This window comes from Bartonella sp. AA126HLJHH (assembly GCF_042197425.1).
Lineage (GTDB): Bacteria > Pseudomonadota > Alphaproteobacteria > Rhizobiales > Rhizobiaceae > Bartonella.
In genome coordinates this window covers 232,223-340,854 of sequence record NZ_JBHIRU010000001.1, presented here as the reverse complement: position 1 = coordinate 340,854, position 108,632 = coordinate 232,223, and the positions used below count along the sequence as shown (strand labels likewise).

Annotated in this window: 88 protein-coding genes, 1 tRNA gene and 1 pseudogene (1 of these 90 cut by a window edge); 36 read left to right on the top strand and 54 right to left on the bottom strand. The window is 38.2% G+C overall.

Translation table 11 applies throughout. The features are described from left to right. Positions 1-140 precede the first annotated feature (140 nt). The 6 genes from ACFIQC_RS01240 to ACFIQC_RS01215 all read left to right on the top strand — a co-directional run bounded on the left by ACFIQC_RS01240 (position 141) and on the right by ACFIQC_RS01215 (position 5,430). On the top strand, positions 141-284 hold the full coding sequence (locus ACFIQC_RS01240) for a TrwH protein (protein WP_273790050.1): 144 nt from the start codon (positions 141-143) through the stop codon (positions 282-284). Next, positions 281-982, top strand: coding sequence for a virB8 family protein (locus tag ACFIQC_RS01235; RefSeq protein ID WP_375606007.1), 702 nt, complete (start codon positions 281-283; stop codon positions 980-982). The genes ACFIQC_RS01240 and ACFIQC_RS01235 overlap by 4 nt, the downstream gene beginning before the upstream one ends. Positions 983-995: 13 nt before the next feature. Beyond that, entirely contained in the window at positions 996-1,802 is an 807-nt protein-coding gene (virB9, locus tag ACFIQC_RS01230; protein ID WP_375606008.1) for a P-type conjugative transfer protein VirB9, read from the top strand. Continuing rightward, positions 1,802-2,959, top strand: a complete 1,158-nt coding sequence (gene virB10, locus ACFIQC_RS01225) for a type IV secretion system protein VirB10 (RefSeq protein ID WP_375606219.1) — start codon at positions 1,802-1,804, stop codon at positions 2,957-2,959. Before virB9 ends, virB10 begins: the two co-directional genes overlap by 1 nt. Then, entirely contained in the window at positions 2,934-3,995 is a 1,062-nt protein-coding gene (gene virB11 / locus ACFIQC_RS01220) for a P-type DNA transfer ATPase VirB11 (protein WP_375618302.1), read from the top strand. The genes virB10 and virB11 overlap by 26 nt, the downstream gene beginning before the upstream one ends. 1,159 nt (positions 3,996-5,154) lie before the next feature. Further along, positions 5,155-5,430 carry a hypothetical protein gene (locus ACFIQC_RS01215; protein WP_375612711.1) on the top strand — a complete coding sequence of 92 codons (276 nt, stop codon included), beginning with the start codon at positions 5,155-5,157 and terminating at the stop codon, positions 5,428-5,430. A gap of 1,881 nt (positions 5,431-7,311) precedes the next feature. Here ACFIQC_RS01215 and ACFIQC_RS01210 read toward each other — a convergent pair. The 7 genes from ACFIQC_RS01210 to rimM all read right to left on the bottom strand — a co-directional run bounded on the left by ACFIQC_RS01210 (position 7,312) and on the right by rimM (position 13,448). Next, complete coding sequence (locus ACFIQC_RS01210; RefSeq protein WP_005774220.1) at positions 7,312-8,091, bottom strand: succinate dehydrogenase iron-sulfur subunit; 780 nt, start codon at positions 8,089-8,091, stop codon at positions 7,312-7,314. A gap of 14 nt (positions 8,092-8,105) precedes the next feature. Next, a complete protein-coding gene (gene sdhA, locus ACFIQC_RS01205; RefSeq protein WP_375677720.1) occupies positions 8,106-9,950 on the bottom strand; it encodes a succinate dehydrogenase flavoprotein subunit in 1,845 nt (614 codons plus the stop codon). A gap of 6 nt (positions 9,951-9,956) precedes the next feature. Further along, the gene (sdhD, locus tag ACFIQC_RS01200) at positions 9,957-10,343 is read right to left on the bottom strand and encodes a succinate dehydrogenase, hydrophobic membrane anchor protein (RefSeq protein ID WP_375612246.1); all 387 of its coding nucleotides are present in this window, start codon (positions 10,341-10,343) and stop codon (positions 9,957-9,959) included. Positions 10,344-10,361: 18 nt separating this feature from the next. Beyond that, positions 10,362-10,763: a succinate dehydrogenase, cytochrome b556 subunit gene (gene sdhC, locus ACFIQC_RS01195; protein WP_375606014.1), complete on the bottom strand. Its 402-nt coding sequence runs from the start codon at positions 10,761-10,763 to the stop codon at positions 10,362-10,364. Between the two features lie 495 nt (positions 10,764-11,258). Further along, positions 11,259-11,699 carry a 50S ribosomal protein L19 gene (gene rplS, locus ACFIQC_RS01190; RefSeq protein ID WP_375612245.1) on the bottom strand — a complete coding sequence of 147 codons (441 nt, stop codon included), beginning with the start codon at positions 11,697-11,699 and terminating at the stop codon, positions 11,259-11,261. A 209-nt stretch (positions 11,700-11,908) separates the two neighbouring features. Beyond that, positions 11,909-12,607 carry a tRNA (guanosine(37)-N1)-methyltransferase TrmD gene (gene trmD, locus ACFIQC_RS01185; RefSeq protein ID WP_375612244.1) on the bottom strand — a complete coding sequence of 233 codons (699 nt, stop codon included), beginning with the start codon at positions 12,605-12,607 and terminating at the stop codon, positions 11,909-11,911. A 289-nt stretch (positions 12,608-12,896) separates the two neighbouring features. Next, the gene (gene rimM, locus ACFIQC_RS01180) at positions 12,897-13,448 is read right to left on the bottom strand and encodes a ribosome maturation factor RimM (protein WP_375645284.1); all 552 of its coding nucleotides are present in this window, start codon (positions 13,446-13,448) and stop codon (positions 12,897-12,899) included. A gap of 132 nt (positions 13,449-13,580) precedes the next feature. Between rimM and ACFIQC_RS01175 the strand changes: the two genes are divergently transcribed. Together ACFIQC_RS01175 and ACFIQC_RS01170 are read left to right on the top strand one after the other, a co-directional pair. After that, a complete protein-coding gene (locus tag ACFIQC_RS01175; protein WP_375632437.1) occupies positions 13,581-14,402 on the top strand; it encodes a SapC family protein in 822 nt (273 codons plus the stop codon). A 3-nt stretch (positions 14,403-14,405) separates the two neighbouring features. Beyond that, complete coding sequence (locus ACFIQC_RS01170; RefSeq protein ID WP_375706621.1) at positions 14,406-15,395, top strand: tyrosine recombinase XerC; 990 nt, start codon at positions 14,406-14,408, stop codon at positions 15,393-15,395. On the opposite strand, the gene ACFIQC_RS01165 is transcribed toward ACFIQC_RS01170, so the two are convergent. Next, entirely contained in the window at positions 15,392-15,664 is a 273-nt protein-coding gene (locus ACFIQC_RS01165; protein ID WP_375612716.1) for a BolA family protein, read from the bottom strand. The genes ACFIQC_RS01170 and ACFIQC_RS01165 overlap by 4 nt on opposite strands. A 124-nt stretch (positions 15,665-15,788) precedes the next feature. Here ACFIQC_RS01165 and ACFIQC_RS01160 point away from each other — a divergent pair, with 124 nt between their 5' ends. From ACFIQC_RS01160 to cobT, 3 genes are all read left to right on the top strand, one after another. Beyond that, a complete protein-coding gene (locus tag ACFIQC_RS01160; protein ID WP_375606021.1) occupies positions 15,789-16,409 on the top strand; it encodes a J domain-containing protein in 621 nt (206 codons plus the stop codon). 202 nt (positions 16,410-16,611) lie between these two features. Beyond that, the gene (gene cobS, locus ACFIQC_RS01155) at positions 16,612-17,592 is read left to right on the top strand and encodes a cobaltochelatase subunit CobS (protein ID WP_375612717.1); all 981 of its coding nucleotides are present in this window, start codon (positions 16,612-16,614) and stop codon (positions 17,590-17,592) included. A 14-nt stretch (positions 17,593-17,606) separates the two neighbouring features. After that, positions 17,607-19,502 (top strand): cobaltochelatase subunit CobT, encoded by a 1,896-nt coding sequence (gene cobT, locus ACFIQC_RS01150; protein ID WP_375677719.1) that lies wholly within the window; start codon positions 17,607-17,609, stop codon positions 19,500-19,502. A gap of 49 nt (positions 19,503-19,551) precedes the next feature. Here cobT and ACFIQC_RS01145 read toward each other — a convergent pair whose 3' ends face one another. The 4 genes from ACFIQC_RS01145 to rpmB all read right to left on the bottom strand — a co-directional run bounded on the left by ACFIQC_RS01145 (position 19,552) and on the right by rpmB (position 22,986). Then, a complete protein-coding gene (locus ACFIQC_RS01145; protein WP_375632434.1) occupies positions 19,552-20,448 on the bottom strand; it encodes a HaeIII family restriction endonuclease in 897 nt (298 codons plus the stop codon). An 8-nt stretch (positions 20,449-20,456) separates the two neighbouring features. Then, the gene (locus tag ACFIQC_RS01140) at positions 20,457-21,308 is read right to left on the bottom strand and encodes a DNA adenine methylase (protein WP_375620949.1); all 852 of its coding nucleotides are present in this window, start codon (positions 21,306-21,308) and stop codon (positions 20,457-20,459) included. A gap of 556 nt (positions 21,309-21,864) precedes the next feature. Next, the gene (locus ACFIQC_RS01135) at positions 21,865-22,548 is read right to left on the bottom strand and encodes a VUT family protein (protein ID WP_375706620.1); all 684 of its coding nucleotides are present in this window, start codon (positions 22,546-22,548) and stop codon (positions 21,865-21,867) included. A 120-nt stretch (positions 22,549-22,668) separates the two neighbouring features. Next, positions 22,669-22,986 carry a 50S ribosomal protein L28 gene (gene rpmB, locus ACFIQC_RS01130; protein ID WP_375612235.1) on the bottom strand — a complete coding sequence of 106 codons (318 nt, stop codon included), beginning with the start codon at positions 22,984-22,986 and terminating at the stop codon, positions 22,669-22,671. Positions 22,987-23,282: 296 nt separating this feature from the next. On the opposite strand from rpmB, the gene ACFIQC_RS01125 reads away from it, so the two are divergent. The 3 genes from ACFIQC_RS01125 (at position 23,283) to ACFIQC_RS01115 (ending at position 26,884) form a co-directional block, all read left to right on the top strand. Beyond that, positions 23,283-24,065, top strand: a complete 783-nt coding sequence (locus ACFIQC_RS01125; RefSeq protein WP_375620947.1) for an SURF1 family protein — start codon at positions 23,283-23,285, stop codon at positions 24,063-24,065. A 701-nt stretch (positions 24,066-24,766) separates the two neighbouring features. Next, on the top strand, positions 24,767-26,386 hold the full coding sequence (gene purH / locus ACFIQC_RS01120; protein ID WP_375706619.1) for a bifunctional phosphoribosylaminoimidazolecarboxamide formyltransferase/IMP cyclohydrolase: 1,620 nt from the start codon (positions 24,767-24,769) through the stop codon (positions 26,384-26,386). Positions 26,387-26,731: 345 nt separating this feature from the next. Next, entirely contained in the window at positions 26,732-26,884 is a 153-nt protein-coding gene (locus ACFIQC_RS01115) for a DUF1127 domain-containing protein (RefSeq protein ID WP_375706618.1), read from the top strand. 919 nt (positions 26,885-27,803) lie between these two features. On the opposite strand, the gene ACFIQC_RS01110 is transcribed toward ACFIQC_RS01115, so the two are convergent. From ACFIQC_RS01110 to htpX, 3 genes are all read right to left on the bottom strand, one after another. Further along, positions 27,804-29,549: a heparinase II/III family protein gene (locus tag ACFIQC_RS01110; RefSeq protein ID WP_375706617.1), complete on the bottom strand. Its 1,746-nt coding sequence runs from the start codon at positions 29,547-29,549 to the stop codon at positions 27,804-27,806. A 64-nt stretch (positions 29,550-29,613) separates the two neighbouring features. Further along, positions 29,614-30,978, bottom strand: coding sequence for an RsmB/NOP family class I SAM-dependent RNA methyltransferase (locus tag ACFIQC_RS01105; RefSeq protein ID WP_375612722.1), 1,365 nt, complete (start codon positions 30,976-30,978; stop codon positions 29,614-29,616). A 47-nt stretch (positions 30,979-31,025) separates the two neighbouring features. Then, positions 31,026-32,072, bottom strand: coding sequence for a zinc metalloprotease HtpX (gene htpX, locus ACFIQC_RS01100; protein WP_375612723.1), 1,047 nt, complete (start codon positions 32,070-32,072; stop codon positions 31,026-31,028). Between the two features lie 83 nt (positions 32,073-32,155). Between htpX and ACFIQC_RS01095 the strand changes: the two genes are divergently transcribed. Then, complete coding sequence (locus ACFIQC_RS01095; protein ID WP_375612228.1) at positions 32,156-32,371, top strand: DUF1674 domain-containing protein; 216 nt, start codon at positions 32,156-32,158, stop codon at positions 32,369-32,371. Positions 32,372-32,507: 136 nt separating this feature from the next. Here ACFIQC_RS01095 and rpsP read toward each other — a convergent pair whose 3' ends face one another. The 4 genes and pseudogenes from rpsP to ACFIQC_RS01075 all read right to left on the bottom strand — a co-directional run bounded on the left by rpsP (position 32,508) and on the right by ACFIQC_RS01075 (position 35,707). Continuing rightward, entirely contained in the window at positions 32,508-32,882 is a 375-nt protein-coding gene (rpsP, locus tag ACFIQC_RS01090; RefSeq protein WP_375612227.1) for a 30S ribosomal protein S16, read from the bottom strand. 16 nt (positions 32,883-32,898) lie between these two features. Beyond that, positions 32,899-33,227 (bottom strand): annotated as a pseudogene (locus ACFIQC_RS01085) (chorismate mutase). A gap of 24 nt (positions 33,228-33,251) precedes the next feature. Next, positions 33,252-34,820, bottom strand: a complete 1,569-nt coding sequence (gene ffh, locus ACFIQC_RS01080; RefSeq protein ID WP_375706627.1) for a signal recognition particle protein — start codon at positions 34,818-34,820, stop codon at positions 33,252-33,254. A 230-nt stretch (positions 34,821-35,050) separates the two neighbouring features. Next, positions 35,051-35,707 (bottom strand): carbonic anhydrase, encoded by a 657-nt coding sequence (locus ACFIQC_RS01075; RefSeq protein ID WP_375706616.1) that lies wholly within the window; start codon positions 35,705-35,707, stop codon positions 35,051-35,053. 266 nt (positions 35,708-35,973) lie between these two features. On the opposite strand from ACFIQC_RS01075, the gene ACFIQC_RS01070 reads away from it, so the two are divergent. Beyond that, positions 35,974-40,683 carry an NAD-glutamate dehydrogenase gene (locus ACFIQC_RS01070; protein WP_375706615.1) on the top strand — a complete coding sequence of 1,570 codons (4,710 nt, stop codon included), beginning with the start codon at positions 35,974-35,976 and terminating at the stop codon, positions 40,681-40,683. A gap of 1,321 nt (positions 40,684-42,004) precedes the next feature. On the opposite strand, the gene ACFIQC_RS01065 is transcribed toward ACFIQC_RS01070, so the two are convergent. From ACFIQC_RS01065 to ACFIQC_RS01050, 4 genes are all read right to left on the bottom strand, one after another. Then, positions 42,005-42,991, bottom strand: coding sequence for a DUF2125 domain-containing protein (locus ACFIQC_RS01065; RefSeq protein WP_375706614.1), 987 nt, complete (start codon positions 42,989-42,991; stop codon positions 42,005-42,007). 798 nt (positions 42,992-43,789) lie between these two features. Further along, a complete protein-coding gene (locus tag ACFIQC_RS01060; RefSeq protein ID WP_375606037.1) occupies positions 43,790-44,536 on the bottom strand; it encodes a glutamine amidotransferase in 747 nt (248 codons plus the stop codon). Positions 44,537-44,682: 146 nt separating this feature from the next. After that, the gene (locus ACFIQC_RS01055) at positions 44,683-46,242 is read right to left on the bottom strand and encodes a heme biosynthesis protein HemY (RefSeq protein ID WP_375706613.1); all 1,560 of its coding nucleotides are present in this window, start codon (positions 46,240-46,242) and stop codon (positions 44,683-44,685) included. A gap of 11 nt (positions 46,243-46,253) precedes the next feature. Beyond that, positions 46,254-47,438, bottom strand: coding sequence for a hypothetical protein (locus ACFIQC_RS01050; RefSeq protein WP_375706612.1), 1,185 nt, complete (start codon positions 47,436-47,438; stop codon positions 46,254-46,256). A gap of 307 nt (positions 47,439-47,745) precedes the next feature. On the opposite strand from ACFIQC_RS01050, the gene tsaD reads away from it, so the two are divergent. The 3 genes from tsaD (at position 47,746) to ACFIQC_RS01035 (ending at position 51,560) form a co-directional block, all read left to right on the top strand. Further along, positions 47,746-48,840 carry a tRNA (adenosine(37)-N6)-threonylcarbamoyltransferase complex transferase subunit TsaD gene (gene tsaD / locus ACFIQC_RS01045; RefSeq protein WP_375620937.1) on the top strand — a complete coding sequence of 365 codons (1,095 nt, stop codon included), beginning with the start codon at positions 47,746-47,748 and terminating at the stop codon, positions 48,838-48,840. Between the two features lie 697 nt (positions 48,841-49,537). Next, positions 49,538-49,972 carry an EVE domain-containing protein gene (locus tag ACFIQC_RS01040; RefSeq protein ID WP_375620936.1) on the top strand — a complete coding sequence of 145 codons (435 nt, stop codon included), beginning with the start codon at positions 49,538-49,540 and terminating at the stop codon, positions 49,970-49,972. A gap of 907 nt (positions 49,973-50,879) precedes the next feature. Beyond that, entirely contained in the window at positions 50,880-51,560 is a 681-nt protein-coding gene (locus ACFIQC_RS01035; protein ID WP_375620935.1) for a response regulator transcription factor, read from the top strand. Between the two features lie 901 nt (positions 51,561-52,461). Here the strand turns inward: ACFIQC_RS01035 and ACFIQC_RS01030 are convergent. The 5 genes from ACFIQC_RS01030 to argH form a co-directional block, all read right to left on the bottom strand. Beyond that, positions 52,462-53,232, bottom strand: a complete 771-nt coding sequence (locus ACFIQC_RS01030) for a class I SAM-dependent methyltransferase (protein ID WP_375629065.1) — start codon at positions 53,230-53,232, stop codon at positions 52,462-52,464. Positions 53,233-53,454: 222 nt separating this feature from the next. Further along, a complete protein-coding gene (locus ACFIQC_RS01025) occupies positions 53,455-55,884 on the bottom strand; it encodes a TIGR02302 family protein (RefSeq protein ID WP_375706611.1) in 2,430 nt (809 codons plus the stop codon). 126 nt (positions 55,885-56,010) lie between these two features. Continuing rightward, positions 56,011-57,291 (bottom strand): diaminopimelate decarboxylase, encoded by a 1,281-nt coding sequence (gene lysA, locus ACFIQC_RS01020; RefSeq protein ID WP_375706610.1) that lies wholly within the window; start codon positions 57,289-57,291, stop codon positions 56,011-56,013. 8 nt (positions 57,292-57,299) lie between these two features. Then, positions 57,300-57,479, bottom strand: a complete 180-nt coding sequence (locus ACFIQC_RS01015; RefSeq protein WP_375620931.1) for an LPS translocon maturation chaperone LptM — start codon at positions 57,477-57,479, stop codon at positions 57,300-57,302. Positions 57,480-57,530: 51 nt separating this feature from the next. Beyond that, on the bottom strand, positions 57,531-58,931 hold the full coding sequence (argH, locus tag ACFIQC_RS01010) for an argininosuccinate lyase (protein WP_375620930.1): 1,401 nt from the start codon (positions 58,929-58,931) through the stop codon (positions 57,531-57,533). Between the two features lie 32 nt (positions 58,932-58,963). On the opposite strand from argH, the gene ACFIQC_RS01005 reads away from it, so the two are divergent. Further along, complete coding sequence (locus tag ACFIQC_RS01005) at positions 58,964-59,659, top strand: TlpA disulfide reductase family protein (RefSeq protein ID WP_375706609.1); 696 nt, start codon at positions 58,964-58,966, stop codon at positions 59,657-59,659. A 2-nt stretch (positions 59,660-59,661) separates the two neighbouring features. On the opposite strand, the gene ACFIQC_RS01000 is transcribed toward ACFIQC_RS01005, so the two are convergent. The 7 genes from ACFIQC_RS01000 to ACFIQC_RS00970 all read right to left on the bottom strand — a co-directional run bounded on the left by ACFIQC_RS01000 (position 59,662) and on the right by ACFIQC_RS00970 (position 68,087). Further along, the gene (locus ACFIQC_RS01000; RefSeq protein WP_375706626.1) at positions 59,662-60,138 is read right to left on the bottom strand and encodes a YaiI/YqxD family protein; all 477 of its coding nucleotides are present in this window, start codon (positions 60,136-60,138) and stop codon (positions 59,662-59,664) included. A 30-nt stretch (positions 60,139-60,168) separates the two neighbouring features. Further along, positions 60,169-61,023: a YihY/virulence factor BrkB family protein gene (locus ACFIQC_RS00995; RefSeq protein ID WP_375612213.1), complete on the bottom strand. Its 855-nt coding sequence runs from the start codon at positions 61,021-61,023 to the stop codon at positions 60,169-60,171. 410 nt (positions 61,024-61,433) lie between these two features. After that, on the bottom strand, positions 61,434-62,363 hold the full coding sequence (locus tag ACFIQC_RS00990) for a prephenate/arogenate dehydrogenase family protein (RefSeq protein WP_375620927.1): 930 nt from the start codon (positions 62,361-62,363) through the stop codon (positions 61,434-61,436). A gap of 1,954 nt (positions 62,364-64,317) precedes the next feature. Beyond that, positions 64,318-65,358 (bottom strand): DNA polymerase III subunit delta, encoded by a 1,041-nt coding sequence (gene holA / locus ACFIQC_RS00985; protein WP_375706608.1) that lies wholly within the window; start codon positions 65,356-65,358, stop codon positions 64,318-64,320. Between the two features lie 4 nt (positions 65,359-65,362). Beyond that, positions 65,363-66,157: an ABC transporter ATP-binding protein gene (locus ACFIQC_RS00980; protein WP_375612739.1), complete on the bottom strand. Its 795-nt coding sequence runs from the start codon at positions 66,155-66,157 to the stop codon at positions 65,363-65,365. Continuing rightward, on the bottom strand, positions 66,150-67,046 hold the full coding sequence (locus ACFIQC_RS00975) for an ABC transporter permease (protein ID WP_375639923.1): 897 nt from the start codon (positions 67,044-67,046) through the stop codon (positions 66,150-66,152). The genes ACFIQC_RS00980 and ACFIQC_RS00975 overlap by 8 nt, the downstream gene beginning before the upstream one ends. A gap of 63 nt (positions 67,047-67,109) precedes the next feature. Next, the gene (locus ACFIQC_RS00970) at positions 67,110-68,087 is read right to left on the bottom strand and encodes an ABC transporter substrate-binding protein (protein WP_273790096.1); all 978 of its coding nucleotides are present in this window, start codon (positions 68,085-68,087) and stop codon (positions 67,110-67,112) included. Positions 68,088-68,273: 186 nt separating this feature from the next. Here ACFIQC_RS00970 and ACFIQC_RS00965 point away from each other — a divergent pair. Continuing rightward, a tRNA-Gly gene (locus ACFIQC_RS00965) sits at positions 68,274-68,348 on the top strand. A gap of 1,750 nt (positions 68,349-70,098) precedes the next feature. Here the strand turns inward: ACFIQC_RS00965 and thiD are convergent. Further along, positions 70,099-70,953, bottom strand: a complete 855-nt coding sequence (gene thiD, locus ACFIQC_RS00960) for a bifunctional hydroxymethylpyrimidine kinase/phosphomethylpyrimidine kinase (protein ID WP_375620922.1) — start codon at positions 70,951-70,953, stop codon at positions 70,099-70,101. A gap of 129 nt (positions 70,954-71,082) precedes the next feature. Between thiD and ACFIQC_RS00955 the strand changes: the two genes are divergently transcribed. From ACFIQC_RS00955 to ACFIQC_RS00945, 3 genes are all read left to right on the top strand, one after another. Continuing rightward, on the top strand, positions 71,083-71,889 hold the full coding sequence (locus ACFIQC_RS00955; RefSeq protein ID WP_375620921.1) for a lysophospholipid acyltransferase family protein: 807 nt from the start codon (positions 71,083-71,085) through the stop codon (positions 71,887-71,889). Between the two features lie 692 nt (positions 71,890-72,581). After that, positions 72,582-73,679, top strand: a complete 1,098-nt coding sequence (locus tag ACFIQC_RS00950; protein ID WP_375620920.1) for a D-alanyl-D-alanine carboxypeptidase family protein — start codon at positions 72,582-72,584, stop codon at positions 73,677-73,679. A gap of 405 nt (positions 73,680-74,084) precedes the next feature. Further along, the gene (locus ACFIQC_RS00945) at positions 74,085-75,146 is read left to right on the top strand and encodes a CobW family GTP-binding protein (RefSeq protein ID WP_375620919.1); all 1,062 of its coding nucleotides are present in this window, start codon (positions 74,085-74,087) and stop codon (positions 75,144-75,146) included. 892 nt (positions 75,147-76,038) lie between these two features. Here the strand turns inward: ACFIQC_RS00945 and ACFIQC_RS00940 are convergent. The 3 genes from ACFIQC_RS00940 to ACFIQC_RS00930 form a co-directional block, all read right to left on the bottom strand. Then, complete coding sequence (locus ACFIQC_RS00940; RefSeq protein WP_375620918.1) at positions 76,039-76,788, bottom strand: L,D-transpeptidase family protein; 750 nt, start codon at positions 76,786-76,788, stop codon at positions 76,039-76,041. Between the two features lie 40 nt (positions 76,789-76,828). Beyond that, entirely contained in the window at positions 76,829-77,785 is a 957-nt protein-coding gene (locus ACFIQC_RS00935; protein WP_375611312.1) for an acetyl-CoA carboxylase carboxyltransferase subunit alpha, read from the bottom strand. A gap of 78 nt (positions 77,786-77,863) precedes the next feature. Then, positions 77,864-78,802 (bottom strand): site-specific tyrosine recombinase XerD, encoded by a 939-nt coding sequence (locus ACFIQC_RS00930; protein WP_375706607.1) that lies wholly within the window; start codon positions 78,800-78,802, stop codon positions 77,864-77,866. A gap of 260 nt (positions 78,803-79,062) precedes the next feature. Between ACFIQC_RS00930 and ACFIQC_RS00925 the strand changes: the two genes are divergently transcribed. The 4 genes from ACFIQC_RS00925 (at position 79,063) to ACFIQC_RS00910 (ending at position 82,024) form a co-directional block, all read left to right on the top strand. Beyond that, a complete protein-coding gene (locus ACFIQC_RS00925; protein ID WP_375606223.1) occupies positions 79,063-79,695 on the top strand; it encodes a shikimate kinase in 633 nt (210 codons plus the stop codon). Further along, a complete protein-coding gene (gene aroB / locus ACFIQC_RS00920) occupies positions 79,670-80,803 on the top strand; it encodes a 3-dehydroquinate synthase (RefSeq protein WP_375620917.1) in 1,134 nt (377 codons plus the stop codon). The genes ACFIQC_RS00925 and aroB overlap by 26 nt, the downstream gene beginning before the upstream one ends. 415 nt (positions 80,804-81,218) lie before the next feature. Then, on the top strand, positions 81,219-81,614 hold the full coding sequence (locus tag ACFIQC_RS00915; protein WP_375611315.1) for an MliC family protein: 396 nt from the start codon (positions 81,219-81,221) through the stop codon (positions 81,612-81,614). Between the two features lie 17 nt (positions 81,615-81,631). Continuing rightward, positions 81,632-82,024, top strand: coding sequence for an MliC family protein (locus ACFIQC_RS00910; protein WP_375639905.1), 393 nt, complete (start codon positions 81,632-81,634; stop codon positions 82,022-82,024). A gap of 16 nt (positions 82,025-82,040) precedes the next feature. Here the strand turns inward: ACFIQC_RS00910 and mnhG are convergent, their stop codons facing one another. The 7 genes from mnhG to ACFIQC_RS00875 all read right to left on the bottom strand — a co-directional run bounded on the left by mnhG (position 82,041) and on the right by ACFIQC_RS00875 (position 88,818). After that, positions 82,041-82,451: a monovalent cation/H(+) antiporter subunit G gene (mnhG, locus tag ACFIQC_RS00905; RefSeq protein ID WP_375611317.1), complete on the bottom strand. Its 411-nt coding sequence runs from the start codon at positions 82,449-82,451 to the stop codon at positions 82,041-82,043. Next, positions 82,448-82,729, bottom strand: coding sequence for a K+/H+ antiporter subunit F (locus ACFIQC_RS00900; protein ID WP_375620915.1), 282 nt, complete (start codon positions 82,727-82,729; stop codon positions 82,448-82,450). Before ACFIQC_RS00900 ends, mnhG begins: the two co-directional genes overlap by 4 nt. Further along, on the bottom strand, positions 82,726-83,211 hold the full coding sequence (locus tag ACFIQC_RS00895; protein ID WP_375611318.1) for a Na+/H+ antiporter subunit E: 486 nt from the start codon (positions 83,209-83,211) through the stop codon (positions 82,726-82,728). Before ACFIQC_RS00895 ends, ACFIQC_RS00900 begins: the two co-directional genes overlap by 4 nt. After that, complete coding sequence (locus ACFIQC_RS00890; protein ID WP_375620914.1) at positions 83,208-84,830, bottom strand: monovalent cation/H+ antiporter subunit D; 1,623 nt, start codon at positions 84,828-84,830, stop codon at positions 83,208-83,210. The genes ACFIQC_RS00895 and ACFIQC_RS00890 overlap by 4 nt, the downstream gene beginning before the upstream one ends. Beyond that, complete coding sequence (locus ACFIQC_RS00885) at positions 84,830-85,171, bottom strand: Na+/H+ antiporter subunit C (RefSeq protein ID WP_273790150.1); 342 nt, start codon at positions 85,169-85,171, stop codon at positions 84,830-84,832. Before ACFIQC_RS00885 ends, ACFIQC_RS00890 begins: the two co-directional genes overlap by 1 nt. Beyond that, positions 85,171-88,092 carry a monovalent cation/H+ antiporter subunit A gene (locus tag ACFIQC_RS00880; RefSeq protein WP_375612749.1) on the bottom strand — a complete coding sequence of 974 codons (2,922 nt, stop codon included), beginning with the start codon at positions 88,090-88,092 and terminating at the stop codon, positions 85,171-85,173. The genes ACFIQC_RS00885 and ACFIQC_RS00880 overlap by 1 nt, the downstream gene beginning before the upstream one ends. Positions 88,093-88,320: 228 nt before the next feature. Next, positions 88,321-88,818: a BA14K family protein gene (locus ACFIQC_RS00875; RefSeq protein ID WP_375629089.1), complete on the bottom strand. Its 498-nt coding sequence runs from the start codon at positions 88,816-88,818 to the stop codon at positions 88,321-88,323. Between the two features lie 167 nt (positions 88,819-88,985). On the opposite strand from ACFIQC_RS00875, the gene ACFIQC_RS00870 reads away from it, so the two are divergent. Both ACFIQC_RS00870 and ACFIQC_RS00865 read left to right on the top strand, forming a co-directional pair. Continuing rightward, positions 88,986-90,083 (top strand): carboxynorspermidine decarboxylase, encoded by a 1,098-nt coding sequence (locus ACFIQC_RS00870; RefSeq protein ID WP_375620959.1) that lies wholly within the window; start codon positions 88,986-88,988, stop codon positions 90,081-90,083. 54 nt (positions 90,084-90,137) lie between these two features. Next, complete coding sequence (locus tag ACFIQC_RS00865; RefSeq protein ID WP_375706606.1) at positions 90,138-91,376, top strand: saccharopine dehydrogenase NADP-binding domain-containing protein; 1,239 nt, start codon at positions 90,138-90,140, stop codon at positions 91,374-91,376. A 987-nt stretch (positions 91,377-92,363) separates the two neighbouring features. On the opposite strand, the gene lpdA is transcribed toward ACFIQC_RS00865, so the two are convergent. The 8 genes from lpdA to ACFIQC_RS00825 form a co-directional block, all read right to left on the bottom strand. Continuing rightward, positions 92,364-93,770 carry a dihydrolipoyl dehydrogenase gene (lpdA, locus tag ACFIQC_RS00860; RefSeq protein WP_375620910.1) on the bottom strand — a complete coding sequence of 469 codons (1,407 nt, stop codon included), beginning with the start codon at positions 93,768-93,770 and terminating at the stop codon, positions 92,364-92,366. 31 nt (positions 93,771-93,801) lie between these two features. Next, entirely contained in the window at positions 93,802-95,013 is a 1,212-nt protein-coding gene (gene odhB / locus ACFIQC_RS00855) for a 2-oxoglutarate dehydrogenase complex dihydrolipoyllysine-residue succinyltransferase (protein ID WP_375622075.1), read from the bottom strand. Positions 95,014-95,046: 33 nt separating this feature from the next. Next, positions 95,047-98,046 (bottom strand): 2-oxoglutarate dehydrogenase E1 component, encoded by a 3,000-nt coding sequence (locus tag ACFIQC_RS00850; RefSeq protein ID WP_375706605.1) that lies wholly within the window; start codon positions 98,044-98,046, stop codon positions 95,047-95,049. A 162-nt stretch (positions 98,047-98,208) separates the two neighbouring features. Next, a complete protein-coding gene (gene sucD, locus ACFIQC_RS00845; RefSeq protein WP_375620907.1) occupies positions 98,209-99,111 on the bottom strand; it encodes a succinate--CoA ligase subunit alpha in 903 nt (300 codons plus the stop codon). 3 nt (positions 99,112-99,114) lie between these two features. After that, positions 99,115-100,311 carry an ADP-forming succinate--CoA ligase subunit beta gene (gene sucC, locus ACFIQC_RS00840; RefSeq protein WP_375639874.1) on the bottom strand — a complete coding sequence of 399 codons (1,197 nt, stop codon included), beginning with the start codon at positions 100,309-100,311 and terminating at the stop codon, positions 99,115-99,117. 86 nt (positions 100,312-100,397) lie between these two features. Continuing rightward, the gene (gene mdh / locus ACFIQC_RS00835; protein ID WP_375611328.1) at positions 100,398-101,360 is read right to left on the bottom strand and encodes a malate dehydrogenase; all 963 of its coding nucleotides are present in this window, start codon (positions 101,358-101,360) and stop codon (positions 100,398-100,400) included. A 288-nt stretch (positions 101,361-101,648) separates the two neighbouring features. After that, a complete protein-coding gene (zapE, locus tag ACFIQC_RS00830) occupies positions 101,649-102,848 on the bottom strand; it encodes a cell division protein ZapE (RefSeq protein ID WP_375706625.1) in 1,200 nt (399 codons plus the stop codon). Between the two features lie 98 nt (positions 102,849-102,946). After that, positions 102,947-103,492, bottom strand: a complete 546-nt coding sequence (locus tag ACFIQC_RS00825) for an AprI/Inh family metalloprotease inhibitor (protein WP_375620904.1) — start codon at positions 103,490-103,492, stop codon at positions 102,947-102,949. Between the two features lie 224 nt (positions 103,493-103,716). On the opposite strand from ACFIQC_RS00825, the gene dapF reads away from it, so the two are divergent. From dapF to ACFIQC_RS00795, 6 genes are all read left to right on the top strand, one after another. Then, on the top strand, positions 103,717-104,568 hold the full coding sequence (gene dapF, locus ACFIQC_RS00820) for a diaminopimelate epimerase (protein ID WP_375620903.1): 852 nt from the start codon (positions 103,717-103,719) through the stop codon (positions 104,566-104,568). After that, the gene (mtaB, locus tag ACFIQC_RS00815) at positions 104,568-105,851 is read left to right on the top strand and encodes a tRNA (N(6)-L-threonylcarbamoyladenosine(37)-C(2))-methylthiotransferase MtaB (protein WP_375620902.1); all 1,284 of its coding nucleotides are present in this window, start codon (positions 104,568-104,570) and stop codon (positions 105,849-105,851) included. Before dapF ends, mtaB begins: the two co-directional genes overlap by 1 nt. Before the next feature lie 14 nt (positions 105,852-105,865). Continuing rightward, positions 105,866-107,119, top strand: a complete 1,254-nt coding sequence (gene ftsY, locus ACFIQC_RS00810; RefSeq protein ID WP_375611333.1) for a signal recognition particle-docking protein FtsY — start codon at positions 105,866-105,868, stop codon at positions 107,117-107,119. Continuing rightward, positions 107,116-107,802, top strand: coding sequence for a septation protein A (locus ACFIQC_RS00805; RefSeq protein WP_375629102.1), 687 nt, complete (start codon positions 107,116-107,118; stop codon positions 107,800-107,802). The genes ftsY and ACFIQC_RS00805 overlap by 4 nt, the downstream gene beginning before the upstream one ends. A 62-nt stretch (positions 107,803-107,864) precedes the next feature. Next, positions 107,865-108,626 (top strand): hydroxyacylglutathione hydrolase, encoded by a 762-nt coding sequence (gene gloB, locus ACFIQC_RS00800; RefSeq protein ID WP_375629105.1) that lies wholly within the window; start codon positions 107,865-107,867, stop codon positions 108,624-108,626. 2 nt (positions 108,627-108,628) lie between these two features. Beyond that, a protein-coding gene (locus ACFIQC_RS00795) for a hypothetical protein (protein WP_375629108.1) crosses the window boundary here: on the top strand, positions 108,629-108,632 show its beginning. 494 nt of this gene lie beyond the right edge of the window; the window shows 4 of its 498 coding nt (coding positions 1-4); its start codon is at positions 108,629-108,631; the stop codon falls past the right edge of the window.

Below are 108,632 nucleotides of genomic sequence, written 5' to 3'. Positions count from 1 at the left end.
TGAGCTATTTTCATAAATTAAAAAATGAAATTAAGAAAAGATAAATTATCGTAAACTATACACTTTACTTTGGTGTCAAAATTATAATAATGACAACAAATATCAGAATGTGTATAACAGTAAAAAAGAGTCATATTAAAATGAAGTCGATCATTCTTATAATTTTGATTGCAAACCTTTTATCGGCTTGTGCATTAGCACCAAAGCTAAAACAGCCCAATGACAGGAACCGCGTGCCTATTAATAAAACAATCCCTGCCGAAATCAAGCGAGGAGACAGATGAAAACAAAACAAGCAAAACCAGTGAAAGCCGAACAACTTAGAAGTTATTATGAAGAAAGCCGTGGCTTAGAACGTGATCTTATCAATGAATTTATAAGGTCGCGCAGAACGGCATGGCGTGTTGCGAGTACTGTGGGTCTTTTTGGCTTATTCGGTATGATATGTGGAGTTGTTGGATTTTCTCAACCAGCTCCAACTCCCTTAGTATTGCGCGTTGATAATACGACGGGTGCAGTTGATGTTATCTCAATCATGCGTGAACACGAAGAAAGCTATGGTGAAGTTGTAGATAGATATTGGCTAAACCAATATGTACTTAACCGCGAAACTTACGACTACGATACTATTCAACTGAACTATGACACAACAGCACTTTTAAGTGCGGCATCTGTTCAACAAGAATATTATAAAATCTATGATGGAGAAAATGCACGGGACAAAGTGCTTTCCAACAAAGCACGTATTACAGTTAAAGTACGATCAATCCAGCCTAATGGACTCGGTCAAGCAACTGTACGTTTTACGACTCAGCAACTTGACAGCAACGGTGCTGCTACTGGACCAAAACAGCACCAAATTGCAACAATTGGTTACACCTATGTTGGTGCACCCATGAAATCATCTGATCGATTGCTTAACCCCCTTGGTTTTCAAGTAACAAGTTACCGTTCTGACCCAGAAATACTGTTGAATGATTAAGGAATTGATTGTTATGAAAAAACTTGCGTTCGTTGTTCTATTGTCTTCGTTTTCTTCTCTTTATACGGTACCTGTGCAGGCGCTCAAAAGTCCATCAAATTCACAATATGATCACCGCATTCGCTATATAACATATAACGAAGCCGATGTGGTTCAAATTGAAACAGTTCTTGGTGTGGCAACACATATTATTCTTGAAGAAGGTGAACAGTACATAACTCATGCCTTTGGTGATTCTGAAGCCTATGCCTTTGCTCATAAAGGGCGGCATATTTTTATTAAACCAAAAGCAGAACTTGCCAATACCAATCTCATCGTTGTAACCGACAAACGGAGTTATAAATTCCGACTACAATTTCGGAATGACCGTGCGGGATCAACATATGAATTGGCTTTCCATTATCCCGATTCAAACGATGAAAAGTCAGAAGAAAACAATCGACGCCTTGCGATTGAACGTGGTTTTCACCAAAGCGTCAACGGCTATAATCTCAGTTATACCATGAGTGGTCACCAAGATATTGCTCCGATAAATGCTTGGGACAATGGGCGTATTACTTACTTTAAATTTCCCGCTAACATGGATATGCCATCGATTTATGTCGTAGATGCTGAAGGTAATGAAAGCTTAATACCACGCACCGTTATCGGCAGTTCTAATGATATTATCGCCGTTCATAAGGTCAATCCTAAATGGCTTATACGGCTTGGTAAACGCGCTCTAGCTGTTTTTAATGAAGCCTATGACCCCAATGGCGTACCAAACACAACAGGGACAGTATCTTCGGTGGTTTATCGTATCAATAAAGGAGGAAAATGATGTTTGACAATAAGGAAGGAGAGGGAAAAGGTACAAAACTGGACAACGTCGAACAAAAACATATTGAAGGTACCTATGGAGGGTCCGAACTAGGTTCTGAACGTCGTCCAACAATTCCAGGTACCCGTGCATTGTTAATGGTAGGACTTATTGTCATAGTAGCGATACCGATTGCCTTGACTTGGAAAGCTTTTAAAATGCGTAATACCGTGGAGGTTGAGGAAGAAAAACCACAACAAATAGTACAGCAAATTATACCAAACTATGTCCCTCGGATTATAGAAGAGCCAAAGATTGTAGAAGAAGCAGAAAAATCAACACAAACAGAAGATTCAAACTTGGATATTCCACCGGCCTTGAGTAAGCTTCTTCAAACAGCCATTCCTCCACATATGCTCCAAGATTCTGAAGAATTAGCACGCAAACGTATGCTCAGTTCTAGCCTTAACAACGGTGGTAGCGAAGGATCTACAGATACAAATAATAAAGCATCGAATAATGATAGAGGTAATGGCGTATTATTTGATAACCTTCAGCCTGTGCGTTTAGGTCAATCACATGCGATGCAACTTCGTAACCGTGACTTTTTGATTACACAAGGAACGCAAATAGATTGTACATTAGAAACAAAAATCATTACATCACAACCCGGAATGACGACGTGTCATTTAACACGCGATATTTATTCCACGAGTGGACGTGTTGTTTTGCTTGACCGTGGTTCTAAAGTCGTTGGTTTTTACCAAAGTGGCATACAACAAGGACAAACGCGCGTGTTTGTGCAATGGTTACGCATTGAAACGCCTTCTGGTGTTGTTGTCAATCTTGACTCACCAGGCACAGGTCCTCTGGGTGAAGCGGGTATTGGTGGCTGGGTTGACAGACATTTTTGGGAACGATTTGGTAGTGCAATTATGGTAAGCATTATCGGTGATTTAGGAGAATGGGTAAGAGGAAAAGTTGGTAAAAGCAGCAAAGAAAATAAAGATAACTCACAAAATAAAGGAGCTCAGAATGCTGAATCTATAGCAATCGATGTTCTTCAAAATTCCATCAATATCACACCAACACTTTACAAAAACCAAGGCGAACGAGTAAATATTTTTGTTGCTCGTGATCTGGATTTCAGCGATGTCTACAGTCTCGTCACACGTTAACCCGATACAAAAAGATCAAGCAGTTTTTCAGCTTCTGCAACCGCTTGATTGTTTTTTAGAAGATCCCACGATCACTGAATTATCGATTTGCCGCCCCTGTGAAGTATGGACGAAAAGCTTTAAGGGTTGGCAAGTACATAGCGTACCAGAGTTAACAACCACTTTTTTGCAAACGCTTATTACAGCTATTATCGTTTATAACGGTATGGCTCCCAGAAGTATTAATTATGTGCTCTTGCCTGGTGGACAACGTGGTACAATTATACAAACACCAGCTGTTGTTGATGGTGCTCTTTCCTTTGTAATTCGTAAACATTCTCTCATAGTTAAAACGTTAGAAGAACTCAAAGAAGAAGGGGCATTTGACGATTTTTCTGATGTAAGTTTTAATAAGCCTTCAGCAAAAGAAGCCAATAACTTGTTATCGAGGCAAGACTTCACACGGTTGGAACCATTTGAAGTTCAACTCTTACAAAGTAAACGTGAGGGAAAAATTCTTGAATTTTTGGAAGAATGCGTCCTTCACAAACGCAACATTATTATTGCAGGCAAAACAGGATCTGGTAAAACAACATTTGCTCGCTCTTTAATTGAAAAGGTCCCTGTAGAGGAGCGTATTATCACAATTGAAGATGTTCATGAGCTTTTTCTACCCAATCATCCCAATCATGTACATATGATTTATGGTAACAATGTAGGTCGTGTTTCAGCTGAAGAATGCCTAGATGCGTGTATGCGTCAGTCGCCTGACAGAATTTTTCTCGCTGAATTGCGAGGCAATGAAGCATGGGAATATCTCAATTCGCTCAACACTGGTCATCCCGGATCGATTACAACAACGCATGCTAACAGCGCTTTGCAGACATTTGAGCGATGTGCCACCTTGATTAAAAGATCAGAAATTGGCCGGCAACTCGAGTTAGAAATGATAAAAATCGTTCTCTATACAACAGTTGACGTAGTGTTGTTCTTTAAAGATAGAAAACTCTCTGAAGTCTTTTACGACCCGATTTTTGCTAAATCAAAAATCGCTTAAGGGGAGCTTCCTCTCTCGGTAATATGAAGCAAACAAAAATAGCCGTAACTAATTGTTACGGCTATTTATTTAACTTTTCCTATTCTCTTTGCTTCTCCGATGGATTTTCTACACTCTTCATGAAGAAAAAAGTTAATAGACAACAACTCTACGAGAAAACCAAATTATACATAAGGCTCTCTTTATTCTCTTGCCTTTGATCATTCTTTCCATTTACCTTTTGAAAAAGTATCTTTGATGCAAAAAAGAAAAAATAGCTGCAAAATAAATATTTAAACAAAAGAAAAGAATAAATTTTGATTCGCTTATCAATGAAAGCTTCGTAAAATAGGTACTTTCGATCATCACAAATAATTATCGTCATCAAGACCAAAACTTATCGTTTAAAAATTCTAAGCACTATTTTCAAGTGATTAATAAATATGTTTTTTAACCAAACAATCTCCAAATACGGAAAACCTCATACGAAATAAATTATCATTTCGATTTAGCATCCATAAACCACGTTCTATTTGGTAATAAAAAGTATAGTGGTATATAGACGTCTTCTTCGGACGAAGAAAGATTCTTAACCTCCAGTTGTTCGTAAACAACCAAATTTCTCTTAAGCAAGCTTTGCTAACCATATCACGTGGCTTATGTCCCTCTCCTAAAGATGATATCCATAGACTACATAAGGTAAGCTCTACTCTGAATATTCCTGCTCTCTTCTCTGCACCACAAAAAGCAAAAATTCCTAAAAGAACAGATCTACAATCACTCTTCTTAAGATGCATCACATTGTCTTATAAAGAGTGTTCATTATTTTGCGTGTTGGATAAAAGATCTTAGTACCGTAGGATTCTCTCATTTCAAAGCTGTTTATTAACCAAAACCATGTCTCTTGCACATTATAAGTAAATAAAGCCGTATAGAATGAAATTGTACAAAAAAGCACTAAAAATGCCTTTTATAAACCATCCAAAATGCCAAAAATTGTCACAACATTGGGAGTTTGCAAAGTGTCTAATGGCGCCCAACTTGTTCTTTTATGAAGTGTAAAAATGGAGATGCTCTATAAATTTTATATTATTCATCGGGGCTTTACCATTATACCATCCACGAACTCTGTAGTGAAATAAGCTTAGGCACCTTAAAGAAAGGTTTCTTAAAAACAAGCGTGCAAATTGACAAGCAAAGTGTATTTGGTTCGGGGCGTTCTGTTTTACATAAGGGTTTTGATCTTATTAAAGAACGAGAGAAACAAAAGCGTGAAGCAATGTGTAATCTCTATTATTTAAAAGACATTACTCTAGATGCTTTTGAAAGCCGTAAAGCAGAATTAAAAAATGATGCTAAAAATGGAAACTGGTTTGCACCTTTACAGCTTCATATTCTCCTCAAATTAGGCGGCTGTATAGCAACTTTCAAAGATTGCGCCAACAGAGATACATAATACTCTTAACTCCCATCTGATAAGTAAAAGCTGCAACAGCAAAAGCTCTTTTAAAAAAACAACGCCATAAAGTCATTAATAAACCGGCAATGAATTGGAGAAATGTTCCAGATTTTTATCAAACACTCTGCAAAGCAACAATAATGATACAACTGGCTTTGCATCTGCTTATTCTTACAGGTGTTCGTACCCATCTCTTGCATCAATTCGTGAAGATCAGATTGAAGAGGATATATGGACAATTCTTGGCTCGAGAATACGAACGGTCTGCGTGATACTACAGGAAATTTCGCAGGCCCTTATGATCACAAATATTAAAAATTTTAAAACAAGCACGCTTGTTTTTTCGCAATGATTTCTATTTTCTGTAACCGGCCGTAGTCCTTATTAATGTGAATTTCCTATCACAATATATAAGAGAGGTTAGGTTAAAAACCTGTCCACGTAGATTTCTCTCTCATTTACGTAATTGGCTAACAGACTCCACCTATCACACCTCAAAGGACGAAGCCTCTTAACACGCCACTGATCTGCAAACAATCCGCCCCCTCACCTAGCAGATTTCACCTTCTAACCACTCTAATTACCACATCCTAAATAAGATAGTGTTTTACAGCACAACAGAATAAATACCAAAACAATGACTGATTATACCGTTAATACTTGGACACCTCTTTTTCATGTTAAGAAATATCTTTTATGCTGAAAAATAAAAAACACTTTTACTGCTTAAACAACTTTCTTAAGCATACATACAAGAACAATGAAATACCCTAACATAATAAATAAGATCTAAACCTAGAAATCTCTATTTTTTATAGATAAAAACATATAAAATCAAAACCTCCGAAACTCGTCAAAATACAACATATTTTCTTTGATGATTGAATTTATTCAACTCAAACGAACCTACAAACACCGCTTATTCCACATTCGCAACACGTGTTCTTAGAATTCTCACTAGCCTTTTCTAAATTTTTAGAGAAACCTATAAATTTGCTATTTTTCAAACGTCTTATCTGCTCTTTAATGAATTTAAATCTATGATGTTACAATATTTTTAAATTACTACCCCCTTAACTATATAATCTATCTCTACAATAGAGAGGGATTTTACGTTCTCCATTTTTTGAGAACTATAAATTTTGTTTTTTAATGCGATTAACAATCCAATCTTTAAAATAAAAAATATGACCTTTATATATATAATGATATTATCAAAAATTCCTAATCCTTGAATACTAGCAATGTTTTCGATATTACAATAAATGTGTCGTAAAATGACGAATTGTCATAATGATCACTCCTTTGTATTTCATTTAGATAATTTACATGCGTTTAATATTTGTATCAGCATTTATTTTTGTGCTATATTTATACAGAGTAATCATTTTTTATAAAAAATGATTACTTAAATCTGCATCAAAGTATAAATTATGATGCGAATTTAATAAAAATAAAAACACATGGCATATTAATTTTATTGTTTTTACATAGAACGCTATTTAAAGTATAGTTTACTCGAAAGACTAATGCCTTTTTAAAGGCAATAATAACTATACTAACCGCCTCATAGAAGCCAATAAATTTTTAGAGATTAAGCCTCAAAGAGGCACAAAAACACGCACAATTTTCTATTTTTCTTTTTACTGTTCGTTAATCGGTCAAATTTCAAAGATAATATTCAACTATGAGTTTTCTGCTCAGCCATTGCAAGGATTGCTTCTACAAGGATTGCTTAATTTTTAGAGATTACTTCGCTTTTAGAATGATTATAGCTACTGCGCCCCCATAAGCAGCCGATCTTCTTTTAGAGATTTAATTGCTAAAAGGAGATACAATTTCCCACCTTGCGCTTTATTTTGATCAATCAGTAAATTTTCAAAGGCGGCGTTCAACCATGAGTTTTTTAATTTCAGCAATCGCTTTCGCTGGATTTAATCCCTTTGGACAAGTTTGCGCACAATTCATAATCGTATGGCAACGATAAAGGCGGAAAGGATCTTCTAAATTATCAAGACGTTCACCACACATCTCATCACGTGAATCCGCAATCCAGCGATAAGCTTGAAGCAAAACAGCGGGCCCCAAATAACGATCACCGTTCCACCAATAACTTGGACATGAAGTCTGACAACACGCACACAAAATACATTCATAAAGGCCATCGATTTTTTGGCGATCGGAGTGACTTTGTAACCATTCTTTTGCAGGTTCAGGAGAAACTGTTTGCAACCAAGGCTCAATGACTCGGTGTTGTGCATAAAAACGCTTTAAATCAGGAACCAAATCTTTAACAACCGGCATGGAAGGCAACGGATAGACCTTAATGGGATGTTTTACATCATCCATCCCTTTGGTACAAGCTAATGTATTGGTTCCATCAATATTCATCGCACATGAACCACAGATGCCTTCACGGCATGATCGACGAAGTGTCAAAGTTGGATCAATATGGTTTTTAATAAACAAAAGCCCATCAAGAATCATAGGACCACAAGCAGAACGATCCACATAATAAGTATCTAAATGAGGATTTTCCTCATCATCAGGCGACCAACGATACACGTGAAATTCCGTCAGCTTTGTAGCACCTTCAGGTTTAGGCCAAACCTTTCCCGGTTTTACTTGAGAATTTTTGGGAAGCTTAATTTGTACCATATTTTATTCTCCCCTTAATAAACCCGTTTTTTAGGTGCAATGCGCTTTAAATCGATCCCACCATCAGCTTCAGATGTTAACGGGTCCACATGGACAGGTCGATATGATAATGTCACCTTACCCTCTTTTGACAAATGTGAAATCGTATGTTTACGCCAGTTTTTATCATCACGCTCTGGATAATCTTCACGAGCGTGAGCGCCACGGCTTTCTGAACGTGCTTCGGCAGAATAAACAGTCATGATTGCATTCGCCATAAGATTTTCAAGCTCTAATGTTTCAACCAAATCAGAATTCCATATCAGAGAACGATCTGTGACTTTGAGATCCGACAATTCCCCCCAGATTTTATTCATCCGTTGACATCCCTGTTTCAAAGAATCTTCTGTACGGAAGACTGCTGCGTCTTCTTGCATCGTGCGTTGCATTTTTTCACGCAATACAGCTGTTGGTATTGCCCCTTGTGCAAAACGTAAACGATCAAAACGCGCTATAATTTCGTCAACAGCTTCTTCATTGATGGGTGGAATTTCTGCATTCCGATCAATAACTTCACCCGCGCGAATGGCAGCAGCACGACCAAACACCACAAGATCAATTAATGAATTTGACCCCAAGCGGTTAGCACCATGAACAGAAGCACATCCTGCTTCTCCTACCGCCATCAGCCCTGGTTGAATACGATCAGGCGAATCAGCCGTTGGATTGAGAACTTCCCCGTAGTAATTGGTAGGAATCCCACCCATATTATAATGAACCGTTGGCAAGATGGGGATAGGCTCTTTTGTTACATCCACCCCTGCAAATATCCGTGCTGATTCTGAAATCCCTGGTAAACGCTCATGCAAGATTGCAGGATCAATATGATTGAGAACCAAATGAATATGATCCTTCTTAGGTCCAACGCCACGCCCTTCACGAATTTCAAGTGTGATACAACGCGAAACCAAGTCACGTGAAGCCAAATCCTTAAAGGAAGGTGCATAACGCTCCATAAAGCGTTCACCTTCAGAATTGATTAAATAGCCTCCTTCACCACGAGCTCCTTCTGTAATTAAGCAGCCAGAACCGTAAATCCCTGTCGGATGGAATTGCACAAACTCCATATCCTGAAGTGGCAATCCAGCGCGTGCGATCATTCCACCACCATCACCCGTACAGGTATGCGCCGATGTCGCAGAAAAATAAGCCCGTCCATAACCACCGGTTGCAAGAACAACCATTTTGGCAGAAAAACGATGTATTGTACCATCATCGAGATTCCATGCCACAACCCCCGTACAAACCCCATCCGTCATGATGAGATCGAGTGCAAAATATTCAATAAAAAATTGCGCATTATGCTTTAAGCTTTGTCCATAAAGCGTATGCAAAATGGCATGGCCTGTACGGTCAGCTGCTGCGCAAGTACGCTGAACAGGCGGACCTTCACCAAATTGTGTCGTATGTCCGCCAAAAGGACGCTGATAAATTTTGCCTTCTTGCGTTCGCGAAAAAGGAACGCCATAATGTTCTAATTCATACACAGCAGCAGGAGCATTACGCACCAAATATTCCATTGCATCGGTATCGCCCAACCAATCAGAACCTTTCACGGTATCATATAAATGCCACTGCCAATTGTCAGGTCCCATATTTGAAAGCGATGCAGCAATTCCCCCTTGTGCTGCAACCGTATGTGAGCGCGTTGGAAAAACCTTCGTAATACAAGCTGTCTTTAATCCTTGTTCTGCCATACCCAGTGTCGCACGTAATCCTGCACCACCTGCCCCAACAACAACAACATCAAATTTATGATCTACAGTGCGATAAGGGGCGTTACCTGCTTTAGCACCCAGAGATGATCCTGTACCCGCCATACTTGTTTAACCCCCTAATGCAATTTTCAAAAGAGAAAAAATAATGATACCACCTATGAGAAAACAAAATAAAATATTTAACGTCAAAAAGAATATCCGAAAACCTTCACGTGGAATATAATCTTCAATCACTACCTGCATACCAAGTTTCATATGATAAAGGACCGAAAAAGTCATCAATCCCATCAAGATAGCAACAATAGGATGTGCAAGTCTTGCACGCACAATACTATAATCCTTTCCCACAAGCGAAAGAATAAGAACAATAAAAAATATCAAAAGTGGTAGATTGATAAACCCCGTCAAACGTTCTAGCCAAAAATGCTCTGTTCCTTCATGAGCACTGCCACGCCCCCGTACTTTTCCAAGTTCCGTTCGAAAATCTTTTTTCATGTCTCTTTTCACCCCCAGCTAAACAACGGTATATCCAATAATCCAAATCGCAAAAGTAACAATAAGAGAAATAAACACTGTCGCCCAAGCAGTGACTGTTGCCTTTTCTTTTGCCAAAAGGCAAGGCTTCAGATCCCAAACAATGTGGCGAACACCACCAACCATGTGATGAACCCCTGCCAAAGTATAAAGAAACAAAATACACAATCCAAACCAAGAACTATAAATTTCGTAAACTGTTCTAAATGTCTCCTCGCCACACGCAATAGCAATTAACCAAACAGCAAGAAAAACCGTTCCAACATAAAGTGCCATACCCGTAATGCGGTGTGCAATGGACATGGCCATAGTAATTGTCCAACGATAAATACTTATATGAGGGGAACGAGGGCGCTCTTTTATCCTAGTTGTCTCTATCATAAAATATCCTGACCTGGTTTATCATAAAATATCCTGACCTGGTTTTTGCAACCGCAATGAACGAGAAAGTTCGCGCAAAACGACTAAACATACTCTCTCGTTTTTACTTGTTTGGCATCTCAAGATACCGATATTACAGGTCGGTTGTCTCAAATAACGGATTAAAGGTCACGCATAAAAAAACCGATTACTCCCCGGATATGATCCGCAAAACTCGCCTTAATCTAATACACTTTTATCTTCACGTCAAAGGTCTAAAATCTTTTCCAAATATAAACAGACATTTTTTCAGATTAAACTTATCCTTTTGAGTATCCACGATATATGCAATGGTCTCTTAAATTGCACCCATGATTAAGAATAAAAAGAGGAAAAATTGATAGATTAAACATTTTTATGTCCCCTCCAAGCCTTTTAAAAGGCAAAACGAATCAAGAAAGACACAAATAAGCGGCATAAAAGCCGCTTTTGCATAAAGTTTAGCCGATATAATCTTTACTCAGAAACTTGCTTTTCAACATCTGTGCTGACAGATGCTGCTTCTACTTTCTCAACAACCTTTTCAGCTTTTTTCCGATAATCTCTCTTTTCAGCGATACGTGCAGCTTTACCTCTCAAGCCACGTAGATAATAGAGTTTTGCACGGCGCACTTTACCACGGCGCACCAGCTCAACACCTTCAATCAAAGGAGAATAAACAGGAAATACCCTCTCCACCCCTTCGCCATAAGAAATCTTGCGTACTGTAAAGGTCTCATTCAACCCACCGCCTGAACGCGCAATACAGACACCTTCATAAGCCTGAACACGCGTCCGTGTACCTTCTGTCACACGCACCATAACACGGACTGTATCTCCTGGCTGAAATGCTGGAAATTGGCGCTTTTCTTCAATTTTTGCACATTGTTCAGCTTCAAGCTGTGCGATAATATTCATTTCTTTTATCCTTCATGTTCTTTATCGAACAGTCAGAGCGCTCAACTCTTACCAAAAAAGCCTTTATTAAGAATAAGGAGCTCTTTAGGCTATGTCTTACACAGGAGCGAATACACCATTCCTTCATTTTAATTTTGGAACTACAGAAAACCTTTTATAAAAAACTCTCTAAAAAGAGAGCCATGCAATACACCACCTTATCATATGAATCAAGTTTTCTGATGATTTTTATTATAACGCGCATAAAGATCAGGGCGACGTTGACGTGTTAACAATTCGGCTTGGCTTTGACGCCAATCTGCGATCGCTTTGTGATGACCTGAGAGCAATACAGGCGGAATACCCCGCCCTTCGAAAAGAGAAGGGCGGGTATATTGCGGATGTTCCAGCAAGTCATTTTCAAAACTTTCACACCTTGCAGAAGCTGCATTCCCCATCACTCCAGGCAGAAGACGTATAATAGCATCTAAGATAACCAATGCGGCTGTTTCACCCCCTGAAAGAATATAATCACCAATAGAGACTTCTTCTAGTTCTCGTGCCTCTATGACTCGCTCATCAACCCCTTCAAAACGTCCACAAACTAACGTTACACCCGTATCACGAGCCAAGCTATGCGCGTAAGCTTGGTCAAAAGGACGCCCACGTGGACTCATCAACAATCTTGGCGAATCCTGTGGACAGCAATCAAGAGCAGCCGCCAATACATCCGCCCGCATTACCATACCAGCTCCCCCACCAGCAGGTTTATCATCAACGCTATGGTGTTTGTCTAAAGCAAAATCCCTAATCTGTACCGTCTCCAGTGACCAAATTCCACGCTCTAAAGCTTGCCCTGCTAAAGAATACCCTAAAAAACCAGGAAACATTTCAGGATAAAGGGTTAAAACGCGCGCCTGAAATTTCATTTTATTTCTTATCCTTATTTTCTTAAACAGACTCTTAATAGCAAAAATAGCACAAACAAGACTTTTAACGCTATAGCGTTAATCTGAGTCTTCTTGATCTGCGCCATATTTAATACGATCCTTCTAAATACTTGCACTAAAAAAGACTCTAAAAATTCAGGACTATTTCGAGATAAAGTGCTTACAATATCTGCTCAAAAGAGCATTTTTAATATTTTCACACATTCCACTTTTTATTGACGAAATTCATCTGTTGTTTTTTACCTTCATCTTTATTTTTAGATTCAAGCTATTTCCTTTTTATCATTGTCTCCCCATCAATTAAACCAGCGGCCATGGGATCAACAACAAGAAAACCAGAATCCATACAAATTTCTGGTACCGCCGCCTTACTAAAGGGAATAAGAACTCTTTTACCTGTATTCAAACGTATTTCAAGCAAATCACCAGCCCCGAAATTAAAAAAACCACACACTTCACCTAAGATTTTCCCCCCACAATCTTGGACACACAAGCCTATTAAATCGACTTGATAAAACTCATCCTCCATCAAATCATCAATTAATTGATCACGCGTCACATAAAGGCGAATCCCTTTTAAAGACTCAGCCGCATTACGATTTTCTACCCCTTTAAAACGTACAATCGCCTTATTTTTTTGTATGCGAAGAGTTACAATTTCATAAGAACGCCCCATATCATCATAAAGAGTGCTGTAAAACTTGAAACGCTGTGGCTCAGCACTTAGAATTTTAACAAAAACATCTCCTTTTATACCATGAGGCATACCAATAATGGCAAGATAGACTTTATTTTTAAGCTTTTCTTTATTATACTTCATGCAAAAATATTATCTCTCAAAAATGAACCCTTCAATCTTATAGTTTTCTATTCAATCTTGTTGCCATATGAGACAATCTTCTAAAAGACCTTTCTTGGTAACAAAAAACAAATTAATAAAGGAGAAAGTCTTATGGCAAATATTATGCTATTTTACAAAGATATCACACCAATCAACAAAATTTCCCATAAAAATCTAAAATTTGCTCCTCCAACTGATATGTCTTTTGCCAAGGATACTCATTGGGTTCCTTTAGCAAGTACTGAATATTTTCAAGCAGCGCTAGACTATCCTATTTTATTTATGTGCGCCGAAGATGAACAAAAAAAACGGCACTACACATCCGCAGCTCTTGTCGGTCTTTCTAATGACGAAAATGACTATATCGCTTCTGATAAAAGTTGGAAAAACAATACTTATGTTCCAGCTTTTGTCCGTCGCTATCCTTTTGTTTTGGCACAAATTAGCAATGAAAAAGAACTTTCTGTCTGCTTTGATCAACAGTCCGGTATGTTTAATGAAGTTGCAGGAACAGAACTTTTTAATTCCGATGGCTCTATTTCTCCTTTTATGGAAGAACGTATTCGCTTTCTTGAAAGTTTTAAAATCGCTATGGAGAAAACCTCTGAGTTTATTGATGCTCTTGTAGAAATGGATCTTCTAAGCCAAAAATCCATCAATGTGAAAAACGATAAAGGTCTCTCAGCGCAATTGGAACATTTTTGGGTTGTTGATGAAGAAAAATTGAATAAATTATCAGCAAGCCAACTTGCCAAACTTCATAAAAATGGCTTTTTAGGATTAATTTTTGCGCATTTGATGTCAACACACAATCTTGTGAAAATACTCTCTCTCAAAGGTGAAAAGCAACTTATCAATCGTGAAGAGCAACCCCAAAACAAGAATGGTCATTCTAACGATGAAAAAGCTAAAAAGAAAGAAACTCTCAACTAGATAATGCCCATCAAAAACGACAAGAGAAAAGATGAAAATATTCCTCTCATTCCAGCAGACCATGCAATTTTAAACGCAAGGAAAAATTGGTTAGAGTGTCTTACCCAAACACGTCGTATGTCAGCACAAACAGTGCACGCCTATGAACGTGATACGCGGCAATTTTTGTCTTTTCTCTGTCAACACTTAAGCCATACACCAACCCTTACAGATCTTGCTCATTTACGCATCAGTGACTTGCGTGCTTATCTTGCTTATCGGCGTACAAACAATGTAAGTGCGCGCTCTTTAAGCCGAGGGGTGGCAGGCATCCGTTCTTTTTTCAAATACTTATCACGTGAAGGAATCGTCAATGTTCCCGCGGCTCAACTTATCCGAAGCCCCAAACACCCCAAATTGCTCCCAAAACCTTTAGCGATAAAATCAGCACTTCACATAGTCAAACAAGAAAATCAACTGGAAAATGAACCTTGGATTAGCGCTCGTAATGCTGCTGTCCTCATGCTTCTCTATGGCTGTGGAATGCGAATATCAGAAGCCTTAAGCCTCACACCAGAACAATTTTCTGATCCTGAAAAAACACGTTTATTTATAACAGGAAAAGGCGGCAAAACACGCCTTGTTCCTCTCATCAAAATTGTTTACGAAGCTGTACAAAATTATCTCAAATGTTGCCCATATCCTTTAGTGGATAACCAACCCATATTTCGTGGGGCGCGAGGCGGTCCCCTACAGCCCGCCATTATTCAGAAAACTGTACGCAACTTACGAGCAAGCCTTGGTTTACCAGAAACTGCAACGCCTCATACACTGCGCCATTCTTTTGCCACCCATCTTTTATCACGGGGGGGAGATTTGCGCACGATTCAAGAACTTCTTGGGCACGCTAGTCTTTCCACCACACAAATCTATACCCACGTCGATACAGACCATTTGTTAAAAATCTATCAAAAGGCCCATCCCCGTTCCAAAAACGTCTCATCAAAAAATTAGAGTGTTTCAACCTCAAGTGCCAAAGCATGAACACAAGTAGCTAACTCTTCTTGTAAAACTTTATAAATCGCTCGATGTATTTCTACGCGTGTCATATTAGAAAAAGAAGAAGATAAAATTTTCACTCGAAAATGTGTTTCTCCTTTACCATCAAAAGCATGTTCATTATGAGGATGCCCCTCATGAAGATGACTTTCGTTAATCACTTCAAGCTTTTGCGGATGAAAAGCATCCTGAAGCTTTCTCTGAATTATTGTTTCTATAAACATTTTTCATTCCTCAAACAAAATGAACGTGCAAAAATACACCTTTTTCATAATAGAATAAGTGTGAAAACAAATTTTTCAAAAGTCAATTCTTGTAAAATTAATCAATTTTGCATAAACCAATAATATGACAATAACATCTAAATTATTCGATTCAATTCGCATAAGCTCAAATAAAAAACAAAAAGCTGAGCCAGAAGCACAACAGTGTCAGTGGGAAGGTTGTGAAAAAACAGGGTCCCATAAAGCACCAGCAGGTCGAAATCACGAAGGACAATATTTATATTTTTGTATTGAACACGTACGCGCCTATAATAAAAATTTTAATTACTTCTCTGGTCTTAGCAATAAAGATATCGCAAAATTTCAAAAGGATGCTCTCACAGGACATCGTCCGACATGGCCTACAGATCTGAGCAATGGTACATCGAAAAAAACAGCCGCGAATTATGCAAAGATTCGCTCTGGCACAGCTGCCTATCAAAATCGCATGCGCGATCCCTTCACGCTTTTTACTGGGCAGCATTCAAGCAATAAGTTCTCACGAAAATTAAAGCCCTTAGAAGCAAAAGCTTTTGATACACTGGGACTACAGGCAAACGCTTCAGCAGAAGACATCAAAATGAAATATAAAGAGTTGGTAAAAAAGCACCATCCTGATTCCAATGGTGGTAATCGTGCTTCAGAAGAGCGCTTTCGTGATGTTTTACATGCTTACAATTTGCTAAAAAAGTCTGGTTTGTGCTGAAAACATGCGCTTATATGAGTCTATTTTCATTTAGACCATCATTATTTGCGCAAAATGTTACTTTTTTTGCAAAACATTATAGAATACGTAAAAAAATCTTTCTTCAATATCTAAGGCTCTCATTATAGAGCATTGCATAAATACTTTAACTCTTGTATCGTTTCTAATGAATAAATAGCGTCCTCTCCCTTCCAGAAACATAATGACAAATCTTACCGTTGAAAATTTGCCCGATATTACACTTTGTGCTCGCGATCTATTTCATATTGAAACAGATCTGAAAGTCCCTGCTTTTAGCACAAAAAGTCCCCATGTTCCTGATATCGATCCTGATTATCTTTTTGATCAGCAAACAACTTTAGCGATTCTCGCAGGTTTTACCTTTAACCGCCGTGTAATGGTTTCTGGCTATCACGGTACAGGGAAATCAACGCATATTGAACAAGTTGCTGCACGTCTTAACTGGCCTTGTCTTCGAATTAATCTCGATAGTCATGTAAGTCGTATCGATCTTGTAGGAAAAGATGCTATCGTTTTAAAAGATGGCTTACAAATCACTGAATTTAAAGAGGGCATTTTGCCATGGGCTTATCAAAATAATATTGCTCTTGTTTTCGACGAATATGATGCGGGGCGTCCCGATGTTATGTTTGTCATCCAACGCGTTCTTGAAACCTCTGGAAAACTAAGCTTACTTGATCAAAGCCGTGTCATCTCTCCACACCCAGCATTTCGTCTTTTTGCAACGGCAAACACCATTGGTCTTGGTGATACAACCGGTCTCTATCATGGTACCCAACAGATCAATCAAGCTCAAATGGACCGCTGGTCTATTGTTACGATACTCAATTATTTACCCCATGATAAAGAGGTTAATATCATTTGTTCAAAGGTCAAATCTTTTCAAACGGCTGAGGGAAAAAAGACAATTTCACAAATGGTTCATGTTGCTGATATGGTACGCCAATCTTTTATCAATGGAGATCTTTCAACTGTCATGAGTCCACGTACCGTCATTACTTGGGCAGAAAATACAACAATTTTTCAAGATGTCGGCTTTGCCTTCCGATTAACCTTTCTCAATAAATGTGATGAACTCGAACGTGCCACTGTTGCAGAATTTTATCAACGCGCCTTTGGACAAGAGCTTCCCGAATCACTCATTCATGGTGTTTCGCCTTAAGGAATCTGTCACTCATGGCTACCGATATTGGCGACAACAAAAATCCGGCAAAAGATTCTTCCAACAACACTCTTAATGCTGAAGCTTTTAAAAAAGCACTTTCCACCTGTATGCGTGCAATTGCAGGCACAAACAACCTTGAAGTTTCCTTTAGTCATAACCGACCATCTTTAAGCGAAAGTTGCGCGCGTTTACCAGAATTACCTCAATACGCAACGAATAAAGACATCACTATTACCCGCGGACTAGGTGATTCCATGGCTCTGCGCAAAGCATGGCATGACAACCGCATTCACATGCAATTTTCTCCACCAGAATCAGAAGCACGTGCTATCTTTGATGCCCTCGAACAAACACGTGTTGAAGCAATTGGTACTTTAACCATGGAGGGACTTGCAAAAAATCTTGATGTCATGCTCGCCGATAAATACAAAAGAGCCCATTATCATAAAATTAGCAACCAAAGTGAAGCCCCCATCCAAGAAGCGATTGCACTTTTATTGCGTGAAAAAATAACAAAGCGCGCAGCTCCAAGAGAAGCGGGTTCTGTCTTAGAATTGTGGCGTAAAGAACTCGAACAAAAAGCAGCAGCAGAACTCAATGAACTCCCACATCATATTTACAACCAACAAGCTTTTGCACAGATTGTTCGCCAAATGCTTGTTACACTCAAAATGACAGTGCAACAAACTGAAGCTTCTAACAGTGAAAACAATAAAAAATTAAAAAATGCGTGTGAACCTCAAGACCAAGGAGAAGAAGAGAGTAAAAACAAAAAACACGCTCAAAGTGAAGAACAAACCAGCACTGAACAAGAAAGTGATGTGCAAGATGATGGAAAAATACAAGCGACACAATCAAACAACAATGATCAAGCTGACGGCGAGCAAAAAAATGGACCTTGGCAAGAAAAGCCGAGCAAACCCAAACACCTTTTTTCTGATTCGGAACAAATGCAAAAACTTGGCAATTATAAAATCTTCACCCGTCAATTTGATGAAATTTTGGAAGCAACAGATTTTTGTTCTGAAAACGAGTTAGATCACTTACGCCGTTATCTTGATAAGCAAATCAATCATCTGCAAAACATCGTTGGACGTTTAGCAAACCGTCTCCAGCGCCGCTTGATGGCGCAACAAAATCGCAACTGGAACTTTGACCTTGAAGAAGGATATCTTGATACAACACGGCTTCCACGTCTAATTATTGACCCCATGCAACCCCTTTCTTTTAAAATGGAAAGCAACACCCAATTTCGGGACACAGTTGTTTCACTCCTCATTGATAATTCTGGCTCAATGCGCGGACGCCCCATTAGCGTTGCTGCAAGTTGTGCTGATATTTTGGCACAAACTCTTGAACGTTGTGGTGTCAAAGTTGAAATTTTAGGTTTTACCACCAAAACTTGGAAAGGGGGAAAATCGCGCGAACAATGGCTTACCCAAAACAAACTCCATAATCCTGGACGCCTCAATGATTTATGCCATATCATCTATAAAAGTGCTGATACCCCATGGCGTCGCGCACGACGCAATTTAGGTTTAATGATGCAAGAAGGATTATTAAAAGAAAATATCGACGGAGAAGCTTTGATTTGGGCTCATCAACGCCTTTTATCACGGCGTGAACAACGTCGCATCCTCATGGTCATTTCTGATGGTGCTCCTGTTGACGATTCGACACTATCGGTCAACTCCAGCAATTATTTAGAAAAACACTTACGCGCAGTGATTCAAGAAATCCAAACACACTCCCCTATCGAACTCATTGCCATTGGAATTGGTCATGACGTCACACGTTATTATCAACGTGCTGTAACAATTATGAATGCTGAAGAACTCGCCGACGCCATAACAAAACAATTAGAAATACTTTTTAGTGATAAAAGAACTCATATTCATAAGAAATAAACCTGCCTTGAATCAGCAACGATTACATTTTAAAAAATTATCTCTATCATTAAACCATCGGAATTTGATGACTAACAACCTGAGAAGATAATCCCACAAATTGAATATCGAACTTTAAGGAAGCTTCTACTTTACTGGATGCATTATGAATCCTAAAAGAAATGCTCCAACCACCTTCAAAAATTATAATGAGTTTGTTTTTACTTTCTGGTTTTAGTGAAACGGATAAAATTTTGCTTGGAATTTTCCATTTACGACCATATCCTAGAGTGCCATTCAAATTAAAAGACTGAATAATAACCCGTTTTTGTTTAGATCTTGTATCTATCATAATCTTATAAAAATCATAAGAACCTATAACATACTGAAACAATAGCTTCACAAATTTATCTTGATAATCTAAACAAAGCCTTTGAAGTTCTTTAGAAAAAGCTTCTAGGATTGGAAGATAAACTCTGCTGTCTTTATCCTCTATATCTCTAAAGAACATCTTCTTATCTCTAAGCTCTGCTAAATAATCAAAAATAGGCCTAACCTCATTGAAATAAACGCTGCTACAAGAATAACCTGTCCATTCTTTACCAAAATCTATTTTACTGGAAAGGCGAGGATGTTTGATAGCGCTATGATTATGTTTTGCAGAAATACCAATAGGATTTTCAGGAACTTTTAAAATAATATCACGGACATCTCCTTTGATCCCAACAAAATCTTCCTGAAGAACAATAGTTTTCGTGTTTCTAATATTTTTATCATGTAACTGTAAAAAAACGGCTGCTTCAATAGAAGCAAGATTTAAAAGCCTTTTTTCAGTATCATTAAATAAATTATAAAAAGACTCCGCTATTTGAAACGACGAATTAAACTCTATAGAAGCCTTTGTTGCTTTTTTAAAACCCATAGCCAAAGCATATTCAAAGGCTTTTCCATTTTCTACCTGATTCATGCAATTTCCTAAAGATCCTTACTCAAAATTACGAGTTCATTTGATTTTTTATTGTTTCCCATACCGTAAGTCCATTCAGGATTAAGTATTGTATGTCCTTTATAAAGTTCTCTAACTTCCACACAATCATTATAAGATAAAACCCATCCTTGACGCTTTCTCAAAAGTTCAGCAAGAGCTTGATGATCAAAAGAATTATGTTTATCGCCTTTGTGACCGTAAAGTTTTTGATTAATAAGGTACGGAGGATCACAATAAAGAAAATCGTTAGAGTGTTTAGGAATACTTTCTGTAAAATCTCTGTGTTCCACTATGAAGTTTTCAATCTTAAAATCTTTAAGCCGTTCAATAGAACGATAATTGAATCGGGGATGTCCTGGAGACATACCACCAGAAAGTGTCGTTCCGGAAAAAGAAGAACGATTAAGAACAAAAAAAACGGCAGCAATCTCTAATTGATTTTTAATATTCCCAAAAGTTTTTTGGAGATTATAAAACATTACGGGAGTCATATCTTCATATTCTCTCACTTTTTCTGCAAGAGCTGAAGCATCTTTCAAAAGCATCTGCCAAAAAATAACAAGCGGCTTAAAAGCATCATAAGCATAAACCCTTGTTCCTCTTTTTGCTAAGGTTAATTCAATTGAACCGCCTCCCACAAAAGGAGAACATAAAGTTTTCTGTTTCCTTATATAGTTATTAATAATCATAGGAACAGCACGACTTTTCCCTCCCGGATAACGAAGAGGTGATTTTACAATAGGCAACTCCCTAGTCTCTCTCTGTTTTTTCAAGGAAGTTAATACAAAATTATCAAATAAAGCCTCTGTATGATCTGTTTGATTTATCATTTTATTCATACTATCAGCTCCAAGTATCGCATTTCTAACCTACAATTATCTAAAATAAACACTCGAAGCGTTTGCCAAATTCTACAGAGATCGCATTATAACAAATTGTAAATTCATTAACATATCTGCACAAACATTTGTTACTAAAATAATGATAAATATCAGTATAACCAAATTTTAAAACTGTCAAAAAAGACTTGATACCATTGGTATTTATTTTTCTATTTATATACTACCCAAATGTATATCGAAATGTTTTTTCCTTTATAAGAACCAAGTTTCTTATAGCTCAAATAATCATAAGTAAGACATCACAACTCTTAACAAAACATTTTTGATCCTTTATAAGAGCTTTATTATCTGTTTTTAATGCTGATAAGATGCTCTTATCCCATACTGAATCAGTCAAAACCATTTCCTTACACATCGTAAGCATAGATGATGTATGGATAAATACAACTTGAGAAAAGAATCAAAATACCTCTTATAAATCCGCTTAAATTCTGCCCTTAGAGGACAGAACTCCCCTCCCCTCTTCTTTAGCAAAACAAAAGAACAAAGACCATTATTTGTTACAAACAAAAGAAGAATCATCCTTTGAAGGACTTTGATAAAGAGGAAGCTTTACAATATTAAGAATTGTTCCATAAGGAATCAACATAAACAGGCTCATAATAATTTTTACCGAAAAATCACCAAAAGCAAGCGATAGCCAAACTGGCATGCCTATCCCTCCCAAAACAGTACTCTCCACCAGTGAACTATCTGCATACCCTGTTATCTTATCAAAAACAGCAAACGAGCTAGAAAAAGCAAGAGCAAAAAACAGCACTGTATCCAAAGCTGAACCAACCAACGCTGCTGCTAAAGGTGCTTTCCACCATGTTTTACGTCGCAAAGGAGTAAAAACCACAATATCAAGGAGTTGCCCAAATAAAAATGCAAAACTAGAAGCAAGTGCAAGCCGTGGTGTCGCCAATATCCAAGAAACAAAGACACCCGTAAAAAAACCAGCATAAACCACACGCCGCGCAGCAGATGGACCATAAAAACGATTGGTCAAATCATTGATTAGAAAAGCAAATGGATAGGTAAAAGCCCCATAAGTCAACAGCGCATTCAAATCAAACCAATAGACAGGATATTGAACTAAAATATTAGAAGCCGTGACAGCAAGGCACATTGCAAAAATAGAAAAAACAACATACCTTTTCTTTTGCTGTTCTAATAAAAGACCGCTTGAAGACATTTTTTTTAACCTGGGATATGGAACCAATAAAATGAAACGATCAACCTGCAAAAAACTTAACTTCTAGAACAGAAAACCGAAATCAAAGCGTTAATAAGCCAAAAACAATAACGCTGAAAATTACGCTGCTTGTTCAGCCTTCTGCTCACCTTCTTGCTCAGCTTTTTTCTTAATGATTTGGCGTTTTAGCAAACGCGCACGTTGCGACAACTCTTTATCGTCTGCTTTAATCAAAAAACCATCAAGACCACCGCGGTGCTCAACAGAACGCAATGCATTTGCTGAAATACGCAAGCGATAACTTTGCTGTAACACCTCTGAAATCAATGTCACATTGCAAAGATTTGGTAAAAAACGACGCCGAGTCTTATTATTCGCATGGCTAACATTATTACCATACAGAACCGTCTTCCCTGTCAATTCACATGCACGAGACATAAACTTCACCCTTAAACTCTAAGAAACTTTCAAATCCCCATACCCAAAGGACACAATGAACGCAAAACACGCGCAATGCAACCTTGAACGGGCATCATTGGGAAGTTTCTTTCTAATAGGGGGTCGACAACAAAAGGTCAAGTCTTTTATAAAACCTTTTTCATCTCTTGTTGGCTCATTTTTCATCTTTTTCCTCAATAAGGCGTGCAAATTCTGCCAAAAAGCGTACAAAATGTTTCTTTTAATATATACCATGTTAGAATAAAAGCCTATTGTCCCGAAAGGAAGCACAAATCATGAGCAAAAAAGACCCCCCCATGACAAAGCTTCAGGGAAATTCTTGCCGTTTTTCTTCTTTTTTATTTGGAACTTTATGTATTTGTTTTTTTCTTCTCTTCAGTGCATTAGGTATATGGCAAGTACAACGGTTAAACTGGAAAACAAATCTTATCACCAGTACCAATCAGCGCATTCATTTGCCCCCCATAAAAGCCCCTCCAAAAAATCAATGGTCAGATGTTACTTTTGAAAAATATGAATATCAACCTGTTATTATCACAGGAAAATTTTTAACAGATAAAAATATTTTAGTCACTGCTGCCGCTCAAAATACTACAGGCTATTGGGTTTTGACTCCCTTACAAACTGCTGATAATACACTGATCTTTATCAACCGTGGCTTTATCCCCATGGATGAACGTAACAATTTTCAAAACACAGAGCAATCGCATACAAATGCCTTATCTCAGCAAAATTCTACCACAGACACAGAACAAACAACGATTATAGGTTTATTACGCATGAGTGAAAAAAATGGATTTTTCCCGCGTAAAAATAATCCTGACAAAAATTTATGGTATACGCGCGATCTCCCCGCTATGGCACAAAAACTTGGTTTGTCCACTGTTGCCCCTTATTTCATTGATGCCAGAAAAACATCTCCACAAGCAAAACTTCCCGTCGTTGGTCTTACGATTATCCATTTTCGAAATAATCATCTCGTTTATGCAATCACGTGGTTTATTTTAGCTGCTGGTGTGTTAGGAGGTTTTCTTTTTCTGCTACGGCAAAAAAACTAAAAAATACCTCTTCCATCTCAAGTAACAAAAATTTTTAGAATCTTGAAAACTGATAAAAAGAATAAAATCTACCAACTTGCGCCTTTGTTAAATAAAGATCATAGGCATACAATAGATCTTTATACCATCCACAAAAGATTTACGCGACACTTTTCAAAAAATCGTCATAAAATAGGGTTGATTCATTAAAGATGTAATGCCCTAAAATGTGAAGAAATGCATTATCTTCACTCTTAAAAAGAATTGTCATAAACGCTTTTGAAAAATATAAAGTTAAATTTAAAAATGATAGGAAAGATGAGCACTCATTTTTGCCTTTATAATTTTATATTCTTGCTTCATTAGATTATTTCCCATTTCAGAGATTACTCCAATTGATATATGCAATACTTTCGCCTTCATCTAGTATAAAGGCTAATATAGCAGAGAACATACGGATGCATTTTTTGTTTCAAAACTGCTATGAAGATGAGATATTGAGTTATAAGCAACAAAAAAATATTTAATGTCTCAATGAGACTTTTATACCTATCACCACACCTCAAATGAGAGGTTTTTACAGGATAATAGAAAAAGGTGAATCATCCTATATTCTAAAAAGACAGTTTATCCTTTCAGTGTATTTTGCTAAAGGCTTATGCTATAAACGTATAAGCGTGTTTTACTAGAATTTTAACTCTTTCATTTTTAAGGCTGCTGTTATGGGTGTTGTTGCCAAAAATTTTCCCATACCTGATCTTCATCGGGTTCGTCGTGTTCTCTTTTCTGTGTCTGATAAAACGGGTGTGGTTGCTTTTGCACAAGCCCTTCATGCTACTTACAATGTTGAATTGATTTCAACAGGAGGAACAGCAAAAACCCTCATAGCAGCTGGTTTACCCGTAAAAGATGTTGCTGAAGTTACCGGATTTCCTGAAATAATGGATGGGCGTGTAAAAACACTCCATCCTTTGATTCATGGTGCTTTGTTAGGGGTAAGAGAAGATCCTAACCATAGGGAAGCTATGGAAAAGAACAGCATTCATGGAATTGATCTTTTGGTGGTGAATCTTTACCCTTTTGAAGAGACGATCCTATCGGGCGCTGATGGGCAAACGATTCTTGAAAATATTGATATCGGTGGACCGGCGATGATTCGCGCCGCGGCAAAAAATTATGCTTATACCGGTGTTGTAACAGCGATAAAAGATTATGATTCGATTCTAGCTGAATTAAAGCAGCATAATGGATGTTTAAGTTTATCTATGCGTCATCAGCTAGCAATGCGCGCTTATGCACACACCGCTGCTTATGATACAGCAATAGCATCGTGGTTTGCAAGGGATTTAGAAATTGAAACTCCATCGTGGCAGAGTTTTTCTGGTCATCTTGAAAGTGTTATGCGCTATGGAGAAAATCCACATCAACAGGCAGCATTTTATCGCAATAATGAAAAACGTTTTGGTATTGCAACAGCAAAACTTTTACAAGGCAAAGCGCTTTCTTATAACAATCTGAATGATACAGATGCAGCCTTTGAACTTGTGGCAGAATTTGATCCGCAAAAAACCGCTGCTGTCGCTCTTATTAAACATGCCAATCCTTGTGGTGTTGCGGAAGGAGAAAATTTGAAAGAAGCTTATTTGAAAGCTCTTATGTGTGATAATGTATCGGCATTTGGTGGAATTGTTGCTTTAAATCAAACCCTTGATGAGGAATGTGCTGAAGAGATTGTTAAAATTTTTACAGAAGTGATTATTGCTCCTGATGCCACAATGGCGGCACGTGAAATTATTGCCAAGAAAAAAAATCTTCGTTTGCTCATTACAGGTGGAGTTCCTGATCCACGCTGTGGAGGACTTCTTGCGAAAACACTTGCAGGAGGCATTTTAGTACAATCACGTGATAACGTGGTAGTCGATGATCTTAAATTGCAAGTAGTGACAAAGCGGGCACCAACTCAAGATGAAATGCGTGATCTTCAATTTGCTTTTCGTGTAGCAAAGCACGTTAAATCAAATGCTATTGTGTACGCGAAAAATAGCGCAACAGTTGGAATTGGAGCCGGACAAATGAGCCGCATCGATTCAGCAAAAATTGCTGCAAGTAAAGCAGCAGAAAGTGCGCAAAGAGCAGGCTTAACAGAAACTCTCACAAAAGGATCTGTTGTTGCATCAGATGCATTTTTTCCTTTTGCTGATGGTTTATTAGCAGCAGCTGAAGCAGGAGCAACAGCAGTTATTCAACCAGGAGGCTCCATGCGTGATGAAGAAGTTATCGCCGCTGCTGATGCACAGGGGTTAGCGATGGTTTTTACAGGAACACGTCACTTCCGCCATTAATAGTTTTGCTGCTTTTCTTTTCGTATGAGACAAATGTTTCAAGGAATTTTTCATAATTATCGTATGACTATTGATAACTGTTGAAATGGAAGCAGTTATTCAATCCAAAGAAGCTACACGTGAAAAAGTTTATCACCGCAGAAAATGCACATAATTTAGCCATTGGTTAGGGATAAGATGTTCTTGTTGATATTTTTAATGGTTACCCTTTCGCATGAGAAAAATGTTAAAGGGACATTATCTTGTATTAGATGCATACCTGCTATGATATTATAACACAACTCTTTTTAGTAATATACTCTATTCTTAAACTAAAGAGTGTAATGAAAAGTTTGAGTAGAGGATATGAATATTCTACGTTTTTATAGTAATTGGCGCCGTTATCGTCGAACCGTTAATGCGTTAAGTCGTCTTTCAACATATGAACTCAGCGATCTTAGAATTTGTCGAGGTGATATTGATTCAATTGCACGACGTTATTCGCGTAAATCTTTATGAAAGTTGTTTGAAATATTTGAGAGAATGCTTTGCTATGAAAAAGCATGCATTTTGTGGTTTGTTATTATAACTTCATTTTTAGTATAATAACAAAGAGCAGAAGAGTTGTTTTTCTCGACCATTGTAATGTATTGTTTCTCAAATTTTCAGTGCTTCTGTAATGTACAACATTTGATTTATAATGATAATTTAGCGTTATTCATATTAAATTAGAACCCCGAACACCGTAAGATTCTTCCATTTCAAATCTATGTATGTTGAATCAACCAAAACCATTCGCCTGCACGTTACAAGCGGGGGAGCTGTATGGATAAAAGCTATTAAGAAAAAGCTAAAAATGCCTCTTATGAACCATCTCTAGTGCCAAGAACTGTTACAAACATTGGCACTGATCAATAGTGTGATAGTGCCGAACTGCTCCTTCATAAGCATAAAGATGGGGGGCTTAATGGATTTACCGTTATACCCATCACGGGCATCGTCGCAAAATAGCTTGGAAGCGTTAAGGAATTTTTCTTTAAAATAAGTTCGTGAATATACAATACAATAGCGCTCTGTTTTTCGTGAAGAACGTAATCCTATTAATGCAACTCTCTCAGAGAGAAATATTGATCCCAACAGCACACTTAAAAATTTATCGAAGATAAGAACGACTTAATTTTCTCTCTATATCTTTAAAGGATCAAAATCCTTAACTAGTACTCATCTGTCAACAATGGTCTTTCAAAAACCTTTTTTTCTGAAGCCAATTCCTTTAGCATCACCTCATGAGATTCTATGAGCAAACCTTGCCTAAAAACATCCAACCCATACTCCCAAAAAATGCTTCGTGTATAAAATTGATATGATCTTCAAATTTTGAGAATATTACCACAATAAACAATAATGTTTTGCGACACGCAAGATAAAACGCAATATACTATGGGTTGGAACAATGTTCTAATTTTTTATCAAACGCTTTACGGATAAAACGCCAACGAACTTTTTCCTGAAATGCAGAACGAAAATATAAAACAATCTGTTGTGTCCGTTGTGGACCTGTTAATTCTGCAAAATCAATCGAATCTTCAAGACAAATATCTGCGTCAGGCGATATAAAATACCATATTTGTTCACTCTTCACGTTCTCATTCTTTACGGCTAAACACACACGTTTGCCATCATAGTTAACTTCAACTTGTGGATGAAGATGAAACCGAACAGCAACATAATTTTGTTCATTTTGCACACTCTTGTGTCTCTTTCTCCCTTTATTTGGCATAAAAAAGCGATCAAAACCTTCGATCGTATCTCCATTTGTCGCCAAAATAAGACCACGCTCATGAATAAGATTAAAGGGTCGCACATAACCATTATGACTCGCAATAAAACCTGTCTTCTCTGAATCCTCTATACGGCACACTTGAACATCTGTTGGTCCATCAAACAAAAATGGCGCGCCATTTTTCTTTTTATGATAAAAAGCACCCACTGAACAATCATTAAGCGTAGCTGTTGAATGTGCTGCAGTAACACGCCCTAAATGTCGATACTCTTCCCGCCCATCAGGATTAACACCGGCATTGATAATAAAACGGTGCCCTTGTGAAGACATTTCAAAAGACAAACACCCCGAACAAGCCTGCTGTGCTACAGAGCGAGGTGGAAACTTTCCTGTATCTGCAAGCACTGTTGTTTGATTGGCTTTTAAGCGCTGAAATCCTGAATAACGGGCATAACTAAAAGGATGTCCTCCTGTTTCATCAAGCTCCAAAAGTGATGATAACCGTTCCGATACAAGGGGACCAACCCCATTAAAATGGGCCAACGTTTGATCCTCATGGATAAAGAATCGTAAAGCTGGCAACATACGCTCAACAGAATCAATCAAAATACGGGGTGCTGTTTCATTGCTACGCATAAAAAGATGCCGTAACGACAATAAATCCGATAACAAATTCAGCAAAATAACAGGACTACGGGAAATATGCCCACCATCAACTAGGATTTGACGGGAAAGCTCCTCTATAAGTGTGGTTTGTACCTTTTTTTTCACTGCCGCTGAAACAGGCAAAGCAAGAGATGCGAATGTCAAAGCCACTGCTGCTTGTAAACGTTGATCATTGTGCTCCATACTACAAACTGTTACGCGCAAATAACGAAATTGCAAACCAAGTGCACGTAAAAAGCGTTTTTCAAACCGTTCACTTGCCCCTTCTAACAACATTTTCGAATGACAAATCCATGAAATCAAGCGCCGCGCCACAACAGGATCACTCCAAGCAAGCCCTTTTACCTTCTTACCAGCATGGTCAAACCAGTCTTCTAAAAGAGAGCGTGCATGTGCAGAAGCTAAATCACTTCCTGCTGCCTCCATATGGCGCAACCAATGAAAATCATGTAGAGCCGCTTCCCATTCTAGCGTTGGTGGAACCAATGAAAACGGCGAAACAGCACCAGAATGAACAATGTGACCAGCAAAAGCAAAACGACCATGATAAAATTCATGCGCCATCATCGGATCAGCTACATGCAAATCCATGGGATGCGCTAAAATTTTATGAGGACGAAACCCTGAAAATCGCCAACGAAACAATGGTCCAACCCATAAACGCCGCATAACATTCTGTATCGTATCGATACAGGCTGCCACTTTTACCTGAGGAGCTTTTACCGCAACCGCCAAAATTTCATCTCCATTTATGCTGAATCAAATACAATTTCGACCATTTTTGTAAATGAAGCGTTAATTAAGCAATTTTTCGTAAGCGCGCAGCGAAAAAACCATCCATTCCTAAAAATACGGTTTTCTCAGCATCAAAATTTTTATGACAAAAATCCGCAGGCGTTGTCCGTAACATCCCCCCACAAAGCAAATGTTCCAGTGCTCCCATTTCCTCTGGATAAATAGGGTCTAAAACAATGTCATTGCGTATCGATAAAATTTTCTCAATAAGATCTTCACCTTCTTCTCTTGCCAATGAACAATTGGAAAAAACAATCCGCCCCCCCTCCTTTACCAAAGAAATTGCTGCGACAAGCAAATCATATTGCAACGCCGCTAACTTGACGATATCTTCCCTCGATTTCGTCCATAAAATATCTGGATGACGACGGATTGTTCCTGTAGAAGAACAAGGAGCATCAAGAAGAACCGCATCAAAAAGCTGTGTTGAATGGAAATTTTTCACATCGCCCTGCCAAATATGAACTGAAAAATGAAGCCGTTCCATATTTTCTTTTAAACGCTTTATGCGGTTAGCAGAAAGCTCAATTGCAGTCACCTCAGCCCCTTGCAAAGCCAATTGTGCTGTTTTTCCTCCAGGGCTCGCACAAAGATCAGCAACGCGTTTACCCTCAATACTCCCAAGTAAACAAGCAGGCAAAGCTGCTGCAAAATCTTGGACCCACCAAGACCCTTCACGATAGCCTGGTAAATCAGAAACAGAACACTCCAGACGCTTCAATCGAACAGAACCATTGGGCAATACCACACCGCCAAGCCTTTCAGCCCATCCACCACTATCAGATTTCACTGTCAAATCGAAAGGAGGTTCCACACTTTGAATTGCGATAATCTGATGTACCTTTTCTGTTCCATAAGCTGATATTAAAAGCTGTCCAAACCACGCTGGCACACCTTCAATGGTAGGAACTTGTTGGCGTAAAGGCTCTGCCTCACGTGCAACATTGCGCAAAAGAGCATTCACCACCCCTGAAAAACGGCGCATTCGAGGATCAAGTTTCGCCACACGCACAGCTAAATCAATAGCCGCATGATCGGGAATATCAAGATAAAGAATTTGTGCAACACTGATATGCAAAAGATGCTGAAGTGAAAGTGCTTGTGAAGGCAAAGGACGCGCCAAAAAGCGTGAGAGAGCCGCCATAATCTGCCCTCGATGACGCAATGAAGCTGTTAAAATAGCCCGACATAACAAACGATCTCGTTGTGAAAGCTTCAAATATTGTGGATGTCCGTGTTCATTATCCGTCAAACCAGACAGAGGCGTGTACTTATCAACTACCGCCCCCAAAAGACGCACACACACCTGTCGAACAGCTAATCCTGGAACATTTTTTTCAGACACATGCCCCGCTTTTTTGTGTTTCAAAACACCACCTTTATATCACAGTTTTCTCAAGAGCTCTCTCAATAATTCTATGAACGAGATCTTTTTGAATTTTCATAACGAAGCCAAGAAGGACGTTTTGTAACACGCTGAAAAGAACTGTTTTCTTGCTCACCTAATGCATGAGCCTGACCACTATGAAAATCTCCATAGTTCATCCCGCTGCTTTTTTCATGTATAGCGTCTTCTTTATTCCATCCCACACTTTTGGCAAGAGCCCCTTTCATCTCTTCTGCTTGCCGATAAAGAGCAGCGATACGATTTGCAGTTGCTGGATGTGTCGAAAAAAGACTATCCGCTCCCTCACCGCTCAAAGGATTAATAATAAACAGATGCGCGGTTGCTGGATTATGCTCTGCTTCTTCATTATATACCCCACGTCCCCCATCAGCAATCTTACGCAATGCCGAAGCCAACCATAAAGGATTACCACATATTTCAGCCCCTCTACGATCCGCAGCATATTCCCGTGTACGGCTAATCGCCATTTGCACCAGCATCGCTGCAAAAGGCGCCACGAGCAATGCAATAAATCCTCCAATTGCCCCAGCGCCATGAGAATCTTCTGAAGAATTACGCTGTCCTCCCATAAAGAAAGCAAAATTACCAAGCATTGAAATTGCCCCTGCAATCGTTGCGGTTAGAGTCATTGTTAACGTATCACGATGCTCAATATGTGCGAGCTCATGCGCCATAACGCCGGCAATTTCCTCAGCGCTTAACCGCTCTAACAACCCAGTACTTGCAGCAACAGCTGCATTTTGCGGATTACGTCCCGTTGCAAAAGCATTTGGCTGTGCATTCTCAATAACATAAACCTTTGGTTGAGGAAGAGAAGCCTTTTGTGCTAAATCGCTTACAATCTTATAATAAACTGGTGCTGAATGCTGATCAACTTCACGCGCCCCGTACATGCGTAAAACGATTTTATCTGAATTCCAATAAGAAAAAAAGTTTAAACCACTTGCCATCAAAAGAGCAATGACCATGCCACCACCCCCTCCAACAAGATAACCAACTCCCATAAAGAGAGCAGTTAAAAAAGCCAAAAGCATAGCTGTACGCATTATATTCATTACTCAAAAAACTCCATGATAAAAGTCAATCAATACTATATGATGGTGTTTTCTTTCTGCTTCTTCAATGGAATAGGTGTAAAATGAATAAAAAAGATGAGAAAACAAGCAAAAAAAATGCAACTGACGTTAAACAGCAATCTCTTTCTCCCGCAGCACAACGCGCTCTCCAAGAAGCTGAAGAAAGACGAAAACACGCAGCAAAAAAAGAACAACCTTTAGAAAACGGCGGTCGCGGCGGCAAAGATCCTTCCCGCTATGGAGACTGGGAAATTAAAGGCCGCGCCATTGATTTTTAAAACCATTGATTAAAAAAAAACAGCGCGGATTTAAACAAGCAGCTTTTTAAAGAAAATCCGTTTTTGATAGACAAAAACGGATAATATTTATTTTTCTAAAGCTTTTAAAAACACGTTGATTAAACAATCATGCTTCTTATGCTGTAGCAGATTCTGCTTCAGCCGCTGCCGCTGCTTCTTCTGCCGCTTGCTTTGCTGCTGCTATACGTTCTTGTGCTTTTTTACCCGGTTCACCTTTATGTGGATTATTACGAGTTGGACGCTTTTTCAAGCCAGCTGCATCTAAAAACCGTAAAACGCGATCTGTTGGTTGAGCCCCTTGCCCAAGCCAATATTGGATACGTTCTTCATTAAGTTTCACCCTCGGTCCATCTTTAGGCAACATTGGATCCCATGCACCAACACGTTCAAGAAACCGCCCATCGCGCGGACTACGAACATCTGCAACGACGATATGATAGTAAGGACGTTTTTTTGAACCTCCACGGGACAAACGAATTTTCAATGCCATATTTTATCTCCTATTGTCAGCTCTGGCTTTCGTTTAAATTGACTTTTTTGTTTTTTGCTCTTCAGCAATAACTTCATGATGACTCACAACTTCTTTAATAATAAATTTTAAAAATCTTTCAGCAAAATCAGGATCAAGATGACTATCTATAGCCAATTGCCGCAAACGCGCTACCTGATATTGCTCACGCAGAGGATCTACTTTAGGCAAATCATAACGGGCTTTTAAGCGCCCAACAGCTTTCGTACAACGAAACCGCTCTGCTAAGATATGAATCAAGGTTGCATCAAAATTATCAATGGATGCTCGTAAATGTGCTAATTCGTTTAATACTGTTTCCTGCATTATATCCCTTTCCCTCTTTACATCTTATTTTTTCTTAGGATGCTGAGGAAAATTTCCCCCATCGACAATGCCATTGGAAAGACCAGGAAATGTAGGTCCACGCTTAGGAAGTCCGGGCAAGAGCTTCCCTCCATTACCATTTTCAATTTGCTTTTGAAGCATTGAGAATTGCTTTGGATCCAATCCCGACAAATCCGGTATAGCTGGAGAATCCCCTCCCAAGTTTCCCATACCACCAAAACCCATTTTGGAACCAAGGCCTCCCAACATTTTTCCCATAAAACCACTTTTTCCTTTACCACCCATGGCTTTCATCATATCAGCCATTTGGCGATACATCTTTAAAAGTTTATTAATATCAGCCGCTGTCGTACCAGACCCCTTAGCAATTCGTTGTTTGCGGCTATGTTTTAAAAGCTCTGGATTCGCCCGCTCTTTGGGTGTCATAGATGAAATAATGGCCAATTGACGATCAAACAAACGATCATCAAACCCCGCAGCCGCAATCTGCTCTTTGACCTTCCCCATTCCTGGCAACATGCCCATAATACCGCCCATTCCACCCAGTTTTTTCATTTTCTGCAACTGTTCTGCAAGATCATTCAGATCAAATTTTCCGGCTTGCATTTTTTTTGCAAAAGCAGCAGCTTTCTCGTGATCCATTGTTTCAGCAGCTTTTTCAACCAAAGAAACAATATCCCCCATTCCGAGAATACGATCAGCAATACGACTGGGATGAAATTCTTCTAAAGCATCTATTTTTTCACCAGTTCCAATTGCTTTAATTGGTTTACCTGTAACAGCACGCATAGAAAGAGCAGCGCCACCACGCCCATCACTATCCATCCGTGTTAAAATAATCCCCGTAATCCCTACACGCTCATCAAAAGAACGAGCAAGATGAACGGCATCTTGCCCCGTCAAACTATCAGCCACCAACATAATCTCATGAGGAAGGGAACATGCTTTAATTTCAGCCAATTCGAGCATCAAAGCTTCATCAATATGATTACGTCCTGCTGTGTCAAGAAGAAGCACGTCATAACCACCCAATTTAGCAGCCTGTACGGCACGTGATGCAATATCAACGGGCAGCTGACCCGCAATAATAGGCAAGCTTGCAAGTTTTGCCTGTTCTCCCAATTGGCGCAATTGCTCCTGTGCAGCGGGACGGCGTGTATCTAATGACGCCATGAGAACTTTTTTATTGTGCTTATCAGTAAAACGTTTTGCAAGCTTTGCTGTTGTGGTTGTTTTTCCCGAACCTTGCAAACCAGTCATCATGATAACAACTGGAGCTGGTGCATTTAAATCACTCAGAACGCTTTCATTTCCAAGAATATGAACCAATTCATCATGAACAATTTTAACCACCATTTGGCCTGGTTTAATTGATTTAACGATTTCGGCCCCAACAGCTTTTTCCCGAACTCTATCGGTAAAAGAGCGCACAACATCAAGAGCAACATCAGCTTCCAATAAAGCGCGACGAATTTCACGCAGCGCCTCTACAACATCCTGATCCGATAAAGCGCCACGTCCCGTCAAATGAGACAGGATAGAACCAAGTCGCTCTTGCAAGGATTCAAACATCATTTACCTCATTGTTGCATAACAAACAAACCAAAATAGCATCCGAGAACGCATCGCGCCGTCGGATGTTGACCTCTGAGATCTCTTTATACCCTTAAACTGGGGTCTCAGTCGGTGGCTCCAAGTTAATTTTGTCACTGAAAGCTTGCTCCTTCAAACAATAAAACCCCAGCTTTGTCAAGTTTTATCATAAAATATCTTTTTATACGAAGAAATAAAAACAACAAATACTATACTTCAAAGCTTTCAACTTCAACACGCATAAAACAACCTGTTTCCTGTTCCAGGCTCCATAATTTTCCGCTAGAGATATCAAACCAAACACCATGCAATGTCAAAAAACCTTGATCTTTGCGAAGCTTTATCCACGGAAACGTCTCTAAATTTCTCAACGAATGGCGAATAGAAAGCTGCTCTAATGCCGTCTGTTTTTCTGGCCAAGACAGCGACTTATTATTCAAAACGATTTCTGCTGCTGGTGCTAAAAGACTGATCCATTGACCGATAAAATCATTTGATAATAAAGATTTATATGTCTCATTAAGAGCAGTACGAATGCCTCCACAATGGGCATGACCAAAAACGACAATATGTCTCACCTCAAGCAATTGCACAGCATATTCAAGAGCTGCTGATGTTGCGTGATATTGGTCATCAGGAGAAAAAGGAGGAACCACATTCGCCACGTTGCGCAGAGTGAAAATTTCCCCTGGCTTAGCATCAAAGATCATTTCTGGTACTGCACGCGAATCACAACAAGCAATGACCAAAACTTCAGGTTTCTGCCCCTCAATCGCCAATTGCTGATAATCTGCTATTTTATATAAAAAATGATTGTTTATAAAGTTTTGGTAACCACTTAAAAGTCTTTCTGGTAAATGCGCCATTCTCTCTTTACTTTTGCTTCTTTTTTTACTTTCATTTTGTATATTTAAAAAAACAAACTATTAACATACAAAAATACTAAAAGCGCCCTTTCCTTGAAGCAAAATATTTCTTTAAAGTACAAAATATTACTAAAAAATAGCAAAAACAAACTCATTCTTTCCAAATAAAGAGCTATTTTCTTTAGAAAGAAGGTGTTACAGTATATAAAAAATATAATGGTCTGCTTTTAATAAAGACCCCTTAAGAGCAAAAAGGGAGAGTGAATGTGTTGCAACAAAAAAAAACAGAGACAAGAAACACCCAAGATAAAATAGAACAAATCCTTTTTGCCCAAACCGATAAAGAAGATATTGCTTATTATGAAAATGAAGAACTTCAAAAAGCCACAGCCATCGCGGTAAAAGCTTTTAATCTCCATCAGACGGGAAAAAATACCATCTGCTTTGAGCAAAATTTAACCCGCAGTAACAGACCTATAACCGTTATCACGCTTGTCAATGATAACAAACCCTTCCTTCTGGATTCTATTTTAAATGTTTTTAATCAACACAAAAACCATATCTATTTGATTGCACACCCCATTATTGATTGTGCTTCTGGAAAACGCATCAGTCTGATGCAAATTCACATCGAGTCATTAAACAAACAGCAAATACAAAAACTTGAAAATGAACTCACCTTAGTTCTTGAACAGGTTAATGCTGCTGTACAAGACTGGAAACCTATGCTTGAAGAAGTTGAAAAGCATATTCATGCCTACCAAATAAGTCTTCCCCCGCACTACAAACAAGAAGGCGAAAAGGCCATTGAGTTTCTTCACTGGCTAATGGACGATAATTTCATTTTCCTTGGTATGCGCACTTACAACTTCATTAAAGACCAAAAACCCCTAAAATCCTTTACGGCAAGTAATATTGAACTTGGTATACTCACGGATGCTTCTATTCATATTGTTGACGATAAAAGTATGAAAGAACCTCCTCAAGAAGTTTTATCCTTCATGGAAAGCGATAATCTGTTTATCGTGACAAAAGCGAACAGCCGCTCCAAAATTCACCGTTCTGTTTGGCTCGATTATATTGGTCTTAAAATCTTTGATAAAGAAAACCAACTCTGTGGAGAATTACGCATTGTAGGGCTTTTTACCTCCTCAGCTTATACACGTTCTATTTTGCAAATTCCTTTCTTAAAAGAAAAAGCCCGAACTATTATTCAACGTCTTGGACACAATCACGCCGATTATTCAGGAAAAGCACTCATCAGTGCTTTAGAAACCTATCCAAGAGATGAAATGTTTCGCTCTGATGTTGATACATTGACAGAAAACACTAAGCTTATTCTACAATTAGATGAGCGCCCACGTTTACGGGTTCTTGCCCACACTGATTCTTTTGGACGCTTTGTTTCTATCCTTGTCTACGTACCGCGTGACCAATATAGCAGCAGCCTGCGTGAAAAAGTTGGCGAACATTTTGTAGAGCTTTATAAAGGTGACTTTTTTGAATCTTATCCGCTATTTTTGGAAAGTACCCTTATACGTGTCTATTATATCATCCATCGCAAAGGAAACGAAACTGTTCCCCTTCACGAGCGCTCCACACTTGAACAACATGTACGTTCGATTGCACGAAGTTGGGAAGACAGGGTTCAAGCCATCGCTCTTAACAAGAAAATAACAGAGCAACAAACACGTCTAGCCAGTGAATTCCCCAACAGCTATCGTGATTTATTTTCAGCTGAAGACGCTATTAACGATGCCGGACATATTCTAAGTCTTCATGATGAAAAGCCCCTTTTCGTGATCTTTTATCACGCACAAAACAAAGAAAAACAGTGCATTTCTCTTCGGCTTTTTCACCGCCATGAAGCACTTGCCCTTTCCAAACGTGTACCACTCCTTGAAAATATGGGGTTTCGCGTTATTGCTGAACAAACCCTTGAATTACCAGATGGCAATGGGCGCTCTGTGTATCTTCATGATATGCAGCTAGAAAGTACTTTCCAACGCTGTATCGATTTTGAAAAAGACGGTCAAAAACACGCCGAAACCTTTGAAGCCATTTGGGCACAAAATGCTGATAATGACGGCTTTAATGCTCTCACCCAAACAGCTGAGCTTGATTGGCATGAAATTGTTATTTTGCGCCATTATGGGCGCTATCTCCAACAAGCTGGAATTCCTTATTCGCAAGATCGCGTTGCCCAAACTTTAAATGCTTATCCTGACATTACCCAAGATCTTTATGCTTTATTTCATTTAAAATTTCATCAAAGCCATACAGAAAAAGAACGGAAAAAAAACCAACAAGTTATTCAAAAGCGCATTGAAGAAAAATTACGGAAAGTCTCTGGTTTAGACGATGATCTCATTTTACGCCGTTATTGTAACCTTATCGAGGCGAGTTTACGAACGAATGCCTTTACGACTCTTCCTGATGGAAGTCCACGGCGTATTTTAGCCACCAAATTAAATCCACGCCAGATTGAAGGTTTGCCTGAACCGCGCCCTTACCGAGAAATTTTTGTTTATGGACCAGAAGTTGAAGGGGTCCATTTGCGTTTTGGACCTATCGCTCGTGGCGGCATTCGTTGGTCTGACCGTGCATTAGATTACCGCACCGAAGTGCTTAGCTTAGTCAAAGCCCAACAAGTTAAAAATGCGGTTATCGTTCCTGCAGGTGCAAAAGGTGGATTCTATCCCCATCGGCTTCCCCAAACAAATGACCGTGCTGTCATCATAGAAGCAGCACGACAAGCTTATACAGACTTTATAACAGCTTTGCTCTCCATTACAGACAATCTGATTAACGGCAAAATAAGTTCTCCCCACAATGTCATCTGTCATGATGACCCTGATCCCTATTTTGTTGTTGCAGCGGACAAAGGAACAGCAACTTTTTCTGATACAGCCAACGCCATCAGCCAAGCAAACCACTTTTGGCTTGATGATGCTTTTGCCTCTGGAGGTTCAGCAGGTTACGACCACAAAGACATTGGTATTACAGCTAAAGGTGCATGGGAAGCCGTCAAAAGACATTTTAGAGAGTCATTTAATCACGATATTCAAACAACGCCCTTCACCTGTGTCGGTGTTGGCGATATGTCTGGTGATGTCTTTGGCAATGGAATGCTGCTTTCCAAACAAACAAAATTGATTGCCGCTTTTGATCACCGCGATATCTTTATTGATCCAGATCCGAACATAGACGAAAGCTATGCAGAGCGTACGCGTCTCTTCAGACTACCTCGCTCAAGCTGGCAGGATTACGATAAAACCAAATTATCAAAGGGCGGTGGTATCTTCTCACGAAAAGAAAAAACCATTACTCTCTCACCTGAAGCAGCACAAGCCATTGGTTTCGAAAAACAAACAGGAACACCCTTTGAAATTATCTCTGCTCTTCTCAAAGCCCCTGTTGATCTTTTATGGTTCGGTGGCATTGGTACTTATATCCGCGCAACAACCGAAAACGATGCCCAAGTAGGTGATCGCGCAAATGATGCAATACGCATTACCGGAGAACAAGTGCGTGCAAAAATTATTGGTGAAGGAGCTAATCTTGGTGTTACACAACGTGGACGGATTGAATATGTCTTAAATGGTGGTCGATGCAATACGGATGCCATTGACAATTCTGCTGGTGTGAATTGTTCTGATATTGAGGTCAATCTCAAAATTGTTCTTGCATCAGCACTACGTGCCAAAACACTAACCCGCGAAGATCGCAATAAGCTCTTGAAAAAAATGACGCCTCAAGTCGAGCAACTCGTCTTGCGCAACAATTATCTACAACCCCTTGCGCTTTCTTTGGCGGAAAACCAAAGCACTACTGATTTGCCCTATCAAATACGCTTTATGCACGATTTGGAACAAAAAAAGCTTCTAGATCGCAGAGTTGAAATACTCCCTGATGAGCAAATTTTACGACAAAGAACAACCCAAGGCAAAGGTCTTCTCCGTCCAGAACTCGCCGTTATTTTTGCCTATGCTAAATTGACCTTAAAAGAAGAAATTGCTAATAGCCCCATTGTTGATGATCACTATTTCAATACAGCCTTGCTGAACTATTTTCCAACCCAAATTCAAGAAAATTTTAAGAAGGAAGTTATTAACCATCAATTGCGTCGTAATATTATCGCAACGCTGATTGCCAACGATATTGTAAATCGTGGAGGCCCCACTTTTGTTAATAGACTACATGATGCAACAGAACAAAAGACTGAAAATATTATTCGCGTTTTCATTGCCATCCGCGATGGTTTCGAAATTCCTCAATTGTCTGAGCAAATTGATAAGCTTGATAATAAAATACTCGGTCTTGTCCAAAATAAATTCTACGCAACAATGACCCCAATGCTCTTTGAAACAACCAATTGGGGTTTGCACAACATAGATCTCTCACGTCCATTAGAAGAAATTGTAAAAACAATAAAACAAGCCCGTAGCGTTATTGAAAAAGAGCTTATGCATTCTCACGGCAACGATATTAAGCAAAAGATTGAAGAAAAAGCATTACACTACAGCGAAGAGGGAGCACCAAAAGCATTAGCGAAACAATTAGCTCTCTTGGAAGCTGCTTCAACAATCTGTGATATTTCTTTGATTGCAAAACAAAGCAACAGTGATCTTATTAAAACCGCAGAGATCTACTTTTCACTTGCGCAAATCATTCGTATAAACCGCATTAACGAAGCAAGTCGTATAATTCCTGTAGTAGATTATTATGATAGTATGGCTTTAAGCCAAGCCAAAGAAAATGTTTCTGAAAGCTTTCGGCAAATCGTTATGAAAATCCTCAAAAATTATGGAAAGAAAAAAGATCCTTTTGACACTTGGAAAAAAACAGAAGAAGATCATATTCACAACATTACAAACCGCATTAGCGCCCTTATTGAAAATGATCTCAATATTTCTCGTTTTACTTTTGCAGCAGGATTGATTTCTCAACTTCAAAATATTGGCTTTCAAACCTAAAGAAAATACAAAACGACCCTCTCAATCTCCCGTTCTATCCCACCACCACAACAAACCAACTAAGACAGAACAGAAGTTTGCATTTTAGACATAACACCAAAAATAAAAATCTCGCTATTTATCACAATAGAATTGTTTGCAACAATTTCAAAAAAACAACAGGATTGATTTCTCACCCTAAAAATATAAACTTTCAGACTTAAAAGCAGTACAAAACAGCTAAGCTTTTGCTCCGTTCTATCCATCCATGACTAATCAACAAGGGAAGAACGGAAACCCTATCCCGCATTTTTAGACAGAGCACTAAAAATAAAAAATAAATTCAAATTTTACTGTCAAATATCCTTCATCATAAAAATATAATATATTGATTTACAATCATAATTTTATCATTTTTATGATAACTGATAATCCGATATTCTAAATTTGTCTCATTTAAAATCTATTTATATTCAATTAATTAACCCCATTTCCCCTTGCATATTGCAAATGGGAAAGCCAAATAGATAAAAACAGTAAAGAAAGGACTAAAAATGCCCCTCATAAACCGCCTCAAGTGCCAAAAGCTGCAGTAACATTGGGAGTTAGCAAATATAAGCAAATATAAATATGATGATGTTTTCCCCTAGCTTGTTACTCCGTAACCGAAAAGATGATGGTGCTTAATGGCTTTATCCTTATACCATTCACAGGCGACATCGTGAAATAGGAAGCACTGAGAACTATTTTTTTAACAAATGCGTAAATATGCAATACAAATATATTCTGTTTTACGTGGAAGACATATAGCTTCATTAAAAAATATCAGAAATAAAAGGATAAGCTTAATCCGTTTATTTAAAAGATATAACTGTAATTGCTTTTGAAATGCGTAAAATCGAATAAAAAATGACAGTAAAGATGGATGTTGATTTTCCCCTTTACAACTTCATATCTTCCTACAACTAGGCTATTTACTTGTTTTAAGAGGTTACACCCAAACAGATATATGCAATATGCTCATTCCATATATAAAGACAAAGGTTCCTAAAAAGAACCACACCACCTGTATAAAAAGGCAATTCAGCATACTTTAAAATACCACTTTTCCATACAAACACTGTTGCTATATGTAGTTTGACATAAGATTTTGTACTAAGTGAAAAGAGGTTGGACGAGTTAGGAGTAGGTGGTAATTTTTTATTTTTATAGCTATTTTTTTACCATTAAATACGCATTTTGTTAAAATAAATTTTTAACACTCTAAAATTGCAAAAAAGTGTGAAAATCAGAAAAAGTCGAAATTTGGTAGTAAAAATGAAAAAAGGCTTTGGTACAACACCTAAAGTGGAGCAAGACGACCAAGTTTTAAAAATCCCAGTTTTACCCACCCATTGTTAATGAGCAAGGAAAGAACGGGAGCGCCGTCCGCATTTTTAGGCAAAGCACCCAAAATAAAAAATAACGCTTGAAGATTATTGGCTTGCGCGGGAAATAAGCGCTGCAGAGTGTCAAGAAGCTTCATGGACTGAATAAGGACAAGTTCAAATTTTGCTGTCAAATATCCTTCATCATCAAAAGAAAAAGGTCCACTAATACGCACTGCACCACCTGTATGAAAAGTCAATTCACCTTGCTTTAAAAGTCCACTTTTTCCATACAGTCGTTGTTGCCAATTTTTTTCTTCATCTTCAGACAGAAAAGACATGTCATTTAAAATCCATTTCAAATTGCCATCAATTTTAGGAATATCAACAAAAGAAGATTTTAAAAAGGGAGAAGCATCAAAACCGTCAAAAGTTATATATCCCGATAAATCATTCTTTTCATGTTTTAGATCAAAACGCAAAAATTCTGCCGTTATTTTTTGAGGCATGTCTTGTGGCTCTAACGGCTGAATAATCACGTCATGCGTATTTTGCAAAGATGCCGGATCTTCAATATTTTCTTGTGTCGTTTTTTTATCTGTCGTTGGTGCTCTTAATGCTTCTTGAAGCTTTTGATCTTCAGGGGAAGAGGAAAAAGATGAAATCTCAAGCCCTTCAGCTATAAACTTCAATGTTTTACCCGTTTTCCAATAAGGCTCTGTTTCAATCACCAAATTGCGCCAATGCGATACTATGGGAGTTTTTCCGGAAAAAACAATTAATGCAGGAGAATGAACATTAAACTCGACCAAATGAGGTGCGTAAATTGGTGCACCAGCTGTCAAACGCCCCGTCGATAAAGAAACTCCATGTAAAGGCCAAGAAAATTGAAACTTGTCACAAACAACACCGACACGTAAAGGATAACCATCCTTGTGCACATTCTCACATACCGCCGCCATATTATGGGAAGATACTTTTGTGAATATATTAGAAACATAGTCTTCTATTTTACGCGAAAAAAAAACCAGAGTGCGCTATAAATAAATATCAGAGCAAGACAAAAGAGCCCACAAATTAAATAACTCAAAGAAAAACTTTTTTGTGATGATGGTATTTGAAAGGATTTAGACAATATTCAAACTTTCTTTATCTCTTAACTTCCTCCCCACCCTAAAAAGGATAAAGATTCCCAACCACGTTCAGTTTATACACAATCCAACTTCTTAATCGACCGGATTTTATCTACTGATCACTTCAAGAAGTCCCTATACATCGTTCTAAAGTACAGTATCTCATAAGCTCAATAAACAAGATTTTCTTAAAAAAAACCCATTACACCCTTTAACAAAAAACACCTCATGTGTAAAGTTTTACATAGATTTTCTACCTCTAGCTTAAACCATACTGTTTTACAGCACAACAAAAATGATAATGAATAGTGTTTCTTAACGATAAAGCCATTGAGCCCCCCATCTTTACGCTTATGGAGACCCCAAAGCCAGCACCATCATTATATTTGGCTAGCCCCCAAATGTTGCGACAGCCCTTGGCACTTAAGACAGTTCATAAGAAGCATTTTTAGTCTTTTCTTATACAGTTTTTGCCCACACGCCAGCCCTACTTGTGACATGCAAACAAGAGGTTTTTATTGAGTCAACATACACAGGTTTGGAATGAAAAAACCTTACTATATTCGGGGTTCTCATTCAATATACAAAACTGTGAATTACCTATATAAATCAATTCGTTGTCAACAATCACACAAGTACGGGCGGTGTACAAAAAATCTGGTGTAATGCGCTTTCAAACCATTGGCTCAAAGCTCGATCATAGATTAAACGACCTTTCAAATGTGCACAAGCAGGTTGAGCACCTTTTTCAGTCAATTTATGTGCCGAACGCACGACCAAACGCCGCATCATAGCGCGTGTAAATTCAGCATGAAACTGCAAGCCCCATGCATTGTTTCCATAACGAAAAGCTTGTGTAGGATATGTATTCCCTGTTGCCAAAAGCATTGCCTCTTTCGGTAAATCATAAATACCTTCATCATGGAAATGGTAGACCATCTCTGGCCAATTCATCAATTCCTTCCCTTGTGGGGTTGCTTCTAGTGGATACCAGCCGACTTCAACAGTCCCATCACTTCTTGTACCAACGCGCCCCCCTAGATTTCGCGCTAACATTTGTGCTCCAAGACAAATACCCAAAAAAGGCTTATTTTCCTTTAGTGATAACGAAATCCAATCAATTTCCTCACCAATATAGGCTTCGCTGTCATTCACACTCATCGGTCCCCCTAAAATAACAACGCCGGCATAATGCTCTAATGTATCAGGGAGTTTTTGTCCAAAAATAGGACGATAAATATCAAGAACAAAACCATTTTGTTGTAAAAATTTTCCCAACCGACCAGTATAGGTAGAGCGCCGATGAATAACGACAGCAATCCTTGGTTTGTTATTTTTTTGTTTTTTATCAAGACATCTCTGATTTAAAAACATTTTTTAACCAATCACCTCTGCTACCAAGCAAAACTTTATTTTTAAAGCATAAGAGAATAATTTTATTGGACAAGACTAACGATATTTTTTCTTCTAGGTCAATTGTTTCTTCTGAGAAAACATTCGTATTATCACATTGGTGCAATTTAAAATAAACGAAATTTTTTCCTCGATAAAGATGTTTCTTCTTCTGTTTTAACCCCTGGATCATCAACATTTAAGTGAGTTTGACTGAACATTTTTACATCTTTTTCTTTTATATCTTGTTTCTCCACCTGCACATTATGCAAAAGAGAATCATCTATAGGTGTTAATTTTTCAAGCTTCTTATCTCCAACATCATCACTTTTTCCCATAACATACTCTTTGTCTTGCTTTTTCGGCACAATATTGTCCGCCTCTAATGTGAGAGAAGGCATACAAGGAGGCGCCTTCCATTCAAAACAGCCCAAATGTCCACTGATTGGAGAAACCGCTGACCAAGAAGAAAAAATGGCCCCATCACACATCCACACTGGATCACGTTCAGCACGAAGTGCTAAAGAAAGCCATTGACGCACAGCACCTTGATTGTTTCCCTGTGCCTCTTCAATATCTGCCAACAATAAATAAACACTTTCCCGTGGATGACATTGTAATGCTTTTTGTGCCTTCTCTCTTGCTAATGCTGTTTCACCAGCATCCAAAGCTGCTTTAGCAATAAGGAAAGCCGACTCAAATGCATCTTTATTATAAGAAGCAAGTGTCTTAGCCCTTTTCAATCGCCCAATGGCTCCTTCTTCTCTTTCAAGATAAAGCGCTCCCAAGTCAGGATGAGGCTCCTTTTGCCAAGCCGCTATAATCATTTTATCCGCTTTACGCGTTTCGTTTAATTTATAAAGAATATCAGCAGCAATAACTATTATTGGAACAAAATCAGGCGCCAATTTATGGGCTTTCAAAATAGCTTCACGTGCTTGTACAGGATGTGTATCAAACAAAGAAAGTGCCTGCCCACTTAGTAGTAAAACCTGTATATGCTGCCGCTCTGGAATCGCGCGAACAGAACGCGGGAGAGCTTTTTGCGTTCTTTCAAAAACAGTAAGTGCCTTATCCCATTTACCCTCAGTACTTAATCGATCAAGCACCGCCTGATGCGCCCATAAAAGTGCTGGCGATAAAGTCAGTGCCTCTTCGGCATATTGTTGCGCTGCTTCATAAGCTTTACTCTTCATCGCTTCACGAAACAAACCATAAAGTCCAACCAGTTTTGTCGGATCTTCCTTTCTCATCTCTTCATAAAGACCGATGGCGCGAACAGAGTCATTTTGTAAAGACAAGGTTTGCGCTTGTAAGAGTTTTACCAATGGCTCTTGTTTTCCTGCAAGATATTTAGCAACCCGTGCTTCCATTTTTTGCGCAACCATACTATCACCAGCAAAAGTTGCAAGAATCCCCTTTGAAAGAGCTTCGTAACCACGCTTTTGATGGCGTTTATAAAAATAATTGCAAAGAGCATTCGGTATGGAAAAAAAGAAAGCCAATAACCACCATAAAAGCACCAGCGTTACAAAAAACAAAATAAGCACACTTAACACTGTAAGAAATGAAGCAGAAAATCTGAAATGCAAAAATGTGAGAACAAAAATACCATTGTGATTAGCAACCCACGTGAAAGCTAAACCGAGGATACAAACAACAAAAATATAAATAAAAACACGTATCATCTTGGGCCTATTTACATCTTTGTTGCTTTAAAAGATCCTTGTTGCACAGACAATAACAATTGCTGCAACAACTGTTGAATAGCAATATGTCTTTCAAGCTGCTTAACAAAATCCATTGAAACATCTTTTGCACTTTGGGGCAATGATTGCCATTCGCTCAAAGCCTTTTCGTAATCACCAGCTTGAATGGCAACTTCCATGCGTGCCGCAATAGCCCCCAGCGTTGTCCCTTCAACATTTCCAATCGGTCGCGAAACAATGAGCCCTTTTATCCACGCTAAAATTCGGTCAAAAAAACCAGCATCTGACGCAACAAGATTTTGCGTACCAACAATTGCATCAGCAACATGAGCAAAATCAACTGAAAGTTGTGCTGAACTTGGAAGACCCACAGTAGCTGTTTTTTGCAACACATCAAGTCCATTAATCGAAGGCGATAATTGCCGCAACAGCTTTAATTCATTATTATAAGATCCACCACGCTCTACAGCATTTTTTAATGAACTAATTGCAGTAAAGAGCGCGGTATCTATTTCTTTTTTCTCACTATTTTTAACAGCAGTTTCTTCCTGTAGTGCTTCTAACTGTTGTTTTAACGCAGCAAGATCATTTGCATTGCTCTGCCCAACAGACAAAGCCGTCTCTATCTCTTTCGACTTTCTAACAAAAGTTTGTACAATTTCTTCAAGAGCTTTTACTTTTTCCTCTAAAATCGCAAAAGCTTTTTTGCTTTCTTCTTTCGATAGTTCATCATTTTTCGTTGTTTTAAACTGTTGTGATGAAAAAGAAGAAAACTCTGTTTTTAACGTATCAATTTCTTGAAAGACCCGCCTCAATTGTTCCTTTGTGTCTTCACCTTGACTTTTTGCGGCTTCAGCAATCTGCAAAGCTTTTTCTCCTCTAGCAGAATTTTCCACAAAAGGAGAAGGAAAAAAACCAGCCCATTGAAGCCCCATAAAAATTCCCAAAGCAATGAATCCCCCCAAAATCCCAAAAAGGGATAAGAAAAGCCAAGTTGTACTAGAGATACTTTTATCCTGACCTTGCATATTCTGTTCTTCTCGCGCTTGAGATTCTACAGAATTATGGATTTTTTCCTCTGAATCACGGGGAACAGCTTCATGTTCAATAACTGGTTTCTTACGGCGCGTACCAGCATAATGTGGTTTAACTTTTGGTTTTGAAGAATCGACCATCTCTGTCACTTTTCGTGCACACTTTTTTTAATGATAAAATAATAAAATGAAAAAAGTTTTAAAAACGCAGCTTTTCTCAATAATATTTACAAGTATCGCCTTTAATAGACAAGTTTTTAAAAAACATTTGCATTTTATACTCGAAAATACAGCTTTATTTTTTAATCAACGATATCATAAAATTCAAAGAAAATGCCAAAACACATATTTTTCATAGAAAAAACAATTCTAAGAGAAATACTTTGCATCTTTTTCTGTTCATGGTACGCACGCAGGAAAGAAGCTTCAATATAAGGTTTTGTTTAAAATGCGTCTGCTGGGAATAGAAACAAGTTGTGATGAAACGGCAGCGGCTGTCATTGAATATAACAATGAATCAAACAGCCTAATTCTTTCCAATGTTGTTTGGAGTCAAATTGATCACCATGCACCTTACGGCGGTGTTGTTCCTGAAATTGCTGCTCGTGCCCATGTTGAAGTTCTTGATCATTTAATTCTGCAAGCACTAACAGAAGCAAACACAAAATTAAAAGATATTGATGGCATTGCAGCCACCAGTGGGCCTGGTTTGATAGGAGGATTGTTGGTAGGCGTTATGAGCGCAAAAGCACTCTCTCTTGCCACTGGCAAACCATTTATTGCGGTAAATCACTTAGAAGGACATGCTTTAACAGCCGTGTTAACGCACAACGTCAGCTTTCCTTATTTATTACTTTTAGTTTCAGGAGGTCATACACAAACAATCATTGTTCATGGAGTAGGCAACTATCAACGTTTAGGAACCACTATTGATGATGCATTAGGAGAAGCCTTTGATAAAACAGCAAAACTTTTAGGTCTTCCTTATCCTGGTGGACCAGCACTTGAAAAAGCAGCTTTATTTGGTGATAAAAATCGCATCCCTCTTCCACGACCTTTAAAAGGTGAAAAACGGTTAGACTTTTCTTTTTCAGGACTCAAAACTGCTGTTCGACAAGCCGCAACAGCCATAGCTCCCCTTACAGAAAATGATATTGCTGACATTGCCGCAAGTTTTCAAGCCGCCGTGACCGATACAATACATGATCGTATTCACCTAGCCCTACAACACTTTGCCCACCAATATCCTCTCTCTGATAATCAAGAAAAGCGTTCTCCTGCTTTGGTTGTCGCAGGCGGTGTTGCCGCAAACCAAGCCATTCGCTCTACGTTGCAAGAACTTGCCCATCAACATGGTTTTGAATTTATAGCCCCTCCTCTTTCCTTGTGTACCGATAATGCTGCAATGATTGCTTTTGCCGGTGCACAAAAACTCGTACGAGGAGAAACAAGCTCTCTTGACATTGCACCCCGCTCACGCTGGCCATTAGATGAAAAAGCCCCGCCCTTGATCGGGATGGGACGCCGTGGAACAAAAGCATAATAAAATTGACGTCCTACACACATCTTAAAGAACGAAGATTTCTACTCAATCCGGTCTATAGATAGTCCGAATTCTCTATCGAGCAGATTCCATCTGCTTCCCACTCACACAATTCACTTAACCCAAAGATCGACACGTAAACCTAAATATTCACCACACATTCTTAAAAACTTCATGTTTCAAAAAACTGCCTTATATCATTACACTTCAAATGACGGTATTTTACAGCATAATAAGACGCACTCTATCCCACAAAGCATAGATATGAATGCCATTCGTTGACCTCATCATCTTTGACCATTTATTCGTTTCATTGTCATTGTAATTTTAAAGCTTTTTAGAACCAATTTTCTTGCTAAATTCTCTCCAACGCAATGCTCCAATGATCCTATAGTAACTACATTTCAAACAGCAGCTGAAAAGATGATTAAGCTTCCACATGGCTGAGCAATTTTAAGTCTATTACTTCGCGATACACTGATATATTTTTCTGCTACAAGATAAGCAAAATACCTTTATACAACATGAAATATCAATGGAGCGCATTTTTCTATATACAAGTTATTTTGAAATAAGAAAAAACAGATAATGCCCGTTCTTTACTCCATTTTAAAAATCACCCTTGATGATATTACAAAGATACTTATAAAAAATTGGACACGACGAATGCATAACAATCTATGAAAAAGGTGAACACATGGCTTATTGGCTTTTTAAATCTGAACCCCATAAATGGTCATGGGAGATGCAAAAGAAAAAAGGAGCTGATGGCGAACAATGGGATGGTGTACGCAATTATCAAGCCCGTAACAATATGCGCGCTATGAAATATGGCGATAAAGGTTTTTTTTATCATTCAAATAAAGGTTTAGAAATTGTAGGAATTGTAGAAATATGTGCTGAAGCACACCCTGATTCTACAAGCTCTGATCCACGCTGGGAATGTGTGGATATCCGTGCACTTTGTGACATGCCAACACCTGTTTCATTAAAACAAATTAAAGCCAATCCCAAACTAGCAAATATGGCGCTGGTCAAAGCCAGCCGCTTATCAGTGCAACCCGTGACAGAAGATGAATGGAAAGAAGTCTGTTTGATGGGCAACCTTAAGAGGGAAATGCTTTTATCTTAAAACAATAATTTTTATTCATTAACTCATATAAAAAGATGCTTCATAGCGCAGAAGAATAAGCACAACACCTCCTTCTGTTGAGGTATTCTCATGCTAAATACATAAATATGATATTTTTCTTTGTCATTTTTTATCCTGCACTCTTTCTCAATACAGTCTCCTTCCAAATTACACAAAAAACCTCTTTATGATGCATCTTTTCGGCATTGTTAAAAGCAAGGCTTACTCAACAATTATAATAAGCAACACCACGAACATAACACACAGCCCCTTCACACACAAATGCAACGAAAAAACAAAACTGAACGTGGATAAAAAAACAATAAAAATGATCGTGAAATTCTCCTAAACAGTGCATATGTGCTAGGTGTTGCACAATTCTCTTCACACTTAAAAAACGCATCATATTGCGTGTTTATTGTTTTGCATGTTGGACGAGTGCGCCTCATACCGCAGGATTCTCTCATTCCCAACCTGTTTTATATTGAATCAATCAAAAGCTATTTGCTTGCACATTCTAAGCGGAGAAAGTCCCATATAGATAAAAAACGTGAAAGAAAGGACTAAAAATTCCTCCTATGAATCGTCTCAAGTGCCAAGGACTGTCCGCAACACCCACGAGCTGGCAAAGTGAATGATAGTGGCAGCTTGTTTCTCCATAAGCGTAAAGATGATGACACTCAATAGCTAAAACACCTTCTAGAACATAAAAAACGCTTCCAACCAATACGTAAAATACCCTGCAGACGGAATACCTTCTTTTCAGCAAACAACCATTAGAAATTATAAAAGTTTATTTTTTAGAAGCACTCTTTTTTAATTTTCCTCTTTTAATTTTTCTTGCATGAAATCTCATTTTTCATGAAACTATATCAATCAGTGCATCAACATGCCTATAAGGAAAAACATGAACCACTATACTCTTTTAATCGTTGAAGACGATGATCTACGCCCCATTTTAGTAGAACAATTGCAAATGCATCAAGAGTTTAAAATTTTCCAAGCAAAAACAGCAGAAGCGGGAATGAGAATAATCCAAGAAGAAAATATTGATCTCACTATTTTGGGATTTCAACTTCCTGATCTTGATGGCTACAAAGCCGTTAAACAATTACGCACCCAAGGATTTCGTGCCCCCATTATCATGATAATAAATTATGATACAGACTGTGATAATATTTTAGATCTTGAAACAGGCGCCAATGATTATGTAACAAAACCCTTTCGCTTTGCGGTGTTATTGGCGAGAATTCGAGCACAGTTGCGCCAATATGAACAAAATGAAGACGCAACCTTTCATATTGGTCCCTATACTTTTAAACTAAGACAAAAACTTCTTCTTGATCAATGCAACAATAAAATCTGTCTCACAGAAAAAGAAGCAGCGATCCTTAAATGTCTCTATCATGCCAATGATAAAATTGTCAGCCGTGAAACATTGTTAGAACAAGTTTGGGGATATAATGAAAATATTGTCACCCATACTTTAGAAACCCATATCTATCGTTTGCGACAAAAAATCGAAAACGATCCCTCCAATGCACAAATTCTCATGACAGATCAAAATGGTTACCGTTTAAATCTTTAATTCGAGATTTACTGTTTCAAAAATAATTTTAATATCCTAAATGAAAACAGAAACGAGATGAAAAAACCTTCGCATATAATTCGAATGCTATTACATAGAACTTACTCTTATGACAAAATATATAACATTATGAATAAAAAACGAAATATTCCAACATGAGAACCAAAAACAAAAATGCTTTCAACCCTCACGATATACTTTGTAACTTCTGTTTCACATGCTTTTGTTCTTTCTAAAGTTTTTAATATGTTTCGCATATAAATAATCGTGATATCTTTTAGCAACATTCTTGATCATAACTATCATCTTTAGATGAGTGCTATTTATGATTATTTTTTTCAAAAAAACCGCTCCACACACTGCTTTATCTCATATTCACTAGCCTAAATTGAGAGATGTTTTTTATCTTTATAGTTTTCCTCTATTCTTTATGACGTTATCTCCTCTTAAGAGGTTATATGATTCATGATATAACGCTAAATGTTTATCCTAACGATAAAGCCACTGAGCACCACCATCTTTACGCTTATAAAAGAACAAGCCAGCACCATCACACACTTATGTTAGATCTCGATGTTGCAGAGGAGCCCTTGATACTTGAGATGGTTTATAAGAAGCATTGTAATCCTTCCTTGTACAGTTTTTAACCACCCTAAACCATATTATGTAAGATCTCTTGGACTCTGCTATTTTTACGTTTACGAAGATACCAGCATTTTTTTCTTTTAAAATGTTTCCACTATTCATGAAATATGGTTCGGTATATAGATACTTGAGATTTTTATTCACATACCAATTCCACATATTAATGTACAAAAGAATATTTTTTAATTGTAAATGCAAAAAATTGAAATAAGAGAATGCCTCTATATTTGCGGTTCTTATGACAATGACAAAATGATTAATTATCTTTATAAATTAAAATATTTCTTGTCTGTGGTGATAAAGCAGGAATAAAAATACGTCGCGACTGACGACGCTGTACGAGCAAACCCTGATAAACACGTTTTTGTGCCTGACACATTAAGAGTCCACCAAAATAAGGCAAAAGATAGCGAGCAAATGGCTCATAAAAAAATGAGAACAACCGCGAAAAATAACCCGTAGAGGGCATATAGTGTACAATTTCTTGTATTGGCCCAGAAACAAAATTTGTTTTTTCGAACAAACGAGTAATTTGTTGCCGACTATAGGGTTCGCCATAACCAAAGGGCGTAGTAATATTGCGCGCCCAAAAACCAGAGCGATTAGGTACAATAACGATCAAGTGGCCATTAGGTGCTAAAACACGCCATATTTCATTCAACGTTTCAAATGAATTTTCTGTATATTCTAATGCATGTACCAATAAAATACAGTCAACTGACGCATCAGGAAGTGGCAAATCTTCTTCAAAAACAAGCGCTGTAGCAACTTGCTCAGAACAAGGCCAAGGCGAAACACCCTGAGAAGCTGGCATAAAAGCAAAACATTGTTGGGCACGTTCACGCAATGTAGAAAGATAAGGAAGTGCATAACCCAATCCCATAATCCGTTTATCCGTAAGATCAGGCCACCATAAATTCAATTGGTCACACAGCGTTTTTTGCACACGCAGTCCAAGTGCAGAAGCATAAAAATCTTTCAGCGTAACGATATCCAACTCAACATACCATGTAGAAACAAATTTCAAACATTACAGATTTTCATATACCAAACCTATATGGACTTCTGCTTTTTTTCCGCAATAGCGAACATTTCAATATTGCATATTTTAAACTTAAATGATTAAAAAATCAGTACAATAGGATGATTATTGCCTTACAAGCACTTTAATCATTTTTTTGGAGATAAACCCCATAGAGGTTCTTCATATACTGTTTTTGACATCAATTAAGAAAAAAGCCAACACTGGTTAATTAAAATGAAGCAATCTTTCAAGATAGTTTTTTTCTTCTTCTGAAAGATGCTCTTTACCAAGACGTTTGCGAATTTCATCCAAAATCTGCCGCGTACGCATTTGATCACTTTCTTGTGGTAGTGCCTCGCCTTCTTGTTCTTCATCTGTTTTTGAAGAAAGTGGACGTCCTAACGGATCTTTAGGACCAGAATCAGCATTTTGATCATTTCCCGTTTCTTTAAGTGTTTCGCGCATTTTTTTCAAAACATTTTGTGCACCTTGCCTCAAAGATTCCAAAGCATCAGACTGATTTTGTATAGATACCTGATGATTTCCATTATCAAGAGCATTTTCCGCAGAATTCATTTTTTCTTCTGCCCTTTTCAAGGCGCCCCCTGTTTCAAATCCTTGTTCTGATAATTCTTTTTCTAATGTTGATAATTCAGATTGCAATTCAGCTTGACGTTTTTTTAAAGATTTTTTTTGTGTTTCCGGTACATTTTCTCCGCGTTTTTGTTCCATCTCTAACTGATGTGTTTCATTGAGAATTTCTTGCTGACGACGCATTAAATCTCCAAGCTGGTCCATCTTTTCTTTCATTTGTGCAGATTGGCTTTTTTCTCCCTCATTTTGATTACCTTTTTGCACATGCAAATGATCAAGCGTCTGTTCAACTTCCGCCAAGAGTTGTTCAGCTGCTAAAGAAGAGCCTGTTTTAGCCATTTCCTCAATTAAATTTAACTTTTCTTGTAATGTAGCTTCAGAAAGATTAGGACTTTTTGAGCTTTTAGAATTTTTAGAAACTTGACTATCCGGTGCTTTTTCAGCCAAAGCACGAATATACTCATCCATAGCTTGACGTAAATCTGCCATAAGCCGTTCAATTTCTGCCGCTGAAGCACCGTAACGCAATGCATCACGTAAAGCAGCTTGTGCTTGTTTTAACTTTTTTTGCACGGATTCAAGTTGATTGCCTTCAATACCCAAAGCAATTTGCCATAAATAATCCACCACATCGCGCAAATCCTCGTCTGTTTGTGCTAAAGAAAGTCTTGTCCACGCACTTTGTAGAACAATAAAATGCGATGCATTTTGCAACCCCTTTTCTGGACGTACAAGCAAAGCAGAAAGCATATCAAGTACCCGCTCTCGCGCTAAAGGATTAAGAGCTAATAAACGACGCAGTTCAACCACTGCGCGTGCAACAGGATTCGAAAAAACACGCTGTGGTAATATCATAACAAAAGTTTTGCTACGCCCTTTCTGCCCCGCACCATCTTCTGCCACCAAAGTAATTTTGACTTGCGAACCCGCCCATGGATGCGCTGATATATCCTGCACCATTCGCATTTTCCCCTTTCCACCACGCGGAAGAAGAAGCTCTATTTCCGGAGCATTATAAAGAGAAGAAGCACTTTTATTCTGAGGAAGAAAAGGCTCTATTTCAACAAAAGCCTTTGTCACACCATAAGCATCATCCACCACATATCGTAACTCCAATGATCCCGTTAAAATCCTCCCTGGTTTTTCCAACCAATGAATTGTTGGAAGCGTGTCCTTAATTATCTGCAAATGCCATTGCTGTTTTTTACGACGTGATGATACAAATAAATTTATTGGATGCTTTAAATGTGTTTCAAAATGAACAATTGGATCATTCAAAGCTGTTTGTTCCGTTTTCTCTGAAAACGAAACTTCCCTCCCATCTTCTACAGACTTTGCTTTTACTGTAATGCCAGCCCCATTGACAACACGCACAACAACATTACTCCCTTCAGGGATTTCTAGTTGTGTTTTCTCATCTTTTGTCAAATAAATCGGTGCCACACCGGTATAAGCAGGTGGTGTTACCCAAGCATCAATCCGCATGAGTTTTTCATCAACGATAGGACGAAAATCAAAGGCATCAGCCAAACGCCCCCCTTGTGAACCAAAAGAAAAACTAAAAGCGCACACAAAAAGAAGAGCACACAAAGCCCTCAAAGCTAAAGGATCATAATCCGCACTATTAAGAGAGATAAATCCAGTTTTTAAATGGTATAATTGCTTTGCCATTCGGCGTTGATGTTCACGCCAAATAACAGCACTAAAATCTTCATCATTTTCAGAACATAAACGATCTGTCTGAATATTCAAAGGCTGATGTCTAAGATCATTGACGCGTTCAAGGCGGCAATTTACTTCCCGCATTGTGGGAAACCGAAAACGAATAAGAAAAAATAAACTCGCCCCAGCACAAATAAGTATAACCCCAAGTAAGAGCAAATGTGACCAATAGCCCAAAATACCAAAAAGTCCCAACCAGCTAAACGAACAAAAGAGACTAAGAACGAGGAAAAATGGTAACAACCGTACCCACATCCGTTCAAATGAAAGGATCCCCCACATCAAAATGCGCACACACAAAAGCTTCATTGCAAAACCTTTGATGTTTTTATTTTTCATAAACAAGCATTTATCCCCTTTTATCGTGGTGCATTAAGATCATAAACCCCATACAAAACAATTTCTAGAAAATAAATTGTTTCATCAAAGTTTAGTAAAAATAAGACCCAAAATATTTAATAATGCTCAATCTAATTTGGGCTCAATCCAATCTGGAATATGATCACAGCCTATCAATTGTGCATAATCAAGGCGTGGACGAATGACTGCATAACGCGTATCCTGAACCAGAACTTCCGGCACCAAAAGTCGACTATTATAAGTGCTTGCCATCACTGCGCCATAAGCCCCTGCTCCTGTTAACATCAAAACATCACCCGCTTTCAACACTGGCAAAGAACGTTCCAAGCCTAAATAATCACCAGTTTCACAGATAGGACCGACAATATCAGCATTAATCAGAGGGGCATCTATTGGTGTTTTTTTCACTGGCATTACATTTTGCCACGCATCATAAAGCGTTGGACGCATGAAATCATTCATCGCCGCATCAACAATAACAAAATTTCGTCCTTCCCCCTTTTTTAAATACACAACCGATGTCACCAACACACCGGCTTCACCAACAATACTACGCCCAGGTTCTAGGATAATATTGATCCCTAAAGGCGCAATATGTTTCTTTACCAGTGCTGCATACTCAAAAGGAGAAGGTACTGGATTCTGCTCATAACCATAAGGAATACCAAGCCCGCCCCCAATATCGATATGGGTTATCGCATAACCATTATTCCATAATTGACGCACAAAATCTGCAACAATAACAAATGCATCCTCAAACGGTTTTAAATCACAAATTTGACTGCCAATATGGAGATCAACACCACACACATGAAGACCGGGCAATTGAGCTGCTTTTTTATATGCATCACCCGCCAAAGACAGTGGAATACCAAATTTATTCTCAGACTTACCTGTTGTAATTTTCTTGTGAGTCTTAGCATCCACATCAGGATTAAGGCGTAAAGAAATACGAGCTGTTTTTGAAAGCGCAGCAGCCCGCGCCGATAATTGTTCAAGTTCTGGCTCTGATTCAACGTTAAAACAATAAATATCTTGTGCAAGAGCAAAATCTATTTCTCTCACTGTTTTACCAACACCAGAATAAACAATATTCTGCGCAGGAATACCAACAGCAAGTACACGCCGTAATTCCCCTTCTGAGACCACATCAGCTCCCGCTCCATTGTTAGCTAAAAGTTGTAAAACTGCTTGATTGGAATTCGCTTTAACCGCATAAGCAATTAAACTCGGCATATCATGAAATGCATTCTGATAATCTTTAAAATGTGCAACGATTGCGCTAGCTGAATAACAATAAAAAGGTGTTCCAACTTCCCGCGCAAGTTCCAAAAGAGAAAGACCTTCAGCGTGAAGCACACCCTGATGATAAGAAAAAAAACGCATAAAAATTCCTATTGTATTAACCGATCAAGAATAAAAGGTTTATCTGTTTTGCCTTGAGAAACAAAAGTTCCTTGTGAAGAATTCACTCCTGTTGAAGGAGGCATCTCCAATGACCCTTTACGCCCACACCCAACGACACCAAAGCCCCCAAAAAGGACAACCATCAACCCCTTTATTATAATTTTCATCTGTCCTCTTTCCTCATCTCGATTTCTTTTTTACCTTTAAAATACAATCACTCAAGCGCTCACGAGACGCTTTTTCCAATACGCAATTTGTCGAAGAACCTCTGAAGGCGCTGTTCCCCCAAAGCTTTTACGACTTTCAACAGATTTTTCAACGGTCAAAACATCAAAAAGTGTCGCATTGATATCAGGACAAATTGCTTGAAGTTCATCTAATGATAAATCATGAAGGCGACACTGTTTTTTTTCTGCCAATGCCACAGCACACCCTGTGATGTGATGTGCTTTGCGAAAAGGAATCCCTAAATTGCGTACAAGCCAATCCGCAAAATCTGTAGCTGTTGCATACCCTAAATCCGCTGCTTGTTTCATAGCTTTTTTATTCACTTTCAAATCAGCAATCATCCCTGTCATTGCTGCTAGTGATAATTCCAAACTCAAAGCCCCATCAAACACATATTCCTTATCTTCTTGCATATCCTTTGAATAAGCAAGCGGTAATCCTTTCATCACCGTTAACAATCCCATAAGTGCAGCATTCAATCGACCTGCTTTCGCTCGTACTAACTCTGCCGCATCAGGATTTCTCTTTTGTGGCATAATAGATGAACCCGTTGAAAAAGCATCTGATAAATGAATAAAACAAAACTGTTCACTTGACCAAAGAATTATTTCTTCTGCTAAACGTGAAAGATGTGTTGCACAAAGAGCGCCAGCGCTTAAAAATTCCAATGCAAAGTCACGATCTGAAACACTATCAATTGAATTGCGTGTAGGTTCCCGAAAGCCTAGCGCTTTTGCTGTCATAAAACGGTCAATTGGAAAGCCTGTCCCCGCTAAAGCAGCCGCCCCTAAAGGCGATTCATTCATTCGCTCAAGAGCATCACGCATCCGCGATAAATCTCGACCAAACATTTCAACATAAGCCATCATATAATGACCCAATGTTACAGGTTGAGCCAATTGTAAATGCGTAAAGCCTGGCATAAAGGTATCAACATGTTGTTCTGCGCGAATAAGTAATTGCTCTATCAATCCTTTTAAAGCTTGTGCTATCTTTTGCGTTGCTTCACATACCCACAAGCGAAAATCAACAGCAACTTGATCATTGCGTGAACGCGCCGTATGCAAACGCCCAGCTACAGGACCTATCAATTCGCTCAGTCGCGCTTCAATATTCATATGAATATCTTCAAGCTTTCGTGAAAAAACAAATTTACCGTCTTCAATTTCTTGGCGAATAAGTTTCAAACCATGAACAATTTTTTCATAATCTGATTGTGAAATGATTTTCGTTTGCGCTAACATAGCCACATGAGAAAGAGAACCTTCAATATCTTGTCGATAAAGTTTTTGATCAAAATCAATAGAAGCATTAATTTCTTCCATAATTGCAGCAGGAGCTGCCGCAAACCGACCACCCCACATTTGGTTCTTTAACTTCTCATCTGTCATATTCTGAAAACACCCATCCAAAGGACAAAATTATGATTTTTCAAATTTTCATCAGCGAAAAAAACAATAAAAAAAGGCAACTCTCCCTTGCATTCTTTATCATTGCATTGAGTTTATACGCAACCATAAACTACGATACCAAAAGAGAGTTTTTTCTTTTCAATTTCATTTCAGCAGCACAAGCACAAGAAATAAATACTGATAAAACACGAGCAGAAAAAATGATGGCGATACGAAAAGCAGCAAAAGGCTTTTTTAGCCACATACGATTTGCTGATACGCCCTCAGATATGAATAAACTCTCTTTCAAGGATATTCTAGGAAAAGAGCACACACTCAGCGAATTTACTGGAAAACCAATGCTGGTCAATCTATGGGCTATTTGGTGTGCACCTTGCCGCACAGAAATGCCTGAACTTGCGCAATTAAAACGTGAATTAGGTGGAGAAAACTTTGATGTCATAGCTATTAATATCGATAAAACTGCTTCTCCTGAAAAAATTCAGCAATTTTTACAGAATATTCATTCAGATAATTTGCTTTACTATCGCGATGAAACAATGGATATTTTCAACAATGTTAGAAAACAGGGGCTCGCTTTAGGACTCCCCATTACATTACTCATTGATAAAGATGGATATCTCATTGCTTCTTTCAATGGTGCAGCTCCGTGGGCCAATGACGATGCCAAAGCACTTATAAAAGCAGTCATTAAAGAAGCCCTATAACTTTAATAACCGCGTCTTTTTAAACGTTGTATAACAAGATCCAGTGCTGACAAAAAAGCAGAACGGTCTTTACGAGAAAAAGGACGGGGACCACCTATTATATTGCCCTGTCCACGCAAATCTTCCATCAAATTGCGCATCGCCAAAGCCTGACCAATTGAATTTACATCAAAAATACGCCCCGTTGGCGAAAGACAAAAACCCCCAGCTTGCACAACCCGTGCTGCTAAAGGAATATCACTGGTAATAACGATACTTGCCTCATGCACATGTTCTACAATCCAATCATCAGCACCATTGAATTCACCAGCAACGACCACTCTTTCAATGAGTGCTTCATCTGGAAGAGACAAAGAACGATTTGCCACAACAAATGTCTTAAGCTGATAACGATTCATCACACGATAAACTTCATCTTTTACAGGACAAGCATCCGCATCAATCAACAAAGTGATAGCAGGCTTTATTGGGATATTCATACCTTGGCTTTCAAGCAATAATAAACTCTTTCATTCATCTGAATGTTGCAAATCCTTGCGATAAAACATTATCGCCGCGTTTATTTCTCCTCCCAAAATAAAAATTGCACTCAATATGTAGAGAAAAATAATAGCAACCATAATAGATGCCAACCCTGCATAGGTAGAAATATAATCAAACATCGTTAAATATTGCGCAAAAGCGATAGAAGCCATAAACCATATAAACATTGTCACCACTATTCCTGGTAAAATATCTATAATTTTCCGCCGCCCTGCTGGAAGCCATTTATGAACAATCAAAAGACTGATAAACAAAATAACGATTGCAACTGTATAACGCCATACACGAATAACAGCAATATATTCAGTCATAAAAAAAGAATGATTTTGCATAATTTTGATCAACAAAGGCGCCAGAATCAATAAAAAACTAATCACAACAAGACCAACAGCTCCAAGGATTACAAAAAACAGACTTTGAAAACGACAAAATAACAAACTCCGTCGATCAGTAACACGGTAAGCTTTATTTAAAGCCGTACGCAAAGCCTCTATCCCATTAGAAGCAAAATAAGCCGTTCCAATGACAGAAAGCGTCAACACACCTCCTCGATGAATGGTTAAAACATTGACAATTTCCTGAGATAACGGCTCTGCAATAACATCAGGCAATAACTGCACCAGTGCTTTAATTTTCTGCGGTGTATAGGTAAAAGCACCTAGAAAACGAGCAAACGATGTTCCAAAAATAAAAAAAGGGAAAAATGCTAAAAGCCCCGATAGCGCAACATGGCTTGCAAAAGCACTCCCACTATCACGCCAATAATGACTTACTGCGTCACCAAAAATACGATAGCTATACCAAAAGATATTTTTTAACAAAACTCAATACTTTCTGGTAAAACTCTTCCTCAGTCTATTTCAAGTTTTATAAAAATCATCAAAACTCTGCAAATAAACATTTTGCAATGTTGCAATATAAAGGTCAATAATCAATACGGTCAAGCCCGACTTTATACCAAAACAAAAACAATAACCCACTCTATGAAGTTCTACAACGACTTCATTTTTTTGTTACTTCTACAGATCAGTAACCTCTTCTGTACATCATATGCCCTATAGAGAACTAAGCAAGATGATCGTGCACACATAAAACCTTTTGAAGTCATGGTTATCTGTATCGAAGCAATCACCACTCTTTTTTATTGCAATCTATGACTGAATAAAGAAAAAACTTCTTATCGATTTCTAGAAAAAACCAACGAAATTCAACAACCCCCCCTTGCTTTTATTTACCCTTTTTTAGAAACACTCTGACGTCCAAAATCAGGAGCATCAATTTCCTGTCCAGCATCAATAATATTGCGACGTACAGCACGCGTACGTGTAAAAAAGTTAAACAGTGTCTCACCATCTCCTAAATGAATTGCCCGTTCTAAAAAAGCAAGCCCTTCACTAAAACGACCCAACATTTCTAAAATAGCATCTTTATTATGCAAACAAATATCCCGCCACATAACGGGATCAGAAGAGGCCAAACGCGTAAAATCACGAAAACCGGAAGCGGAATAAGCAATCACTTCCGAATTTGTTACTTTTTCTAAATCACTCGCTGTCCCAACAGTATTATACGCAATCAAATGGGGTAAATGTGAAACAATAGCCAAAACAAGATCATGATGCTTAGGTTCCATCTTTTCGACACGCGCACCACAAGCTTCCCAAAACGCTGTTAATTGTGCGACAGCAGCAGCATCGCTATCCGCAAAAGGCGTTAAAATACACCAACGATTCATAAATAAATCAGCAAAACCAGCATCCGGTCCTGAATATTCCGTTCCAGCAATTGGATGCCCTGGAATAAAATGAACCGTTTTTGGCAATAAAGGTGCCATTTCCGCAATAACCAACGCTTTCGTAGAACCAACATCACTCACAATCGCTCCAAGTTTTAAATGATCACGAATGGTTTTTGCCACTTCTGCACTAGCCCCAACAGGAACAGAAAGAATAACCAAATCTGCTCCTTCAACAGCTTTTGCATTATCTGTCGTATAAAAGTCCCCAAGCTCCAATTCACGCGCTCTTTTCAGGGTTTCTGGACGACGTGTTGCAATAGAAATCTGAGCCGTAAGATTTTTCTTTTTAATCACTCTTGCTAAAGAAGACCCAATCAGACCGATCCCAATGAGTGCTATTTTTTCAAACTGGATATGGAGCATCTTTCACCTTCAAAGATTCTTTGCAAATGGCAATAAAGACAATTGTAAAATCACAATTTTCTTGTTTGTTTGTTCAAGAGTTATGCGTAAAACATTAAAAAATGACAACTAGGGAATAAAGAATAACGCAGTTTACCAATTATCACCTGCGCAAGCTGACAACAGATCACTTTACCTAGAAAACACATAAAAAATAAATGACGAGAAATCTAAAATCACGCTCTAAAACTCCCTCTTAATTACTGATCAAAGCGCATCACCGAAACAAAATAAAATGCACTCTCAATTAGGATAACAACGACTCTACATAAAATCCCATCAGTTTACTTTATCTTACTAATTTACTCACAAAAAACACATCAAAAGCGTAAGCAGACACTAACTCTTCTCCAATTATCCCGATACGTTCATTAATTTGTACATTAGACCTATATAAAAACGTATTACGCCTCCACCTACAACATCAACATAAGTTTCGCGAATATTGAAAACACCGTAAAACAACGCATACCAAAATATACCATTAAAAACATTTTCCTCTCCCGATTCCGGATACCGTAAATCAAATAAATATGAGAAAAACACGCCCTCTCAATAAAGAAAAAGTTTGATAACAAAAACACCGAATATCCCTTTAATGGAATCACACCCCTTACGTAAAACAGAACGCCCTCAACAGAATAAATTTGGATTACAAATTCATGGGTTTGTTTTAAAAGGCATCTCGCTCCCTAGCCTATCTCACGACAGTGTTCGTAAATGTTATAACTATAAATCTATTAAGCACGACCCTCTTCACACTTAATAAAACACTATCATTATATTTTCCTACCCCCAATGTTGCAAAAAACCTTGGAATTTGAGAGCATTCATAAGAGGCATTTTTAGTGCTTTCTTGTACAGCTTTTATCCACACGCCCCCCACTTATGACGTGCAAAAGACATTGTTCTGATTGATTTAATATGAAAAATAATAAATTATTAATAATAAACAATGGCTAGTTCTGTTTATGAGACACATTCATTGCTAAGATAATCATCTCTGTATCAAACATAAAAGTTTCCCCATAAGTGCTGTCGTTTTCATCATAATCTATTTTGACCTTCTCCTCATCCCACGAAGATTCTTAATTCATACAGATCTGCACACCATTCACTTTCTTGTCTAAAAGATTCCTCTAGCTCACTATTTTATGTGATTCAATTAATCTATAATATATTGATTTATAAAAATAACAATTTTTTTCAATTTGAATTATAACTTCGAATACTGTAAAATTCTTCCATCACAAACCCTCTTATCAATTAAAATCTCTTGTCTACACGTCACAAGAAGACACGTGAGAAAAAATGATGAAAAACGCTCTCTAATGCTAAAAACTGTAGTAACATTAGAGGCTAGCAAAGTATATAATGAGTGTCGACTTGCGCTTTTATTAAGCATAAAGATAGAGTTGCTCTATGGGTTTTATATTCTTCACAAGGAACTTTACTTCTACACCATTCATAAACACCGCCGCGAAATAGATATGACGCGCATTGAAAAATATTTCTAAGAAAGCGTATGAATCTACCATACAAGTGTCTTCTGTTGTTTGAGATACTCTGTTTTACATGGGGGTGTTACTCCATTAAGACTCTATGAACCAACCTAATATTCACCAAATACCCACACAAAAAAACATCGAACACATAAAATTTGATATGGGCCTCGTATCACTATCCTAAAAACAGTATTTTACGACACAACAAAATAATAAAACTGTTTCAAAATGGCCTTTTGAAAATAAACTATTTCTTTTGAAGAAAAATTTCTATCAAGCTTTCAAGCTCCTAAAATGCATCCTCAAAAATACAAGTTCCATCAACCTCTACTTGATAGCATAACAGTTTTAATTGCTGAAAATACCTCTGTGGTATACCAAAAATAAAAAATCATTATATTTCTAGGCTGTTAAGCTGCCATCTGGCGTCGTGCAATAATTGTAAGCCCTAACAAAACTTGACGAATGATAGCTTCGCCCAAAAGTGGATTTTTACGACTGTCTAAAACAGCACTCTGAATTCTTTCCATTGCATAAGAAATTTGTTCTAATTTCCAATATTTTAAAGCTTGTTCAACGATCTTTTTCCGTTGAAAAAAAATGGGAGGACGAGCTTCAGAAACCACCGTAAAAGACGATTTTCCTTCAACCTCTACCTGATAACGCAATAGCTGTAATTGCTGAAAATGCCTTTGAGCTGTACTCAAAATTAAAAAAAGTGCCCCCTGCACTGCTGCATGTCGGTTAAAATGCGCTTCAAAGCCTGATATATCGCCCAATAAAAGAGCATCAATGACTTCATCTTGAGAAAGAACACTTACATCACTTACAACAGCTTTCACATCTTCAAGAGTAATATGAACATTTGCAGCGTAAAGACAAAGCTTTTCTAATTCACCTCGTGATACAAGGCGATCCGCCCCTAAACATTCATGCAACCATCTACGTGCATCTAAAGAAAGAGTCTTCTTAAACTGTCCTAAAACCTCATCAATCAAACCGTCAAGAGACCGCATATCATCGGCAAAACAGGGCAAAGCCATCGCTTTTGATGCTGTTTCAATAGCATTGCGCAACCCTGTTCCTTTTTTTAAATCCCCTGCCTCAATGAGAATAAAACAAGCTTCTGGTGGTTTCTCAATTAAAAGTTTTAAGGCAGCAAGAAAACCTTTTTGGTTAGCAGCATTAGAGATCCATATCAAACGATCTCCCCCAAAAAGCGATAACGTACGCGCTTCATTTTCTAAACGTGCAGGATCTTTATCAATTTCAGCAGCATCCAAACGAATTGTCGAAAATGGATCTTCTATTGCTACCCGTGTAAGTTTTGCAAAACATTGTGCACGCTCACAAATAAGACCACGATCTGGCCCATAAATGAGAACAATAGGAAAAGCACGTGAAAAACGCATTAGAAACTGATCAACTTCATGTGCTTTTTTCTGAGCCACACTATTAATCCATTAATAGTTCATCATCATCAAGAACTTCCCCGCGAACTTTCTGAAACATGCCAATTAAATCATTGACATCCAAGCCCTTCCGCTCTTCATGACAGACATCCAAAATCACTTTTCCACCATGCAACATCAAGGTACGATCGCCATAATCAAGAGCTTGACGCATAGAATGAGTCACCATGATAGTTGTTAATTTTTTCTCTTCAACGATTTTTTCAGTCAACCGCATCACAAAATCAGCCATTCCAGGATCAAGCGCTGAGGTATGTTCATCAAGCAATAAAACATCCGCATGTGCTAATGTTGCCATCACAAGACAAACTGCTTGGCGTTGCCCACCTGATAAACTATCCATAGGATTATGAATATATGTTTCAAGACCAATGCCTAATTGAGCAATTTTCTCTCGAAAAAATTGCCGTTTCTCATGATTTAAAGCCGCATGCAAACCACGACGACTTCCTCGAAGAGCAGCAAGAGCCAAATTTTCTTCAATTGTTAAAGAACCACAACTTCCCTCTAACGAATCTTGAAAAACACAAGCAATCTTTCCAGCGCGTTCACTGACTGATTGCCTAGAAACATTTTGTCCATTGATAACCACTTTCCCTGTTGAAGGAAGCGTAGCACCCGCTAAAACACTGAGCAAAGTTGATTTACCAGCACCATTTGAACCAATAACCGTAACAAAACTACCCTGATCAATTTTCAGGTTAATATCAATTAAAGCCTGTTTTTCCAAAGGTGTTTGCGGTTTAAATGTGACCCCAACATGAAAAAACTCAATCACGTTTATGCCTCCTCCAATAGCGTGGCACAATAAGGGTTAAAACAACCAACAGCGAAGTAATCAACTGAAGATCTGTCGACGTATCAATGCCAATGCCATTTGCTTCAAATGCAAATTGCACCGCCACACGATAAAGCACAGACCCTACAATACAGCTGATTATAATCCAAAAAATATTGCGCGTACGAAAGAGAGTTTCACCGATAATCACGGCTGCCAATCCAAAAACAATTGTTCCAATTCCACCGGTAATATCTGTTGCAATCGCAGTTTGAATATAAAGAGAACCACCAAGTGCCACACACGCATTGGAAAGCCCCATTCCAAAATATATCAATGCTGATGTATGGACACCTTGCGCCGTCGCCATGCGTGGATTAGCGCCCATTGCACGCATAGCAAGACCAATTTCACTTTCCAAAAAGCGCCAAATCAAAAACGCCATAACGAGCAACACAATACCAACGAAAAGAGGACGCACAAAAATATCAGACAAACCAAACAGATTATAAAAGGGGGTTAACGCCGTATCAGCAAGTGCTAAATTAACATTAGACCCTCCCATAATTCCCATAATACGAAGATTAACTGTATAAAGTGCTGACATTGTTAAAATAGAAGCTAAAAGATTCAAAATGCCAAAACGCAAATTCAATAGAGCTGTTAATAAACCAGCCACCATACCTGCACAAAAAGCGCATGCCATAGCTGTCCATGCATTGAAACCCAAGAGAATCAAAACACCACAGACACAGGAACCAAGAAGAAACGATCCATCAACTGTTAAATCAGGAAAATCTAAAACCCGAAATGAAAGATAAACCCCTATAGCAACAAACGCATAAATAAGGCCTAATTCCACAGCACCAGAAAACGCAAATATATTCATGTAAAGACAATCCCCATGAAAACTTAACGTATTTTTATTGTATCAACACTCTATCAATAAAAGTTATTGAATCACTTTTGTTGCACGGTCAATAACTGCCTGCGGAATAACAATCCCTGCTTTTTGGGCTGCTTTCAAATCAATTCGAATGTCATTATTAGCCGCCTGCACAACATCAATATCACCAGGCTTTTCACCCTTTAGAATACGCACAACCAATTTCCCAGCATCAACCCCTACATCATAGAAATTCACACCTTGCGTCATAAAAGGCCCACGCCCGATAGTATTAGCATCAACAGTAAATACAGGCATATTGGCTTCCTCTGAGACCTTTATTGCACCTTCTAAAACAGATAAAATCGTATTATCAGCAGGAACAAAAATAATATCGACCTTACCGATTAAAGCGCGTGTTGCTGCCTGAACATCTGAAGGCTTTGGTGCCGATGAGGGAATAATTTCAATTCCAGCTTTTTTTGCTACATCCTTTAACGTTTTAAGTGTCGAAACAGAATTTGCCTCAGAAGCATTATAAAGATAACCAATTTTTTTCAAATCTGGTTTTACTTCTTGTAAAAGTCTAACACTTTCTGCAACATCTATACGATCCGAACTCCCCGTCATATTACCGCCAGGTTTGGTAAGTGAAGAAACGATTTTAGCTCCGATAGGATCAGAAATTGCTGCAAAGACGATAGGAATTGTTTTTGTTGCCGCAAGCATCGTTTGTGCTGAAGGCGTGGTAATTGCTACAATAACATCGGGTTTATCACCAACAAATTTACGCGCAATTTGCGTTGCTGTTGAAATATTACCCTGCGCTGATAAAAAGGTAAGTTGAAAATTTTCACCTTGCTTATAACCATTTGCTGCAAGCACATCTTCCACACCTTTACGAACAGCATCCGCAGCAGGATGGACCATAATTTGCGTTATTGCAACTTTAACGTGTTTAACTTGGTCATCGGCCTTTGCAACACTGTTCATCATAAAAACAGTTGCAATGATAATCCCTAATATATTTATTCTCTTCAACATTATATTCCACCCCTCTCCATGCAAAAATTAAAAAAGGAATAATCTATTACTGAAGAATTTTCTAAAATCAATCTTTATTTCATTTTATTTAAACATGGACAAAATAAATCAAACTAAAATGATATTTTTTTGTTGCAATTCGTAGAAGCCTACGCCATACAGACAAGACATATATCGAATCGGTAAGCGGGTGTAGCTCAGGGGTAGAGCACAACCTTGCCAAGGTTGGGGTCGTGGGTTCGAATCCCATCGCCCGCTCCATTGAATTTTGTATTTATTCGTTCTTGTGTGGAGTTATAGCTTGTCATCGGTTGTTGTAGCTGTATGTATGTAGCTTGCCAGCAGGTTTTATATATATATTTCCACTGTAGCTTGCCAGCAGGTTTTGTATGTTTTGCCACTAGGTTTTGTACCAATTTATTTTTTTCAAAGAGTTTTTAAGGGGTTCTCAAAGGGTCTTCAAAGACCTTTCAAAGATCATTTAAAGGTCTTTTATGTGTATTGTTACTTTTTCTATATCGCAGTCGATGATGAAAAATCTCTCACGCTAATTGTAATTATTTTCAAACGAAATAAACTGTTTTCACCTATTATTTAGAGTAAATTAAGTTTTTGGGATTTCTGGCACATCATTTGAAAGACAAAAGAAATGTTCCCTTGTACTTGTGCAAACAGCGTGGACATCATTTGATAATCCTCTTTCTTGAACAAATTCTTATCCAGAATAATCTTCAATACAAAAATAAATTAATAACTTGGTTTATAAAGATAATTTATAATTATTCATATTGAGCAAGCGTCTAAAATATCATAGGATTATCTCATTTCAAATCTCTATACATTAAAATCACTCACAATCATCTGCTCACGCATAACAGGAAAAATTGAGGCATCAATAAAATTCACTTGAAGAAAGGAATAAAAACTCTTCTTCTGAAAACTCTGAAATACCAAAGATTATCGCAAAATTGGGAGCTAAAATAGTATAGAGGAGTACCCCTTTCACCTTGAAAACGTAAAAATGGGGAGCATAATAGCTTTATACACTTCATAGAGGCTTTAGACCATTCACGAACGTTATTATAAAATGGATATGACACACTTTGAGAGAAATCTCTTTAAAATAGACATGTGAATTAACAATATAAATGCATTCTATTTTACATGAGGAGCATAACTTCAAATCAAAATAAGGTAACATAAAGTATTGAAACCATCATAGCGCACAATAAAATCAGACCATTTTAAATGTTTAATGGTAACCTCTGCTAAACAACAGAATGAAAATTCAATTTTGAAAAGATTAAACCATATGCTACAGGTCTATTGAAACTCCGATTGTGCAATCGACTACCTTCTCGCTAAAACTTAATCACTATAAATATAAAAACCTTAAAGTCCGCTCTAAATTCGTAAAAGTTTCTAGATCTTGCTGTATTAAATGTTGAAACTCCTCATGGCTACTCATCTGAAACGCCAATAATTTCATAAAGCAGTTCCATAAAAAAGGATAATGACGTTGTAATATCCGAAAAAAATTTACCATATCACCTGAAAGATCATTGATAATTCCATCAGGAAGTATCAATTTCTATTTAGAAAACCCCATCCATGCCGACAAAAACTATGTAAATGTTAGATATATAATAATTTTGATGACGATTTTGGCTCATCCTGTTTTACCACCAATATAAGAAACAGCGAATATAGTGGATCCGCCAGCTTTAATATCGCCTTGTAAAAGGTCTTTCCCTCTACTCTTTTTGCTATCAAATCCTGATTTTACAATTCCTTGCTCTCTTTTTTATACTCAAAATTGCCTCTGAAACAGGATAGATTAATCGTAAAAAATATATAAAAGAAACAAATTATAACATTTTTTCTTATCCTTCTTAATACAAAATAACTGTTAAGCTACAATGCGCTAACACTTATCAGTCACAAGTCCAAAACATCATATAATGACGAAATAAATTCATAGAGTGAAGATTTTTCACTATCAACCGTTGTATTAATCTTTCCATAATGCATAAAAATGATGAAGCGGCCCTCGCCCTTTCCCTACTTTTAAAGCATCTGAGGCAGTTAAAGCGCCATGCAAATAATCTTTTGCTTGTTTAACAGCGCAATCCAAAGGTTGAGTAGGTAACAGAGCTGCAATGGCAGCAGAAATGGTACACCCTGTCCCATGATCATGAGTGGTTGAAAGACGAGAAGCTTCAAGTATAAAAAGGTTTTCACAATCACAATAAAGATCTGGACTAGAACAATCGTAATTTTCTGTACTATTTTTGGTAAGCGTATTCAAATGTCCCCCTTTTAACAAAACTGCATGACACCCTAGCGCCAAGAGTCGTGGAGCATATTGATACATAGTCTCTAAAGACCATTGCACTTCACATCCCAATAACAATGCAGCTTCAGGCAAATTTGGCGTGATCAAAGTTGACATCGGCACAAGAACATCACGCATAATTTCAATTGCATCAGACTTTAAAAGAACATCACCACTTTTTGCAACCATAACCGGATCAAAAACAATGAAACGCGCTTTATGATAAGCAAGACGTTCTGCAATAACCTGTGCAATCTGAGCATTTGCAACCATACCAATTTTAACGGCATCAACATGGATATCCTCAAAAACAGAATCAATTTGATCTGCAACAAAAGAAGCATCTAATGCCTGAAAAGAACGCACACCCTGAGTATTTTGTGCAACAACAGCTGTAACCACACTCATACCATAAGTTTTCATAGCTGAAAAAACCTTCAAATCCGCCTGCATTCCAGCGCCACCAGAAGGATCTGTTCCCGCAATAGATAAAATCCGTGGAATAAAAAGTTTATCTTTTTGTAATTCCATTAACCTCTTTCCTTCTGTTTTTAAATATCGGAAAATGAGTTACCGAAAAAATAGATGCTTGAGAAAACATAAAGAAGATGTTTTCTCATGTGAATTATATTATATATGAAGTCTTCTTATAGATATAAAATGGAAAATGTAGTGCTTATCCTTCGTTCTATTCTTTTTACGTTCGCTTTTTATACAACAACTTTCATACAAATGATTCTTTACGCTCCCGTTTATTTTTTAATGCCCCGCAAAAAGGCATGGATTGTCCCTAAAACATGGGCACGCGTTACACTCTTTTTGCAAAAATACATCGCAGGCACAAATTATGAGATTGAAGGTTTAGAAAATCTTCCCAAAGGACCCTATATCATTGCTCCAAAGCATCAATCGGCTTGGGAAACTTTCAGTCTTGTTCCTTATTTTGATGATCCCACTCTCATTTTAAAACGTGAATTGATGTGGATTCCATTGTTTGGCTGGTATATGGCAAAAACGCAAATTATCCCCATTAACCGCACAACACCCATCAAAGCCTTAAAAATGATTATACAAAAAGCAAAAGAGAAAGTAAAACAAGGGCGCCAAATCTTGATTTTTCCCGAAGGAACACGCCGACAACCCGGTCAAGAACCAGATTATAAGTCAGGAATTGTCGCGCTCTATAATGAATTAGGACTTCAAGTTGTCCCTATTGCACACAATGCGGGTTTATATTGGCCACGCAATAATTTTCGCCGCTATCCCGGAACAATTCGTGTCCGTATTCTTCCCCCGATAGAAGCGGGTTTAAGCAAACGTGATTTTCTAGATCAACTTGTCCAAAAAACTGAAAAAGCGTGTGATGAACTGCTTCTCTTAGCAGCTCAAGATCCTACCCCTCCTCCTATGCCACCATACGCTGTTCAGAAACTTCAAAAACTAAATCATCATGAAACAATGCACTGATTGATAAGAATAATGCATAACTTTGTATATTGAGCGGAGTATAGGGAACAAAAATATAAGAAAGATACTTCAAACTTTCTAATTCAAAATTGTAAAACACTTGTACATGATAAGAAATGATCAATGTGTAAATTTTTTTGAAAAAGAATTCTTCCTCTCTTTAAAGTTATTTAAATAACATACATCTCATTGATTTATAAGGATGTTTTAGCGTTATTCAACTTGAATGAGAACCCTGAATACCGTAAGATTTTCTCATTTCAAATCTATTCTAGGTTGAATCAATTAGAATCATTTTCTTACACATTACAAGCGGGGATATCTGTGTGAATAAAACGATACAAGAAAAGATTAAAATGCTTTTTACGAACCGTCTCAAGTGCCAAGGGCTATCCTAACAGGAGAGCAAGAAAAATGCATGATTATGCAGATTCATTCCTTTCTGAGAAATTCAATCCCTCCAAGAACCTGAAATCTTGTACAATCTTCATTATTTAAAAAGTATTTCTTGAGATACTTAAGTCATCAAACCAAATTCAAGGGGAAAATAAAAATGAGAATTGGTTTTTATCCCACAGACACAACGGATACAGCAATTAACCATCTTTCCTTCCTATCCTAGACTTAAATGCTTTGTGTGCTACATTAAAACAATTCTAAATAACGAATAAGAGGGAACTAGATTTAAATTAATGCGACGTCTCTTCTATAATTTATTTTTTTCTGTGTTTTTGAGTTTATCCAGCGCTGTTGCTCTAGCGCAGCCTTTTATTTCTGTTGATGTTACAACGAGGCGTATCTTAAAACATAATCAAGCTTTTGAGCGTTGGTATCCTGCTTCCTTGACAAAATTAATGACCGCTTATGTTATTTTTCGTGCCATGAGCCGAGGGGAAGTTTCACCAAACAAACATATCACCATCAGCGAATACGCCGCAAAAGCTCCCTCATATCGTTCAGGCTATAAAGCTGGTTCTGTACTCACACTTGATACAGCCTTAAGTATCACCATGGTTAAATCTACCAATGATTTAGCCATTGCCATGAGTGAAGCTGTTGCGGGTTCACAGAAAGATTTTGTACGTAAAATGAATAGCGAAGCTAAACGTTTAGGCATGTTTGGCACCCATTTTGCGAACGCAAGTGGTTTACCAGATCCTCAAAACTACTCCACGGCACGCGATATTGCTCTTTTAGCCGTTCAAATACGTCGAGAATTTCCACAATATGCTCATTATTTTTCTATTCCAGCCATTGATTTTGGTAATAATCGAAAAATCCAACATAACTCAAACAACCTCATTGGCCGTTTTTATGGGATAGACGGTATGAAAACAGGCTTTATTTGTGCCTCTGGTTTTAATCTTGTTGCCTCAGCCACCCGCAATAAACGTACAATTATTGCTGTCATTCTAGGTGCTAACAACATAAGTGAAAGAGAAGAAAAAGCTGCACAACTTCTTGAAATAGGATTTTTGCACCAAGGAAGCCCCCAATTAACACTAGCAACATTAAAACCTTATGGGAGCAACATAACACAAGCCAACAATATGAGACAACAAACATGCACACCTGAAGCCATAAAAATGCATGCAAATTCATATGATGATCAAGGAAATATTATTCTCACCTCACCTTTTATCACTGCTCCACCTTCTTTTTCTCATCCTTTATCAGTACACCTCATTCGTACGCCACAAACACCTAAAATGACAGTAAAACCACTAAGAAAACCCTATATTCCGTATAAAAGGCACGCAAACCATTCTATAAAAAGCCATAAATCATAATCTACAATTAATTATAATACTTTGATTTATAATGATAATTAATTATTTTGTACCTTATGTCAAAACCACAAGTATTGTAAGATTCTCTCATTTCAAATCTGTATTTATTGAATCAATAAAACCAGTCTCTTGCGCGCCACAAGGTGGATGAACATGTAGATAAAATAATTAAAACAAGGAATAAAAATCCTTCCTATAAGTCCTTTCAAGAACCAAAAATTATCATAACATTGACGCTAAAAGTGTATAATATACCCACGTGCACCTACCTTTATAAGCGTAAAGATAGTGGTACAATGGATCTCATGAGGGATTAGCCATTACATTCCTCACGGACATCATTATAAATTGGTTAGACATACTGAGATATATTTTTTAAAAACAAAACTATGATTGATGATTAACATGAAAATAAAGCGCATCCCTCTCACGCTTATTACGGGTTTTTTAGGCTCTGGCAAAACAACTTTGCTCAACCGTATGCTACAAGACCCTCTTCTAACAGAATGTGCTGTTATCATCAATGAATTCGGCGAAATCAGTATTGACCACCTTCTGGTTGAAAAAACAACAGAAGGAATTATTGAGCTTGCCAATGGTTGCTTATGCTGTAATTTACGCAGTGATCTCATCGACACATTAATTGATTTAATAAATCGCGTTCAGACAGGACAGATCAAACAACTCCATCATATTATCATTGAAACCACAGGGATGGCTGATCCCGCCCCTATTTTAAAAATACTTTTAAGCCACCCATTGTTTATTCAAACATTGTCCATAAATGCTGTTCTTGCAACATTTGATACATTAAGTCCACTTTCCATATGTAAGCGCTATCCTGAAATATATAAACAATTAATATTTGCTGATAAAATCATTCTCACCAAAACAGATCTTAGAGACCCACAAACGCTTTCAGATGCACTCCTTAGCACACTTAAAACAATGAATCCTACAGCACAAATCATTGACGCCCATTCTAAAGATTTCTGTTCAAATCTATTAATAAATAACACATTATGGGATGAAAAAGTAGAAAATACAAAACTTAAACAAAATCTTACGACTACCCCACATGATCATCCCCCCCATAAAACCATTCGTACCTTTTCACTAAACTGTGAGGGTCATGTTGATTACGCCACAATTGAAGCTTTTTTAGATCTCCTACAAGAGCGTTATGGTACAAAATTATTACGTATTAAAGCAATTATCGCATTACGTGATGACCCTTATCGCCCACTTGTATTACATGGCGTACAAACATTTTTTCATCCTCCCATAAGATTACCAGCATGGCCAAAAGGAATAAAACAAACACGTTTCGTCATCATTGCCGATGGTGTTGAAAAAGACGCAATACAAAAGCTTCTCAATGCTTTTTTTAATAAACCAGCAATAGATACTGCAGACAAAACAGCTCTCTTAGAAAATCCTCTAGTCATTCCAGGAATAAAATTTTAATTTTTTCTCCCCTTCAATGATATAACATTAAATTCATTAGCACCACCATCTTTATGCTTTTAAAGGAGCAAACCGGCACCATTACACACTTTGCTAATTCCCAATGTTGAAACAAGTCCTTGGTATTTTAGACGGTTTGTAAAAAGCATTTTAGTCTTTCTTGCACAGTTTCACCCACGCGGTTATCCCTGCTTGTAACGTGCAAGCAAATGGTTTTAATTTATTCAACATGGAACAGCTTTGAAATGAGAGAATCTTACGGTATTCAGGGTTCTAATTTAACTTGAATAACACTAAATTATCATTATAAATAAAATTGTTATGATAAAAAATTTAATATCCATCAATCTGCAAACGGATTGTTTTCTCTCTAAATGCGCTTCATCTGCAAACCACTTCATGTGATTCATTTCACAGACAGATTGACCAAATTCTTGGTTCTAAAATATTCTGCTCAACTCTATATTTATTCAAGCTAATTGAAATCAAAATCCCTGTTAAGAAAAAAACCAAAATCAGACAGAGGCAATATCGCATTTTAAAATATGTGAATGTATCTTATATAACAGCACGACAAGACAATATTTTACAGCATAAAAGAATAAAACTCTTTGAAAGAAATAAAAAGAGAGGTGCATTTTATGTTAACTTACTCTTCACTAAAAATGAAGATTGACACCAGTGCCGATGTGCAAACAATCCAACTTCTTTGAGAAAATTCCTCTTGGCTTCCCACTTCATATGATTTACTTACATTAAGGCTCTATGAAAAAACTCTGCACTTTAAGACTATTGACCACTCACTTAAACACCTTGTGTGCAAAGTTTTTGCATATCCTGTATCGCCATTATTAAGTGATAGTGTTTACGGTGCTGTAAGATACAATAACACTTACTGCATTAGAGAAACTGAAGTTTTATCAGTATCGCGATTAAAAACGTAACGTTTTTCATAAACCTCAACAGTTGGAGGTTGACGATTTTTTTCAAAAAAATCATAACCTTTCTTAAGCATAACCCAGAATTGATAATGAGGATTCTTGCTATGACGTGACATATTAACCTCGGTCATGCGGAAAGGAAAAGCCTGCAACTGAAACTCTCTTTGTCCTCCTTTAAAAGCATCCCGTGCAAACGCATAAATCTGAGCCATGTTCTTATCACTCATAGAATAACAACCTGCGGAAAAGCAAGAACCATGCACCATAAGATTGCTTCCTGTGCGACCATTTTCCTGATCATAAAGGTTAGGAAATCCTATATTAAAAGAGAGATAATATTTTGAATAAGGATTCATTTGGTTTGCGCTAATAGTATAAAAACCCTCTGGTGTCTGAAGATCCCCTTCTTTATATTTAGGTCCAAGCTTACCAGACCATTTGCAAATGCCATAGCGAGCAACCAAGATAAAAGGTCCTGAACGAGATTGCTTCCAAACTTCAGCAAGATTTTCTTCCTTAAAAAACCGCATCATAATCGGTGCATAGGGATCTATATCATACAGAACCATTCTATTTTTGATTTCTTGCGGCAACGGCTGTTCAACTTTAGCGCGAATAGAGGCTGGTAATCTTCCTTCACATGCTGCCAATAGTCCCATTACAAACAACACACACACAGCGAGGAATCTGCTAAATGTCATCGAATAAAACTCCAATCCAACACCCCTCACAAAAAATAACCTATGTTAGAGACCGACCAATTTGAAGGTATTTTTCCCTTCGCTCTTGTTTAAGCACTTGACCATCTTTTCCAGCCATAGCTTTTAAAGCCTCTGAAATAACATCACCCGTTGCATCAATGACAATCTCTTTGCCACGATGCGCTCCCCCTAAAGGTTCCGAAATAATGCCATCAATAATCTTTAAGCGATACAAATCTTGAGCGGTAATACGCATATTCATTGCAGCATCTTTTGCACGAGCTGGATCACGCCATAAGATAGAAGCTGCTCCTTCTGGTGAAATAACAGAGTAAATTGCGTGCTCCAACATATAAACTTTGTTGGCAGCCGCGATTGCTATCGCCCCTCCAGAACCGCCTTCTCCAATAACAACGGAAACCACAGGAACTTTCAAACGCAAAGTTGTAGCTGTTGATTGAGCAATTGCTTCCGCTTGCCCACGTTCTTCAGCGCTTACCCCAGGATAAGCACCTGCTGTATCAATAAAAGTAAGGAGGGGCAAACCAAAGCGGTCAGCCATTTCCATAATACGTACAGCTTTACGATAGCCTTCTGGACGTGCAGAACCAAAATTATAGCGCAAACGTGTTTGCGTATCGTGACCTTTCTCTTGACCAATATAAGCAACGGCCTCACCTTTAAAGCGTGCAAACCCCGCTTGAATAGCCTCATCTTCAGCAAACTTGCGATCTCCGGCCAAAGGCGTAACGTCACTCAATAGGCGTTTAGAATAGTCCATAAAATGGGGACGATCCGGATGACGAGCGACTTGTGTTTTTTGCCACGGCGATAATTTTTTATAAATATCGCGCAACGCTGTTTGGGAACGCGTTTCAAGACGAGCAATCTCGTCACTCATATCAAGACTGCCTTTTTCCTGAGAAATTTTTTTTAATTCAAGAATTTTCCCATCAAGATCAGCAACTGGTTTTTCAAAATCAAGATAATTATACATTTGTGTCAACTCATTCAGTGTCACTTATACACTTATAATTTGCTTTATAAAGTCTTTTTCAAAAACATCACCTTTTCTTTAACGAGCCTTTTGCTCATCGGCAAGTGGATGATGCTCATTGACTAAACGATAAAGTCCCTCTTCCAACACATGGGTATAAATCTGAGTGGTAGCAATATCAGAATGACCTAACAAATGTTGAACGGCACGCAAATCAGCACCATTTTGCAAAAGATGACTAGCAAAAGCATGACGCAACACATGGGGAGAAAAGCTATCACTTCCTATCCCTGCTCTTCTAGCGAGATTTTTCAACTCTCGTGCAACGACTTGACGAGCAATATATCCTGTCTCGGAATGCGCAGGAAAAAGATAAGAACTCGTAGCGTCCTTTCTCTGATCACGCAAATTTAACCACTGTGAAAGAACTTGGCATGCTTTTTTTGATAACAGCACCATTCGTTCTTTTTTGCCCTTACCACGAACCAAAACGCTGTATTCATTCCTTCGAACAGACTGAACCGGCAGACTCACCAACTCACTAATACGTAACCCTGTTGCATAAAGCATTTCAATCAATAGCTGAAGACGCAGTGCACGGAAATAACCTTTGGACCCATAGTCTGCTTGATTGACTTCTAACTCCGCAAAATCAAGCAATTTTATCACTGCATCTTCACTCATGATTTTGGGCAAAGGACGCCTCTGACGAGGTGCATCAATATCATGAGAGGGATCATCTGCTCTCAACCCTTCAGCATAAAGGAATTGATAAAACTGACGCAAAGTTGATAAACGGCGCGCTTGCGACGATGCCGCAAAACCAAAAGTATGCATAAGTGACAAAAGAGTAATTAAATCTTCTTTTTGTGCTGAAAAAAGCGAAACAGAGTGTGAAGACAATTCGTCTTGTGCCCACTGCAAATCATGCTGATAAGCCGCAAGCGTATGAGACGAAGCCCCTCTCTCCGCACTCATCATCTCAAGAAAATGATCTATCACAGCACCACTTTTCATTTCATTGATTCGCTTCCGTAGAAAGATTCCATGAATCCAAGGGAACATCAATGTACATATCCACAGTTACTGGTTCAACCCAAACCACAAGAGCACCCATTATAATGAAAAGAACAGAAAGCAAAATGAAAAGAATCATCAAAAATCTAGTCAATGTTGGCATAAGACAATAACCTACCCAAAAATATTCTATCTCGTATTATGCCTCACAAAGATTAACAGGAATTGACTTTAAGATGGATAAATGCCGAAATAAAGTTATGAAAAGCAATCGACAAAAACGCGTCCCCATAACACAAATAAAGAATCAGCTCTTATCGTCCCTTGATAAAAGAGCACTTGTCCTTGTTGGTCTTATGGGGGCAGGCAAATCAGTGATCGGAAAACGCGTCGCCACCATGCTTCGTTTACCTTTTTATGATTCTGACCAAGAAATTGAAAAAGCTGCACAAATGACAATCACGGAACTCTTTGAAATTTATGGTGAATCCGAATTTCGTGCTCTTGAACAGCGTGTTATTCTAAACCTCATGAAAAAAAGTCCCCTTGTTTTAGCAACAGGTGGTGGTGCCTACATAAATGAAAATATCCGAAAAGCCATTCACCAAAATGGTATATCCATATGGCTAAAAGTCGATCTTGATATCCTCATGCAACGTGTCTCAAAGCACCCAACACGTCCCCTGCTTCAAACAGCCAATCCTAAAGAAACCATGCAAAAACTCATGGAACAGCGTTATCCTATCTATGCAAAGGCAAACTTAACAATTAACAGTCATAAAGAAAGCCGTCATACCGTAGCACAAAATGTTATACGATCCGTACAGCACTACCTATACACAGAAATTAACAATAGGGATAACCAGCATGCAAACCAAAACCGTCACTGTTAAACTGGACAAACACTGTTACGATATCATCATTGGTCCGGGTCTGATTACACAAGCTGCTTCACAAATTAAACATGCTCTTAATAAAAAAGATCCTCATCAAACGCGCTTGGCACTTGTTACAGATACAAATGTTGCTTCCCTTCATTTGGAGATATTGCAAGCAGAATTAACAAAAAATAAAATTCATACTGTCCCTATTATTGTAGAAGCAGGAGAACAATCAAAATCATTTTCAACCCTGCAAGTTGTCATCGATCAAATTCTTGCTGCGCGTTTAGAAAGAGGCGACTGTGTTATTGCTTTTGGCGGTGGTGTCATTGGCGATCTAGCAGGATTTGCGGCAAGTATAATCCGCCGTGGTATGAACTTCATTCAAATGCCCACAACGCTTCTTGCACAAATTGATTCTTCTGTTGGTGGAAAAACGGGAATCAATAGCCAATATGGCAAAAATCTTATTGGTGCCTTTTATCAACCACAATGCGTTATTGCTGACACGTGTCTTCTTGATACCCTGCCACCGCGCGAATTTCGCGCTGGCTACGCAGAAATAGTAAAATACGGTCTCATTAACCAACCTGACTTTTTTGAGTGGCTTGAAAAAAATGGGCAGAAAATTTTCTCTAATGGCCCTATGCGAACAGAGGCCATTGTTCGCTCATGCCAATTTAAAGCTGCCATTGTAGCACGTGACGAACATGAGAAAGGAGAGCGCGCACTCTTAAATCTCGGCCATACATTTGGACACATGCTTGAAACAGCAACCGCTTATGACTCCAACCGTTTAATCCATGGCGAAAGTGTAGCAATTGGGATGATTCTAGCTCATCAATTCTCTGCTCAATTAAATTTAATAAGCCCCACGCTTACACAACGCATTGAAGCGCACTTCAAATCTATAGGATTGCCTACACAATTAAAGGATATCCCAGGATGTCTACCAGATGCTGAAACTTTAATGACTCTCATTGCCCAAGATAAAAAAGTTTCGCAAAACAATTTGACTTTCATCTTAACACGCGGACTTGGCCAATCATTTATTGCAAAAAATGTTTCACCAGATGCCGTTTTATCCTTTTTGGAACAAAAATTAACAGAAATTCGTTAATTCATATTGAATATAATTGATTCGTTTTTATACTTCTATTAAAGATTAACATGATGATGTCTGCGTAGCTCAGTAGGATAGAGCACAGGATTCCTAAAGAAATTGGGCACTTTGAGAAGAAATCCTCAAAGTGAATCTGCTCAAATTCGGGGAAAGCTTCATGGGCGACTATATGCCAATCCCGAGCCAAGTCTCTTTTCAAATGAGAGAAAGGTGTAGAGACTGAACGGGCAGCACCTAAAGAGCAAAAGCTTCAAGGTGAAGAGACAGTCCAGACCACAAACAGCCGATAAGGCTGGCGGTGAAAATCGAAGTGGTATGAATCCTGGGGTCGCAGGTTCGAATCCTGCCGTAGACACCATCGTATCAGTCAAATTATTCTTTGTGCACAATATTAGGAATATAGGGAAGCATCATGAAAAAAACTTTACACATTTTAGGATTTTTCACCGCTTTAAGTTTATCACTCTTCAGCTCAAACAATAGCTTAGCTGGTTCTTTAATCATTGAAGTACCAGACAATCCAGAGCCCAAAACAGAGACCATTACCTATCAGTGTGAAACTGGAGCAGGTAAAGAGCGCATTGAGGCAGTCTATCTTAATGCTGATAATATTTCGTTGGTTGATTTCAAATGGAATGGTGACCGTGTCATTGCTGCTAATGTCATCGCGGCAACAGGAGCAAAATTTGCAGGAGCTCAGTATATCTGGTGGGAGAAGAACAAAGAAGTCACGCTTTATGACCTTGCTCAGGATCCAGAAGAAAAAAAACCTATCCTCTGTAAAGATGAGTCAACATTATTATTTTAAATAACACGGGAAATATTATGAAAAAAATTTCTTTTACTAAACAATTTTTCATTACTTTAAGTGTGCTCCTCCTCGGTTCAATTAATGCATTAGCAAGTTCTTTAGTCATTGAAGTACCAGATGATCCAGAACCAACAACAGAGACCGTCTCCTATCAATGCGATATGGGAACAAGCAAAGAGTATGTTGAAGCAACTTATTATAATGCTGGCAATATTGCGCTTGTTGATTTAAAATGGAACGGTAAGCGCATCGTTGGTTCTAATGTAATTGCCGCTTCTGGAGGAAAATATGTGGGTGGACAATACATTTGGTGGATAACTAAAAATGAAGCCATATTTTACGATCTTATTAATGATCCAAAAGAAGAAAAGCCCATCCACTGTGTAGAAGAAAAAAGCACAAAATAAGGAAGATTCTTACATTTCAAGAACCGCGCTGGCTCTCATCTCGTGATGTTCCTTCTGATGTGGGTAGCTTTTCCTCCGTTTGGTGTAATAAAAGAGCCAGCGGTTTTTCTGATTGTTTTTCTGAATGATGTCGATAAGCTGCTGTATGTGAAAGCAACATAGAAGCTACCGGTGCTGTTAAAAACAAAAAAAACATCAGCAACACTTCATGAAAAACAAAATAATGGTCCACAAATATTGAATAAAGAAATGAAGAAATAAGAATACTACCAACGCCCCAACTCGTACATACTGAAAGCATATGCAAACGCTTATAAAAATTGGAAAAACGCACCAAACCTATCGTTGCGATCAATGTCAATCCAGACCCTAATATTAAGAAAACTGTGATAGCAATAGCAACCACAAGCGATATATCATCTTTCATTCAATAATCTCCCCCCGCATAAGAAATTTCGCCAAAGCGATGCTTGAGACAGATCCCAACAATCCAATAATGAGAGCTGCGACAAAATAAGTGGTTGTTTCTGAACGAATATCGAATGTAAGAAACAAAAGAATAGTGGTTATATAAAGGGCATCCAAACCAACAATTCTATCCTGCGCCCGTGGACCACGAATCAACCGAAACAGCGCGAAAATCACCGCTAAACTTAAAAAAAACTGTGAAAAGAAAAGCCCCCAATAAAGAATCACCATACTCATAAAAAAATCTCCAAAAGCAATTGCTCATACCGTTGTTTGATCAACTGTTTGTAATCATATCCATTTTTTAAATTTAAGACATGAAGCAAAAGTTCACCCTTTTTACTATTATAGGCAACCCAAGCAGTTCCAGGGGTTGCCGAAAGGATGCATGCTAAAATAGCCAAAGCAGTGCGATTATGAAGCAGAAGAGGTACTACAATAAAACCAGATTTCTGCACTCGAGACCTTTTTGTTAAAACAAACCAAGCCACCGAAACATTTGAGAATATAGAATCTATAAATACTCGAAAAACGAGACGAAAAACCGCACTCCAGCTTTTAATAACAACCTTCTCCGGCTCCAGAAGCCGTATCATCCAACCACAAAACAAAGCGGTTAAAATCCCTAAAAGCAATTGCCCTAAACTAAAACCATTTAAAATAAGCCACATAAGGACAATGACACCACTGAAAAAAGGGGAAGGACAAAAACAATTCATTTACTTATCTCCCTATTTTCGAGAGAAAAATCCGTTAAAACGCTCCCAATATAGTTTTGAGGTTCATACAAAGTCTTAGCAGTTTCAGACATATAATGACTAACAGGACTGGCTACAATTGTTATAAGAAAACACAAAGCAAGGAGAACGGCAATAGGCGCAAATTCTATCACTTGCACACGAGGAATACGCCCTTCAAGAGAAACCCAAAAAGTTCGGATACCCGTTCGTGTCAATGCAATCAAAGCCGCAAAACCAGAGAGAGTGACAAAAATTACAAAAAGCCAATCTTGGTAAACCGGAAGAGAAGCAGAAAAATCCTCTCTACTGTGGTTTAAAATTGCCATGAACATCATAAATTTAGCAACAAAACCAGAAAAAGGCGGCAATCCAATAATCAAAATGGCACAGATACCAAAACAAGCTCCAAGAATTGCCAAGGTTACTGGAAAATAGATGCCAACTTCATCTTCTTCCTCCTCTTCATCGTCACCATACACCTCCATTGTGACAGCAAGAACATTAGCAGCCACATCTTGACAGCGTTCAACTAACTCTACTAAAAGAAAAAAAGCTCCCAGTGCTAAAGTTGAAGAAACAATATAAAAAAGTGCGCCTGCTGTCAGTGCTGTATTGCCTATCCCGATCGCAGCCAACAATGTACCAGAAGAGACAAGAACGCTATAAGCTGCCAAACGCACCAAAACTTGGCTCGCCAATACCCCAATAAAACCAACAATCATAGTGGCAAGCCCACCATAAAACAAAACCGTATGACCAAAATGGTTAAAATATTCACTTTCAGGACCAAACCATAGCAACGTTAAACGTAAAATAATATAAATACCAACCTTGCTCAAAAGTGCAAAAGAAGCTCCAACAGGCGCTGCTGCTGCACTGTAAGTTGGCACCAACCAAAAATTAAGCGGCCACATACCCGCTTTAAGCAAAAAAGCAATACCTAAAAGTGCAACACCTATTTCGAACAAAACAATATCTGTAGAAGATATATATTTTATTTTAACAGCCAAATCGGCCATATTAAGAGTACCAACGACTCCATAAATGAGCGCTATACCAACTAAAAAAAATAATGAAGCAACAAGATTAACCACAACATAATGCAATCCTGCGCGCACGCGTGTCTGACCAGAACCATGCAAAGCAAGCCCATAGGAAGCCGTTAACATAACTTCAAAAAACACAAATAAATTAAATAAATCGCCAGTCAAAAAAGCACCATTTATCCCCACCATAAAAAATTGCATTAGTGACTGAAAATGAGAACCAGCTTTGTACCAATGAGCCCGCGCAAAAACCAACACGCTAGTCACCAACAAGCTGGAAAGTAAAAGCATCATAGCGCTTAAGCGATCAAGGACTAAAACAATTCCAAAAGAAGACGGCCAATTACCAAGTCGATAAACATCGCAAGCCGGTGCTATTTCAAGAGTACGTATAATCAATAAAATGGCAGTAACAACCAACAGTCCCGCAGAAGAAAGACTGATGAATGATTTAAGTCTTGCACGACGTTCATCATAAAAAAGAAGAAGTGCTCCAGTGATTAACGGCAAAAGAATAGGCAAAATAAGGAGATGATGCACTCCTATTTCCATTATTGCACCTCACGTCCATCAACGTGATCAGAACCCGTTAAACCACGTGAAACCAACAAGATAACTAAAAATAAAGCTGTTGTTGCAAAACCAATCACAATCGCAGTTAAAACCAAGGCTTGTGGAAGAGGATCGACATAATTAGCTGGATTAATAACAGTGGTAGGATCAACAATTGGAGCAGCATTACTACGCGGTCTACTCATTGAAAATATAAAAAGATTAACACCATAGGAGATCAAGGACAAACCAAGAATGACTTGAAAAGTACGTGGACGCAAAACAAGCCAAATACCTGATCCGACAAAAACACCGATACCCAAAGAAAGAACAATTTCCATTAATTTTCCTTCTCTTTTAAAATAGGTTTCTTACCGATTCGGTAACTCCTAATTGACTGGTGTGCAAGTGCAATTAAAATCAGAACAGTTGCTCCTAACACAAGAGAAAGCACACCAAAATCAAACAAAAAAGCAGATGCCATGGGAACTTTCCCAATTAACGGAAGATGAATATATCGAAAAAAGGATGTTAAAAAAGGATATCCAAAAAACCAAGAGCCCATCCCCGTTACGACTGACAATAATAAACCAAAGCCTATCCAACGCAAAGGTAAAACTCTCAAATGCGTTTCCACCCACCGAATATCGCGTGCAAGATATTGTAAAATAAATCCTATAGCCAAAGTAATACCACCGACAAATCCACCTCCTGGCAGATCATGCCCTCGCATGAATAAATAAATAGCAAAAGCGATAATAATTGGAAAGAGCCAACCCATAATAACAGCAGGAACAGCTAAATAATTCAATACTGTATCTCCCACATTTCGATTAGGCTGAGCTATATCAAAGGCTTTCTGGATACGTTGTTGAAAAGGCGCATCAATACTCTCAGGCGCAGGACGAAAACGTCGTAAGAGTGCAAAAACAGTAAGGGAAACAACACCCAAAACCACAATTTCTCCCATGGTATCAAAACCACGGAAATCAACCAATAACACATTCACAACATTGCGACCACCAGCATCTGAGTAAGCATGCGTTAGAAAAAAATCAGAAATCGTTGTACCTTGGGGACGTGTCATCACTGCAAAAGAAAGCCATGCTACACCAGCACCTCCTACAAGGGATATGATGAAATCACGGAAACGACGCAAGCGAACCCAAAAATGAACAGCAGCTGGCCCAGGGTCATGCAAACGTTTAGGCAACCACCGTAAACCAAGCAATAATAAAACGACTGTAACAACCTCAACAACCAATTGTGTTATTGCTAAATCAGGAGCAGAAAGCCATAAAAAGGTTGCACAAGTCATCAAACCAGCTCCCCCTAAAAGCATAAGTGAAGCAAGACGATGAAACTTTGCTCGCCAAGCAACTAAAAGCGCACATAATCCGCCAACCAGCCAAAGAGCGAGAAAAGGAATATCAAGTGGAAAAAGCGGTAATGTCCCCACTGGAATGAAACCATCGCACCAAAGTAAAAGACCAACAAAGGCAAAACAGACCCAAAAAATCCAATGCAATTGGATCTGCAAACGGCGTGTTGACAAAGCAGACTCCACCGCACGGGCCCATTTCCAAGAAATAATTACGAGAATGCGTTCAAAAATACGCGGTCCTTTTAAGTGACGGAAAAAAGGAGCCCCATCATCACAGGATAAAAAATAACGATGCCCAACAGCATAGAGCAATCCGCCCCCTAATAATGCAACAAAGCTCATCACTAATGGAGTGTTAAACCCATGCCAAACAGCCAAACTATAAGGAATTGTCATTGGTCCTAAAACAGACACGACCGCATTATCTAAAATAGGTCCTATTGTTAAATTAGGAAAAATACCAACCGCTAAACAAATAAACACCAAAAGCTCCATTGGTAAACGCATGAAATGCGGTGGTTCATGGGGAGTCTTGGGTAAATTGTCAGGCTTTGGTCCTAAAAAAACGCCATGAATAAAGCGTATAGAATAGGTCACACTAAACAGACTAGCTAGCGTTGCCACATAAGGCGCAATCCAATCGAGCCATGATTCCATATGCGTTTCAACAGCTTCAGCAAAAAACATCTCTTTCGATAAAAAACCATTCAACAAAGGAACCCCAGCCATCGCTGCACTCGCAACTAAAGCAAGAGTTGCTGTGATAGGCATAGAACGATAAAGCCCTGACAGTTTACGCATATCACGTGTTCCCGTCTCGTGATCAATAATGCCAGCAGCCATAAATAAAGAAGCTTTAAAAGTAGCATGATTGGCCATATGAAAGATCGCCGCAACACATGCAAGTGGACTACCAAGACTTAAAAGTGTTGTAATTAATCCAAGATGACTAATAGTCGAGTAAGCAAGCAGTCCTTTCAAGTCTTGCTGAAACATGGAAAAATAGGCACCTAGAAGAAGAGTTGAGAGTCCTGAAAAGCCAACCAGCCAAAACCAAGATTCTGTTCCAGAGAGCACAGGCCATAAACGAACAAGCAAAAACAATCCCGCTTTTACCATTGTTGCCGAATGCAAATAAGCCGATACGGGAGTTGGAGCAGCCATCGCGTTAGGTAGCCAAAAATGAAAGGGAAATTGCGCGCTTTTTGTTAACCCTCCCAATAAAATACAAATAAGGATAGGACTATAAAGAGAACTTGACCGGATCATATCTCCAGACTGTAGCACCTTATCCAAATCAAAACTGCCAACAGTATACCCAATCAATAAAACTCCAATAAAAAGAGCAAAGCCGCCAAAACCTGTGATCGTTAGAGCCATACGCGCACCCTCACGCGCACTTGCATTATGGTACCAATAGCCGATCAGCAAAAAAGAAAAAATACTGGTAAGTTCCCAGAAAACAACCAAAAAGACGAGATTACCTGATAAAACTATTCCTATCATTGATCCCATAAAGGCCAAAAAAAAGGAAAAAAAACGCGGTACAGAATCCGCTGGATCTATGTAATAACGTGAATAAATAACAACAAGCAGCCCAATCCCTGTAATAAGCAAGCAAAAAAGCCACGACAAACCATCTATGCGGAGAATCAAATCGCTTCCCCATTCTGGAAGCCAAGAAATATCTAAACGCACTATGTGGTTTCCGCGAACTTCCGGATAAAGCATTATTGTAAAAATAAGACAGAAAAGTGCGACAACCCCAGCAAACCACGCTTCATTATTTTTTGCTGTCGAACGAAAAAAGCCAATGACAGCACTTCCACCAAAGGGAAGCAAAACGAGCAATACCAACATTGCTTCCCGTGTTGTCATTCTTTAAACTCCATTTTACCTTAATATTTTGTCATCGACAAAACAAAAACTTATATTCTCACCCCCATTCCACACTTAATGATAATAAGATTTAATAAAACTTAAAAGCATTTAAAATTTTTAAAAAAACAATGCTTGCATGAAAATACTGCGCACCACACAAGTCTTCTCTTTATTGTAAGAACAATAACGCTCACGACAAGAAGCAATTAAAATTTTATTTAATTTCTACCCTTTAAAAAAGCGTGATAAACACTGCCTACGCCCCCCATGAAAAGGCTGAAAACTATTATCATTTTTATTATAAGAGCGATAACGCGCAAGGCAAGATTCAATATGTTGTTTAAGCATCCATGGCTCTTTTTTTTCTAATTTTTCCGAAGAAGACGTTAAAAACACTTTTTTAGCATCTGGTACAACTTTTAATGATGCGCCTTTTGTGCTTAAGTGCGGTGATGTAATAAATGCCGCTTCAGGATACCACCAATTATCACTGTATTTACGATAACCACGCCGATAATGACGATAACCTTTAAAACCATTAAGTTCTCTACGCCCCGTAAAAATCAAAGGCACCGAAATATCTTGGAGAGAAGTCTGAGTAACCAGTTTGGCTTTAGCATCACTCCTATTTTGCCCCCAATTAACAAGAGTGGTTGTTATAATGAAAAAACTGCTAACAAATACAAAAGCTAAAGCATAATATAATTTTTTTTTCATACTCATAACAAAAAACTCAACATAATAAACAACAGTAATTACAGAAAGCCTTTCTCTTGCTGGACAGAAACAGATTCTTTTCTTAAGATTCTTTTTTCTTGAGACATTCTGTTACTCTTTGTACTAAACGTTGATCTTGGCAATAAGATCCTACAAAAAAGAATGAATAAATGATGATAAAAACCCCCTACTATCTTATAGACAAATCGAAACTCATCAAAAACATGCAAACAATTTCTCGTTTACGGGAAATGTCCGGAGCTAAAATTTTACTTGCTTTGAAATGTTTTGCCACATGGAGTGTTTTTGATTTAATGTCTGAGTTCATGGATGGAACCACATCATCATCCCTTTATGAACTGCGTTTAGGAAGAGAAAAATTTGGCAAAGAAACCCATGCTTATTCAGTGGCTTGGGCAGATGATGAAATTGATGAAGCCTGTGGTTATGCAGATAAAATCATCTTTAATTCCATCCAACAGCTTCAACGCTTTTCTGATGCAACAAAAACCATTCAAAGAGGTTTAAGGTTAAACCCAGGAATGAGCGCATCAAATTTTGATCTTGCCAACCCCTCTCGCCCTTTTAGCCGCTTAGGAGAAACAAACCAAAGCGCTATCAAAGAAGTTCTGCCTCTTATCAACGGATTGATGATCCATAACAATTGTGAAAATGCTGACTTTAATCTTTTTAACCAAATGCTTGGGTATATGGAAGAAAAATTTGCAGAACTTTTTTCTGCTGTTGACTGGATAAGCCTTGGCGGCGGAATCCATTTTACGGCTGAAAATTATCCTCTAGAAGCTTTCGCAAAACGCTTAAAACAATTTTCTAAAACTCATGGTGTCACTCTTTTTCTAGAACCAGGAGAAGCTGCTATTACCAAAAGCACCACTTTAGAAGTCAGTGTTCTTGACACATTGTATAATGAAAAGAATCTAGCCATCGTTGATAGCTCAATTGAAGCACATATGCTTGATCTTCTCATTTATCGTGAGAATGCCAAATTAGAACCCAATCAAGGTCCACACGAAATTATGATTTGTGGAAAGTCTTGTCTTGCCGGCGATATTTTTGGAACATTTCAATTTCAAAAACCTCTTAAAATAGGCGATAGACTGTCTTTTCAGGATGCAGCAGGTTATACAATGGTCAAGAAAAACTGGTTTAATGGCGTTACAATGCCTGCTATTGTTCTCAAAGAGTGCGATGGTACATTAACACTTCAACGCCAATTCAGCTATAACGACTATCAGGAAAGCCTTTCATAAAGATAAACCATAAAAAACGTCATACAACAGTATTAAAAAGGAGATGGACCTACAATGAAAAAAAATGTTCTCATTATTGGTGCCGGAGGTGTTGCACAAGTTGTTGCGCATAAATGCGCTCAAAACAACGATATTCTTGGTGAAATTCATATTGCTTCACGAACACTCAAAAAATGTGAGGCCATCATTGCTTCTATTAAAGAAAAAAACACAATGAAAGAACAGGGTGTTCTCAAAAGCCATTCGCTCAATGCCATGAATGTAGAAGAAACTATAAAGCTCATCCAAAAGACCAAATGCGAAATTGTCATTAATGTTGGTTCTGCCTTTCTTAATATGTCTGTTCTTTCAGCTTGTATTGAAACCAAATGCGCTTATATCGATACCGCAATTCATGAAGACCCATTGAAAATTTGTGAAACACCTCCTTGGTATGGCAATTATGAATGGCCTCGACGTCAAGAATGTGAAAAAGCTGGTATAACCGCTATTTTAGGAGCAGGTTTTGACCCAGGTGTAGTGAATTCTTATGCTGCATTAGCGCGCGATGATTATTTTGATAAAATCACAGATATTGATATTATTGATATTAATGCCGGAAATCATGGACGTTGGTTTGCTACAAATTTTGATCCAGAAATTAACTTCCGTGAATTTACAGGACAAGTATGGTCATGGCAAAATAAAAAATGGACTTCCAATAAAATGTTTGAAATCAGCCATGAATGGGATCTTCCCGTTGTGGGAAAACACAAAGCCTATATGACAGGACATGATGAAATTCATTCACTTTCCAAAAATCTTGATGTAGAGAATGTCCGTTTCTGGATGGGATTTGGTGATCGTTATATCACTGTTTTTACGGTTCTAAAAAATCTTGGCCTCTTATCTGAACAGCCCATTAAGACAGCAGAAGGACAAGAAGTCGTGCCCTTGAAAGTCGTAAAGGCCGTCTTACCCGACCCTTCCTCTCTCGCCCCAGACTACACAGGAAAAACCTGTATCGGAGATCTTATTAAAGGCGAAAAAGATGGAAACTCGAGAGAAATTTTTATCTATAATATAGCCGATCACAAACAAGCTTTTCATGAAACTGGGGCACAAGGCATTTCCTATACAGCTGGCGTACCAGCAGCCGCAACAGCTCTTCTTATTGCCACAAGCGAATGGGATGTTAAAACTATGGTCAATGTAGAAGAATTACCACCCCACCCTTTCCTTAAATATCTTGATCATATGGGGCTTCCCACTTTTATAAGAGAACAACAAGAGGATAAAAAATTACAATTTTAATACCTATAGAAAGCATATAGTTGATTTTTTAAGTTATCACAAAACTGCCCAATGAAAACAAACTTAATATTCTCGTGTAATTATGGTTTTCAAAAAAATTTTAGCTATTCGTTATATTTTGGCAACATTGTGATTTCTTAACAACCCTAAAGAAGAGACATAGCATCTTTTTAAGACATAGCGAGCAATGATCAAAAAAACAGAGAAGAAAAAACTAATTTAATCACACTGTATAACTTGTCATTATCATCAAAAAGATAGTGTCATAAACAAAAGATATAAAAATACCGCTCTTTTAAAGAAGAGCGGTATTTTGTAGAATATTCAATCCCTTCCCTCTTCATATATAACGTTACGCTGAATACTATAAGATTATCTTAATCACAAACTCTCTCACATTGAAGCAATTAAAATCTTTTGTCTGCACATCACAAACAAAGCAAGCGTATGAGTAAAAAATGACAAATTTCTCTTATGAAAACGCTCAAATAATAAAGAGCTTTAGCAATATTGAAAACTGAAAAAGTGTATTATAATGTCAGTGTGTACTTTTACTAAACATAAAGATGATGGTGCACAATAGGTCTTGTAACAGTTTGAATGAATTTCATATATTTCAAGAGGAACTTTACAGTTATACCATTCACGAGCCACCATCGCGAAGTAGATTTGAGCATTTTGAGAGATGTTTGCTTAACACAAAACACGCAGATAAGCTCGGAATCCTATCTTAAATATTTTATAACAGTATAAAAACTACCCCATATATAAAACTTTACATAGACTAAACACCACTGCTCTAAACGATAGTGCACAACAGGATAATCAATCAAAACTGCACAACAGATATCTAAAAAAGTAATTATCGAAAAGCATACAACAAATGGAACATTCCAATACTATTGGTTATATTCCTTTTTTTGTTGCATGCTTCACTAATATTTTCTGCCCCCCCGTGCCTTTTAAAATGTACTTTTTAAAAGCTTTTTAAATATGAAGTGGTTTAGCAAATGTTGCCAAAGCTGCCTCACGCACGGCTTCTGATAAGGTAGGATGTGCATGGCAACAACGTCCCAGATCTTCTGATGAACCACCAAATTCCATTAAAACTGCAATTTCATGGATCATTTCACCAGCACCAAATCCAAGAATATGTCCTCCTAATACCCTATCTGTTTTTTTATCAGAAAGGATTTTAACGAACCCATCACTCTTTTGCATTGCACGTGCACGACCATTGGCCATAAAAGGAAATTTGCCAACATTATATTCAATACCAGCAGTTTTTAGCTCTTCTTCTGTTCTTCCTACACTCGCAATTTCCGGCTGTGTATAAACAACACTAGGAATAACATCAAAATTAACATGCCCTTTTTGACCTGCCAAAATCTCTGCCACAGCAATGCCTTCTTCCTCTGCTTTATGTGCTAACATTGGCCCTTTTACGACATCACCAATTGCATAAATTCCTGGAACATTCGTCTGCCAATGGGCATCAATTGCAATAAATCCGCGTTCATCTAACTGAACACCAGCCTCTTGTAAGCCAAGCCCCTCTGTATAAGGAGAACGTCCAGTAGCAATAAGCACAACATCAGCCTCTAAAGTTTCAGCCTCACCACCTTTGACAGATTCAAAGCTCACCTGAGCAGTTAAGCCAGATTGTGTAACAGCTGTCACCTTTGCACCCGTTTTATATTCAATCCCCTGTTTTTCCATTAATTTCTGAAATTGCCGTGAAACTTCACCATCCATTGAGCCCAAAACTTTATTAAGATACTCAATAATGGTCACCTTAGCACCCAAACGGCTCCAAACTGATCCAAGTTCTGAACCAATGACACCAGCACCCACTACAATCATATGCGCTGGTACTTTTTCAAGTGAAAGGGCTCCCGTAGAAGAAACAATAGTCTTTTCATCAATTTCAACATTCACCCCTGGAATTCCTGAACTCTCTGAACCGGTAGCAATAATAATATTTTTTGTTTCAATTGTTTGTTTATTACCATCTCTGGCAACAACTTCCACATGACCCGCACTCAAAATTTTGGCTGTCCCAAAAAAAGTATCAACTTTATTTTTTTTCATCAAAAAAGAAACACCACTGGTATTGGCTGTCACCACAGCTTTCTTATGAACCATCATTTGTTCAAGATTAAGCTTAGATTTACCAATAGAAATACCAAGCGTTTCAAAACCATGCTGGGTTTCAGCAAACACTTCTGAAGCATGCAACAACGCTTTAGAAGGAATACAACCAACGTTGAGACATGTTCCTCCTAATGTTGTACGCTTTTCAATAATTGCTACTTTAAGTCCCAGTTGCGCCGCCTTTATTGCTGCTACATAACCACCTGGACCCGCTCCGATCACAGCCACATCATAAGACATCCGTTTCTCCTTTCATCCTGAAAACTGTATTTTACAAATCAAGAACAAGGCGTTCCGGATCTTCTAAGCTTTCCTTAACACGCACAAGGAAAGTTACAGCCTCTTGCCCATCCACAATACGGTGATCATAAGAAAGCGCTAAATACATCATGGGGCGGATCACAACTTGGCCCTCAACAACCATTGCTCGCTCTTTAATCGCGTGCATTCCCAAAATACCAGATTGTGGTGCATTCAAAATCGGTGTTGACATCAACGATCCATACACACCACCATTGGTAATGGTAAAAGTTCCACCTTGCATATCAGAAACGGCTAATTTTCCATCACGCGCAAGACGCCCCAAACGACCAATCTCTTTTTCAATCTCTGCCAATGACATTTGATCTGCATCTCGCACCACTGGAACCACAAGCCCTTTATCCGTTCCAACAGCAATTCCAACATTTACATAGTTTTTGTAAACAATATCTGTCCCATCAATCTCGGCATTAACAGCAGGAAGTTCTTTTAATGCATGACAAACAGCCTTGGTAAAAAAACCCATAAAACCAAGCTTAACGCCATGTTTCTTTTCAAAAAGATCCTTATAACGCTTGCGCAAATCCATCACCGCTGACATATCAACCTCATTAAATGTGGTTAACATTGCTGCTACATTTTGTGCATCTTTAAGACGGCGAGCAATTGTTTGACGCAATTTCGTCATACGAACCCGCTCTTCACGTGTTTCTTGGACAGGAGTTGTCGAAGAACTCGTCGCAGAAGAAGAGGGTGTAGGGGCATTTGTACTTTGTTTTAATCCACCAAGAACATCTTCTTTAAGAATTTGTCCACGTTTTCCAGAACCTGAAATATCGCTTTTTGCAACATTATTTTCAGCCATCAATTTTGCTGCTGAAGGAGAAGGAGGCATTGCACTGCTCAAAGCAGGTTTCTCCGATTCAGATGAAGGCGCTGGAACAAGTGTAGCAGAAGGTGAAAATGATTGGGAGACACCAGCTTCTCCAGCTTTCACCACTCCTAAAAGAGCATTTACTTCAACCGTATCGCCTTCTTTTGCAATGATTTCAGATAATTTTCCAGCAACAGGAGAAGGAACTTCAACGGTTACCTTATCAGTTTCTAATTCAACCAAAGGCTCATCCATAGCGACAGCTTCGCCAAGTTTTTTAAACCATTTACCAACCGTTGCTTCGGTAACCGATTCGCCCAAAGTAGGAACACGAATTTCAGTAGTCATAATATTTTTCCATACATTCAGAGTAGTAATAAATTAAGAACCTAACGCGTCTTTAAGAAACGCAGCCAGTTGTTCAAGGTGTTTCACCATTAACCCAGAGGCCGGTGACGCACTCGCAGGACGACCTGCATAACGAGCACGTGAATATTGCGCATTAATATGCGTCAAAACCCATTCCAAATAAGGCTCAATAAATGACCAAGCCCCCATGTTTTTTGGTTCCTCTTGGCACCAAAAAACTTCCGCCTGCAAAAAGCGCGACAACACATTCACCAAAACTTTTGCAGGGAAAGGATAAAGCTGTTCAATACGAAGGAGGTAAACATCATCGATACCCTTTTTTTCACGTTCTTCATAAAGGTCGTAATAAACCTTACCAGTACAAAGAACGACACGGCGAATCTTATTATCTTTTTGCAACTTAATGACAGAATCTTTGAGACATTCTGCATCATCAAGCAACACACGACAGAAACTTGTTTCTGGCCCCATTTCATTGAGAAGAGAAACAGCTCGCTTATGACGTAAAAGTGATTTCGGTGTCATCAAAATCAATGGCTTACGGAAATCACGCTTAATTTGTCGACGCAAAATATGAAAATAATTTGCAGGGGTTGTACAATTAGCAACCTGCATATTATCTTCCGCACAAAGTTGAAGAAACCGTTCTAAACGTGCAGAAGAATGCTCCGGCCCTTGCCCTTCAAAACCATGAGGCAATAAACACACAAGACCAGACATACGAAGCCACTTACGCTCTGCGGATGAAATAAATTGATCAAAAATGACCTGTGCACCATTAGAGAAATCACCAAATTGTGCTTCCCAAAGTGTTAACCCTCGTGGTTCAGCAAGAGAATATCCATATTCAAAACCAAGAACAGCTTCTTCAGAAAGCATAGAATTAACAACGTCATAAAGCGCTTGCCCTTTTTGTAAATGATTCAAAGGAATATAACGCGCTTCATTCTCTTGATCATAAAGAACTGAATGACGTTGTGAAAAAGTTCCCCGTTCAACATCTTCACCTGAAAGACGAACCGGCGCTCCTTCCAAACAAAGTGAACCAAAAGCTAAAGCTTCAGCGGTTGCCCAATCAACCCCCTCACCGGTTTCAAAAATTTTAGCACGATTATTTAAAAAACGTTGAATGGTTTTGTGAACGTGAAAATTCGCCGGAATTTCAACAATTTTCTGACCAATTTCCTTTAAAGTTTTTAATTCAACACCGGTTGTTCTAGAATGCTGCTCATCAGAACTACTAAAAGCTTTGAGTCCCGTCCAGCTCCCATCAAGCCAATCAGCCTTATTAGGTTTATAAGAAGCACTTTCTTCAAGTTCACCTTCAAGTTTATCGCGCCATAATTTTTTTTGTTGCTCAATCTCTTCCGAAGTAATCATTCCTTCTGCTACCAATTGATCACTATAGAGTTGAAGAGTTGTTTTATGATTACGTATTGCTTTATACATAAGCGGCTGCGTAAAGGAAGGTTCATCACCTTCATTATGCCCATAACGGCGATAACAAAACATATCAATAACCACTGGTTTATGGAAAATTTGGCGAAACTCTGTTGCTATTTTGGCAACAAAAACAACTGCCTCAGGATCATCACCATTCACATGGAAAATTGGTGCGTCAATCATTTTTGCGACATCTGATGGATAAGGCGAAGAACGTGAAAAACGTGGAGATGTTGTAAAACCAATCTGGTTATTAATAATAACATGAAGTGAGCCTGCAACACGATAACCTTTAAGACCTGAAAGACCAAAAGTTTCTTGGATAACGCCTTGTCCTGCAAAAGCGGCATCACCATGAATAAGCAATGGCATCACTTTTGAACGCTCACTTAATGGGAGTAAATCAGTATGCGCAGGTCCCATAAGTTGATCTTGTTTAGCACGTGCTTTTCCCATAACAACCGGATCAACAATCTCAAGATGAGATGGATTGGCCAACAGTGATAAATGAACTTTTTTACCATCAAAGTCCAGATCAGCGGTAGTTCCCAAATGATATTTAACATCACCGGATCCCTCCACATCATCAGGCTTGTAAGATCCCCCTTTGAATTCATGAAAAATAGCCCTATGCGGTTTGGCAAGAACTTGTGAAAGAACATTTAAACGACCACGATGCGCCATTCCTAAAATAACTTCCTGCACCCCCAAAGCACTACCACATTTGATAATCTGTTCAAGAGCGGGAATCAGCGCCTCACCACCATCGAGTCCAAAACGCTTTGTACCTTTATATTTAGTGTCTAAAAACTGTTCGAATCCCTCCGCCTGAATAAGCTTATTCAGAATAGCTTTCTTGTCTTGTTGTGTGAAAGAATTTTTTTTATCTCGCCCTTCAATACGTTCTTGAAGCCATACTTTCTGAACCGGATCAGAAACATGCATATATTCCACACCGATTGTTGAACAATAGGTACGATTGAGAATCTCAAGCATTTGCGGAATAGTTGCATATTCCAACCCTAAAACATTATCAATAAAAATGGGACGCTCGTAATCAGCTGGAGTAAAACCATAAGCTTCTGGAGAAAGTTCCTTATAATCTTCTTGTTTTTCGGCCAATTGAAGAGGGTCAAGCTGCGCATGAAGATGTCCCCGTTCTCGAAACGCACGAATCATCATAATTGCATGAATGGAATCACGTGTTGCACGAATAATATCTTGTTTACTGGAAGTTTTTCCCTTTTGTGCAGCACCTGTTATTGCTTTTTCCTTTAATTTATCGCCAAGATATTTTTCAAGAGAAGACCAATCACCATCAAGAGCAGAAACCAATTCACCCTCTGCTTTTAATGGCCAATGATCACGCTGCCATGTTGCTCCTTCAGCATTTTTAAGAACATCTTCTTTATTATCATGAAGTCCTTCAAAAAAAGCACGCCACTGTGAATCAACACTGGTAGGATCTTTTTCATATTGAGCATAAAGTTGATCTATATAATCCGCATTCCCACCATAAAGAAATGATGTCTGTGCAAAAAGGCTATTTATTTCGTCCTGCCTTGCCATATACCTCTCCGGAACATCTATTCCGTCTCCTTATATCTCTTTTGACCTTTAAATGCTTACAAACAAGCAGTAATTTGAACATTCAAAAAAGTTTTACCTTTTTATACTCAAGTTTTTTCACCTGAATCTAAGAACCTTTTCTTATTCAGGTGAAACTTTCTTTTAGCCTTTCAAAACTGACATCAAAGTCTTACCTATCTGTGATGGCGAAGAAGACACACGAATCCCAGCTGATTCCATTGCCGCAATTTTATCTTCTGCTCCACCTTTACCACCAGAAATAACAGCACCAGCATGTCCCATTGTACGTCCTGGAGGAGCCGTACGGCCAGCAATAAAGCCAACAACTGGCTTTTTACGACCTTTTCTTGCTTCATCTTGCAAAAACTGTGCTGCTTCTTCTTCAGCAGAACCACCAATCTCACCAATCATAACAATAGACTCGGTTTCATCATCCGCTAAAAACATTTCCAACACATCAATAAATTCAGTGCCCTTAACAGGATCGCCACCAATCCCTATAGCAGTCGTTTGTCCGAGACCTTCCTGACTCGTTTGAAAAACGGCTTCATAAGTTAAAGTTCCCGACCTCGAGACAACCCCAACAGAACCTTTTCTAAAAATAGAACCAGGCATAATACCAATTTTACATTCATTTGGTGTAAGAATACCGGGACAATTAGGACCAATAAGACGAGACTTTGAGTTTTCTAATCGCGCCTTCACTTTAACCATATCCATAACGGGAATACCTTCCGTAATACAGATAATTAAACAAATTTCAGCTTCAATAGCCTCTATAATAGCTGCCGCAGCCCCTGCAGGAGGAACATAAATAACGGAAGCATCCGCGCCTGTTTTTTCTTTTGCTTCTGCAACATTAGCGAAAATAGGAAGAGTTTCGCCTTTTGAACCTTCCCATGTTTCTCCACCCTTTTTAGGATTAACGCCACCAACCATTTGCGTACCATGATAAGCAAGCGCCTGTTCTGTATGAAATGTTCCTGTTTTTCCTGTAAGCCCTTGAACGAGAACTTTTGTCTCTTTATTCACAAGAATTGACATAGCTTAAGCTCCCTTCACGGCTGCAACAATTTTTTGGGCAGCATCATCTAAATCATCAGCAGGAATAACATTCAAACCACTCTCATTGATAATTGCTTTACCTTGCTCAACATTAGTACCTTCAAGACGAACAACCAAGGGAACCTTTAAACCAACCTCACGAACAGCAGCAACCACACCTTCAGCAATGACATCACAACGCATAATACCACCAAAAATGTTAACCAAAATGCCCTTAACATTTGGATCGGCCGTAATAATCTTAAAAGCAGCTGTCACCTTTTCTTTTGATGCTCCACCACCAACATCCAAAAAATTCGCTGGCTCTGCTCCATAAAGCTTAATGATATCCATTGTTGCCATAGCAAGCCCAGCACCATTAACCATGCAACCAATCGTACCCTCAAGAGCAACATAAGCAAGATCATGCTTTGATGCTTCTATTTCCTTTGGATCTTCCTCTGAAAGATCGCGCAATTCTAAAATATCTGGATGACGAAACAGAGCATTATTATCAAAAGAAACTTTCGCATCAAGAACACGCAAGTGACCATCTTTCATCACAATAAGCGGATTGATTTCTAAAAGGCTCATATCTTTTTCACAAAATGCCTTATAGAAAATCGGAAAAAGCTTTTCACCATCTTCTCGCGCACTACTTTGTAGTTTCAACGCATCACAAAGTCTTGCACAATCAGCAGAAGTAACACCCTCTACAGCATCAATGGGAAGCGTGAATATTTTTTCTGGTGTCTCTTCAGCAACCGTTTCAATATCCATTCCACCTTCTGTTGAAACAACAAAAGCAATTCGACCAACGCTACGATCAACCAAAAGTGAAAGATAAAGCTCCCGTTCAATATCGGCACCATCTTCAATATAAAGGCGGTTGACCTGCTTACCCTCTGGACCAGTTTGTTTGGTTACCAAAGTTTTTCCAAGCATTTCTTGAACATTTGCAACAACTTCTTCAACAGATTGTGCAAGCCGAACACCACCCTTTGCATCAGGACCAAGTTCTTTAAACTTACCCTTACCACGACCACCAGCGTGTATCTGACTTTTAACCACATAGAGAGGTCCGGGCAATTTTTCCGCCCATTTTTCAGCTTGCTCTACAGAATAAACAGCGACACCATTTGCAATTGGTGCTCCATATTCATGAAGCAGACGTTTGGCCTGATACTCATGGATATTCATGCATTTGTCCTTTTCTTTTATGGATCTTATTAATCCTAAAGTTTTAATATTCTATACTTATTTTAATGAATTAAACCTTGTTCAATTTACTTGAGACTAGGTACAAGAGCAATACAAGCTTCACAAAGCTTTTTAACCGCATTTACTGAATGATCAAAAGCACCTCTTTCTTCCTTATCAAGATCAATTTCAATGACTCGTTCAACACCACCTGCACCAAGTACAACAGGAACACCAACGTAGGTATCATTAACCCCATATTCTCCTGAAAGATAAGCTGCAACAGGCACAACACGCTTAGTGTCCTTTAGATAAGCCTCAGCCATAGAAACAGCAGAAGCTGCTGGTGCATAATAAGCAGAACCTGTTTTTAACAAACCAACAATTTCTGCACCGCCATCACGGGTACGCTGGATAATTTGATCAATTCTTTCCTGTGTTGTCCAGCCCATCTTTACAAGATCAGGCAAAGAAATACCACCAACCGTTGAATAACGCACGAGAGGAACCATTGTATCACCGTGGCCCCCTAAAACAAACGCTGTCACATCTTTAATAGAGACCTTAAATTCCTCAGATAAGAAATGACGAAAACGCGCTGAATCAAGAACACCAGCCATCCCAACCACTTTATGTGTAGGGAGACCTGAAAATTTCTGCAATGCCCACACCATCGCATCAAGGGGATTGGTAATACAAATAACAAACGCTGAAGAAGCGTATTTTTTAATTCCAGCTCCAACTTGTTCCATAACCTTTAAATTAATGCCCAAAAGTTCATCACGGCTCATACCAGGTTTTCGCGCAACGCCTGCTGTTACAATAACAACATCAGCACCTTCAATTGCTTCATAAGCATTAGCACCTTTTAGACTGATATCAAAACCATCAACGGGAGAAGATTCGGCTATATCTAGAGCCTTACCTTGTGGCACACCTTCTGTAATATCAAATAAGACCACATCAGCAAGCTCTTTAAGCCCAATAATATGTGCTAAAGTACCACCAATCATACCTGAACCAATGAGAGCTATTTTTTTCCGTGCCATTTTATTTTTTCCTAACTTTTAGATAATTCAGCGCACACCCAATCAACGTCCGTATACTGAATATTTTGACTTCAACCATATTCAAACAATATCATAAAAAGGAGTAAAGAAATGAAATTTACAAATTTATCTCCTTACAGAAACAACAACCCTCCGCTGAAACAACTATTAGAAAATTATCACGATGTATCGATAAAGTGAATTTAAAAAAAATACAACAGAATTATTATATTTCTTTAATTTCAAAAAGTTATTGTTTTGACAGTTTACGTAAAGGTAAAAGTATAATCAATGCTTCTTCTTCAAAAGAAAATGTTCTTCCCAAAGTTTTAAATAATCGTAGCTTTGCATTTCGAAAAGACGTGATTGTGTTCTTTGAAATTCAAATGTTTCCGTAATCTGCGCATGCCCTTTATACAAATCCCCTATCCCTGCGGCTGCCGACATAAACAACCGTATATGCCGCTCATAAAGAATATCAATAAGCAAAATAAACCGTTTTGTTTCATTGCGACATGTATCATCCATGACCGGTACATTATCAATAAAAATCGTATGATAATGCTCTCCTAATAACAAATATTCAGCCGCGGCCAAAGGCTTTGCACATAAATCCCCATAATCAAAACGAGCACATCCTGCACCAAAGCGCGGAATAGGAATAAAGCGCCCTTTTATAGAAAGCTCATCAGACATCTCCTTATGTCCTTGCAATACAAGTGCCCATGCTTGATCCATATATTCATTTGCTTGGACCCCCAACGGCGATACATACATCTGTTGTAGATTTGATTTTTCAAGGCGATAATCTGTTTTTGCATCAAGATTAACAACACGAACATATGCTTTCAAAACTTGAATAAAAGGCAAAAAGAGCTCACGATTCAAACCGTTACAATAAAGGTTATCCGGCGCCACATTTGAAGTCGCAATAAAGAAAATTCCTTTATCAAACAGAGCAGAAATAAGCCGCCCCAATACCATAGCATCAGCAATATCCGTTACACTAAACTCATCAAAACAAAGTACTTTTGCTTCTCGTGCAAGATCTTCAGCAACAGCTAAAATAGGATTATCTTGTTTAAATTTTGTACACCCAGATGCTTGACGATAAGAATTAATACGCTCATGCACATCAGCCATAAAATCATTAAAATGGGCACGCTTTTTATGACCTTTAGGCAAACAAGAAAAGAACAAATCCATCAGCATGGTTTTGCCCCGTCCTACTTCACCATAAATATACAGTCCCTGAAAAAAACCTGTTTCATCTCCTTGTTTTACAACGCAAGAAATATTTTGTTTTTTCCTTTTAAATATTCTGTTAAAGAAAGAGCAAAATATCCAAGGCAAAGGATGAGAGATATTTTGTTCCGCAATTTTTTTTAATAAATGATCAAAATATTCTGTTATAGCTAATTGAGCGGGATCAAAACAAACCTCTCCTTTAGCGACAAGCTCCTTATAACGTGTTGAAACGAGAATCATCCAAAAAACCTTTTTCAAACTGATCTCAATGAAAAATACAAATACTTTTCAAGAATCTGTCCGTCTAGTTTAGTTTATCATAAACGATCAAAAATGATTTAACGACTTAAAATAACGGGATGATCATCAAGTGTACGTCCCTCAAAACGATCAACATTTGAAGAATAAAGAACGAGGATAACACGTCCAGAGTTATTATAAAAATATAATCTTTTTCCTTTAACAGCCCACGATCTCACTTGGGAAGCAATTCCTGGACAGTGTAAAGGACCAGCACGGTACCCTTGTCCAAACTTTGTTTGTGGAGTTGCAATCCGGCAAACTTTTCCTCCCATAGAAAGATTCCATACCCCAGCAACACTTGCAGGAAATAAATCAGTGGCATTACTTGGCAATTCGAGACTAGCCATTCGTCCATCGCTCTGAGAATCTCCTTTTTCATACATCGGAGCGTTTGCATCTTCAGATATCGACGAAGAAGTAGACGACAGATCAGACGCTTCTAATATTGTCATTTGTTGAGATGGATAAAAAACTTCTAATGCGTTACCATCGTCATTACCATCAAACCGTGTTGTTGAACATCCCCCTAAAAACATTACAGTTGATAGTGCAACGAAAAACGAAACTTTTGAAAACGCCATGTCTGTACTCTCTCCCACGACAATAAATAAGTTCACAAAAAAATTAAGCGAATATTTGTTATAGTTACAAAGATAAATTAACAAATTAAAAAAAACAGGTTAAAATCACTTATTTTAAAAGAAATAATTTATGTACCCAATTTTATATTTATTAAACACTAGAAATTTATAATATTTTCAGCCATATATCTTTTTACAAGTAACATTAGAAATAGAGAAGTTTCATGAAAACGCCATTTAGCAAAATGGACGGTCTTGGAAATCAAATTATTGTTGTTGATATGCGTGAAAGCACATACGCTCTTACACCACAAGCAATCCTTGCTTTGTCGGCAGATCCTGAAATGCATTTTGATCAAATCATGGCTATCCACACACCAACTCAGAAAAAAACCGACTTCCGCATAGAAATATGGAATGCCGACGGATCAATAGCTAAAGCTTGTGGCAATGGTACCCGCTGTGTCATCGCATGGCTTAAAGATCACAATTTTGGTGAAAAATTTCATTTAGAAACTCCCGCTGGAATTATTGAAGGAAAATACCAAACCGATAATCTCATTTCTGTTGATATGGGATGCCCAAATTTCAATGCAAAAGAGATGCCTGTTTCACGTGAAATAGTTGATACCAATCACGTAGAAATTATGGCTGGTCCCCTAAAAGACGCTTGTCTCATATCCATTGGCAATCTCCATGCTATCTTTTTTGTTGAAAATGATATTCAACATATTCCATTAGAAAAATATGGGCCAAAACTTGAACATGATCCCCTGTTTCCCGAACGGTGCAATATTTCCATTGCTTGCATAACGTCAAAGAAAAGTCTAAATTTACGTACATGGGAGCGAGGGGCAGGATTAACACAAGCATGTGGGAGTGCTGCTTGTGCAAGTGCAGTGGCTGCTTATCGTCGTGGACTTACAGAGCGCCATGTTGATGTAAATTTACCAAAGGGAACACTTAATATTTTTTACCGAGAAGACGATCATATTATCATGACAGGACCAATTAAATATCACTTTAGTGGTTTTTTAAGCCCTTTAACAGGGTGCTACAAAAAGGATCACTCCTGATGGCAATAGAAATTGTAACTTTTGGTTGTCGACTTAATAGCTACGAATCGGAAATCATTCGCAAAGAAAGTACTTCTTCAGGGCTAGATCAACTTAAAGATGGTGCTATTATCTTTAATACCTGTGCTGTCACTGCCGAAGCCGTACGACAAGCAAAACAAGCTATCCGCAAAGCAAGGCGTGAAAATCCTCATGCGCATATCATTGTAACAGGGTGTGCAGCCCAAACAGAAGCACAAAATTTTGCCTCAATGACAGAAGTAGATCTTGTTTTAGGAAACGAAGATAAACTTCACGCTCATTCTTATCGTCAACTTCCTGATTTTGGTATTAATCATTCTGAAAAGGTGCATATCAATGACATTATGGAAGTACAAAAAATTGCTCCACATATGGTCAGTGCAATGCAAGAGCGCACCCGCGCTTTTGTACAGGTACAAAACGGATGCGATCACCGCTGTACATTTTGCATTATTCCTTATGGACGAGGACCATCTCGTTCAGTTCCCATGGGTGCTGTCATAGAACAAATTAAAAAGCTGATAGGTGGGGGTATCCAAGAAGTGGTCCTTACAGGTGTTGACCTTACAAGTTATGGCCACGATCTTCCTGGAAAAGCTACTCTAGGAAAATTAACTTCAGCTATTTTGCATCATGTCCCTGACTTAGCCCGATTACGCCTCTCATCTATTGACTCTATTGAAGCAGACGAAGAACTCATAAATCTTTTAGCTTATGAAACAAGAATCATGCCCCATTTGCATTTATCTTTGCAAGCAGGTGATAATATGATTTTAAAACGGATGAAACGGCGTCATCTGCGCGAACATGCCATTCAATTTTGCCAAGAATTGCGTGCCAAACGTTCTACAATGGTTTATGGTGCCGACTTAATTGCTGGTTTTCCTACAGAAACAGAAGAGATGTTTCAAAATAGTCTTGCCTTAATCAAAGATTGTAATTTAACCCATCTCCATGTCTTCCCCTTTAGTCCAAGAGAAGGAACACCTGCCGCACGTATGCCACAAATCAACCGTAAAATAATTAAGCTGCGTGCTGAAAAATTGCGTAAAGCAGGTGATATGGCTTACAAAAAGCATCTTGCTCATTTACAAAACAGTCTACAAACAATTCTCGTTGAAAAAGATGAAATCGGACGAACAGAAGATTATACTCTTGTACAAGTTAAAGGTGCAAAAGCAGGAACAATTGTTCAAGCCCTTATCGTTGATCATGATGGCGATAAATTGATTGCTGTCCCTCCAAAATTAAACGCTGCTTGAGCAGGAGAATTCTTATGACTAAATCTTTTATAAAAAAAATATTCTCTTTTAACAAATCTCAAGAGCAAGAAATTGAACAACAGATTTCTATTCCTGATAAAAGCGATATAATAGAAGAAAATAAAGACAAAAATGAAAAGACAAAAAATAATCAAATCTCTATAAACACAGAAAAAGAAGAACAAACAAAAAATCCAGAGTCAATACTTACAAAATATGATGAAAAATCTCCATTTCTAGAATCCCATTCTGATAAAATTCCCTTTTCTGGTAAAATTATTGTCACAGACAACATCCGTGAAAAAAAGAATGAAGAAATTTTATCTGAACCTTCTGTTGAACAAAAAAAAACAGCGTGGTTTGGGCGCCTTAAAAAAGGCCTATCCCTTTCTTCACAACGCCTAAGCGGATCAATTGGCGATCTCTTTGTTAAAAGAAAACTTGATGAAGATACATTGCAAGAGCTCGAAGATATTCTTATCCAAGCTGACATAGGTGTAGAGACGGCAACACGCATCACAAATACTTTAGCTTCCAGTCGTTACGGAAAAAACCTCTCCCCAGATGATATTCATACTATTGTAGCTGATGAGGTCAAAAAAGTTCTGGAACCTGTTGCAATACCATTAGAACTTGATCTCAGCCATAAACCTCATGTTATTTTGCTGGTAGGTGTAAATGGCACTGGAAAAACGACAACTATTGGAAAACTTTCAGCCAAATTAACAGAAGGGGGATTAAAAGTTATGCTGGCAGCAGGTGATACTTTCCGAGCCGCTGCTATTGAGCAACTACACATTTGGGGTGAACGTACCAATTCTCCTGTTATTTCGACAAAATTGGGTGCAGATGCCGCCAGCTTAGCATTTGATGCTTATGAAAAAGCAAAAAAAACAAACAGTGATGTATTAATTATTGATACAGCAGGGCGTTTACAAAATAAATCTGAATTAATGGATGAGTTGGCAAAAATTATTCGTGTTTTAAAAAAACACACCCCCCAAGCACCCCACACAATCCTTCAAACTCTTGATGCAACAACCGGACAAAATGCACTCAACCAAGTGGACATTTTCCGTGATATTGCTGGTGTTAATGGTTTAGTTATGACAAAGCTAGATGGAACTGCACGAGGAGGAATTCTTGTCGCTATCGCAGCAAAATATAAATTACCCGTTTATTTTATCGGTATAGGAGAAGATATTGAAGACCTTCAACCCTTTTCTGCTTCTGACTTTGCCGAAACTATTGCAGGAAAACACGCATGAAACAGCCTTTATCTAATCCTAATTTACACAATAATTCTGAAAAAAAGATGAATAACAATAAAAAAAATTCTCTCTCACCAACACTTAAGTTTCTTTTGGAAATGGGTCCATTGGTTGCCTTCTTTTTTGCCAATTATAAGGGAGAATGGCTGATAAAAAACATTGGATTTTTTCAAAATTTTAGTAAGCCTATTTTCCCTGCAACAGCTATTTTTATGGTAGCTATTATTATTTCCCTAAACTTATCATGGATCCTTGCAAGACAAATTCCTATTATGCCTCTTATTTCAGGAATATTTGTTTTAGTTTTTGGCTTTCTAACTCTCTGGCTTCATAATGAAACTTTCATAAAAATGAAACCAACAATCATTAATAGCTTATTTGCTTTTATACTTTTTGGTGGGATGTTTTTTAAAAAACCACTTTTACGTTATGCTCTTGATTCTACCTTAAAACTTGATGATTTAGGTTGGCAAAAACTTACCTATCGTTGGGCGTTTTTTTTCATTTTTCTTGCCATTTTGAATGAAATAATTTGGCGTAATTTTAGCGATAATTTCTGGACAAGTTTCAAAGTATTTGGCGTCATGCCTATAACAGTCCTTTTCATGCTTACCCAAATGCCTATAATTATAAAACATTCAAAAGGACTTTTTACAGAAGAGGACAAATCTGATTCTTAAAAAAATCATCACTACCGATTATTTTATAGATTCATCGCCAAACACTGTTCGGGAGAAAAAATATGTTGATTGAACAGTTTATTTGTCGAGAAAACAATTTCGGTGTACTCCTTCATGATGAAAAAAGTGGTATGACAGCTGCAATAGATGCTCCTGAAGGCAAAGCGATTCACAACGCCTTAAAGCGCCACAATTGGACACTTAACACTATTTTTGTAACTCATCATCATCACGACCATGTAGAAGCCCTATCAGAATTAAAACAAGTTTACAACACTACGGTTATCGGACCAGAAGCAGAAAAAGAAAAGATTGATCATCTTGATAAAACACTTCAACCTGATGAAAGTTTTTCTTTTGGCTCACACCTTCTTTTAGCTCTTTCAACACCTGGTCATACTCTAGGCGCATTATCTTACTATTTTCCTGAAAATAATTTACTCTTTGCTGGAGATACACTTTTTTCATTGGGCTGTGGACGTCTTTTCGAAGGAACACCAGCACAAATGCTGAATTCTTTAAAAAAACTTCGTAAACTTCCTGATGAAACACTTCTTTATTGTGGACATGAATATACAAAAAATAACGCTCTTTTCGCACTAACAATTGACCCACATAATAAAAAACTCCACCAAAGAATAGAGGAAGTTTTTTTGCTACGTGCAAAAAACGCTATGACTTTACCAGTAACCTTAGGGCAAGAAAAAGCCACCAATCCCTTTCTTCGCTGGGATGATAGTGTATTGCGAAGAAACCTTGTAATGGAAGAAGAAACAGATGAAGAAGTTTTTGCTGAAATTCGAAGAAGAAAGGATAATTTTTAACCATGC

What these genes read in the sequence shown, in the direction of transcription:
- virB9 (WP_375606008.1), top strand. Translation starts at nt 996, where the DNA reads ATGAAAAAACTTGCGTTCGTTGTTCTATTGTCTTCGTTTTCTTCTCTT.
- rpmB (WP_375612235.1), bottom strand. Translation starts at nt 22,986, where the DNA reads ATGTCTCGTGCATGTGAATTGACAGGGAAGACGGTTCTGTATGGTAAT.
- ACFIQC_RS00865 (WP_375706606.1), top strand. Translation starts at nt 90,138, where the DNA reads ATGAAAAAAAATGTTCTCATTATTGGTGCCGGAGGTGTTGCACAAGTT.
- ACFIQC_RS01135 (WP_375706620.1), bottom strand. Translation starts at nt 22,548, where the DNA reads ATGTCTTCAAGCGGTCTTTTATTAGAACAGCAAAAGAAAAGGTATGTT.
- ACFIQC_RS01240 (WP_273790050.1), top strand. Translation starts at nt 141, where the DNA reads ATGAAGTCGATCATTCTTATAATTTTGATTGCAAACCTTTTATCGGCT.
- ACFIQC_RS01065 (WP_375706614.1), bottom strand. Translation starts at nt 42,991, where the DNA reads ATGGCGGCGGTATGTGAGAATGTGCACAAGGATGGTTATCCTTTACGT.
- zapE (WP_375706625.1), bottom strand. Translation starts at nt 102,848, where the DNA reads ATGATTCTCGTTTCAACACGTTATAAGGAGCTTGTCGCTAAAGGAGAG.
- virB11 (WP_375618302.1), top strand. Translation starts at nt 2,934, where the DNA reads ATGTCTACAGTCTCGTCACACGTTAACCCGATACAAAAAGATCAAGCA.
- trmD (WP_375612244.1), bottom strand. Translation starts at nt 12,607, where the DNA reads ATGAAATTTCAGGCGCGCGTTTTAACCCTTTATCCTGAAATGTTTCCT.
- ACFIQC_RS00825 (WP_375620904.1), bottom strand. Translation starts at nt 103,492, where the DNA reads ATGGCGTTTTCAAAAGTTTCGTTTTTCGTTGCACTATCAACTGTAATG.
- ACFIQC_RS00915 (WP_375611315.1), top strand. Translation starts at nt 81,219, where the DNA reads ATGAAAAAAACTTTACACATTTTAGGATTTTTCACCGCTTTAAGTTTA.
- ACFIQC_RS00890 (WP_375620914.1), bottom strand. Translation starts at nt 84,830, where the DNA reads ATGGAAATAGGAGTGCATCATCTCCTTATTTTGCCTATTCTTTTGCCG.
- ACFIQC_RS01000 (WP_375706626.1), bottom strand. Translation starts at nt 60,138, where the DNA reads ATGAATATCCCAATAAAGCCTGCTATCACTTTGTTGATTGATGCGGAT.
- ACFIQC_RS00970 (WP_273790096.1), bottom strand. Translation starts at nt 68,087, where the DNA reads ATGTTGAAGAGAATAAATATATTAGGGATTATCATTGCAACTGTTTTT.
- ACFIQC_RS00945 (WP_375620919.1), top strand. Translation starts at nt 74,085, where the DNA reads ATGAAAATAAAGCGCATCCCTCTCACGCTTATTACGGGTTTTTTAGGC.
- ACFIQC_RS01125 (WP_375620947.1), top strand. Translation starts at nt 23,283, where the DNA reads ATGAGCAAAAAAGACCCCCCCATGACAAAGCTTCAGGGAAATTCTTGC.
- ACFIQC_RS00900 (WP_375620915.1), bottom strand. Translation starts at nt 82,729, where the DNA reads ATGAGTATGGTGATTCTTTATTGGGGGCTTTTCTTTTCACAGTTTTTT.
- rpsP (WP_375612227.1), bottom strand. Translation starts at nt 32,882, where the DNA reads ATGGCATTGAAAATTCGTTTGTCCCGTGGAGGTTCAAAAAAACGTCCT.
- ACFIQC_RS00870 (WP_375620959.1), top strand. Translation starts at nt 88,986, where the DNA reads ATGATAAAAACCCCCTACTATCTTATAGACAAATCGAAACTCATCAAA.
- ACFIQC_RS00930 (WP_375706607.1), bottom strand. Translation starts at nt 78,802, where the DNA reads ATGAAAAGTGGTGCTGTGATAGATCATTTTCTTGAGATGATGAGTGCG.
- odhB (WP_375622075.1), bottom strand. Translation starts at nt 95,013, where the DNA reads ATGACTACTGAAATTCGTGTTCCTACTTTGGGCGAATCGGTTACCGAA.
- ACFIQC_RS00925 (WP_375606223.1), top strand. Translation starts at nt 79,063, where the DNA reads ATGAAAAGCAATCGACAAAAACGCGTCCCCATAACACAAATAAAGAAT.
- rplS (WP_375612245.1), bottom strand. Translation starts at nt 11,699, where the DNA reads ATGAATATTATCGCACAGCTTGAAGCTGAACAATGTGCAAAAATTGAA.
- ACFIQC_RS00990 (WP_375620927.1), bottom strand. Translation starts at nt 62,363, where the DNA reads ATGCTCCATATCCAGTTTGAAAAAATAGCACTCATTGGGATCGGTCTG.
- ACFIQC_RS00880 (WP_375612749.1), bottom strand. Translation starts at nt 88,092, where the DNA reads ATGACAACACGGGAAGCAATGTTGGTATTGCTCGTTTTGCTTCCCTTT.
- ACFIQC_RS01170 (WP_375706621.1), top strand. Translation starts at nt 14,406, where the DNA reads ATGCCCATCAAAAACGACAAGAGAAAAGATGAAAATATTCCTCTCATT.
- ACFIQC_RS01095 (WP_375612228.1), top strand. Translation starts at nt 32,156, where the DNA reads ATGAATAAAAAAGATGAGAAAACAAGCAAAAAAAATGCAACTGACGTT.
- ACFIQC_RS01050 (WP_375706612.1), bottom strand. Translation starts at nt 47,438, where the DNA reads ATGGTCGATTCTTCAAAACCAAAAGTTAAACCACATTATGCTGGTACG.
- argH (WP_375620930.1), bottom strand. Translation starts at nt 58,931, where the DNA reads ATGACAGATGAGAAGTTAAAGAACCAAATGTGGGGTGGTCGGTTTGCG.
- dapF (WP_375620903.1), top strand. Translation starts at nt 103,717, where the DNA reads ATGAAAACGCCATTTAGCAAAATGGACGGTCTTGGAAATCAAATTATT.
- ACFIQC_RS00805 (WP_375629102.1), top strand. Translation starts at nt 107,116, where the DNA reads ATGAAACAGCCTTTATCTAATCCTAATTTACACAATAATTCTGAAAAA.
- lpdA (WP_375620910.1), bottom strand. Translation starts at nt 93,770, where the DNA reads ATGTCTTATGATGTGGCTGTGATCGGAGCGGGTCCAGGTGGTTATGTA.
- ACFIQC_RS00895 (WP_375611318.1), bottom strand. Translation starts at nt 83,211, where the DNA reads ATGAATTGTTTTTGTCCTTCCCCTTTTTTCAGTGGTGTCATTGTCCTT.
- mtaB (WP_375620902.1), top strand. Translation starts at nt 104,568, where the DNA reads ATGGCAATAGAAATTGTAACTTTTGGTTGTCGACTTAATAGCTACGAA.
- ACFIQC_RS00950 (WP_375620920.1), top strand. Translation starts at nt 72,582, where the DNA reads ATGCGACGTCTCTTCTATAATTTATTTTTTTCTGTGTTTTTGAGTTTA.
- ACFIQC_RS01160 (WP_375606021.1), top strand. Translation starts at nt 15,789, where the DNA reads ATGACAATAACATCTAAATTATTCGATTCAATTCGCATAAGCTCAAAT.
- sdhA (WP_375677720.1), bottom strand. Translation starts at nt 9,950, where the DNA reads ATGGCGGGTACAGGATCATCTCTGGGTGCTAAAGCAGGTAACGCCCCT.
- ftsY (WP_375611333.1), top strand. Translation starts at nt 105,866, where the DNA reads ATGACTAAATCTTTTATAAAAAAAATATTCTCTTTTAACAAATCTCAA.
- cobT (WP_375677719.1), top strand. Translation starts at nt 17,607, where the DNA reads ATGGCTACCGATATTGGCGACAACAAAAATCCGGCAAAAGATTCTTCC.
- gloB (WP_375629105.1), top strand. Translation starts at nt 107,865, where the DNA reads ATGTTGATTGAACAGTTTATTTGTCGAGAAAACAATTTCGGTGTACTC.
- ACFIQC_RS01015 (WP_375620931.1), bottom strand. Translation starts at nt 57,479, where the DNA reads ATGAAAATTATAATAAAGGGGTTGATGGTTGTCCTTTTTGGGGGCTTT.
- cobS (WP_375612717.1), top strand. Translation starts at nt 16,612, where the DNA reads ATGACAAATCTTACCGTTGAAAATTTGCCCGATATTACACTTTGTGCT.
- ACFIQC_RS01075 (WP_375706616.1), bottom strand. Translation starts at nt 35,707, where the DNA reads ATGGCGCATTTACCAGAAAGACTTTTAAGTGGTTACCAAAACTTTATA.
- ffh (WP_375706627.1), bottom strand. Translation starts at nt 34,820, where the DNA reads ATGTTTGAATCCTTGCAAGAGCGACTTGGTTCTATCCTGTCTCATTTG.
- ACFIQC_RS00955 (WP_375620921.1), top strand. Translation starts at nt 71,083, where the DNA reads ATGGAAAATGTAGTGCTTATCCTTCGTTCTATTCTTTTTACGTTCGCT.
- ACFIQC_RS01115 (WP_375706618.1), top strand. Translation starts at nt 26,732, where the DNA reads ATGAATATTCTACGTTTTTATAGTAATTGGCGCCGTTATCGTCGAACC.
- lysA (WP_375706610.1), bottom strand. Translation starts at nt 57,291, where the DNA reads ATGCGTTTTTTTTCTTATCATCAGGGTGTGCTTCACGCTGAAGGTCTT.
- mnhG (WP_375611317.1), bottom strand. Translation starts at nt 82,451, where the DNA reads ATGAAAGATGATATATCGCTTGTGGTTGCTATTGCTATCACAGTTTTC.
- ACFIQC_RS00850 (WP_375706605.1), bottom strand. Translation starts at nt 98,046, where the DNA reads ATGGCAAGGCAGGACGAAATAAATAGCCTTTTTGCACAGACATCATTT.
- ACFIQC_RS00910 (WP_375639905.1), top strand. Translation starts at nt 81,632, where the DNA reads ATGAAAAAAATTTCTTTTACTAAACAATTTTTCATTACTTTAAGTGTG.
- ACFIQC_RS00940 (WP_375620918.1), bottom strand. Translation starts at nt 76,788, where the DNA reads ATGACATTTAGCAGATTCCTCGCTGTGTGTGTGTTGTTTGTAATGGGA.
- ACFIQC_RS01040 (WP_375620936.1), top strand. Translation starts at nt 49,538, where the DNA reads ATGGCTTATTGGCTTTTTAAATCTGAACCCCATAAATGGTCATGGGAG.
- ACFIQC_RS01005 (WP_375706609.1), top strand. Translation starts at nt 58,964, where the DNA reads ATGATTTTTCAAATTTTCATCAGCGAAAAAAACAATAAAAAAAGGCAA.
- sdhD (WP_375612246.1), bottom strand. Translation starts at nt 10,343, where the DNA reads ATGAAAAAAGATTTTCGAACGGAACTTGGAAAAGTACGGGGGCGTGGC.
- ACFIQC_RS00975 (WP_375639923.1), bottom strand. Translation starts at nt 67,046, where the DNA reads ATGAATATATTTGCGTTTTCTGGTGCTGTGGAATTAGGCCTTATTTAT.
- ACFIQC_RS00935 (WP_375611312.1), bottom strand. Translation starts at nt 77,785, where the DNA reads ATGTATAATTATCTTGATTTTGAAAAACCAGTTGCTGATCTTGATGGG.
- htpX (WP_375612723.1), bottom strand. Translation starts at nt 32,072, where the DNA reads ATGAATATAATGCGTACAGCTATGCTTTTGGCTTTTTTAACTGCTCTC.
- mdh (WP_375611328.1), bottom strand. Translation starts at nt 101,360, where the DNA reads ATGGCACGGAAAAAAATAGCTCTCATTGGTTCAGGTATGATTGGTGGT.
- ACFIQC_RS01145 (WP_375632434.1), bottom strand. Translation starts at nt 20,448, where the DNA reads ATGAATCAGGTAGAAAATGGAAAAGCCTTTGAATATGCTTTGGCTATG.
- ACFIQC_RS01060 (WP_375606037.1), bottom strand. Translation starts at nt 44,536, where the DNA reads ATGTTTTTAAATCAGAGATGTCTTGATAAAAAACAAAAAAATAACAAA.
- ACFIQC_RS01140 (WP_375620949.1), bottom strand. Translation starts at nt 21,308, where the DNA reads ATGAATAAAATGATAAATCAAACAGATCATACAGAGGCTTTATTTGAT.
- ACFIQC_RS01055 (WP_375706613.1), bottom strand. Translation starts at nt 46,242, where the DNA reads ATGATACGTGTTTTTATTTATATTTTTGTTGTTTGTATCCTCGGTTTA.
- ACFIQC_RS01035 (WP_375620935.1), top strand. Translation starts at nt 50,880, where the DNA reads ATGAACCACTATACTCTTTTAATCGTTGAAGACGATGATCTACGCCCC.
- virB10 (WP_375606219.1), top strand. Translation starts at nt 1,802, where the DNA reads ATGTTTGACAATAAGGAAGGAGAGGGAAAAGGTACAAAACTGGACAAC.
- sucC (WP_375639874.1), bottom strand. Translation starts at nt 100,311, where the DNA reads ATGAATATCCATGAGTATCAGGCCAAACGTCTGCTTCATGAATATGGA.
- ACFIQC_RS01165 (WP_375612716.1), bottom strand. Translation starts at nt 15,664, where the DNA reads ATGTTTATAGAAACAATAATTCAGAGAAAGCTTCAGGATGCTTTTCAT.
- rimM (WP_375645284.1), bottom strand. Translation starts at nt 13,448, where the DNA reads ATGAAGTATAATAAAGAAAAGCTTAAAAATAAAGTCTATCTTGCCATT.
- sdhC (WP_375606014.1), bottom strand. Translation starts at nt 10,763, where the DNA reads ATGATAGAGACAACTAGGATAAAAGAGCGCCCTCGTTCCCCTCATATA.
- ACFIQC_RS00885 (WP_273790150.1), bottom strand. Translation starts at nt 85,171, where the DNA reads ATGGAAATTGTTCTTTCTTTGGGTATCGGTGTTTTTGTCGGATCAGGT.
- sucD (WP_375620907.1), bottom strand. Translation starts at nt 99,111, where the DNA reads ATGTCAATTCTTGTGAATAAAGAGACAAAAGTTCTCGTTCAAGGGCTT.
- tsaD (WP_375620937.1), top strand. Translation starts at nt 47,746, where the DNA reads ATGCGTCTGCTGGGAATAGAAACAAGTTGTGATGAAACGGCAGCGGCT.
- ACFIQC_RS01210 (WP_005774220.1), bottom strand. Translation starts at nt 8,091, where the DNA reads ATGGTACAAATTAAGCTTCCCAAAAATTCTCAAGTAAAACCGGGAAAG.
- ACFIQC_RS01235 (WP_375606007.1), top strand. Translation starts at nt 281, where the DNA reads ATGAAAACAAAACAAGCAAAACCAGTGAAAGCCGAACAACTTAGAAGT.
- thiD (WP_375620922.1), bottom strand. Translation starts at nt 70,953, where the DNA reads ATGGAATTACAAAAAGATAAACTTTTTATTCCACGGATTTTATCTATT.
- aroB (WP_375620917.1), top strand. Translation starts at nt 79,670, where the DNA reads ATGCAAACCAAAACCGTCACTGTTAAACTGGACAAACACTGTTACGAT.
- ACFIQC_RS01025 (WP_375706611.1), bottom strand. Translation starts at nt 55,884, where the DNA reads ATGAAAAATAAAAACATCAAAGGTTTTGCAATGAAGCTTTTGTGTGTG.
- ACFIQC_RS01175 (WP_375632437.1), top strand. Translation starts at nt 13,581, where the DNA reads ATGGCAAATATTATGCTATTTTACAAAGATATCACACCAATCAACAAA.
- purH (WP_375706619.1), top strand. Translation starts at nt 24,767, where the DNA reads ATGGGTGTTGTTGCCAAAAATTTTCCCATACCTGATCTTCATCGGGTT.
- ACFIQC_RS00875 (WP_375629089.1), bottom strand. Translation starts at nt 88,818, where the DNA reads ATGAGTATGAAAAAAAAATTATATTATGCTTTAGCTTTTGTATTTGTT.